This is a genomic window from Antarcticimicrobium sp., assembly GCF_029212575.1.
Lineage (GTDB): Bacteria > Pseudomonadota > Alphaproteobacteria > Rhodobacterales > Rhodobacteraceae > Antarcticimicrobium.
This window is the reverse complement of sequence record NZ_JARGPK010000019.1, coordinates 1-108675: the sequence shown is the minus strand read 5'-3', so window position 1 is coordinate 108675 and position 108675 is coordinate 1. Positions and strand designations below refer to the sequence as shown.

103 protein-coding genes are annotated in these 108675 nt (G+C 66.7%); 46 read left to right on the top strand and 57 right to left on the bottom strand.

Annotated features, from left to right (window positions below; genetic code table 11):
• From P1U75_RS03620 to hemB, 4 genes are all read right to left on the bottom strand, one after another.
• On the bottom strand, nucleotides 1-2203 hold a 2203-nt coding region (locus tag P1U75_RS03620), incomplete at its 3' end, for a penicillin acylase family protein (RefSeq protein WP_300239919.1).
• Nucleotides 2204-2329: 126 nt separating this feature from the next.
• Nucleotides 2330-2908 carry a YSC84-related protein gene (locus P1U75_RS03615; protein ID WP_300239917.1) on the bottom strand — a complete coding sequence of 193 codons (579 nt, stop codon included), beginning with the start codon at nucleotides 2906-2908 and terminating at the stop codon, nucleotides 2330-2332.
• A 148-nt stretch (nucleotides 2909-3056) separates the two neighbouring features.
• A complete protein-coding gene (locus P1U75_RS03610; protein ID WP_300239914.1) occupies nucleotides 3057-4706 on the bottom strand; it encodes a M10 family metallopeptidase C-terminal domain-containing protein in 1650 nt (549 codons plus the stop codon).
• Between the two features lie 49 nt (nucleotides 4707-4755).
• On the bottom strand, nucleotides 4756-5754 hold the full coding sequence (gene hemB / locus P1U75_RS03605; protein ID WP_300239911.1) for a porphobilinogen synthase: 999 nt from the start codon (nucleotides 5752-5754) through the stop codon (nucleotides 4756-4758).
• Nucleotides 5755-5875: 121 nt separating this feature from the next.
• Here hemB and P1U75_RS03600 point away from each other — a divergent pair, with 121 nt between their 5' ends.
• On the top strand, nucleotides 5876-6400 hold the full coding sequence (locus P1U75_RS03600) for a component of SufBCD complex (RefSeq protein WP_300239908.1): 525 nt from the start codon (nucleotides 5876-5878) through the stop codon (nucleotides 6398-6400).
• Between the two features lie 27 nt (nucleotides 6401-6427).
• Nucleotides 6428-9892 carry a transcription-repair coupling factor gene (gene mfd, locus P1U75_RS03595; RefSeq protein ID WP_300239905.1) on the top strand — a complete coding sequence of 1155 codons (3465 nt, stop codon included), beginning with the start codon at nucleotides 6428-6430 and terminating at the stop codon, nucleotides 9890-9892.
• A 12-nt stretch (nucleotides 9893-9904) separates the two neighbouring features.
• On the opposite strand, the gene P1U75_RS03590 is transcribed toward mfd, so the two are convergent.
• From P1U75_RS03590 to P1U75_RS03570, 5 genes are all read right to left on the bottom strand, one after another.
• Entirely contained in the window at nucleotides 9905-11566 is a 1662-nt protein-coding gene (locus P1U75_RS03590; RefSeq protein ID WP_300239902.1) for a tetratricopeptide repeat protein, read from the bottom strand.
• A 55-nt stretch (nucleotides 11567-11621) separates the two neighbouring features.
• Nucleotides 11622-12818, bottom strand: coding sequence for a multidrug effflux MFS transporter (locus P1U75_RS03585; RefSeq protein ID WP_300239899.1), 1197 nt, complete (start codon nucleotides 12816-12818; stop codon nucleotides 11622-11624).
• 79 nt (nucleotides 12819-12897) lie between these two features.
• Nucleotides 12898-13320 carry a potassium channel family protein gene (locus P1U75_RS03580; RefSeq protein WP_300239896.1) on the bottom strand — a complete coding sequence of 141 codons (423 nt, stop codon included), beginning with the start codon at nucleotides 13318-13320 and terminating at the stop codon, nucleotides 12898-12900.
• Nucleotides 13317-13967 carry a DsbA family oxidoreductase gene (locus tag P1U75_RS03575; RefSeq protein ID WP_300239894.1) on the bottom strand — a complete coding sequence of 217 codons (651 nt, stop codon included), beginning with the start codon at nucleotides 13965-13967 and terminating at the stop codon, nucleotides 13317-13319. Before P1U75_RS03575 ends, P1U75_RS03580 begins: the two co-directional genes overlap by 4 nt.
• Nucleotides 13964-15493 carry a class I adenylate-forming enzyme family protein gene (locus P1U75_RS03570; protein WP_300239892.1) on the bottom strand — a complete coding sequence of 510 codons (1530 nt, stop codon included), beginning with the start codon at nucleotides 15491-15493 and terminating at the stop codon, nucleotides 13964-13966. Before P1U75_RS03570 ends, P1U75_RS03575 begins: the two co-directional genes overlap by 4 nt.
• Before the next feature lie 64 nt (nucleotides 15494-15557).
• On the opposite strand from P1U75_RS03570, the gene P1U75_RS03565 reads away from it, so the two are divergent.
• Nucleotides 15558-16181: an XRE family transcriptional regulator gene (locus P1U75_RS03565; RefSeq protein ID WP_300239891.1), complete on the top strand. Its 624-nt coding sequence runs from the start codon at nucleotides 15558-15560 to the stop codon at nucleotides 16179-16181.
• Between the two features lie 74 nt (nucleotides 16182-16255).
• Here the strand turns inward: P1U75_RS03565 and P1U75_RS03560 are convergent, their stop codons facing one another.
• A complete protein-coding gene (locus P1U75_RS03560) occupies nucleotides 16256-17968 on the bottom strand; it encodes an extracellular solute-binding protein (RefSeq protein ID WP_300239929.1) in 1713 nt (570 codons plus the stop codon).
• Between the two features lie 452 nt (nucleotides 17969-18420).
• Here P1U75_RS03560 and P1U75_RS03555 point away from each other — a divergent pair, with 452 nt between their 5' ends.
• Both P1U75_RS03555 and P1U75_RS03550 read left to right on the top strand, forming a co-directional pair.
• Nucleotides 18421-19194, top strand: coding sequence for a 3-hydroxybutyrate dehydrogenase (locus P1U75_RS03555; protein WP_300239889.1), 774 nt, complete (start codon nucleotides 18421-18423; stop codon nucleotides 19192-19194).
• Nucleotides 19191-20225: a patatin-like phospholipase family protein gene (locus tag P1U75_RS03550; protein ID WP_300239887.1), complete on the top strand. Its 1035-nt coding sequence runs from the start codon at nucleotides 19191-19193 to the stop codon at nucleotides 20223-20225. Before P1U75_RS03555 ends, P1U75_RS03550 begins: the two co-directional genes overlap by 4 nt.
• A gap of 6 nt (nucleotides 20226-20231) precedes the next feature.
• On the opposite strand, the gene P1U75_RS03545 is transcribed toward P1U75_RS03550, so the two are convergent.
• The 6 genes from P1U75_RS03545 to P1U75_RS03520 all read right to left on the bottom strand — a co-directional run bounded on the left by P1U75_RS03545 (nucleotide 20232) and on the right by P1U75_RS03520 (nucleotide 26039).
• Entirely contained in the window at nucleotides 20232-20888 is a 657-nt protein-coding gene (locus tag P1U75_RS03545; protein ID WP_300239885.1) for a cytochrome b/b6 domain-containing protein, read from the bottom strand.
• Nucleotides 20885-22519 (bottom strand): tetrathionate reductase family octaheme c-type cytochrome, encoded by a 1635-nt coding sequence (locus tag P1U75_RS03540; RefSeq protein ID WP_300239883.1) that lies wholly within the window; start codon nucleotides 22517-22519, stop codon nucleotides 20885-20887. The genes P1U75_RS03545 and P1U75_RS03540 overlap by 4 nt, the downstream gene beginning before the upstream one ends.
• A 97-nt stretch (nucleotides 22520-22616) precedes the next feature.
• Nucleotides 22617-23294, bottom strand: a complete 678-nt coding sequence (locus tag P1U75_RS03535; protein ID WP_300239880.1) for a DUF502 domain-containing protein — start codon at nucleotides 23292-23294, stop codon at nucleotides 22617-22619.
• Between the two features lie 88 nt (nucleotides 23295-23382).
• Complete coding sequence (locus tag P1U75_RS03530) at nucleotides 23383-24297, bottom strand: pseudouridine-5'-phosphate glycosidase (protein ID WP_300239877.1); 915 nt, start codon at nucleotides 24295-24297, stop codon at nucleotides 23383-23385.
• Nucleotides 24294-25193 (bottom strand): PfkB family carbohydrate kinase, encoded by a 900-nt coding sequence (locus P1U75_RS03525; protein ID WP_300239875.1) that lies wholly within the window; start codon nucleotides 25191-25193, stop codon nucleotides 24294-24296. Before P1U75_RS03525 ends, P1U75_RS03530 begins: the two co-directional genes overlap by 4 nt.
• Before the next feature lie 48 nt (nucleotides 25194-25241).
• Nucleotides 25242-26039: a DUF4198 domain-containing protein gene (locus P1U75_RS03520; RefSeq protein ID WP_300239873.1), complete on the bottom strand. Its 798-nt coding sequence runs from the start codon at nucleotides 26037-26039 to the stop codon at nucleotides 25242-25244.
• A 1-nt stretch (nucleotide 26040) separates the two neighbouring features.
• Here P1U75_RS03520 and P1U75_RS03515 point away from each other — a divergent pair, with 1 nt between their 5' ends.
• The gene (locus P1U75_RS03515) at nucleotides 26041-27186 is read left to right on the top strand and encodes a HupE/UreJ family protein (protein WP_300239871.1); all 1146 of its coding nucleotides are present in this window, start codon (nucleotides 26041-26043) and stop codon (nucleotides 27184-27186) included.
• A 4-nt stretch (nucleotides 27187-27190) separates the two neighbouring features.
• Here the strand turns inward: P1U75_RS03515 and P1U75_RS03510 are convergent, their stop codons facing one another.
• On the bottom strand, nucleotides 27191-27811 hold the full coding sequence (locus P1U75_RS03510; protein ID WP_300239869.1) for a thiamine phosphate synthase: 621 nt from the start codon (nucleotides 27809-27811) through the stop codon (nucleotides 27191-27193).
• Nucleotides 27812-27967: 156 nt separating this feature from the next.
• Between P1U75_RS03510 and P1U75_RS03505 the strand changes: the two genes are divergently transcribed.
• The gene (locus P1U75_RS03505; protein WP_300239867.1) at nucleotides 27968-28714 is read left to right on the top strand and encodes an RNA methyltransferase; all 747 of its coding nucleotides are present in this window, start codon (nucleotides 27968-27970) and stop codon (nucleotides 28712-28714) included.
• A gap of 12 nt (nucleotides 28715-28726) precedes the next feature.
• Here the strand turns inward: P1U75_RS03505 and P1U75_RS03500 are convergent, their stop codons facing one another.
• The 3 genes from P1U75_RS03500 to P1U75_RS03490 all read right to left on the bottom strand — a co-directional run bounded on the left by P1U75_RS03500 (nucleotide 28727) and on the right by P1U75_RS03490 (nucleotide 30824).
• Complete coding sequence (locus P1U75_RS03500; protein ID WP_300239865.1) at nucleotides 28727-29416, bottom strand: SH3 domain-containing protein; 690 nt, start codon at nucleotides 29414-29416, stop codon at nucleotides 28727-28729.
• Between the two features lie 110 nt (nucleotides 29417-29526).
• Complete coding sequence (locus P1U75_RS03495) at nucleotides 29527-30165, bottom strand: SH3 domain-containing protein (protein ID WP_300239863.1); 639 nt, start codon at nucleotides 30163-30165, stop codon at nucleotides 29527-29529.
• Between the two features lie 116 nt (nucleotides 30166-30281).
• Entirely contained in the window at nucleotides 30282-30824 is a 543-nt protein-coding gene (locus P1U75_RS03490; RefSeq protein ID WP_300239861.1) for an SH3 domain-containing protein, read from the bottom strand.
• A 181-nt stretch (nucleotides 30825-31005) separates the two neighbouring features.
• Here P1U75_RS03490 and ctaA point away from each other — a divergent pair, with 181 nt between their 5' ends.
• From ctaA to glpD, 3 genes are all read left to right on the top strand, one after another.
• Nucleotides 31006-32157, top strand: coding sequence for a heme A synthase (gene ctaA / locus P1U75_RS03485; protein WP_300239859.1), 1152 nt, complete (start codon nucleotides 31006-31008; stop codon nucleotides 32155-32157).
• 3 nt (nucleotides 32158-32160) lie between these two features.
• Complete coding sequence (locus P1U75_RS03480) at nucleotides 32161-33636, top strand: carboxypeptidase M32 (RefSeq protein WP_300239856.1); 1476 nt, start codon at nucleotides 32161-32163, stop codon at nucleotides 33634-33636.
• 240 nt (nucleotides 33637-33876) lie between these two features.
• Entirely contained in the window at nucleotides 33877-35466 is a 1590-nt protein-coding gene (gene glpD, locus P1U75_RS03475) for a glycerol-3-phosphate dehydrogenase (RefSeq protein ID WP_300239854.1), read from the top strand.
• A gap of 4 nt (nucleotides 35467-35470) precedes the next feature.
• Here glpD and P1U75_RS03470 read toward each other — a convergent pair whose 3' ends face one another.
• The 9 genes from P1U75_RS03470 to P1U75_RS03430 all read right to left on the bottom strand — a co-directional run bounded on the left by P1U75_RS03470 (nucleotide 35471) and on the right by P1U75_RS03430 (nucleotide 43241).
• Nucleotides 35471-36766 (bottom strand): ArgE/DapE family deacylase, encoded by a 1296-nt coding sequence (locus tag P1U75_RS03470; protein ID WP_300239851.1) that lies wholly within the window; start codon nucleotides 36764-36766, stop codon nucleotides 35471-35473.
• Nucleotides 36767-36776: 10 nt separating this feature from the next.
• Nucleotides 36777-37430, bottom strand: coding sequence for a 3-oxoacid CoA-transferase subunit B (locus tag P1U75_RS03465; protein ID WP_300239848.1), 654 nt, complete (start codon nucleotides 37428-37430; stop codon nucleotides 36777-36779).
• Nucleotides 37417-38112, bottom strand: a complete 696-nt coding sequence (locus P1U75_RS03460) for a CoA transferase subunit A (RefSeq protein WP_300239846.1) — start codon at nucleotides 38110-38112, stop codon at nucleotides 37417-37419. Before P1U75_RS03460 ends, P1U75_RS03465 begins: the two co-directional genes overlap by 14 nt.
• Nucleotides 38109-39443: an aspartate aminotransferase family protein gene (locus P1U75_RS03455; RefSeq protein WP_300239844.1), complete on the bottom strand. Its 1335-nt coding sequence runs from the start codon at nucleotides 39441-39443 to the stop codon at nucleotides 38109-38111. The genes P1U75_RS03460 and P1U75_RS03455 overlap by 4 nt, the downstream gene beginning before the upstream one ends.
• A 5-nt stretch (nucleotides 39444-39448) precedes the next feature.
• Nucleotides 39449-40222: an amino acid ABC transporter ATP-binding protein gene (locus tag P1U75_RS03450; RefSeq protein WP_300239842.1), complete on the bottom strand. Its 774-nt coding sequence runs from the start codon at nucleotides 40220-40222 to the stop codon at nucleotides 39449-39451.
• A gap of 21 nt (nucleotides 40223-40243) precedes the next feature.
• Nucleotides 40244-40900: an amino acid ABC transporter permease gene (locus P1U75_RS03445; protein WP_300239840.1), complete on the bottom strand. Its 657-nt coding sequence runs from the start codon at nucleotides 40898-40900 to the stop codon at nucleotides 40244-40246.
• Nucleotides 40901-40925: 25 nt separating this feature from the next.
• Complete coding sequence (locus P1U75_RS03440; RefSeq protein ID WP_300239838.1) at nucleotides 40926-41573, bottom strand: amino acid ABC transporter permease; 648 nt, start codon at nucleotides 41571-41573, stop codon at nucleotides 40926-40928.
• Between the two features lie 19 nt (nucleotides 41574-41592).
• Nucleotides 41593-42384, bottom strand: a complete 792-nt coding sequence (locus P1U75_RS03435) for a creatininase family protein (RefSeq protein ID WP_300239835.1) — start codon at nucleotides 42382-42384, stop codon at nucleotides 41593-41595.
• A 71-nt stretch (nucleotides 42385-42455) separates the two neighbouring features.
• The gene (locus P1U75_RS03430; RefSeq protein WP_300239833.1) at nucleotides 42456-43241 is read right to left on the bottom strand and encodes a transporter substrate-binding domain-containing protein; all 786 of its coding nucleotides are present in this window, start codon (nucleotides 43239-43241) and stop codon (nucleotides 42456-42458) included.
• Nucleotides 43242-43388: 147 nt separating this feature from the next.
• On the opposite strand from P1U75_RS03430, the gene P1U75_RS03425 reads away from it, so the two are divergent.
• Both P1U75_RS03425 and P1U75_RS03420 read left to right on the top strand, forming a co-directional pair.
• Nucleotides 43389-44345 (top strand): LysR family transcriptional regulator, encoded by a 957-nt coding sequence (locus tag P1U75_RS03425; protein WP_300239831.1) that lies wholly within the window; start codon nucleotides 43389-43391, stop codon nucleotides 44343-44345.
• A 64-nt stretch (nucleotides 44346-44409) separates the two neighbouring features.
• Nucleotides 44410-44817, top strand: coding sequence for a GtrA family protein (locus P1U75_RS03420; protein ID WP_300239828.1), 408 nt, complete (start codon nucleotides 44410-44412; stop codon nucleotides 44815-44817).
• Between the two features lie 8 nt (nucleotides 44818-44825).
• On the opposite strand, the gene P1U75_RS03415 is transcribed toward P1U75_RS03420, so the two are convergent.
• Nucleotides 44826-46259 carry a UbiA family prenyltransferase gene (locus tag P1U75_RS03415; RefSeq protein ID WP_300239826.1) on the bottom strand — a complete coding sequence of 478 codons (1434 nt, stop codon included), beginning with the start codon at nucleotides 46257-46259 and terminating at the stop codon, nucleotides 44826-44828.
• Nucleotides 46260-46436: 177 nt separating this feature from the next.
• On the opposite strand from P1U75_RS03415, the gene P1U75_RS03410 reads away from it, so the two are divergent.
• The 3 genes from P1U75_RS03410 to P1U75_RS03400 are packed head-to-tail and all read left to right on the top strand — an operon-like array spanning nucleotide 46437 to nucleotide 50195.
• A complete protein-coding gene (locus P1U75_RS03410; protein WP_300239823.1) occupies nucleotides 46437-47480 on the top strand; it encodes an NAD(P)-dependent oxidoreductase in 1044 nt (347 codons plus the stop codon).
• Nucleotides 47480-49216 (top strand): hypothetical protein, encoded by a 1737-nt coding sequence (locus tag P1U75_RS03405; RefSeq protein WP_300239821.1) that lies wholly within the window; start codon nucleotides 47480-47482, stop codon nucleotides 49214-49216. The genes P1U75_RS03410 and P1U75_RS03405 overlap by 1 nt, the downstream gene beginning before the upstream one ends.
• Before the next feature lies 1 nt (nucleotide 49217).
• Nucleotides 49218-50195, top strand: coding sequence for an SUMF1/EgtB/PvdO family nonheme iron enzyme (locus tag P1U75_RS03400; RefSeq protein WP_300239819.1), 978 nt, complete (start codon nucleotides 49218-49220; stop codon nucleotides 50193-50195).
• A gap of 196 nt (nucleotides 50196-50391) precedes the next feature.
• Here P1U75_RS03400 and P1U75_RS03395 read toward each other — a convergent pair whose 3' ends face one another.
• Entirely contained in the window at nucleotides 50392-51279 is an 888-nt protein-coding gene (locus P1U75_RS03395; RefSeq protein ID WP_300239816.1) for a hypothetical protein, read from the bottom strand.
• 184 nt (nucleotides 51280-51463) lie between these two features.
• Here P1U75_RS03395 and P1U75_RS03390 point away from each other — a divergent pair, with 184 nt between their 5' ends.
• Nucleotides 51464-52750 (top strand): amidohydrolase, encoded by a 1287-nt coding sequence (locus tag P1U75_RS03390; RefSeq protein WP_300239814.1) that lies wholly within the window; start codon nucleotides 51464-51466, stop codon nucleotides 52748-52750.
• On the opposite strand, the gene P1U75_RS03385 is transcribed toward P1U75_RS03390, so the two are convergent.
• From P1U75_RS03385 to acsA, 4 genes are read right to left on the bottom strand one after another with little or no spacing between them, the layout of a single operon-like run.
• Complete coding sequence (locus tag P1U75_RS03385) at nucleotides 52747-53004, bottom strand: acyl carrier protein (protein WP_300239812.1); 258 nt, start codon at nucleotides 53002-53004, stop codon at nucleotides 52747-52749. The genes P1U75_RS03390 and P1U75_RS03385 overlap by 4 nt on opposite strands.
• Nucleotides 53001-54179 (bottom strand): dihydrolipoamide acetyltransferase family protein, encoded by a 1179-nt coding sequence (locus P1U75_RS03380; protein WP_300239808.1) that lies wholly within the window; start codon nucleotides 54177-54179, stop codon nucleotides 53001-53003. The genes P1U75_RS03385 and P1U75_RS03380 overlap by 4 nt, the downstream gene beginning before the upstream one ends.
• A 1-nt stretch (nucleotide 54180) precedes the next feature.
• A complete protein-coding gene (gene pdhA, locus P1U75_RS03375) occupies nucleotides 54181-56175 on the bottom strand; it encodes a pyruvate dehydrogenase (acetyl-transferring) E1 component subunit alpha (RefSeq protein ID WP_300239806.1) in 1995 nt (664 codons plus the stop codon).
• Nucleotides 56172-57860 (bottom strand): acetate--CoA ligase, encoded by a 1689-nt coding sequence (gene acsA / locus P1U75_RS03370; protein ID WP_300239803.1) that lies wholly within the window; start codon nucleotides 57858-57860, stop codon nucleotides 56172-56174. Before acsA ends, pdhA begins: the two co-directional genes overlap by 4 nt.
• Before the next feature lie 140 nt (nucleotides 57861-58000).
• Here acsA and speB point away from each other — a divergent pair, with 140 nt between their 5' ends.
• Nucleotides 58001-58966 carry an agmatinase gene (speB, locus tag P1U75_RS03365; protein ID WP_300239801.1) on the top strand — a complete coding sequence of 322 codons (966 nt, stop codon included), beginning with the start codon at nucleotides 58001-58003 and terminating at the stop codon, nucleotides 58964-58966.
• Here the strand turns inward: speB and P1U75_RS03360 are convergent.
• Entirely contained in the window at nucleotides 58963-59718 is a 756-nt protein-coding gene (locus P1U75_RS03360; protein WP_300239799.1) for an NAD(P)-binding domain-containing protein, read from the bottom strand. The two genes, speB and P1U75_RS03360, sit on opposite strands and share 4 nt — an antisense overlap.
• A gap of 309 nt (nucleotides 59719-60027) precedes the next feature.
• Between P1U75_RS03360 and P1U75_RS03355 the strand changes: the two genes are divergently transcribed.
• From P1U75_RS03355 to P1U75_RS03345, 3 genes are all read left to right on the top strand, one after another.
• Nucleotides 60028-60765 (top strand): PIG-L deacetylase family protein, encoded by a 738-nt coding sequence (locus P1U75_RS03355; protein WP_300239797.1) that lies wholly within the window; start codon nucleotides 60028-60030, stop codon nucleotides 60763-60765.
• Nucleotides 60762-61454 carry a 4-carboxy-4-hydroxy-2-oxoadipate aldolase/oxaloacetate decarboxylase gene (locus P1U75_RS03350; RefSeq protein ID WP_300239795.1) on the top strand — a complete coding sequence of 231 codons (693 nt, stop codon included), beginning with the start codon at nucleotides 60762-60764 and terminating at the stop codon, nucleotides 61452-61454. The genes P1U75_RS03355 and P1U75_RS03350 overlap by 4 nt, the downstream gene beginning before the upstream one ends.
• A 93-nt stretch (nucleotides 61455-61547) precedes the next feature.
• Nucleotides 61548-62606: a 4-oxalomesaconate tautomerase gene (locus P1U75_RS03345; protein WP_300239793.1), complete on the top strand. Its 1059-nt coding sequence runs from the start codon at nucleotides 61548-61550 to the stop codon at nucleotides 62604-62606.
• 7 nt (nucleotides 62607-62613) lie between these two features.
• Here the strand turns inward: P1U75_RS03345 and P1U75_RS03340 are convergent, their stop codons facing one another.
• From P1U75_RS03340 to P1U75_RS03330, 3 genes are read right to left on the bottom strand one after another with little or no spacing between them, the layout of a single operon-like run.
• Nucleotides 62614-63657: a lipocalin-like domain-containing protein gene (locus P1U75_RS03340; protein WP_300239791.1), complete on the bottom strand. Its 1044-nt coding sequence runs from the start codon at nucleotides 63655-63657 to the stop codon at nucleotides 62614-62616.
• Nucleotides 63647-66061 carry an FtsX-like permease family protein gene (locus P1U75_RS03335; RefSeq protein ID WP_300239927.1) on the bottom strand — a complete coding sequence of 805 codons (2415 nt, stop codon included), beginning with the start codon at nucleotides 66059-66061 and terminating at the stop codon, nucleotides 63647-63649. Before P1U75_RS03335 ends, P1U75_RS03340 begins: the two co-directional genes overlap by 11 nt.
• The gene (locus P1U75_RS03330; RefSeq protein WP_300239788.1) at nucleotides 66058-66705 is read right to left on the bottom strand and encodes an ATP-binding cassette domain-containing protein; all 648 of its coding nucleotides are present in this window, start codon (nucleotides 66703-66705) and stop codon (nucleotides 66058-66060) included. The genes P1U75_RS03335 and P1U75_RS03330 overlap by 4 nt, the downstream gene beginning before the upstream one ends.
• 110 nt (nucleotides 66706-66815) lie before the next feature.
• On the opposite strand from P1U75_RS03330, the gene P1U75_RS03325 reads away from it, so the two are divergent.
• Nucleotides 66816-67175: a hypothetical protein gene (locus P1U75_RS03325; RefSeq protein WP_300239785.1), complete on the top strand. Its 360-nt coding sequence runs from the start codon at nucleotides 66816-66818 to the stop codon at nucleotides 67173-67175.
• Between the two features lie 57 nt (nucleotides 67176-67232).
• Here the strand turns inward: P1U75_RS03325 and cls are convergent, their stop codons facing one another.
• Nucleotides 67233-68645, bottom strand: coding sequence for a cardiolipin synthase (gene cls / locus P1U75_RS03320; RefSeq protein ID WP_300239782.1), 1413 nt, complete (start codon nucleotides 68643-68645; stop codon nucleotides 67233-67235).
• A 71-nt stretch (nucleotides 68646-68716) separates the two neighbouring features.
• Nucleotides 68717-68950 (bottom strand): hypothetical protein, encoded by a 234-nt coding sequence (locus tag P1U75_RS03315; RefSeq protein WP_300239779.1) that lies wholly within the window; start codon nucleotides 68948-68950, stop codon nucleotides 68717-68719.
• A 134-nt stretch (nucleotides 68951-69084) separates the two neighbouring features.
• Between P1U75_RS03315 and P1U75_RS03310 the strand changes: the two genes are divergently transcribed.
• Nucleotides 69085-69951 (top strand): YihY/virulence factor BrkB family protein, encoded by an 867-nt coding sequence (locus P1U75_RS03310; RefSeq protein WP_300239777.1) that lies wholly within the window; start codon nucleotides 69085-69087, stop codon nucleotides 69949-69951.
• Between the two features lie 83 nt (nucleotides 69952-70034).
• A complete protein-coding gene (locus P1U75_RS03305) occupies nucleotides 70035-70223 on the top strand; it encodes a hypothetical protein (protein WP_300239776.1) in 189 nt (62 codons plus the stop codon).
• Here P1U75_RS03305 and P1U75_RS03300 read toward each other — a convergent pair whose 3' ends face one another.
• The 3 genes from P1U75_RS03300 to P1U75_RS03290 form a co-directional block, all read right to left on the bottom strand.
• Nucleotides 70224-70940 (bottom strand): RlmE family RNA methyltransferase, encoded by a 717-nt coding sequence (locus tag P1U75_RS03300; protein ID WP_300239773.1) that lies wholly within the window; start codon nucleotides 70938-70940, stop codon nucleotides 70224-70226. It lies immediately after the preceding gene.
• A 59-nt stretch (nucleotides 70941-70999) separates the two neighbouring features.
• Nucleotides 71000-71347 carry a hypothetical protein gene (locus P1U75_RS03295; protein ID WP_300239771.1) on the bottom strand — a complete coding sequence of 116 codons (348 nt, stop codon included), beginning with the start codon at nucleotides 71345-71347 and terminating at the stop codon, nucleotides 71000-71002.
• Nucleotides 71348-71408: 61 nt separating this feature from the next.
• A complete protein-coding gene (locus P1U75_RS03290) occupies nucleotides 71409-72521 on the bottom strand; it encodes a Ppx/GppA phosphatase family protein (RefSeq protein WP_300239769.1) in 1113 nt (370 codons plus the stop codon).
• A 235-nt stretch (nucleotides 72522-72756) separates the two neighbouring features.
• Here P1U75_RS03290 and P1U75_RS03285 point away from each other — a divergent pair, with 235 nt between their 5' ends.
• The 7 genes from P1U75_RS03285 (at nucleotide 72757) to P1U75_RS03255 (ending at nucleotide 79104) form a co-directional block, all read left to right on the top strand.
• Complete coding sequence (locus P1U75_RS03285) at nucleotides 72757-73053, top strand: virulence factor (protein WP_300239767.1); 297 nt, start codon at nucleotides 72757-72759, stop codon at nucleotides 73051-73053.
• Between the two features lie 26 nt (nucleotides 73054-73079).
• Entirely contained in the window at nucleotides 73080-74009 is a 930-nt protein-coding gene (locus P1U75_RS03280) for a methylenetetrahydrofolate reductase (RefSeq protein ID WP_300239764.1), read from the top strand.
• A gap of 11 nt (nucleotides 74010-74020) precedes the next feature.
• The gene (locus P1U75_RS03275) at nucleotides 74021-75085 is read left to right on the top strand and encodes a methyltetrahydrofolate cobalamin methyltransferase (protein WP_300239761.1); all 1065 of its coding nucleotides are present in this window, start codon (nucleotides 74021-74023) and stop codon (nucleotides 75083-75085) included.
• Nucleotides 75086-75344: 259 nt separating this feature from the next.
• On the top strand, nucleotides 75345-76346 hold the full coding sequence (locus P1U75_RS03270; protein WP_300239925.1) for a pyridoxal-phosphate dependent enzyme: 1002 nt from the start codon (nucleotides 75345-75347) through the stop codon (nucleotides 76344-76346).
• The gene (locus P1U75_RS03265) at nucleotides 76343-77503 is read left to right on the top strand and encodes a Xaa-Pro peptidase family protein (RefSeq protein WP_300239758.1); all 1161 of its coding nucleotides are present in this window, start codon (nucleotides 76343-76345) and stop codon (nucleotides 77501-77503) included. Before P1U75_RS03270 ends, P1U75_RS03265 begins: the two co-directional genes overlap by 4 nt.
• A gap of 3 nt (nucleotides 77504-77506) precedes the next feature.
• Nucleotides 77507-78268 carry an Asp/Glu racemase gene (locus tag P1U75_RS03260; protein ID WP_300239755.1) on the top strand — a complete coding sequence of 254 codons (762 nt, stop codon included), beginning with the start codon at nucleotides 77507-77509 and terminating at the stop codon, nucleotides 78266-78268.
• Entirely contained in the window at nucleotides 78265-79104 is an 840-nt protein-coding gene (locus P1U75_RS03255; protein WP_300239752.1) for a polyphosphate kinase 2, read from the top strand. The genes P1U75_RS03260 and P1U75_RS03255 overlap by 4 nt, the downstream gene beginning before the upstream one ends.
• On the opposite strand, the gene P1U75_RS03250 is transcribed toward P1U75_RS03255, so the two are convergent.
• From P1U75_RS03250 to P1U75_RS03230, 5 genes are all read right to left on the bottom strand, one after another.
• On the bottom strand, nucleotides 79094-80062 hold the full coding sequence (locus P1U75_RS03250) for a TonB family protein (protein ID WP_300239749.1): 969 nt from the start codon (nucleotides 80060-80062) through the stop codon (nucleotides 79094-79096). The two genes, P1U75_RS03255 and P1U75_RS03250, sit on opposite strands and share 11 nt — an antisense overlap.
• Nucleotides 80059-80442 (bottom strand): biopolymer transporter ExbD, encoded by a 384-nt coding sequence (locus P1U75_RS03245; protein WP_300239746.1) that lies wholly within the window; start codon nucleotides 80440-80442, stop codon nucleotides 80059-80061. Before P1U75_RS03245 ends, P1U75_RS03250 begins: the two co-directional genes overlap by 4 nt.
• A 4-nt stretch (nucleotides 80443-80446) precedes the next feature.
• Nucleotides 80447-80824: a biopolymer transporter ExbD gene (locus P1U75_RS03240; protein ID WP_300239743.1), complete on the bottom strand. Its 378-nt coding sequence runs from the start codon at nucleotides 80822-80824 to the stop codon at nucleotides 80447-80449.
• 2 nt (nucleotides 80825-80826) lie between these two features.
• A complete protein-coding gene (locus tag P1U75_RS03235; RefSeq protein WP_300239741.1) occupies nucleotides 80827-81615 on the bottom strand; it encodes a MotA/TolQ/ExbB proton channel family protein in 789 nt (262 codons plus the stop codon).
• 184 nt (nucleotides 81616-81799) lie between these two features.
• A complete protein-coding gene (locus tag P1U75_RS03230) occupies nucleotides 81800-82369 on the bottom strand; it encodes a DUF882 domain-containing protein (RefSeq protein ID WP_300239738.1) in 570 nt (189 codons plus the stop codon).
• A gap of 356 nt (nucleotides 82370-82725) precedes the next feature.
• Here P1U75_RS03230 and P1U75_RS03225 point away from each other — a divergent pair, with 356 nt between their 5' ends.
• The 4 genes from P1U75_RS03225 to P1U75_RS03210 are packed head-to-tail and all read left to right on the top strand — an operon-like array spanning nucleotide 82726 to nucleotide 86982.
• Nucleotides 82726-84333 carry a L,D-transpeptidase family protein gene (locus P1U75_RS03225; protein WP_300239735.1) on the top strand — a complete coding sequence of 536 codons (1608 nt, stop codon included), beginning with the start codon at nucleotides 82726-82728 and terminating at the stop codon, nucleotides 84331-84333.
• Between the two features lie 33 nt (nucleotides 84334-84366).
• The gene (gene lpxD, locus P1U75_RS03220; RefSeq protein ID WP_300239733.1) at nucleotides 84367-85458 is read left to right on the top strand and encodes a UDP-3-O-(3-hydroxymyristoyl)glucosamine N-acyltransferase; all 1092 of its coding nucleotides are present in this window, start codon (nucleotides 84367-84369) and stop codon (nucleotides 85456-85458) included.
• Between the two features lie 33 nt (nucleotides 85459-85491).
• Nucleotides 85492-85749, top strand: a complete 258-nt coding sequence (locus tag P1U75_RS03215) for an acyl carrier protein (protein ID WP_300239731.1) — start codon at nucleotides 85492-85494, stop codon at nucleotides 85747-85749.
• A 24-nt stretch (nucleotides 85750-85773) separates the two neighbouring features.
• Nucleotides 85774-86982, top strand: a complete 1209-nt coding sequence (locus tag P1U75_RS03210; protein ID WP_300239728.1) for a beta-ketoacyl-[acyl-carrier-protein] synthase family protein — start codon at nucleotides 85774-85776, stop codon at nucleotides 86980-86982.
• A 53-nt stretch (nucleotides 86983-87035) separates the two neighbouring features.
• Here P1U75_RS03210 and P1U75_RS03205 read toward each other — a convergent pair whose 3' ends face one another.
• Nucleotides 87036-87632, bottom strand: a complete 597-nt coding sequence (locus P1U75_RS03205; protein WP_300239725.1) for an invasion associated locus B family protein — start codon at nucleotides 87630-87632, stop codon at nucleotides 87036-87038.
• A 451-nt stretch (nucleotides 87633-88083) separates the two neighbouring features.
• Here P1U75_RS03205 and P1U75_RS03200 point away from each other — a divergent pair, with 451 nt between their 5' ends.
• Entirely contained in the window at nucleotides 88084-89631 is a 1548-nt protein-coding gene (locus P1U75_RS03200; protein ID WP_300239923.1) for a helicase HerA-like domain-containing protein, read from the top strand.
• An 84-nt stretch (nucleotides 89632-89715) separates the two neighbouring features.
• Here P1U75_RS03200 and P1U75_RS03195 read toward each other — a convergent pair whose 3' ends face one another.
• The 5 genes from P1U75_RS03195 to P1U75_RS03175 form a co-directional block, all read right to left on the bottom strand.
• A complete protein-coding gene (locus tag P1U75_RS03195) occupies nucleotides 89716-91020 on the bottom strand; it encodes a branched-chain amino acid ABC transporter permease (protein ID WP_300239723.1) in 1305 nt (434 codons plus the stop codon).
• Nucleotides 91017-92027, bottom strand: a complete 1011-nt coding sequence (locus P1U75_RS03190; RefSeq protein ID WP_300239721.1) for a branched-chain amino acid ABC transporter permease — start codon at nucleotides 92025-92027, stop codon at nucleotides 91017-91019. The genes P1U75_RS03195 and P1U75_RS03190 overlap by 4 nt, the downstream gene beginning before the upstream one ends.
• A 3-nt stretch (nucleotides 92028-92030) precedes the next feature.
• Nucleotides 92031-92852 carry an ABC transporter ATP-binding protein gene (locus P1U75_RS03185; protein WP_300239718.1) on the bottom strand — a complete coding sequence of 274 codons (822 nt, stop codon included), beginning with the start codon at nucleotides 92850-92852 and terminating at the stop codon, nucleotides 92031-92033.
• A 100-nt stretch (nucleotides 92853-92952) separates the two neighbouring features.
• Entirely contained in the window at nucleotides 92953-93735 is a 783-nt protein-coding gene (locus P1U75_RS03180) for an ABC transporter ATP-binding protein (protein ID WP_300239715.1), read from the bottom strand.
• Nucleotides 93736-93839: 104 nt separating this feature from the next.
• Nucleotides 93840-95039 (bottom strand): ABC transporter substrate-binding protein, encoded by a 1200-nt coding sequence (locus P1U75_RS03175; RefSeq protein ID WP_300239712.1) that lies wholly within the window; start codon nucleotides 95037-95039, stop codon nucleotides 93840-93842.
• Nucleotides 95040-95224: 185 nt separating this feature from the next.
• Here P1U75_RS03175 and P1U75_RS03170 point away from each other — a divergent pair, with 185 nt between their 5' ends.
• Nucleotides 95225-96325 (top strand): PQQ-dependent sugar dehydrogenase, encoded by a 1101-nt coding sequence (locus P1U75_RS03170; protein ID WP_300239709.1) that lies wholly within the window; start codon nucleotides 95225-95227, stop codon nucleotides 96323-96325.
• A gap of 72 nt (nucleotides 96326-96397) precedes the next feature.
• Here P1U75_RS03170 and P1U75_RS03165 read toward each other — a convergent pair whose 3' ends face one another.
• Nucleotides 96398-97402: a GlxA family transcriptional regulator gene (locus tag P1U75_RS03165; protein WP_300239706.1), complete on the bottom strand. Its 1005-nt coding sequence runs from the start codon at nucleotides 97400-97402 to the stop codon at nucleotides 96398-96400.
• A gap of 166 nt (nucleotides 97403-97568) precedes the next feature.
• Between P1U75_RS03165 and P1U75_RS03160 the strand changes: the two genes are divergently transcribed.
• A complete protein-coding gene (locus P1U75_RS03160; protein WP_300239704.1) occupies nucleotides 97569-98939 on the top strand; it encodes a class II 3-deoxy-7-phosphoheptulonate synthase in 1371 nt (456 codons plus the stop codon).
• A 58-nt stretch (nucleotides 98940-98997) separates the two neighbouring features.
• On the opposite strand, the gene P1U75_RS03155 is transcribed toward P1U75_RS03160, so the two are convergent.
• Nucleotides 98998-99708, bottom strand: coding sequence for a PAS domain-containing protein (locus P1U75_RS03155; RefSeq protein ID WP_300239702.1), 711 nt, complete (start codon nucleotides 99706-99708; stop codon nucleotides 98998-99000).
• A 245-nt stretch (nucleotides 99709-99953) separates the two neighbouring features.
• Between P1U75_RS03155 and P1U75_RS03150 the strand changes: the two genes are divergently transcribed.
• From P1U75_RS03150 to P1U75_RS03110, 9 genes are all read left to right on the top strand, one after another.
• The gene (locus P1U75_RS03150) at nucleotides 99954-100844 is read left to right on the top strand and encodes a YicC/YloC family endoribonuclease (protein ID WP_300239700.1); all 891 of its coding nucleotides are present in this window, start codon (nucleotides 99954-99956) and stop codon (nucleotides 100842-100844) included.
• A gap of 18 nt (nucleotides 100845-100862) precedes the next feature.
• The gene (gmk, locus tag P1U75_RS03145; RefSeq protein ID WP_300239698.1) at nucleotides 100863-101516 is read left to right on the top strand and encodes a guanylate kinase; all 654 of its coding nucleotides are present in this window, start codon (nucleotides 100863-100865) and stop codon (nucleotides 101514-101516) included.
• On the top strand, nucleotides 101513-102040 hold the full coding sequence (locus tag P1U75_RS03140; protein WP_300239695.1) for a gamma carbonic anhydrase family protein: 528 nt from the start codon (nucleotides 101513-101515) through the stop codon (nucleotides 102038-102040). Before gmk ends, P1U75_RS03140 begins: the two co-directional genes overlap by 4 nt.
• Nucleotides 102037-103224, top strand: a complete 1188-nt coding sequence (locus tag P1U75_RS03135) for an aminotransferase class I/II-fold pyridoxal phosphate-dependent enzyme (RefSeq protein ID WP_300239693.1) — start codon at nucleotides 102037-102039, stop codon at nucleotides 103222-103224. The genes P1U75_RS03140 and P1U75_RS03135 overlap by 4 nt, the downstream gene beginning before the upstream one ends.
• 53 nt (nucleotides 103225-103277) lie before the next feature.
• Nucleotides 103278-104333, top strand: coding sequence for an ATP-binding protein (locus P1U75_RS03130; RefSeq protein ID WP_300239921.1), 1056 nt, complete (start codon nucleotides 103278-103280; stop codon nucleotides 104331-104333).
• Nucleotides 104334-104536: 203 nt separating this feature from the next.
• Complete coding sequence (locus P1U75_RS03125) at nucleotides 104537-105580, top strand: PstS family phosphate ABC transporter substrate-binding protein (protein WP_300239691.1); 1044 nt, start codon at nucleotides 104537-104539, stop codon at nucleotides 105578-105580.
• A gap of 70 nt (nucleotides 105581-105650) precedes the next feature.
• The gene (gene pstC / locus P1U75_RS03120) at nucleotides 105651-107027 is read left to right on the top strand and encodes a phosphate ABC transporter permease subunit PstC (RefSeq protein WP_300239688.1); all 1377 of its coding nucleotides are present in this window, start codon (nucleotides 105651-105653) and stop codon (nucleotides 107025-107027) included.
• 10 nt (nucleotides 107028-107037) lie between these two features.
• Complete coding sequence (gene pstA / locus P1U75_RS03115) at nucleotides 107038-108339, top strand: phosphate ABC transporter permease PstA (protein WP_300239686.1); 1302 nt, start codon at nucleotides 107038-107040, stop codon at nucleotides 108337-108339.
• A gap of 19 nt (nucleotides 108340-108358) precedes the next feature.
• The coding region (locus tag P1U75_RS03110; RefSeq protein WP_300239684.1) for an ATP-binding cassette domain-containing protein at nucleotides 108359-108675 on the top strand (317 nt) is incomplete at its 3' end.

The following is a 108675-nucleotide window of genomic DNA, read 5'->3' as shown; positions in this document are numbered from 1 at the left end:
GCGTGTTGTCGCCGCCGCTGGTCGACTGGCGGATGTTGACGAAATAGCGCAGCACCGGCACCTCACCCAGCACGGGATGGTCATGCGTGGCCTGGTGCGCGTCGCCCCAGCGCAGGCTCTCCAGCGCGCCGCCGAAATTCTCGCCGATCCAGACCAGCGCGTCGTCCAGCGCCAGCCGGGCCATGTCGGTGCAGGTCTCGCGCGGGGCGCTCTGGCGCACGTCGCACCAGATCCCGGCACCGTCGATGTTCCGGTAGACGCGTTCGACAAAGACCGGATCGACATGTTTGAACTCTGTCGCCAGCGGGCCCATCTCATCCTCGATCAGCCGGGTTTGCAGGGCGCGCAGCCATGCGGCGTAGATCAGCGGCTCGGGCAGATGCTCGTTCATCTCGCCGTTCCACTCGGCCAGCAGCGACAGCGCGATCTGGCGTTGTCGTTCGGGGGTGCCGTCGGGCGCCGCCTCGCCGGTGAACCACAGGTCGGCCCCGATCAGCGGCAGCAGCGAGCGGGCGGTAAAGCTCACGGTGTCGAGCTGCGCCTCGATGAAACTGTCGCGGGTATGGACCTGGCGGGCCTGCATCAGCCGCTGCCAGCGGTTGATCCGCTGAGTGTCACCCCAGAGGTAGGAGATATGGTTGGGAAACGGGCGTTCGAGCACCTTGTTGTTGGTATTGCCCAGGATCCCGCCGCGCGGGCTGACGAATTCCGGATTCGAGGCATAGGGTTGGCGACCTTGCCAGCGGTTCTCGGCGCGCCAGCCCTGCACCGGAAGCCGCCCCTTGCTCTGTTGCCGGGGGTCGCGCCGGGGCGCTGCGCCGATGGTCTTGAAGGCGATGGTCTCGCGGTCGATCAGCATCAGGTTCTGCGACGGCGCGATATAGCGTTCGCCGGCGGTGATCGCCTGCTGCACGGTTTCCGCGCGCATCAGCGCCATCGCCGCGCTCACCGTCGTGTCCTGGGGATCGAGCACGGTCCAGCCAAGGGCGGCGACATGTCCGGGCGGCGTCACCGTCTCCAGCTTGTAGTGGCTGCCGGGCAGCACCGGGCCGTTCTCGGTCCAGCGCAGGGTCAGGGTGATCGGGGCGGCGTCCTTGATCTGGATGATCGAGGGGCGGCTCTCGAATGTCTTGAACCCGTCAGGGGTCAGGTACTCGTCCGGGTTCTGCGGGTTCACCTTCTCGATGAACACGTCCTGATCGTCGAGATAGGACGAGGTCACGCCCCAGCCCAGCTTGCGGCTGCGCCCGGTCAGGATTGCCGGAATGCCCGGGATGCTGGCACCGATCACGCCGCCGGATTGCAGTTCGAGCCGCGCGAGATACCAGGTCGAGGGCGCGGAAAAACCCAGGTGCGGGTCATTGGCCAGTAATGTCCCCCCCGAGGCCGAACGCGACGGCGCGGCGGCCCAGGCATTGGACGCGCCCGCCAGCCCGCGCCGCGGGAACGGCCAGAGCGGATCGTCGGGGGCTTGCTCCCCCTCGGCGTAGCGGGGCAGGCCGGGAAACAGCGCCGCGTATTCCGGCAGGGCCGCGATGCCGGTGCCCGGCGCATCGGGCAGGATGTCGCGCAGCCGCGCATCGTCGTCCAGCATCAGCGAGGTGCGCGCGCGCAGGACCTCTTCTTCCATATGCCCGCTCAGTTGCAGCCCCATCAGCTTGATCATGGCGAGCGAATCCGCCGGCTGCCATGGCGCGACCGGGGCGTTGAACAGGAACATCTCGGGCGCGCCGCGCCCCAAGGCCTCATCGTTGATCTCGTTCAGACGGGCATTGACGCCGGCGGAATAAGCCTCGAGCGCGGCCGTGGTATAGGCATCCTGAACCGCGACCGATTGCTGCGCGAGCCGATAGAGGTCAAGCCGCCGCAACAGCCGGTCGATCCGTACCGTGCGCGCGCCAAACACTTCGGAAAGCCGCCCCTGCACGGTCCGGCGCATCATCGTCATCTGCCACAGACGATCCTGCGCATGGGCATAGCCCAGGCCGAAGTAGACGTCCGGATCGCTTTCGCCGAAGATATGCGGCACATTGGCGTTGTCGCGGATGATCTCAACCGGGGCCGTCAGGCCAGCGACCTTCTCGGTCTGGTCATAGTCGGGCAAGGACTGGCTGGCCAGGAAATAGACCAGCCCGACGGCCAGGACCACCAGCGCCACCAGGCCGGCGGCGATCCGCAGCAACCAACGAAAAATCTGCCTCATCTTTCCCCCGCCTGCGGCGTCGGCCCGCTCATCCGGGCGGCAAGAGCGCCGCCCCTCGGTCGATTTCAACCTAGGCGATATCCCTGGGTGGCGAAAGCCATCTCAACTGCCCAGCGGCGCAATGTATCAGGGAATGATCCGGGTGTATTTCGTGCCTTCCAACGTCGCGCCCAAGCGCAGCCCGGCCCGTCCGAAGACTGCGGCGATGATCGGCGAGCGCAGCGTGTTGGTATCGGCCGCGATGGAATCGCCCTCGTCGCGGATCACGTATTCCAGATCGCCCCCCGCAGCCCAGCCGGAAGATCGGCGGAATTCAAGTAGCGCGTCCTCGGTCATGAAGAACAGCACATGGGCGTATTGCTGGGCACCGATCTGGAACCCGGCGCTGCCCTTGACGGTGGAATAGTAATCGACCGTGGCGCCGTTGACCCGCAGCGCACCGCGGCCATAGGCCCCGCCGAGCCCGAGGCCCGCCTCGGTCACCAGCGGCATCACCAGCATGCCGGTGGATTTCTCGGCCAGCGTCACCGTATTGGGATAGCGGGCGTACATCTGGTTCAGCGTTGCATCGACGCGCGCGTCGATCTTGGCGGCCTTGTTGGTGCCCACGCCGTTGCCGCAGGCTGCGGTCACGCCCAGGGCGGAAAGGGCGCTCAGGGCAAACCCGCGCCGGGTCAGCCGATGGGATTGGATCGCGTTTTTCATTGGATTAGCCTGTTTTTGACCTGCTCTGACCGGTTTTCCGGCCTTGGCGCGGTTATACGCTCATGCCCGGCGTCTGTCACGCCGCAAGCGGCGCAAATGCGCGGGATGTTGCCCGCATCCGCAACCCGGCTCCGCTGTCGCCACCGTATCAGAGCAGGAAATCCCCGGCCTCCAGCAGCGTCACCCCGCGCAGTTCCAGGATGAAATCCGCCAATCCGTCGCCGTCGCAATCGGCGCTGACCAGGATGTCGGCGCCGGCGGCCTCGTAGCGCAACTCGCCCGCCGAGGCGGAAAAACCGTCGTTGCCAATGAATCTCAACCTTCCCTCCACCAAGCCGGTCAGGTCGATAATGTCCTCGCCGGGGGTGAAATCGCGGATCCGGTCCGGGCGGGCGGCATCGGCGGCGCTGTCGTCACAGGCCTCGAACACGAAACTGTCGGCGCCGTCGCCGCCGGTCATCGCGTCGCGTCCGGCGCCGCCGGTCAGCGTGTCGTCGCCATTCCCGCCGAACAGCTTGTCCAGACCCTTCAGCCCGAGAATCCGGTCGTCGCCCTTGTTGCCATAGACCTTGTCGCGGCCCGCACCGCCGCGCAGCGTGTCGTCGCCGCGATTGCCGTTGATCTGGTCGGCGCCACTGCCGCCCTTGAGCGTGTCGGCGCCGCCGCCCCCGGTCAGCGTGTCGTTGCCGCCATTTCCGAGCAGGGTGTCGGCCCCGGACAAGCCGGCCAGGCTGTCGTCGCCCTTGTTGCCGGTCAGGCGGTTGTCCGCCGTATTGCCGGTGATACGGTCGTCGCCGGCGCCCCCCTCGGCGTTCTCGATCAGCGACCGCGGGTCGTCCTCGTGCAGCAGCGCGTTGTAGATATTGCCCGAGGGCGTGTTTCCGTGTCCGAGCCCGGCCAGTTGCGCCGCGCTGAACAGCGAGGCCGCGCCAGGCGCCAGGTCGATAGACAGATCGCCTGCATAGGCGCTCAGTTCATAGGTGTCGGTGCCGCCGCCGTCCCAGATCGTCGCGAAGATCCGGTTGCCGCCGGGGCTGATCGCAACCGCGTCATCCACCCAGGTTTCGCCCGATGATGGGGACCAGCGATAGACCGTGTCGCCAGAGTTGGTGCTGTAGTCGGCGCCGTAGAGGTGCTGCAGCGCGGCGATATCGAGCATCATGTAGCTTTGCGCATAGCCCCAGATCTCGTTGCTATAGCCGGTGGTCGCGCCGCCCACATAGGGGCGATAGGTCATGATGGTGTATTCCATCGCGTCATAGGCATAGGGAACGCTACCGAAAGAGCCGTATTCATGTCCGTGCTCCAGGCCAAGCGCATGGCCGATCTCGTGCAGCACGGTGATATGGGCATAGTTCCCGGCCCGCGCGGCGGTAAAATCGACCGATACGTTGGTCAGCCAGACATCCCCGGCGGTGCTTGCCCAATGGGGGAAATAACTCCAGGCGGTGCCGTAGGAAAACGGATCCGATGTGGTTTCGGCAACGCGGATATGGGCATTGGAAAGAACGGTCGGTTGCACCGTGATGGCGGTGAACCCTTCGAGCGAGAATCCGTCGTCGGCGCGCCCCCCCGCATCGGCGTCCAGCGCAAACCCTGCGGCGCTCTGGATGCCGGTCGATGCGATGAAGGCGCCGACGTTCTCTCCGCCGCCATAGCTGCTGCCGTATTCATCGGGCCCGCTCGGAAAGCTGTAGGTCAGAGGCAGGTCAGACCAGCGCACCGAATGCAGGATGCCATCGACCCGCGCATCCCCGGTCGCCGAGACCCCGGCGGTTGCATGTCCTGTTCCACTCATTCACGTAAACTCCGGTTGCCGCCGTCTTGCGCATTGATCGAGAACGGAGTCAGCCGTTCAACGCCCGCGCCACCTGCGGCGCGAAATAGGTCAATACGCCGTCGCATCCAGCCCGTTTGAATGCCATCAGGCTTTCCACCATCACCTTGTCGCCGTCGATCCAGCCGTTCTGCGCCGCCGCCTGGATCATCGCGTATTCGCCCGAGACCTGGTAGGCATAGGTCGGCACGCCGAAGGTGTCCTTGGTGCGCCGACAGATATCCAGATAGGGCATCCCGGGTTTGATCATCACCATGTCGGCGCCCTCGGTCAGGTCGCGCTCGATCAGGCGCAGCGCCTCGTCGGAATTGGCCGGGTCCATCTGATAGGTCTTCTTGTCGCCGGTCAGCGCGCCCGAGGCGCCGACCGCATCGCGGAACGGCCCGTAAAAGGCGCTGGCGTATTTCGCTGCGTAGGACAGGATCATCACCCGCTGGTGGCCCTCGGATTCCAGCGCCTTGCGCATCGCGCCGATCCGCCCGTCCATCATGTCCGAGGGGCCGATGATGTCGGCCCCGGCCTCGGCCTGGGCCAGGGTCATCCTGACCAGCGCCTCGACGGTGCGGTCGTTCACGATCTCGCCATCGACGACAAAGCCGTCATGGCCGTTGATGTTGTAGGGATCGAGCGCCACGTCGGTCATCACCGCCATCTCCGGCACCGCGTCCTTGATCGCACGGATCGCCCGGTTGCTCAGGTTGTCGGGGTTCCAGGCCTCGGCGCAATCCTCGGTCTTCAGGCCGGGATCGGTATAGGGAAACAGGCAGATCGCCGGTATGCCCAGCCCGTGCGCCTCTTTCGCCGCCTTGGCGATCAGATCGACGCTGCGCCGCACCACGCCGGGCATCGAGGCAACCGGCTCTTCCACGCCGGTGCCGTCGCGCACGAACACCGGCCAGATCAGATCCCCCACGCTCAGCGTGTTCTCCCGCACCAGCGCGCGGATCGCGGGGTTTTGACGCGCGCGGCGCGGACGGGCGGCGGGAAACGGGGCGATCGTGGGTTTCATGGCGCGGACTCCTTGAACAATTCCGTATTGGGTGGCATGGAAAACCTTCCCCCACAAGGGTAACAATGGACGCGCCCGATGCGGCGCCGGGGCGGCATCAGGGCGGAAAAGGGCAGGGCGGTTGGACTGGTACACCACGGTTTTCGAATTGATCGACATGCGCTCCTTCTCGAACCTCTGGTTCTGGATCGCGCTGGCTGTGGTCTGGTCCTCGGCCAGCCACTGGGTGCTGGGCGTGCCCTATGACATGGTGCTGCGCGCGCGCCGCAACGGCGGCCAGGCCGAGCGGGACCTTGAGGATATCGCCCGGGTCAACGTGAACCGGCTGCTCTATATCGGGCGGGTGTCCGGCCCCTGGCTGGTTGGGATCATGTTCTTCGGACTCTCGACGCTGGCAACGATGGGATTCTTCTACCGGGTCGAGTTCGCTCAGGCGCTGTTCCTTCTGGCCGCGCCCATGTCGGGCGTCGCGGCGATGAGCGCGGCCACCGCCCGGCGGATCGAACGGGAACAGGCGCACGGGCCCCTGCTGTACAAACGGCTGACGCGCTGCCGGCTCTACACCCAGATGATCGGGACGCTGTCGATCTTCGTCACGGCGCTCTGGGGCATGTACCAGAACCTGTCGCTGGGCGTTCTTGGATAGCGCGCGGCGAACGAAAGGCGAGAGCGGATGACCGAAGCCAGCCACATCACCGTGGGCGGCGCGCCCGAGGGGTTCGACGCGCAACTGATCCTGAAAGAGATCGTGAAAACCGGCGCGCCGGTTTGCCATGTCGCGCGCGACGACAAACGGATGGAGGCAATGCGCGCCGCGCTGGCCTTCTTTGCCCCGGATATGCCGGTGATCACCTTTCCGGGGTGGGATTGCCTGCCCTACGACCGGGTTTCGCCCAATGCCAATATCTCGGCGGCCCGGATGGCGACGCTGGCGGCGCTGGTGCACCAGATGCCGCAGCAATTCGTCCTGCTGACCACGCTGAACGCCGCCGGCCAGAGGGTGCCGGCGCGCGAGGTGTTGCGCGAGGCCGCCTTTACCGCCCGCGTCGGCCACCGGGTGGACGAGGCCGCACTGCGGGCCTTTCTGGTGCGCATGGGGTTCAGCCAGAGCCCCACGGTAACCGAGCCGGGCGATTACGCGGTGCGGGGCGGCATCATCGACATATATCCGCCGGGGAACGCGGGGCCGGTGCGGCTCGACCTGTTCGGCGACGTGCTCGACGGCGCGCGCCGGTTCGATCCCGCGACCCAGCGCACCACCGAAAAACTCGATATTGTCGAACTTGCCCCGGTGAGCGAGGTCATCCTCGACGAGGCCGCCATCCTGCGGTTCCGCCAGAGCTACCGGATCGAGTTCGGTGCCGCCGGCACCGATGATCCGCTCTACGAGGCGGTCAGCGCCGGGCGCAAGCACCAGGGGATCGAACATTGGCTGCCGTTCTTTCACGAGCGGCTGGAAACCCTGTTCGACTACCTGCCCGATGCCACGGTGACACTCGACGACCAGGTCACACCGTCGCGGCTGGCGCGCTGGGACAGTATCGCCGACCAGTACGAGACGCGGCGGCTGGCGATGCAGGCGAAAACCCGGATCGACACCGTGTACAAGCCGATTCCGCCGGATCTGCTGTTTCTCGACGATGCCGCGTGGGAGGTCTCGGTCGCGGGCCGGCGCCTGTTGCAGTTCAACCCGCTGCCGCAGGCCAGCGGACCCGGTGTGATCGACGCGGGCGGGCGCATCGGGCGCAATTTCGCCCCCGAACGGCAGCAGGAGAACATCAGCCTTTTCGGAGCCCTGGCGGATCATATTCGCGCAAAGCTGGAAAAGGGGCCGGTGCTGGTCGCCTCCTACTCCGAGGGCGCGCGCGAACGCCTGTCCGGGCTGATCGAGGACGAGGGGCTGGCTGAAACCATCGACGTGCCCAGCGGATCGCGGATCAGCAAGCGCGGGTTGCACCTGGCGGTCTGGGCGCTGGAGCACGGGTTCGAATCCCCCGAGATGACGGTGATCGCCGAGCAGGACGTGCTGGGCGACCGGCTGATCCGGGCGCCCAAGAAACGCCGCAAGGCCGAGAATTTCCTGACCGAGGCGCAATCGCTGTCGCCGGGCGACCTGGTGGTGCACGTGGATCACGGCATCGGCCGGTATCACGGGCTGGAGGTGATCACCGCCGCCGGTGCGGCGCATGAATGCCTGTTGCTGGAATATGCCGAGGACGCGCGGCTTTACCTGCCGGTCGAGAATATCGAGCTGCTGTCCCGCTACGGCCATGAAGAGGGGCTGCTCGACCGGCTGGGCGGCGGCGCCTGGCAGGCCAAGAAGGCCAAGCTCAAGGAACGCATCCGCGAGATGGCCGACCGGCTGATCCGGGTGGCCGCCGAACGTGCGCTGCGCCGCGCCCCGGTGCTGGAGCCCGAACACCACGCCTGGGAGGCCTTCTGCGCCCGCTTCCCCTATCAGGAAACCGACGACCAGCTTGGTGCCATTTCCGACGTGCTCGGCGACCTCGACAGCGGCCAGCCGATGGATCGGCTGATCTGCGGCGATGTCGGCTTCGGCAAGACCGAGGTGGCGATGCGCGCCGCCTTCGTCGCCGCCATGTCCGGCACCCAGGTCGCGGTGATCGCCCCCACCACGCTGCTGGCACGGCAGCATTTTTCCAGCTTTTCCGACCGGTTCCGCGGCTTTCCTCTCACAGTGCGTCAACTCAGCCGCTTCGTGTCGGCGGCGGAGGCGCAAGAAACCCGCGACGGGCTGGCGCGCGGCACGGTGGACATCGTCATCGGCACCCATGCGCTCCTGGCCAAGGGCATTCGCTTCAAGAACCTCGGCCTGCTGGTGATCGACGAGGAACAGCATTTTGGCGTCTCCCACAAGGAGCGGTTGAAACAGCTGCGCTCGGACATCCATGTGCTGACGCTGACCGCCACGCCGATCCCGCGCACCCTGCAACTGTCGCTTTCGGGGGTACGGGACCTGTCGATCATCGGCACGCCGCCGGTCGACCGGCTGGCGATCCGCACCTATGTCAGTGAATTCGATGCAGTCACCGTCCGCGAGGCGCTGCTGCGCGAACATTATCGCGGCGGGCAAAGCTTTTACGTGGTGCCGCGCGTCTCCGACCTGCCGGAGATCGAGGCCTTTTTGCGCGATCAGGTGCCCGAGGTCAGCGTCGTCACCGCCCATGGCCAGATGGCGGCGGGCGAGCTTGATGACCGCATGAACGCCTTTTACGACGGCAAGTATGACGTGCTGCTGGCCACCACCATCGTGGAGAGCGGCCTCGACATCCCGACCGCCAACACCATGATCGTGCACCGCGCCGACATGTTCGGGCTGTCGCAGCTTTACCAGATCCGGGGCCGAGTGGGCCGATCCAAGACCCGCGCCTATGCGTACCTCACCACCAAACCGCGGGCGAAGTTGACCGCCACGGCGGAGAAACGCCTGCGCGTGCTGGGCAGCCTCGATACCCTCGGCGCCGGATTTACCCTGGCCAGCCAGGATCTGGACATTCGCGGCGCCGGCAACCTGCTGGGCGAGGAGCAGTCGGGCCAGATGCGCGACGTGGGGTATGAGCTGTACCAGCAGATGCTGGAGGAGGCGATCGCCAAGATCAGGGCGGGCGAGATGGAGGGGCTGAGCGAGGCCGACGATCAATGGGCGCCGCAGATCAACCTCGGGGTGCCGGTACTGATCCCGGAGAAATTCGTGCCCGATCTCGACGTGCGCCTCGGCCTCTATCGCCGGCTCTCGTCGCTCACCACCAAGGTGGAGCTGGAGGGCTTTGCCGCCGAGTTGATCGACCGGTTCGGAAAATTGCCCAAGGAGGTCAATACCTTGCTTCTGGTGGTTCGGATCAAGGCGATGTGCAAGCGCGCCGGAATCGCCAAGCTCGACGGCGGGCCAAAGGGGGCGACGATCCAGTTTCACAACGACAAGTTCGCCTCGCCCGTCGGGCTGGTGGAATTCGTCCAGGCGCAGAACGGGCTGGCCAAGATCAAGGACAACAAGATCGTCGTGCGCCGCGACTGGCGAAAGGACAGCGACAAGATCAAGGGCGCCTTCGCCATAGCCCGCGACCTGGCCGAGAAACTGGCCGCCGAGAAGAAGAAAGCCAAGGCAGAAAAAGCGTGATCGGATAATCGGTTACGCGCCGGATCTCATCGCTGCCTGGGCACATCCGCAAGAGGCCGCAACCCCATCCGCACGGGCCTGGGCCAGCGCCAGCCGTTGTTTGATCTGCAGGATCTCGACAGCCTCACCTCTAGCTTCAAGGCAATCGTGCAGGCCCTTGAGACTCCAGACATTATCCGGGTGAATGCAGGCGCGGGGCAGGGTGCCGCCGAGGCCCAGATCCGCACGATAGACCGCCTCGGCCTCCTCCGCGCGGCCCTGTTCCAGCAGCAGGGCGCCAAGCGCGTGGCGCGCCGGCTGCATCCAGCCCCAGGGCTCGTCATAGGGCAGGGTGTCGTCCAGCTCGACCGCGCGGCGCAGGTGGGCGAAGGCGGTCTCGAAGTTCGATTTCCGGTACTCGATCTCGCCGCGCAGCATTTCACCCGCGATTTCAAGAAGATCCGTGACCCTGTTGTTGTGCATCAACCGGCTGTCCGGCACCCGCGCGCGGGCGGCGTGGAACAACACCTCCTCGGTCTCGGCCTGCGGCACCTCTCCGGTCGCGGCATGACCCAGCGCGCGGGCATAATGTACAGTTGCGCACAGGGTTTTGTACAATTCGGGGTCTTCAGGCAAGTCCAGCGCTTTGCACGCCTCCCAGCGGCCGAAGCGGATCAGGATGTGCGGCTCCATCGCCATGAAGCTTTCGAAATAATCGGCCATCGGCGGGCTTTCGATCCGCAGCATCTCCTCCGGCGTGGTCGCCCACAATCCCCGGTTGGCCTCCAGCGCCGGTTCGATCTGGCCAAGGAACAGTGCGCCGTAGATGACGAAATGGTAATCGTGCTGACGGTAGCCGGTGTAGATGTTGAAGGCGCCCTCGCGCTGGTAATACTTAAGGTCGGCCTCGACCGCCTTTTGGTTCCAGTGCACCACGTCGCGATAGGCGCCGCAGAGCACGTCGATATGGGTCGGCATATGCACCAGATGGCCGGCGTCGGGGACCAGGGTGCGCAGCACGTCGGCGGCCTTCAGCGCCTTTTCCGGGGTCGGCGACATTTCCATCAGGTGCACGTAGAGGTGCAGCAGGCCGGGATGGCGCATCGCGCCAGGCAGGGTGTCGAGCGCCTGTTCCAGCGCCAGCCGCGCCTCTTCGGTGGCGGCGCCCTGGGCCGGCTGGCCGGTTTTCAGATCCCACATCTGCCAGGGGGTGAGGTTCAGCAGCGCCTCGGCGTAGATCGCGCGCAGGTCGAGGTGATCGGGCACCGCCGCGAAAGCGGCGCGCATGGCACCGGCGAAATCATGGTCCCAGCGGTGCATGTCGCGGGCCAACTCGCGCTGCGGATAGCGGGCGGGCAGGGCGCGGATCAGCGCCGCTTCGCCCGGGGTCACGCCCGCCAGCCGCGCCAGCGCCGCCTGGGTGGCGTCATGGGCGATGGCCAGCGCCTCGGCCCGTCCGGGATCGTCGAACAGCGCCCAGGGCATGTTGTAATTGGGGCCCGAGGCATAGGCCACGCCCCAATGCGCCATGGCGCAGTCCGGGTCATGCTCCAGCGCGCGGCGAAAACAGGCGACGGCCTCCTGGTGATTGAACCCGTAGGTCCAGATCAATCCCCGGTCGAACCAGAGCTGCGCCAGCGGATCACGCGTGGTGATCGGGCTGCTGTAGCTGCCGAGATCGTAATAATCGCTCATGCCTTGCCCTCCGGCCCTCAGGTTAGGCGGCTTTCGCGTGCCGCGACAGGGGCAATCAGACCGGCTGGCGCGCCTCGATCCGCCCCATCTGCAGCATCAGCGTGAACCCGACGACCGAGAACACCAGAACCCCCGCCGCGAGCGGCTGGATCGTGCCGTTGAACATCAGCCCCACCGGCGCCGAGAGCAGCGCCGCCCCGACCGTCGACAGGGCACCCATGATCGAGGCCGCCATGCCTGCGATATGGCCCATCGGCTCCATCCCGATGGCGTTCAGGTTGCCCAGGGTGGTTCCGGCCATGAAGAACAGGCAGGTCTGCCAGACGATGAAGACCCAGAACAACACGTCGAGCGTCAGGCCCATCCCGGCCGCCGCCAGCATCAGGCCAGCCAGCCCGATCTGGATCCCCAGCGACCAGGTGACGATCCGGCGCATGCCCACCCGCTCCACGATCGCCGCGTTGAGCAGGCTGGCCGAGCCCGAGATCAACGCCACCACCCCGAAATAGATCGGAAAGTTCTCGGCCCGGCCGAAGATCAGGTCATAGACCTGCTGAACGCTCAGGATCATGGAGAACAGCGTGGCCAGGCACAGCGTCTGGACCACGATCGACAGGCGCACGGTGGGGTGCGTCGCCATTTCCCGCAACGCGGCGGCCAGCAGCGGCACGCGGAACGCGCGGCGGTTCTCCCGCGGCAGCGTTTCCGGCAGGCGCAACTCCATCCACAGCATCGAGATCAGCGAGAACAGGATGAAGGCGAGGAAAATGCCGCGCCACCCGGCCAGCGCGATGATGCCCGCGCCCATCAGCGGGGCGAAGGCCGGGAAGATGGTGAAAATCATCATGGCGATGGAAACCATGCGCGCCATCTCGCGCCCGGAATACAGGTCGCGCACCACCGCCATCGCCACAATGCGCGGCCCGGCCGCACCCAGCCCCTGTACCAGCCGCGCGGCCAGCACCACCTCGAGCGTGGTGCTCCACCACGCCACGAAGGCCGCCGCGATGTAGACGATCCCGCCGGCCAGCATCACCGGCTTGCGCCCGAAGGCGTCCGACAGCGGCCCGGTCACGAAGGTTCCCGCGCCCATGCCCAGCACGAAGGCGGTCAGGATAATCTGCGCGCGGTTGACGTTATCGGGGCTGAGCTGCGCGCCGATCTCGGGCAGGGCGGGCAGCATCGCGTCGATGGAAAAGGCGATAGTGGCGAACATCATCGCGATCAACGCGATGAATTCGGTCCGCGACATTCGGTTTTGCATGGGAACTCCACGGGGCTACCCGGTGGCGGTAACATGGCGTGTCAGCGGATGCCATAGGGGCCCGCCCTCACTCGGCCGGGGCGTGTTTTCCGTGCGGTCGATCGTCCTCGTTGGCGGCCGGCGCCTCGGCCTCGGTTTCGACGGCCTCATTCTGCTGCGGGTGGTGCGGGTGGTGCGGGTGGTCGTGATGCCCCAGCCGGGCGATCAGCCACTCGGCCTCTTCCTCGCGCTTGCGCATGTTGTAGACGGCGAACTCATGGATCGCGACGGCGAAGATCCCCAGCCCGACAAAAATCAGCGCGGTCGCCGCGATCTTGCCCACCACCGTCGCCGGTACGAGGCTGCCGTAGCCGACGGTCGAGATCGTGACCACCGTGAAGAAATAGGAATCAACCCAGGTCCATCCCTCGATATAGCGGAAAAAGACCGTCCCCAGCGCCAGGACGGACACCAGGCTAAAAAACAGCGTCAGGGACTTGAAGTGGTTCACTGTGCGATCTGCTCCTGTATCTCCTTTATGACTTTCTGCCACAACTCGGCCGATTGTGCACCCGGAACGGCATGTTTGCCCGCCACGATGAAGGTGGGGACCGAGTTGACCCCCATCTCGCGGCTGTGGGCGTCACGGCGGCGGATCTCGTCGCGGTCGGCGTCCGAGGACAGAAGCTTCATCACCAACGAGGCATCCATGCCCAGACTGTCGGCCAGATCGCTTAACACTTCGTGATCGCCGATATCGCGCCCGTCGACGAAATAGGCGGTGAACAGCGCCGCTGTGGCGGCGTACTGGCGCCCCTCGATCCCGGCCCAGTGGATCAGGCGGTGCGCATCCAGCGTGTTGGGCGTGCGCTGGATCTTGTCGAGGTTCAGCGTCAGCCCGGCGGCCTCGGCATGCTCCACGATCGGGGCATAGGCGCGCGCCGCACCCGCCTTGCCGCCGAACTTGCCCTCAAGATAGGCGCGCCGGTCCATCCCGCCCGCCGGCATGTCGGGGTTGAGCTGGAACGGGTGAAACTCGATCACGAAGGGATGATCGGGGATCTCGGCCAGTGCCCGGTCAAGGTTCGCCTTGCCGATATAGCACCAGGGGCAGATCGGATCGGAAAGGATGTCGAGCTTGACGGTCTGGTCGGTCATGCGGGATCTGGGCTCCGGTCGGGGAAATAGGCAGGCAGCGCGCGGCGCAACAGCTTGCCGTTGGCGCCACTGGGCAGCGCGTCGAGATGAACAAAGGCGCGCGGCTGCTTGTACCGCGCGAGCGTCCCGCCCACATAGGCATGCAACCCGGCTTCGTCCAGTTCCTTCGGCCCGGTGTAGAAGGCGACGATGATCGTGGTGTCGCGCTTGATCTCGACCTCGGCGGCGCCGACCTGGTCGATCCCGGGATGGGTGGAGAGCGCGGATTCGACCTCCAGTGGCGACACCCGGTAGCCACCGGCGTTCATCATGTCGTCGGCGCGACCGAGATAGGTGATTTGCCCGTCCACCGCCATCGCGCCCTGGTCGCCGGTCAGGAACCAGTCGCCGCGCATCCGGGCCGCCATTTCCTCCGGCGCGTTGAGATAGCCCAGCATCAGCCCCGGATCGCCCCTGTGCACCGCGATCACGCCCGGCTCGCCCTGGGGCACCGGCTGACCGTCCTCGCCCAGGATCGCCACGCGGCGGCCCTGTTGCGGCTGGCCCAATGCGGTGCCGCGCGCCGGATGCGCCGGGCTGGAGGAGATAAAGGTGGAGCATTCGGACATGCCAAAGGCCTCGTGCAGCCCGGTCCCGGTCATCTCCTCCCAGCGGCGGTGCAGATCCTGCGACAGCTTTTCCCCGGCGCTGAACCCGTGGCGCAGATCCGGCAGGGCGAGCGCATCTCGGTCGCGCAGCATTCGTCGATAGACACCCGGTGCGGCGGCAAAGAGCGTAGCGCGATGTTTGCGCAGAAGCTCGGGCAGGGTGGCGATGTCACTGCCCGGCGCGGGGATCAGCGCGGTGGCGCCGATGGCCCAGGGGTCCATCAGCCCGGTGCCCAGCGTATAGGTCCAGTTGAAGGCGCCGGCGTGACACAGCCGGTCCTTCGGGGTCAGCGCGTACCAGCCTTCGACCATCATCTGCCGCGCCCAGATGGCGCGATGGGCATGGGCCACCGCCCGCTGGCTGCCGGAAGTGCCGGAGGTAAAGACGACATAGGCCAGCCGCTCGGGGTCGCCCATCGCCCAGTCACAGGGCGGCAGGGCGCGCATCGCCTCCAGCGCCGCGATGTCGATCTGCAGCGGGTGATCGGCACAGGCGATCCCCGGGTCGCGCAGGACGGCAGCCGGGTTGAGCTCGGCGATCATCTTGGCGGTTTCCGGCGCGGTTAGTTGCGACGAGGTCGGCACTGGCACCAGACCGGCGGCGATGGCGCCGAGATAGGCGATGGGAAACTCCACCGTGTTGCCCAGCCGCATCAGAACGATCTGTCCCGGTGCCAACCCGGCGCGCAACAACCCGGTGCCGGTGCCGCGCACCGCGCGCTCCAGATCCGCATAGGTCCAGTCGTCGGAGCGCCCCGGGTGCAGCACCGAGAGGGCGCATTTGTCGGGCGTTTCCCGCGTCCGGCGCAACACGAAGGCGGCCAGGTTGAACGGGGCGGGGCAGGGTGGCGGCGGGCCTTGGTAGAATATGGACAACATGGCAACTGGCTAGCCCGGCCCCGTGCCCGTTGCAAGCCGCCCGAGGCACGCCTATAGAGGCGGAATGACCGCGCGCGACCCCAAAGCCATCATCCGCATCGCCCGCAGCGGCGGCCCGGAAATCGAGGCCGAACCGCTGGATCTGGGCGCCCGCGTGCGCGAGCTGCGCAAGGCCCGCAACTGGACGCTTGAACAGGCGGCCGGCCAGGCTGGGCTGGCGCGCTCGACGCTGTCGAAGATCGAGAACGGGCAGATGTCGCCAACCTACGAGGCGCTGAAAAAGCTTGCCGTCGGGCTGGAGATCTCGGTGCCGCAACTGTTCACCCCGCCGCAGCGCGAGCAGGTGAACGGGCGCATGGCGATGACCCGCTCGGGCGAAGGCGCCGATTATGCCACCGCCACCTATGAGCACGAGTTGCTGGCCGAAAGCCTGACCAAGAAATCCATGCTGCCCTATCGCGCCCGGGTGCGCGCCCGCAGCATGGAGGAGTTCGACGGTTGGGTGCGCCACGATGGCGAAGAGTTTCTCTACGTGCTGACCGGGGTGATCAAGCTCTACACGGAATTCTATGAGCCGATCGAGATGCGCCGGGGCGACAGCGCCTATTACGACGCCGCCATGGGCCACAACGTGATCTCGGTCAGCGAAGAGGATGCGACGATCCTCTGGGTGACCTCGCTGACCTGAAGCGGCGGTGTGACCCGGCGGCCCCCGACCGGTGCCCCGCGGCTGTCATCCCGGGCCTGGCGCGATCTCCCCACTCACTCCTCGTACCACCAGACATCCGGCATGAAGTCCATCCGGTCGCCATAGGCCGGCAGGCGGCCGGGGTACTTCATTTCCCGGATATGGGCGATCCGTCCGACGTCGTACTGCCAGATCGGGATCACGTAGCGCCCGGCGGTCAGCACCCGATCGAGGGCGTGGACAGCGGCGACGAAATCCTCGCGCCCCTCGGCCTTTAGCAGGGTGTCGATCAGCGCGTCGGCGGCGGGTGAGGCCATGCCCATCAGGTTGCGTGTGCCGGGCTGGTCCACCCCCGCGCTGCCCCAGTAAAGGCGTTGTTCGTTGCCCGGCGACAGCGACAGGTCGCGGCGAAAGGTGGTCATGTCGAAATCGTACTCCGCGATGCGCCCGGCGTATTGCGCATCGTCTACCGTATCGACCCGCAGCGTGATGCCCAGCCGCGACAGCGCCGAGGCATAGATATCGACGACGCGCTGCATCTCGCCGTCGCCCTGTCGCAGCAGGACGGAAAAGGCGAAGGGCGCGCCACCGACATTGCGCAGGACACCCTCCTGCACGTTCCAGCCGGCCGCCTTCAGCATCGCCATCGCGCGGCGCAGGTTGGCGCGGTTGCGCGCGGTGCCGTCCCCCTCGGGCAGGGTGTAGCCTTCGATCGCGCCGGGCGGCAGGCTGTCGGCAAAGGGCGCCAGCAGGTCGCGCACCTTGCCGGAGGCGGGGCCGGGACGCATGGCAAGCTCGGAGTTGGAGAAATACGAGGTGATGCGCGGCTGCGCCCCGCCGGTCATGGTGTCGTTGATGTATTCGAAGTTGAAGGCCAGCAGCATCGCCTCGCGCACGCGCCAGTCGGCAAAGGCGCCGCGCCGGGTATTCATCACCAGCCCGGTCATGCCCGAGGGCCGCTGGTGCGGGATCTCGGATTTCACGATATCGCCGCGCTGCACCGCCGGGAAATCGTACTGGCGGTCCCATTTCTCGGCGTTGAACTCGCGCACCGCCGAAAGCGCACCGGCCTTGAAGGCCTCAAACAGAACGGTGCCGTCGCCGTAGAATTCGATCCGCATCTCGTCGAAGTTGTTGGTGCCGCGCCGGAACGGCAGATCCGCGCCCCAGTAATCGGGGTCACGTTCGAGGGTGACAAAACGGCCCGGCTCGTAATCGGTCACCACGTAGGGGCCGGTGCCGACGGGGATCTCGTCCAGGCCCGAGGCGGCGAAATCCTTGCCCTCCCATTGCGCCTTTTTCAGGATCGGCCGCATGCCGGCGATCAGCGCCAGTTCGCGGTCACGGGTGGTGAAACTCAATCGTACGGAACGCGGCCCGGTTTGTACGATGTCAGCGACCTGACCCCAGAACCCGCGATAGCGCAGATGCCCCATGGTCCCCAACGTCTCGTAGGACCAGATCACATCCTCGACCGTCACCGGGCTGCCGTCGGAGAACCGGGCCTCCTCGCGCAGGGTGAACTCCACCCAGGAGCGGTCCGGCGCGGTCTCGGCCGATTCGGCCAGCAGCCCGTAGAGCGTGAAGGGTTCGTCCCAGGACCGGCCCATCAGCGATTCGTAGCCCCAGAATCGCAGCTGCCAGGGTGCGGTTCCCTTCTGCACGAAGGGGTTGAGCGAGTCGAAGCCGCCGGTATTGCCGAACACCACGCGCCCGCCTTTGGGCGCCTGCGGGTTGACGTAAGGAAGGGACACAAAATCAGGTGGGAGCGCCGGATCGCCATACATAGCTATGCCATGCACCGGCGCGGTGGCGGCGGCCTGAACACTGAAAATCAGGGCGATTCCGCTCAGGAATGCCCGCGCCAAAGGAAAGAAGCCCGGTCGCACTTTGGAAACAATCCCGATCTGCCCGTGTTGTTTGTGGTGACGCTAACGGGGGATTCGCGTGTTTTCAAACTTTTAGCTTGGAGAAACGCGGAGAATTGCTTATAAAGACCTCACTGCTCGATAGGTTTCTTGCCTGTATGAAACCTGCCTCAATAACTTAACGCCCGCCTTGTGCGGGCGTTTTTTTTAGGCACATCCCGCCGCGCCCCGTCCCGGCAACATCGTGCTGCACGCGCTCACCACAGGGTCATTTCCACAGCATCGAATCGCCGTTTCCCCGCACCGCTTTCCCGTTTAATCCGCAGGTGCAGCATGGCAGGATGCGCGCAACGCAAGCAAAGGGGAACAGGATGTCACTGACCGGAAAAACCGCCATCGTCACCGGATCGAACTCGGGGATAGGGCTGGGCGTCGCCCGGGAACTGGCCCGCGCCGGGGCCGATGTGGTGCTCAACTCCTTCACCGACCGCGACGAGGATCACGCGCTGGCCGCACGGATCGCCGAGGAGACCGGGGTGACCGCGCGCTATATCAAGGCCGACATGTCGAAGGGCGCCGATTGCCGCGCGCTGATCGAACAGGCCGGCACCTGCGACATCCTGATCAACAACGCGGGCATCCAGCATGTGGCGCCGATCGACCAGTTCCCGGTCGAGAAATGGGATGCGATCATCGCCATCAACCTCAACTCGGCGTTTCACACCACCGCCGCCGCGCTGCCAATGATGCGCAAGGCCGGATGGGGCCGGATCGTCAACATCGCCTCGGCGCACGGGCTGACCGCCTCGCCCTACAAGGCGGCCTACGTGGCGGCCAAGCACGGCATCGTCGGCATGACCAAGACCGTGGCGCTGGAAACCGCGCGCGAACCGATCACCGCCAACGCGATCTGCCCGGGCTACGTGCTGACCCCGCTGGTCGAGGCGCAGATCCCCGACACCATGAAAGAATACGGGATGAGCCGCGAGGACGTGATCAAGAACGTCATGCTGGAACGCCAGCCGAGCAAGGAATTTGCCACCGTCGAACAATTGGGCGGCACCGCCGTGTTCCTGTGCTCGGACGCCGCCGCCCAGATCACCGGCACCACGATCAGCGTCGATGGTGGCTGGACCGCGCTTTGACCGAAAAACGGGTCATCAACCTTGCGCTTCAGGGTGGGGGCGCGCATGGCGCCTTTACCTGGGGCGTGCTCGACCGGCTGCTGGAAGACGAGACGCTGGAGATCGCGGCGATCACCGGAACCTCGGCCGGGGCGCTGAACGCGGCCGCGCTCAAGGCCGGGATGGTCGCAGGCGGGCGCGAGGGCGCGCGCGAGAACCTCGACTGGCTCTGGAGCCGGATGGGCGCGGTGGGCGACATGCGGCTGAGCAACTGGGCCGGGGTTCTGGAACCGGCGCAGATGGCCTGGGGGCTCGAGTATGCGCTGCCGATCTCGCTGGCCGATACCTGGACGCGGCTGGTCTCGCCCTATGCCTATGGCCCGTTCTACGTCAATCCGCTGGAACCGGTGGTGCGCGCGATGGATTTCGACCGGGTCTGCGCCGAGGCGGCGCCGGAGCTGTTCATCTGCGCCACGCGGGTCCGCACCGGCAAGATCCGGGTGTTCTCGGGGCAAGAGATCGGCACCGATGCGGTGCTCGCCTCGGCCTGCCTGCCGAACCTGTTCCAGGCGGTGGAGATCGAGGATCCCGAAACCGGCGAGGTCGAGGCCTATTGGGATGGCGGCTATACCGGCAACCCGGCGCTGTTCCCGCTGTTCCAGCCGCATCTGCCGCCCGACGTGGTGGTGGTGAACATCAACCCGTTGGAGCGCCCCGAGGTGCCCAGGTCACCGCAGGAAATCGCGAACCGGATCAACGAGATCAGCTTTAACTCATCGCTGCTGCGCGAGTTGCGGGCGATCCATTACGCGCAACAGGTCATGGACGAGAACGCGCTGAGCCGTGACAGGGTGGCGCGGATCTTTGTCCACATGATCGCCGATGATGCGCTGATGCAGGAGCTTTCGGTGGCGACCATGGTGCTGCCGACCCCGTCGGTTCTGGCCCGTCTGAAAGAGGCCGGGCGCGTGGCGGCGCAGACATTCCTCGACCGAGACGCCCCGAATATCGGGCAACGCCACAGCACCGATCTGGAACAGATGTTCGGCTGAGCCGGCTCAGCGGATGCGCACCGGCTCGTCCTGCTCAAGATAGGATTCCTCCTCGGGCGTCAGGTCCACCTTGTCAAAGCCGGTAACCATCGGCCGGACGTGGGCGCGAAACGATCCGCCCACCGTCAGCAGGTAGACATGCGCCAGCACGAAGGCGGCGATGGCAAACCCCGCCAGCAGGTGCAGGTTGGCCACAATGGTCAGCCACAGTGTTGCGTTGGGCACGCTGCTGTCCCAGAAATTGTAGGTCAGGTAGATCACCCCGGTGACCCAGATCGCCGGGAACAGCACCAGCTTCAGCGCCAGGTAGGTCAGCGCCTGCAGCGGATTGTGCTTGCGCCAGTAGGCCTTGCGATAGGGGTGCTTCTCGCCCTTGAAAATGCCCCAGGCATAGAACCGGGCGACCTTGAACAGCCCCTTGGTGGTGGGCACGTAATGCACCCAGGTGCCGGTGGTGATGTGCCAGAAGATGGCAAACACCCACAGCACGATCAACGCCAGCGCGGCGATGATGTGCAGCATGACAGCGGGGCCAAAGGGTATCAACCCGTTCAGCCCGGTCACCGCCAGCCCGGTGAACATCAGTACGAAGATCAGTGCCATCTGCGTCCAGTGCCAGAACCGTTCGAACCGCGGATAGATCTTGACGAACCGTTCGGTCATGACGCGTCTCCGTTCTTGCCGGTGAAAATCCGGCCCAGGGCGTGGATACCCAGCGCCAGCGCTGTCGCCGCGACCAGCGCGAGGCCCAGAACCCCGGCCATGCTGAACGGCGCGCGCCCGGGCATGTAGACCCCGTCGATCCCGGCCATGCGGCCATCGGCGGCGTGGCATTCGGCACAGTCGAGCGCCTCTTCCGCCGGGGCGACCATATGGGTGATCGGCCAGGACATGTGGGTATCGACGAAACCGTACTCGCCGGAATACTCGGCGCCCGCCGCCTTCATCCCCGCCTCAATCGCCTTGGACCAGTCGAAGTTGGTCCAGAAGGCGCTGTCGGTGGTCGGCCCCCAGACATGGCTGTAGGCAAGGCGGTTCAGCCCGGCATCATAGGCCTGCCGCCCGTCCAGCCGCTTGAACGGCCAGATCCGGCTGCCGCCATCGCCGGGATCGCCGGAGATCCTGTTGACCTCGACCACCTTGCTTGGGTCGATGGTCTCGTCGCCCAGGGTATATTCCACCTGTCCGTTGAACCATTCATAGATCGGCGCGACGTTCTCTTCCCAGACGAAATCGCCCTTGGTGGCCAGATAGGTGTGGCGGTGCTTGCCGTCGCCTTGGGTGTAATCCTCGACCGAAAGCGGCTTGCCGTCCTCGCCCATCTTTCCGGCGGTGGACCAGTCCCATTCCATCTTGGTCGCCACCCCGCCACGGGCGAACTCGGGGATGTGGCAGGTCTGGCAGGCCAGCTTGTCGGTATGGTCGTTCAGCTTCACGCCCTTAAGGGTCGCCGGGTGCGGCGCGGTGCCGTGGCAGCTCTGGCAGGTGGCGACATCGCGCCGCTCGTGCGGCATGCCAGGCCCCTTGGTGTCGGCTGCCATGACGTCATAGCGCGAGCCGGCCCAGCTGTGCTGATCGCTCACGTGGCAGTCGGAGCAGACCATGTTGCCGCCCTCGGGCGACATGTGCACATCGACGTCGCGCGACGGGTTGAACAGCACCGAGGACAGATCGCCATGCTTCACATTGTCGCCGCCGCCGCCGTAGAAGTGGCACTGGCCGCAGTTCTCGCGGCCCGGCATGCCGACGCTTTGCGCCGCCTTCGAGAGATCGACCGGCCAGGCCTCGGCGCCGGTGATGGTCTTGGTCCCCGGTTTCACCGGATCGAGCGGCGGCATCCCGGCACCGGTGGCGGTCTTGGTGTATTCGCCGGAACGGTCGTGGCAGACGAGGCAATCGGGCGTCACCGCCTCCTGCTGCGGCGTCTGGCTCATGTCGTCCCAGCCATAACCGGCGTGACAGGAGGTGCAGCGCGGCTCGTTGCCCGCGACATTGCCGCAAAATGCGTTGATCACGTTGCGCTTGCCCAGAAGCTGGCCGGTCCCGGGGTGCTCGAATTCCCATGTGAAATGGATCGAATGCATCACCTGGTCGTCCGCCTCGGTGTGGCAGGAGACGCAGGCCTCGGTCACTTCCGGCCCGGAGGTGAATTCCTTTTGCAGGATCTTGAACTTGGAGTGATCGGCGGTACTTCCCTCACCGGAGATGACCGGGGCGGACCCCTCCTGCGAAAGGGCGCCGGATGCGCCCAGCAGCAGCGAAACGGCAACGGCGGTCAGAACACGGGTTGGCAAGGGAGGACTCCCGGCTAGGAAAACTGGTTTCTGCCGTGCATGTTCTGACACTTCGCCTGGCGGCACTTTGATCGAGGTCAATTCAGTGTGATCCGGATCACGTCGCGGGGCGGTTGGGATCCTTGCTGTTGGGATACACCAGCCCGGCGGAGATCACCAGCTTGGCGGCGTCCTCGACCGTCATGTCCAGCTCGATCACGTCCTCGGCGGGAAAGAACAGTAAAAACCCCGAGGTCGGGTTCGGTGTCGTCGGCACGAAGACGCTGATCAGGTCGCCGCCGGTCTCGGCGCGCTCCGAGACCTCGCCCTTGGCCACGGTCGAAATGAACCCGACCGCCCAGATCCCGCGCCGCGGGTATTGCACCAGGCAGGCCTTTTCGAACGAGCGTTCGGTCTGGGCAAAGACGGTTTCCGAGATCTGCTTGATCCCGGAATAGACCGAGCGCACCACCGGCATCCGGTCGACCAGCCCCTCGGCAAAGCCGATCAGCGACCGGCCGATGATGCCCTTGGCGACCCAGCCGACGATGATGGTGAACATCAGAAAGATGATCACCCCGACGCCGCGCAGGTTGATTCCGATATATTGCTCGGGGCGCATCGTTTGCGGCACCAGTGGCAGGACGACACCGTCGATCCAGCCCACCACGGACCAGATCAGCCAGATCGTCAGCCCGACCGGGGCGATCACCACCAGCCCGGTCAGGAATGACCCCCGCAACCGGGCCAGAAGGCCCCTTCGGCGGTGCGGTTCCTCGTCAAATGGGGTGTTCATCGGCGTTCCATCCAGTCCGAGGCTAGAGATATGGATTCGCCGGCCACTCTACAATGACAAGACGGTGCGAACAGCGCTGGATTCGCGGTCAGGTCGACACCTTGCGCAAGGCTTGGGCGATCTGCGCCGCCAGCACCGCGTTGTTGCGCACCAGCGCGATATTTGCGCGCAGCGACTTGCCCCGCGTCGCCTTGAACACCCGGTCCAGCAGGAACGGCGTGACCGCCTTGCCGGTGATACCCTCCTCGTCGCATTCGATCTGCGCGGCGGCGATGATCGGCGCCAGAACTTCGGTCGGGATTTCGTCCGCTTGCGGGATAGGATTCGCAACCAGCTGGCCGCCGGGCAGGCCAAGCGCCCGCCGCGCCGCATGGGCGCGGGCGATGGTCTCGGCGTCGTCCATGCGCAACGGCGCGGGAAACAGCGAACGGCGCGACCAGAACGACGGGAACACATCCTGCCCCGGCACGATCACCGGCACGCCGAGGGTTTCCAGCATCTCCAGCGTCTTGCCGATGTCGAGGATCGACTTCGCCCCGGCCGAGACCACGGTGACCGGGGTCTGCGCCAGTTCCTGCAGGTCGGCTGAAATGTCAAAACTGGTCTCGGCGCCGCGGTGCACGCCGCCGATGCCCCCCGTGGCAAAGACCGCGATGCCGGCATGATGCGCCGCGATCATGGTGGCCGCGACCGTGGTGGCGCCGGTGCCGCCACTGGCCAGGCAGGGGGCCAGATCGGCGCGCGACAGCTTGGCCACCCCTGTCATCTTGCCCAATGTCTGCAACAACTCGCTTTCCAGCCCGATGTGGAGCCGTCCCTCGATCACCGCCACGGTGGCCGGGGTCGCGCCGGCCTCGCGGATGTCGGCCTCGACCCGATGCGCCATCGCGACGTTCTGCGGATAGGGCATCCCGTGGGTGATGATGGTGCTTTCCAGCGCCACCAGCGGCTGCCCGGAGGATCGGGCGCGGGCGGCCTCGGCGGAAAAGGTCATGTAAATCATTGCAATGTCTCCCCTGAAACGTGGCGGGCGGCGGCGGCCAGCGCGCGGCGCAGCGCCGCCTCGCGCGGATGCCCCCGGGTCTCGGCGGCGATATGCGCCGCCATGAAGGTATCCCCGGCGCCGGTCACGCGGGCCATGCAGACCTGCGGCGGCGCCAGGGTGATCACGCCATCGTGGCGGGCATCGGCGGCCGGGCGGGCGCCGTCGGTGACCAGCACCCGCGCGGCCCCCCGTTGCAGCAGCGCCGCAGCGGCGCTTTCGGCACTCTTGAACTGGCAGCCGCTCAGCAGTCCGGCCTCTTCGAGGTTGACATAAAGTGTGCTGCGTCCATGGCCCAGGAACCGCGCGATGCGCAGCACCTTGCCGGGCGAGGCCGGGGCGATGCACAGATCGGCTGCGGAAAAGGCGGGGCTTTCGGCGATCTCGGCCAGCAGGGTTTCGGTCAGGTTGCCGTCCAGCGCGATGATCCCGGCATAGGGCGCGCCCACGTCGCCCAGCGTGCCGTCCATGAGCGGAGCGAGGATCGCCGCCCCGGCGGCCTCCAGCGTGCGGGCGTCGGCGATGGCCGCGATCAGCCCGTTGGCCGCCTCGACCGCCATGTAACGGTCGGTGGGCAACCCCTCGGGGCGATGGATGTGATCGGTGATCAGGCCCAGCCGGGCGCAGGCGGCGATCAGCGCGTCGCCCTCCGGGTCCCGGCCAACCGCGCTGAGCAGTGTCGGCACCAGCCCCTCGCGCGCCAGCGCCATGGCGATGTTCAGCGCCACCCCTCCGGGCAGGCGGCTGATTCGTCCCGGCACGTCCGAGCCCTGCCGCATGGCACCGGAGGCCCGGCCGATCACGTCCCAAAGGACGCTGCCGATGCACAGGATCGGGAAAGGGGCGCGCACGTTCATGCACAGGTTGTGCCGCCATTTGACGCAGGGCGCAAGCGCCGGGGCCGGTCACGGCACGGAAAATGTCATGGCTGCCCAAAGGGTTTCCCAGACCGCGGCCTCCTCCTCCGGTGCCGGGCGCAACACCACCGCGTCGAGCAGGTAGACATGGCCCGCAGTGACCGGAATCAGCGCCCCGCCCGCCGCATCAGTGCGCCGCAGGGTGACGGTGACGGTGCCGTCCGGCGCCCGGTCGAACACCTCCACCTGCGCCAGCGCCCTTGGTGTGCCCCGGTACAACACGCGCACCGGAAAACCGCCAGACATATCGTCGGTATAGGGATTGGCCAGCGCCACGAACTCGGTCTCCATGCCGGTCGGCGCATCCATCCCCCGCGCCGCGCCGACGCCGACCAGCGCCTTGGCGTAGCGGGTATAGATTTCGCTGAACCCGTCCTCCGGCAGGCCGCGATTCAGGTGTCGGGCGCGGACGTCGGGGAAATCCTTGTGCGCGGCGAAGGAGGCGAATTTCTCCCACTCCGCATAGCGTACGGTCGAGGCGGTGGACTGGTGCAGGATCACCACCAGCCCCTCCGCCCCCGCAACAGTGGAAAGCGCCGGCAGATCGCCCATGCGACCGGCATAGGGCACGGCCCGGCCATCGAGGATCAGCTCGAACCGGGCGGTCTGGGCGGAGAAATAGGGATAGGCCGATCCGACGAAATTCTGTCCGATCCGCAGGTCGGCCCGCAGCGGCGCGCCGGGCTGCACTTGATAGTTTTCCGGGGCGATCCAAAACTCATGGGAAGACGCGGGACCCGCGATCAGACAGATTGTGGCCAGCACAATGGGGAAAACACGGGTCAAAATGTACAATCCTTTCCGAGCCTGCGCGATAAACCTGATCGCTGCGCTGCTGCTGTCAAGTCTTTGCGCCCTGTTTGCCGCCGGTGCGGCGCGCGGGCATGAGGTCACCCCGACCATCGCCGACCTGGAGGTGACGGGCGGTGTTCTGACCCTCGACATAAGACTGAATGCCGAGGCCTTCGTCGCCGGCATCAACCTCGACGGGCTGATCAATACCAACGCCTCTTCTGGATCCGCCCGCTATGACAGCCTGCGTGCGCTGCCGCCGGAGGAGTTCGCGCCGCGCCTGCGCGCCTTTGCCGAAACCTGGGCCGGACAGATCAGGGTCACGGCAAACGGGCCGGTGCCGCTGGCGGTGGAGGCGGTGCGCGTGCCCGAGGTCGGCGATGCGGAACTGCCGCGCGCCTCGCACCTGGTGCTGACCGGTCGGGTGCCGGCGGGTAGCGACACGCTGACCCTGGCCTGGCCCTTCGGCTCCGGCGGCCTGGTGCTGCGCCAGCAGGGGGTCGAGGATCCCTTTACCGGCTATATTGCCGGCGGCATCCAGAGCCCGCCGATCCCACTGCAGGGCGGCGCGATCCAGACCGGCTGGCAGGCCTTTGCCGACTATGTCCCGGTGGGCTTCGACCACATCCTGCCAAAGGGGCTGGATCACATCCTGTTCGTGCTGGGGCTGTTCTTTCTCTCGACCCAATGGCGGCCGCTGCTGTGGCAGGTCAGCGCCTTTACGCTGGCGCATACGGTGACCCTGGCGCTGGGGGCGCTGGGATGGGTCAGCCTTCCCGGCAGCATCGTCGAGCCGTTGATCGCCGCATCAATCGTTTATGTCGCGGTCGAGGATATCGTCAGCGGCAGGCTCAGCCGCTGGCGCCCGCTGGTGATCTTCGGCTTCGGGCTGCTGCACGGGCTGGGCTTTGCCAGCGTGCTGGGTGAGTTCGGCCTGCCCGAGGCGCAGTTCGTGCCGGCCCTGCTGGGATTCAACATCGGGGTCGAGATCGGCCAGTTGACGGTGATCGCGCTGGCCTTTCTCACCGTCGGACTGTGGTTCGCGCGCAAGAGCTGGTACCGGGCGCGGATCGCGGTGCCGGCCTCGGCCGTGATCGCGGTGATCGGCAGCTACTGGTTCGTGGAGCGCGTGTTCCTCTGACCGCTCAGCCCATCGCGGCGGTCAGCCCCTGCAGCGCGGCGAGCGGATCGTCGGCGCCCCAGATCTCGTCACCGACGCCGAAGAAATCCGTCATCGGGGCCAGCGCCGCCACGGTCTCGGGCGTCAACCCGCCCTCGGCCACCACCGGAATCTCGATCATGTTCGACCACCATTCGAACAGTTCGGGTTCGGCCATCGTCCCGTCGCCGAGCGCGGTGGCGCCCACCGGGCCGAAGCTGATGTAATCGGCGCCGGCCTCGCCCGCGGTCATGCCGTCATGGCGCGAGGTGCCGCAGAAGCTGCCGACGATGGCGTCCGCCCCCAGCGTCTTGCGCGTCGCGCGGACCGAGCGGGCGGCATCGCTCAGGTGCACGCCGTCCAGACCCAGCCGTTGCGCCAGCAGCACGTGATCGGTGATCACCAGCGCGATGTCACGGACATGCGACACCTCGCGCAGGGCATCGGCGGCGCGGGCGATCTCATCCTCGTCACGGCTGGCCAGGGTCAGGCGGATACAGGCGATCTCGACCCCGTCGAGCACACGGGCCATCCGGTCGGGAAACGCCGCAAGGTCAAAAGTGGGGGGCGTGATCAGGTAAAGCTGCGGCTGCTCGGGGGCGTCCATGGCGGCGGTCCTTGGTTGGTTTCGCGCGGGTTTTCGCGGCGGTGTAGCCGATTGGCGCGGGCTTGGAAACGGTTTTGCGAAGGTCGCGCCGGGCCGGGCGCTTGCCCCGCGCGGCGGGCCGCATTAGAGCGGGGCCGAGTTTGACAAGGAGTTCTCATGCCCAGCGACACGCCGCAGCCCGCCTTCGTGCTTGTCCGCCCGCAGATGGGCGAGAATATCGGCGCTGCGGCGCGGGCGATGTGGAATTTCGGGCTGGACCGGATGCGCCTTGTCGCGCCGCGCGACGGCTGGCCCAACCCCAAGGCGGTGGCGATGTCGAGCGGCGCGGGGCGGCTGCTGGACGAGGCCGGGCTGTTCGCGGATGTCGCCGGGGCGGTGGGCGATTGCTCTTTCGTCTTTGCCACCACGGCGCGACAGCGCGGTCTGACCAAGCCTGTTTACAGCCCCGAACGCGCGATGGCTCTGGCCGCCGAGAAGATCGCCGCCGGCGAAAAGGTGGCAGTGATGTTCGGGCCGGAGCGGGCGGGGCTGGAAAACGACGACGTGGCGCGGGCCAACGCGATCATCTCGGTGCCGGTAAACCCGGAGTTTGCCTCGCTCAACCTGGCGCAATGCGTGCTGCTGACCGGATACGAGTGGCGCCGACAGGTCAGCGAGATCACCCATGAGACCGTCGAGATGGCGCGCGCCGACTGGGCCAGCGGCATCGAGATGGAAAAGCTGGCCGCGCATTACGAGGACCGGCTGGGCGAGGCCGGGTTCTTTTTCCCGCCGGAGAAGGCGGAGAGCATGAAGCTGAACCTTCGCAACCTGTGGAGCCGGATGCGGCTGACCCGTGCCGACGTGCAGATGCTGCACGGGGTGATGCGCCAGATGGTGCGCTGGAAGGAACGCGGCGACTGAGCCGCCCGTGGCTTAACGCCCCCGGTGGATGTCGCGCCGTACCGCGTTGGGGTCGTTTCTTTGGGTCTGCCGCGGCGTCGGCGGCTGCTTTGGTTGCGTCCGATGCTGAACCTTCGGTTTCGTGACCTTCGGTTTGGTGGGGCGCTGCACCCTCGGCTGCACTTTTGGTTTCACCGGACGTTGCACCTTTGGTTTCGCCGGCTGCTGCACCTTCGGTTTCGCCGGGCGTTGCACATTTGGCTGCCGACGTGGCTGCGGCTGGACCCGTGGTTGCGGCTGGACCCGTGGTTGCGGTTGAACCCGCGGTTGGGGCGTATACCGGCGCGGCGGGGGCGGCGGCGGGACCACCCGAGGCCGAGGCGGCGTTGGCAGGATGAAGATTGGCGGCGCCGGCCGCATGATCCGATGCGGTGGCCGTGTGCTCAGATAGGAAAAATACACCCACAGCATCAGCCCATCGGGTGTGCGCACATTTGCCCAATTGCCGATCCGCGTCACGATCACCACCCGGGTGCCCGGCGCCAGCACGTCATGGATGCGATAGCGGGTGCCCGGCCCGATCCGGGCGTTCAGGTGGATGCCCTCACCGACATAGAGATAGGCATCGGCGCGTGCGGCACCGGTCGTGACCATCAGCCCGGCCACCAGAATGACAACGGCGAAGAGGGTTTTTATCTTGAAGGACAGTTTTTGCGTATGCATTACCCGTTCATTTTTAAATCCGACTCTGGCATTGCGCAAAGGCTATCGGTGTCGCATGGCCGATTTTCGCCGTTTGGGCGTCACCGGCCCCGGTGGTCAAGGTTCGCAGGTCAAGGTTCGATGCTCTGGCTTTGCGACGCGGTCCACTGCGGCTGGGTGCTCTGCTGCGCCCATTGTTGCGACACCACTTGCCGAGGCCGGTCCTGCACCGGGGACTGGTGCTGTTGCGACCGGTTCCGCTGCGGGCGTTGGCCTGACTGGCCCTGCGGACCCTGGCGCGATTTTCCCGGCCCGCGTGCGTCCGCGCGTTGATCGGATCGCTGACCGGGCGGTTGATCGCGCGCCTGATCGGAACCCTGATCGTTGAAATGACCCTGCTCCGGTCGCGGGTCCTGCCATTGGCCTTGATCTTGCGCCTTGGTGTTTGCCGAAGCCTCGGCTTGCGGCCCCGACTGCGACCCGGACTGCGACCCGGACTGCGGCGCCCGATCCCCGAGGTAGGTGCCAAAAACCCAGGCCTGCGCCCCGTCTGGTGTGCGGACCTGCGTCCAGTCGCCCTGCCGCTGGAGCACCGAAACCTGTGTTCCCGGTTGAAGAACCTGATCCGCCGCGTACTGCGTGCCCGGACCGTTGCGCGCGTTCAGAAAAGTGCCCTGTTGGACATAGAGAACATCATCGGCCTGCGCGGTGACGGCGACAAGCGACAGTGCCGAGGCGATCAGCATGGGGCGAAACAAGCTGCGATACATCTGGGTCTTCCTTGAGGTGGTAAAGACAGAACGGAGCCCGGCCGGGGGGGCAGAATTGGCCGGACTCCGCCGCGATCTCTCGACCGGAACCGGGAGAGATCGTCAGTTCCCCCGGATCAGTTGCCGGGGATCTCCTTGTGGTTCGGGTCTTTCCGCTGCTGCGGCTGATCCTGTTTCTGCGCCTTGCCGGGGGCCTGCTTGGCCGCCTGTTTGGGGGGCTGCTGAGCTCTGCCGGCCTTTTTCGGCTGCGGTTGGGTGGTGTGGTGTTGCGGCGGCTTTTGGGGCTGTGGCTGGGCCTTTGGTTGCGGTGCGTGCTGCGGCGCGGCTTGCGGCGCCTTTTTCGGGCCGCCCTGGGGGGCGGGGGCGGTCGGTTGCGTGGCCTGGTCGATCAGGTAACTGCCGAACACCCACAGCAGCAGCCCCTCGGGCGTGCGCACCTGCGACCAATCGCCCTGATGTTTCAGCACCGTAACCTTGCTGCCCGGCGCCAGCTTTGTCTTGGCGCCATATTGGGTGCCGGGGCCGGAGCGCGCGTTCAGGGTCACGCCCGGTTTGACAAAGCGCAGGGTGTCCGCCTGTGCGGCGCCCGAAGGCCCGAAGGACAGGCCAAAGGCCAATCCCAGCGCAAGGGTCATCGGGGCGAGAAGGGGGCGCAGCATATCAGGTCCTTTCAAATTTCGAACATATCTTCTTGAACGCGGGGCCCGGCGGTCTCCGTCGCAAAGTTTTGCGGTTTTAGGTTTTTTCGTCAGGGCCGGTCGGCGGCCATGGATTGTCCTGTCCCGCCGTGCGGTCTACATGGGGGCGAGTGCAAACAGACGGAACGCGTGGGGCGAGGCAATGGCGACGAAACGGTCCATCTTCGAAGAGGTCGGCGACGAGACGGCGCAGGCGGGCCGCAGCGCCCAGCCGGGGGCGATCGACCGCGGTCGGCGCGGCGCGCGCAGGGGCATCCGCGCCTGGCTGATGGTGCTGTTCGTGCTGGTGGTGGCGATGATCGCGGTGGGCGGGCTGACCCGGTTGACCGACAGCGGCCTCAGCATCACCGAATGGCGCCCGGTTACCGGGGCGATGCCGCCGATGAGCGAGGCCGACTGGCAGGCCGAGTTCGAAAAGTACCAGCAGATCGACCAATGGCGGATCCAGAACCGGTGGATGGAGCTGTCGGACTTCAAGGCGATCTACTGGTGGGAATGGGGTCACAGGCAGTTGGGCCGGCTGATCGGGCTGGTCTGGGCGATCGGCTTTTTCGGGTTCCTGGTGGCGCGGCGGATTCCGCCGGGCTGGACCGGCAAGCTGGTGATCCCCGGTGCGCTTGGCGGGCTGCAGGGCGCCATCGGCTGGTGGATGGTCGCCTCGGGCGTCACGCAGGGCGAGGGGATGACCTCGGTCGCCTCCTACCGGCTGGCCACCCACCTCGGGCTGGCCTTCGTCATCCTCGGTGTGATCGCCTGGTTCGTGTTCCAGCTGGGCCGCGAGGAGCGCGACCTGATGCAGGCGCGGCGCGGGCGCGAGGACAAGCAGTTCAGCCTTGCCACCGGATGGATGCATTTCGCCTTTCTGCAGATCCTGCTGGGCGCGCTGGTGGCCGGGATCGACGCCGGGCGGTCCTATACCGACTGGCCGCTGATGGGTGGGCAGGTGATCCCGCCCGATCCGCTGATGATCGAACCCCTGTGGCGTAATTTCTTCGAGAACCCGGGGCTGGTGCAGTTCATCCACCGGGTCAGCGGCTATCTGCTGCTGATCTTCGGCGTGGTGGTCTGGCTGCGTGGCCGCCGCTCGGCCCATGCCCGAACGCGGTTCGCCTTCAACGCGGCCTTTGCGGCGCTGCTGGTGCAGGTGGGGCTGGGCATCGTCACGGTGATCTATGCCGCGCCGGTGCATGCCGCGCTCACCCACCAGCTGGTCGCGGTGCTGGTCTGGGTGCTGATCCTGCGGGCGCGGTTCCTGTCGCGCTATCCGGTCGCCACATCCATCCGGGAAGGATAAGCCATGCGTGCCTATGAGAATCTGATGCGGTTCCAACGCGACACCGAGGCGCTGGCGCAGGTCGCCGGGCGGCTGGGCTGGGATCAGGAAACCACGATGCCACGCGGCGCCGCCGATCAGCGCAGCGACGAGATGGCGGCGATGGAGGGCGTGCTGCACGCCCGCCGCATCGACCCGCGCGTGGGTGACTGGCTGGACCGGATCGATGACGGTGCGCTCGACCCGGTGGGGCAGGCGCAGATGCGCCATATTCGCAAGAGCTATGCCCGCACCATGAAGGTGCCCGCCGATCTGGCCGCCCGGATCGCCAAGGTCACCAGCAAGGCACAGGGCCAATGGGCGCAGGCGCGGGCGGATGAGGATGTCGCCGCCTTCCTGCCGGTGCTGGAGGAGGTCGTCACGCTCAAGCGCGAGGAGGGGCAGGCGCTGGCGGGTCAGGGCGATGTCTATGACGCCATGGTCGACGATTACGAGCCCGAGATGACAGCCGCCGATCTGGCCGCGATGTTCGACAGCATGCGGCCGCGTCTGGTGGCACTGCGCGCGGCGGTGCTGGCGGCCGAGGCGCCGACACCGCTGAGCGGGCATTTCCCGGCCGGGGCGCAGATGGATCTGGCGCGCAAGCTGGCGGTCACCTTCGGTTATGACATGGCGCGGGGCCGGATCGACAAGGCGGTGCACCCGTTCAGCTCCGGCTCGGGGCATGACGTGCGGATCACCACGCGCACCAACGAGCTGGACCCGTTCAACTGTTTCTACTCCACCATTCACGAGGTCGGGCACGGCTGTTACGAGCAGAACATCGACGACGCCTATCTGCTGACGCCGCTGGGCGGCGGTGTATCGATGGGCGTGCACGAAAGCCAGAGCCGGATCTATGAAAACCAGTTGGGCCGCTCGCGCGCCTTTACCGGCTGGCTTTACGGCCAGATGCGCGAGGCCTTCGGCGATTTCGGCATCACCGATGCCGAGGCGTTCTATCGCTGCGTGAACCGGGTGCACGACGGCTATATCCGCACCGAGGCCGATGAGGTGCAGTACAACCTGCATATCATGCTGCGCTTTGACCTTGAGCGGGCACTGATGAGCGGCGATCTGCAAGTGGCGGATCTGGAGGCGGCCTGGAACGATCGGTTCGCGGCCGATTTCGGCTATGCGGTCGACAAGCCCTCGGACGGGTGCCTGCAGGACGTGCACTGGTCGGTCGGGCTGTTCGGCTATTTCCCGACCTATTCGCTGGGCAATGTCTATGCCGGCTGCCTGCACCGGGCGTTGCGGGCGGCGGTGCCGGACCTCGATGACCAATTGGCGCGGGGCGAGACCGGCGGCGCGACCGCGTGGTTGCGCGACACCGTGCAGCGCCATGGCGGGCTGTACCGCCCCGCCGAGGTGATCGAACGCGCCAGCGGCATGGCGCCGGGAGCAGAGCCGCTGATCGCCTATCTGGAGGCCAAGTTCACGGAGCTTTACCGGTTGTGACCGGGACGGCGGGGGCGTACTCCCGCCGCCTCGCATTCCGGTCGAATTGGCGGATGAGGCGGAAGACGGCTGGGCTTCGCCCATGCATTCGATATAACGTCCTTTTTTCCGTTTTAACGTTTTTCTCATAACCTGATGTTCGCCTTGGCCCGGGATGTTGGGCAAACCCGTTGACTCGCCGCTCAAGTCCCATACACCCGGCGGCAGATGCGGAGGCGACGCAACCGGATGAGCACGGGTATGACAGCACCCCAGGACACTGGATTCCAGGACAATGAGATCGCCGATCTTTTCGTGATCGGCGGCGGGATCAACGGCTGCGGCATCGCACGGGACGCCGCCGGTCGCGGGCTCGGGGTGGTGCTGGCCGAAAAGGGGGACCTTGCGCAGGCGACCTCCTCGGCCTCGACCAAGCTGTTCCACGGCGGGCTGCGCTATCTCGAATTCTTCGAGGTGCGGCTGGTGCGCGAGGCCCTGCGCGAGCGCGAGGTTCTGCTGCGCTCCATGCCGCATATCAGCTGGCCGATGCGCTTCGTGCTGCCCTATCACCGCGATATGCGGTTCGAGGGCGGCACGCCGACCTCCAAACTGCTGACGCTTTTCATGCCCTGGATGCGGGGGCGGCGGCCGGCCTGGCTGATCCGTTTTGGGTTGTTCCTTTACGATCACCTTGGCGGGCGGGGCATCCTGCCCGGCACCCGCACGGTGGATCTGCGCCGCGATCCGGCCGGCGCGCCGCTCAGGGACAAGTTCTTGAAAGCCTTCGAATATTCCGATTGCTGGGTCGAGGATTCCCGGCTTGTGGTGCTGAACGCCCGCGACGCGCAGGCGCGCGGCGCGACGATCCTGACCCGCAGCAAGGTGACGGCGGCACAGGCGGAGGACGGGCTGTGGTCGGTGACGGTCACGGAGGCGGAAAACGGCGAGACCCGCACCATCCGCGCCCGGATGCTGGTCAACGCGGCTGGACCCTGGGTGGGGGATGTGATCTGCGACACCGTGCACCTGACCCAGCAGGCCGGGGTGCGCCTGGTGCGCGGCAGCCATATCGTGACCCGGCGGCTTTACGACCACGACAAATGCTATTTCTTCCAGGGCACGGACGGGCGGATCATCTTCGCCATTCCATACGAGACCAATTTCACCCTGATCGGCACCACCGACGCCGATCATCCGGGTCCCGACACGGCCCCTGTCTGCACCGAGGCCGAGCGCGACTATCTGCTGGCCTTCGCGTCGGAGTATTTCAAGACGCCGGTCACACGCGAGGATATCGTCTGGACCTATTCCGGGGTGCGGCCGCTTTATGACGACGGCTCAAGCTCGGCCACGGCGGCGACGCGGGATTACGTGCTGAAACTGGACGAGCGCGCGGGGGCGCCGATGCTGAACGTGTTCGGCGGCAAGATCACCACCTATCGCAGGCTGGCCGAGGCGGCGCTGGCAAAGATCGCGCCGGTGCTGGGCAATGACCGGGGCGACTGGACCGCCGGCGTGCCGCTGCCGGGCGGCGATTTTCCGGTTGGCGACGTGGACCGGCTGATCGGGGAACTTCGCGGGGCTTACCCGTTCCTCGATGCCCGCTGGGCGCGGCGGCTGGTCCGGGCCTATGGCACCGAGGCGGCGCAGATGCTGGGCGATGCGCGCGCGGCCTCCGACCTCGGGCAGGATTTCGGTGCGAGCCTGACCGAACGCGAGGTGACCTGGCTGATGCGGTGCGAATATGCCCGCCGGGCCGAGGACGTGGTCTGGCGCCGCTCCAAGCTGGGGCTGCGGATGACGGCGGAGCAGATCGCGGCGCTGGACGCCTGGATGCGGGAGAGGGCGTAACCCCTCAGCCCGCCGGTTCCAGCCCGCACCAGTCGGCGATGAACAGGGCCGTGGCCTGGGTCACGCGGCGCATGCTGTCCAGGTCCACGCGCTCGTTGAAGCCGTGGATCGCCTCGGCCCTCGGCCCGTAGACCAGCGCCGGGGTGTCGGCATAGAGGCCGAAGAACCGCGCGTCGGTGGTGGCGGTGATCGCCGCCTTGTCCAGATCGGTGCCGCTGACCCGGCGATGCGCCCCCTCCAGCGCGCCGATGGCGCCCTTGGCTGCCGCGCTCTTGTCCTGCGACAGAGCGTATCCCTCGGCGTGAAAGCCGTGATAGACGATCTCGGGCGTGTTGTTGCGCAGAAAGGCGTTGTCGCGGGCGGCCTGGCGCAGGACATCCTCGATCTCCGCCTTGGCGGCCGCGATGTCCTGGCCGGGAAAGACCCCCATGCGCACGTCGAATACGCACCAGGCGGGCACCGAACTGGCCCAGTCGCCGCCCTCGATCTTGCCGATGTTCAGGTTCAGCGCGTGGTCGTGATGGGTGTAATCTGCATGGCGGCAGGCGGGCGCGTTCCAGCGCGCTTCCATCTCGTGCAGCGCCGCGATCAGCGGGATCGCTGCCTCGATGGCGTTCGATCCGCTGCCCGCATAGGCCACATGGGTCGGCAACCCCTTCAGATGCACCTGGAACCAGATCACGCCAAGCTGCGCGGTGACCAGTTGCTCGGCAAAGGGTTCGGGGATCAGCGCCGCCTCGGCGCGATAGCCGCGTTGCATGCAGGCCAGCGCGCCATTGCCGGTGCATTCCTCCTCGACCACCGACTGGAAAAAGACATCGGCGGCGGGCGCAAATCCGCAGGTCCGCAACGCGTCCAGCGCGAACAGGTTCGAGGCCAGCCCCGCCTTCATGTCACCGGCGCCGCGCCCGTACATCCAGCCCTGCTCGACGCGCGGGGCAAAGGGGGGGCTGTCCCACATCTCCAGCGGGCCCTCGGGCACCACGTCGATATGCCCGTTCAGGATCAGCGAGCGACCGTTGCGGCTGGCAGACCAGTGCGTGCCCACCACGTTCACCGCGTCCTCGTAATCGCCGATCACCGGGGAGAATCCGGGCATGTCGCGGATCACGGCGACGTCGATCTGCCAGCGGTCCACGTCCATCCCGCGCTCCGCCAGTTCGACGGCCATGAAATCCTGCGCGCTTTGCTCGTTGCCCCGGGTCGAGGGGTGCGCGGTCAACTCCGACAGGAAGGCGATCTGGTCGTCGAAGCGATCGTCGACGGCGGCAAGGAGGCGGGTTTGCATGTCGGTGTCCATGGAGGTTCCTTCAGAAACGGGGCAGATCACCCTCGGGCAGGCACAGGGGCGCGCCGGTGGCGGCGATCACCTGTTCCGGCTCCAGCCCCTCGGCGATCTCGCGCAGGGCAAAACCTTGGGGCGTCACGTCGATTACCGCCATGTCGGTAAAGATGCGGGCGACGCAGCCCCGCGCGGTCAGCGGCAGGGTGCAACGCTGCAAGAGCTTGGGCTGACCGGCGCGGTCGGTATGGGTGGTCAGGACGACCACGCGCCGCGCCTTTTGCGCCAGTTCGATGGCACCACCCGCGCCGGGCGAGAATTTGCCGGGGATCTTCCAGTTGGCCAGATCGCCGTTCTGCGAGACCTCGAAGGCGCCCAGCATGGTCAGGTCCAGCCGCCCGGAGCGCACCAGCGCGAAAGACGCCGCGCTGTCGAAATAGGCGCTGCCCGGCACCGGCGAGACATAGGCGCCGCCGGCGTCGATCAGGTTGCGGTCGGCCCGGTCGGGCGGCAGGCTGGGGCCGATCCCGGTCATGCCGTTCTCGGTATGCAGGCAGACGGGAAAACCCGCGGCGAGGTGATCGACCACCTTGGTCGGCAGGCCGATCCCGAGGTTCACCACCATCCCAGGCGCGATTTCCCGCGCAGCGCGGGCGATCATGCGGGCCTTAGCGTCGGACAACGCCATACTCCTCGGAAACGGATTGCAGTTCGACCACCCGGTCGACGAAGGCGCCGGAGGTATGCACCTGATCAGGCGCGATGCCGCCCAGCGGCACCAGCTTCTCGGCCTCGGCGATCACCAGGTTGGCGGCCATCGCCATCATCGGATTGAAGTTCCGCGCGGTGGCGACATAGGCCAGGTTGCCAAAGGGGTCGGCGCAGTCGGCGTGGATCAGGGCCACGTCGGCGCGCAGGGCACGCTCCAGCAGGGCGGGGCGGCCATCGACCTCGACCACCTGCTTTCCCTTGGCCAACTCGGTCTCGATGCCGATGTCGGTCAGAACCCCGCTGAGGCCCGCGCCACCCGCGCGCACCCGCTCGGCCAGGATGCCCTGGGCGCAGAACTCGACCTCGATCTCGCCGGCGTTCAGCATCGCCACCGCGCGCGGGTTCAGCCCGATATGGGTGGTGATCAGCTTGCGCACCTGGCCGCTGGCCAGCAGGTGATCGACGCCCATGCCCTGTTCGTTGGCGTCGTTCTTGATGACGGTCAGATCCTTCTGCCCCTGCCGCACCAGCTCGCGGATCAGGGCAAAGGGCGTGCCGGGCACGCCAAAGCCGCCCAGCATCACCGTGGCCCCGTCGGGGATCGCGGCGACGGCATCCTCCATCGCGGCGGACTTGTCGGGCAGGGTGGTCATCCGGTCACCGGCAGGGACATTTCGCGGGCCATGACAAGGATACTGTCGGTCAGCTTTTCCATGATCTCGCCGATCTGCGCCTCGCTCACGATCAGCGGCGGCGCCACCATGAAATGATCGCCCTCGATCCCGCCCCTTGTGCGGCGCGAATAGATGATCAATCCCCGCTCATAGGCCAGATCGACCAGCCGGGTGTAGGCGTTCAGCTCCTTCGGCAGCGGTGCCATCGTGTCGCGGTCGGAGACCAGCTCAAAGGCCAGCAACAGCCCCAGCCCACGCACGTCGCCGATGAAGGGGAAGCGGTCCATCAGCCCGGTCAGGCGGGCTTTCAGCAGATCGCCCATGGCGGCGGCGTTGCCGACCAGATCGTTTTGGCTGATCTCGTCCAGCACGGCGCAACCGGCGGCGCAGGCCAGCGGGTTGCCGGCATAGGTATAGCCATGCAGGAATCCGCCGGCATCGAGCACCGCCTCGACCATATCGCCGCGCGCCACCATCGCCCCCAAGGGCGCGTAGCCGGCGGCGAACCCCTTGGAGAGCGCGATGATGTCGGGGCTGATGCCCCAATGCTCGGCGGCGATGAACTTGCCGGTGCGCCCGGCGCCGGTCATCACCTCGTCATAAATCAGCAGGATGCCGAACTCGTCGCAGATCTCGCGGATGCGCGCGTAATAGCTGTCGGGCGCGACCAGCGCCCCGGTCGAGGCGCCGCCCACAGGCTCCATGATGAAGGCGAGCACGCTGTCGGGCCCCTCGGACAGGATCTTGTCGCGCAGCAGCTCGGCATACTTCAGCCCGCGCTGGTCATCGTCGAGGTTGTCGTGATCCAGATAGCAGGTCGGCGCGGCGATCTTGGGCATCTCGCGCATCATCGGCGCAAAGGGTTTCGACAGCGGATCATAGCCGGTCAGCGCCAGCGCCCCCAGCGTCGAGCCGTGGTAGGAGGGATAGCGCGAGATCACCTTCCAGCGGCTGTCCTGGCCTTGCGTGATCGCATATTGCCGCGCCATCTTGATCGCGCTTTCCACCGCCTCGGAGCCGCCGGAGACAAAGAACACCCGGTCCAGCCCCTCGGGCATCAGCGCGGCAGTCTTGGCCGCCAGCCGCTCGGACGGCTCGGTCTGGAAGTGCAGCCGGTAGCCGAACGTTGCGCGGTCCATCTGCGCCTTCATCGCCGCCAGAACGCGCGGGTTGGAGTGGCCGATATTGGACACCATCGCGCCGGAGGAGCCGTCGATGTAGGTCTTGCCGGTGGTATCGTACAAATAGATCCCCTCGCCCCGGTCGAGCGTGGGGCGCGGCTGGCGCGACTGGTAGAAGAGGTGGGACATTTGCGTCATTCTTTGTTTGAAGCCAGGTGTTTGCGGAGGAAATTCTTGGTGCGCTCGTTTTCCGGGTTGCGGAAGATCACGCTGGGCGGCCCCTCTTCGACGACCACGCCCTGATCCATGAACAGGACCCGGTCGCAGACGCTTTCGGCAAAGCCCATCTCGTGGGTGACGATGATCATGGTCATGTGTTCCTCGGCGAGCTTTTTCATCACCAGGTTGACCTCCTCGACCAGTTCGGGGTCGAGCGCCGAGGTCGCCTCGTCGAACAGCATGACCTTGGGTTTCATCGCCAGCGCGCGGGCGATGGCAACCCGCTGTTTCTGCCCGCCGGAGAGCTGCGAGGGATAGTAGTCGATCCGCTCCAGCATGCCGACCTTGTCGAGTTGCTCCTCGGCCAGCGCGTTGGCCTCGGCCTCGGAGAGCCCTTTCAGCATTTTCGGGGCCAGCGTGATGTTGCCGCGCACGGTCAGGTGCGGGAACAGGTTGAAGTGCTGGAACACCATGCCGATGTCCTGGCGCACCTGGTTGATATGTTTTTCGTACTGGCGGTGCGGCAGTTGCTTGTTGATCTGGGTGTCCTCGAGCCAGACCTCGCCGCCGGTCAGCGGATCGAGATCGTTGATCGCGCGCAAGAGCGTCGACTTGCCCGATCCCGAGGGGCCGATGATGGCAACGATCTCGCCCCGGTTCACCGTCAGGCTGATGTCCTTGAGAACCTCCAGCGTGCCATAGCTTTTCTGCGCATGGCGGATGTCCACAAAGGGTTTCTCGTCAGTCATGTCCTTGTTCTCCCTTTGCGGTCATCGGGCGGCCTGCACCCGGCGCTCAATGCGCCGAAGCACGGCCTCCATGCCGAGGTTGATGACGTAATAGAACAGCGCCGCGAGCACGTAGAACTCGAACGGGCGATAGGTGCGGCCGATGGCCAGTTGTGCGGACAGGGTCAGTTCGGTCACGCCGATCACCGAGACCAGCGCCGAATCCTTGAGCAGCGCGATCATGTTGTTGCCGATCGGCGGGATCACGTCGCGCACCGCCTGCGGGACCACCACCTTGCGCAGCGCCTGTCCCCGGCTCAGCCCCACGGTGCGGGCGGCCTCCATCTGGCCCTTGTCGACGGCGACGATGGCGGTCTGGATCAGCTCGGAATTGTAGACCGCGAAATGCAGCCCCAGCCCGATCACCCCGGCGACAAAGGCGGGCAGGTCGATGCCGATCTGCACCAGACCGAAGTAGATCAGGAACAGTTGCAGCAAGAGCGGCGTACCCATGAACAGCCACTCAAAGGCCCGGAACGGCAACCGCACCAGCACCGGGGCGTAAAGCGCGATCACCGCGAAGACGATGCCGCCGAAGAAACTGAGCAGGGCAGCGCCCACCGTAATCGCGATGGTCCAGAGCGCACCCAGTGCGATCACGTCGAGGTAGCCGGGGATGACTGAGAAATCGAGGCCCATGCGGGCTCCTCCTATCCGGTTGGGATCAGACGATCTTTGCCTTGTTGTCGAGCCATGTGACGGCGCGGCCGGTGACGTAGATGATGACCATGTAGAGAAGCCCCGACATCAGGAACATCTCGAACGGCTTGTAGGTCGAGCCGATATAGCGCTGTGCGGTATAGGTCAGTTCCACCACCGAGATCGCGGCAACCAGCGCGGTGCCCTTGATCAGCGCGTTGATGTTGACCCCCAGAGGTCGGATCATCAGCCGCATCGCCTGCGGCAGAACCACCTTGCGGAAGGTCTGGAACCGGCTCATCCCCAGGGTGCGCGAGGCCTCGACCTGGCCCTTGTCAATCGAGATGATGGCGCCGCGGATGGTCTCGGTCATATAGGCGCCGATGTTCACGCCCAGCCCGATCACCCCGGCCTCGAAAGCATCGAGCTGGATGCCCACCTGCGGCCCGCCGAAATAGAGGATGAACAGCTGGATCAGCGCCGGTGTGCCACGGATGAAGCTGACATAGGCGCCCCCGATCCAGCGCAGCACCGCATGCCGCGACAGCCGCGCGGCAGCCCCGAGCGAGCCGCAGATCAGGCCAAGGATCGCCGTCAGGACGGAGAGTTGAACGGTCACCCACGCCGCCTTGAGAAAGAACGGGTAGACCTTCATCATCAGGTCGATGTCCATGCGCCGTTTTCCCCCGTGTTCAGTGGTGATCGGTGCGGTCGAGGATCGGCAGCGCGCGAATCTCGCGCACCAGGGCCGTGGTCTCCTCGATCGCCGCGCGCAGAAAGGCCGCGCCGGTTTCAGGTGTCGCCACAGTCGGATCGCCCATCGTCCCGTCGGGCGAGGCCTCCGACCACCAGCGCATCAGCATCGCCTTGCCGCCGCCCCGGGCCAGATCCAGGTTGAAGAACCGGGTATCCGGATCGTGCAGGTTCTGGGTGGCGGCCTTGAACAGGTCCACATGCTCGGGCTGAAGGTGCATGTACATCGCCGCCTCGAACTCGCCCGCGTGGGCGATGCCGCCGGTCTCGGATTTGCGGATCTCGTTGATCCGGTCGGCGCAGAGGTTCCAGTAGGAGGCCGAGACGCAGATGATCCCGGTCTCGATCACCGTCTTGCGCGCGGCGAGATCCAGCACCGGATGGTTGGAGCCGTGCGAGTTCAGCAGCAGGATGCGGCGGAACCCGTGATGCGCCAGCGACTTGGTGATGTCGGTGACAAAGGCGATCAGGGTTTCCGGCTGGATCCAGATCACGCCCGGGAAATCCTTGTGATGCTCGTTGAAACCGTAGGGAACGGGCGGCATCACGAAAACCTCGTCCGGGGCGGCCTCGGCCACACCATTGGCCACCGCCATGCCCAGCACGGTGTCGGTGTCCAGCGGCATGTGGGGGCCGTGATCCTCGGTGGCCGAGACGTTCAGGATCACAACGCGGTCCTTGTCCGCGTCGCGAACCTCCTCCCAGGTGAGCTTCCCGTAATCGGTCGTCATCCGACCCCCCGTGATTTATCGTTATTGGTGGGGTCCGCCTCGCGGGGCGGACCCGGTCTTTCTGTCCCGCCTCAGCGGATGTCGGCGCCGATCCATTTCATGGCGATCTCGACATAGGTGCCGTCTTCCATCATCGCGTCCAGCGCGGCCTGCATCTCGGCAGCGAGCATGGGGTTGCCTTCGCGGATGGCGATGCCGGCGCCGAATGCCTCGGTCTCCAGGTCATCGATAATTTCAAACTCCTGGCCCTTCTCGGTCATCGCCAGGATCGCGGCGATCGAGTCGTTCACGATCACGTCGACGCGGCCGTTGTCCAGTTCCAGCAGCAGTTCGGGCAGACCCTTGTAGGTGCTGACCTTATAGCCCTGGTCCTTGGCCCATTCTTCGTGCGTCTCGCCCAGGGTCACGCCGACCTTGACGTCGCCCAGTTGCGACACGCTGGTGATGCCGCTGCCGGGCTTGGTGAACACGGCGCGTTTGGTGGTGTAATAGGGGCCGACGAAATCGACCACCTTGTCGCGCTCCTCGGTGATCGTCATCGAGCCGACGATGGCGTCGTACTTGTTGGCCAGCAACCCGCCGATGATGCCGTCCCAGGCGGTGGTGATGATCTCGACCTCGAGCCCCATGCGCTTGGCGATCTCGGTGCCGATGGCCGGGTCGAAGCCGACGACCTCGTTCTGCTCGTTGACGAAGTTGAACGGCGGGTAGGCGCCGCTCATGGCGATGCGGATCACGCCCTTTTCCTTGATCGCGTCCAGTTCCTCGGCCAGCGCCGGGGCGGCGGCGCCCAGCCCGGCGATCAGCAGGGCGCCTGCGGCGAAGGCAGCTTTCATCGTGGTTCTGCGAGTGGTCATCTTCATCTCCCGATTTTGTTTTTGATGGTTCAGCGGCCGCGGGTCCGAACCCAGAGCCGGCGAGGGACCGCTGCCTGCGAAAAAGCTTGCACAGGCGACTTGCATAAAGCAAATAGATATTAGAAATCATTACCATTCCGGAAAACTATGATAAACACCCGCGGACAGCGCTTTCCCTGGAACCTCGACTGGAACCTGCTGCGCACCTTCATGGTGATCGTGGAGCAGCAGGGGGTGACCAAGGCCGCCGATTTCCTCGGTTTGAAACAACCCACGATCAGCAGCGCGCTGCGCCGTCTGGAGGAGGCGACCGGCCATCACCTGGTCGAGCGCGGGCCGCACCGCTTCACGGTGACGGCGGCGGGGCGTACGCTCTATTCCGAATGCGCCTCGATCTTCGGGGCGGTGTCACAACTGCCCGAACTCATGGAGGCCGAGGAAGAGGAGCTTTCGGGCCATGTCACCATCGTTCTGGCCAGCCATGTGGTCTCGCCCCATTTCGACCGGGTGCTGGAGGAGTTCCACGCGCAGCATTCCAAGGTGACCTATTCGATGGTCGTGGCCGACAGTTCCGACGTGGTCAGCCAGGTGCGGCAGAACCGCGCCAGCATGGGGATTTGCCTGCTCAACAAGATCCCTGCCGAGCTCGAGGCGCGAATCCTGTTCCGGGAATACTTCGGCCTCTACTGCGGGCCGCGCCACCGGTTGTTCGGCAAGCCGAAAATCGAGATTTTCGACCTGGAGGGCGAATCCTCGGTCTCCTTCTATACCGAGATCGAGGGCGGCCCGCTCGACGCGGTCTCGGGGCTGCGGCACCGGGCGCGGCTGGCGCCGGGGCTCAAGGGGCTGTCGGCCAACCTGCCCGAGGTGCGGCGCATGATCATCGTCAATATCGGCATCGGCGCGCTGCCGGTGCATGTGGCCGAGCGCGACGTCACCCTTGGCCAGTTGCGCCAGTTGCCGCCCTATTCCAAGCTGCCGGCGGTGAACATCTATCTTCTGACCAACCCGCGGCGCAGCCTGTCGCCACCCGAGGCGGCGCTGCTGCAGCTGTGCAACCGGATGATCGACGAGACCGACCTGAGGGCGCGCACCTACCAGTGACGCGACGGCTTCGCTCCGGCGGTAGGGCGTGGCATAAGGGGCCGAAACAGGCGGGGCAGGGCAGGTGACAACAGCGGGTCTGATCATACGCTACGCGGCTTTCGCGGCCATCGCGACCCTGTGCAACCTCGGGGCGCAGCGGGCGGTGTTCGCCACCCTGCCGGAGGGCGCGGCGGGCCTGATCATGGCGCTGATCTGCGGCACCGGCGTGGGGCTGGTGGTGAAATACCTGCTCGACAAGCGCTGGATCTTCTTCGACCGGAGCCGGGCCCTCGGCACCCAGGCGCGTCGGTTCTCGCTCTACACGTTGACCGGGGTTGCGACCACTGCGCTGTTCTGGGGCGCCGAAAGCTTGTTCTGGGCCATCTGGGAAACCCGCCAGATGCGCGAAGCGGGCGCGATTCTGGGGCTGACGGCGGGATATGTGATCAAATACCAGCTCGACAAACGCTTCGTGTTCCGTTGCGACTGAACGCCCCCTCAGACCGCCAGGATCGCCAACCCGACCCCCAGCGCGGCGATCAGCAACCCGGTCCGGTCATGGGTGACGAACTGCACCGGGTCGTAGTGTTCACGCCCCTGTTCGCTCAGCCGGACGATGCGAAACAGCCAGGCCGCCAGCGGCAACACCGCCCCGGCCAGCAACAGCGGCGAGTCGTAAAGCGCGGCGGAATGCCCGCTGAAGGCATAGACCAGGAACAGCGCGGCGCTCAGCGCGATACCCGCCGCCGCGACCCATTCGAGACGCTTGAAATCGGCCCGCGAATAGCCCCGCCCGGGCAATTGGCCACCATCGGTCGCGCGCGCCAGCGCCGTCATCCGCTTGACGCAGGCCAGCGTCAGGAACACGGCAAAGACGAACCCCAGCAAGACCCCCGGCACCGCGACCTGCGCCGCCGCCGCCCCCGTCAGCACCCGCAGCAGGAACATGGCCGCGAGGCTGACCAGATCGACCCAGCGGCGTTTCTTGAGCCAGAGCGAATAGCCCAGGCTCACGACCATATAGAGCAGCGTCAGCCCCGCAACCGGCGGTCCGGCGCCCCAGGCCAGCATCAGAGCCAGCAGCGCCAGCGCGCCGCTGGCCGCCATGGCCTCACCGATCGGCAGCGCGCCCGATGCGATCGGGCGGTCGCGCTTTTCCGGGTGCAGCCGATCCGCCTCGAGATCGAGCAGATCGTTGAGAATATAGATCGCCGAGGCCCCGGCGCAGAACGCCGCCACGGCCAGCAGCGTGGCCAGCAGCGCCGCCGCGCCGAACTCATGCGCCACCAGCAGGGGCAGGAACAGCAGCAGGTTCTTGACCCATTGCTGCGGGCGCAGCTCGCGCCACAGCGCCCCCGCTCCGGCGCGGTCCCCGAGAATCTGGAGCGGCTTTCCCATCGCATCCAGCCGCCGCCGCAGCCCCGGCCCGGGTTCCACCGCGATAGCCCGCCGCGCCGCGCCCCAGGCGGGCAGATCGGCCGCCGAGTTGCCGGCATAGTCGAACCCGCCGGAGCCGAACCGGTCAATAAGCACCTGCGCCTTGGTGGTCTCGGTCAGGTTGCGGCTGCGATCCGAGCCGAAATGCTCCCCCGGCAGATCCAGCCGCCGCGCCACCGCCTCGACCAGCCTGTGATCGGAACCCGAGGCGAGGTGCACGGGCCGCCCGTCCCGCCGGGCCGCCTCTGCCAGCGCGACGACCTCGGGCCGCAATGGCAGAAGCGCGACATTCGGGACGGCGATTCCGCAGAGATCCGCCTTGAGCAGGTTCGGCGCGCGCCAACCGCGCGCCAGCGCCCGCAACGCCGCCGGGCTGTCGCGCCCCATCGCCGCCCAGAATGTCTCGTGCAGCATGTCGGTACGCAAGAGCGTGCCGTCCACGTCCAGCACCAGCGGCGTGCGGTCGGTCATCGGATCTTGTTGCAGGATCGTCATTCGTGGTCCGGGGTCTTCCCTTGGCAAGGCGCGGGGTCGCGGCCAGCATATCTATCTAATGTGGTTTCCGGCCGGACCATTTGACACAGGTCATGTCGTATGCGCCACGATGCCGGGCAGGATGGATGCGTCGGGCGGAGGATTCAACGCGCTGCCAGAGAGGAAAGACGAAAAGCGATGGCAAAGCAACGGTTTCTGATTACCGGAGGGGCCGGGTTCATGGGGATCAACCTGATCCGCTACCTGCTGGAGCGCGGCCAGGATGTGCGCAGCTACGACATCGCGCCGTTTTCCTACCCCGAGGCCGGCCGCATCGACGTGTTGCAGGGCGACATCCGCGACCTGGGGCTCTACGACCGCGCCTTTGACGGGGTCGATGTGGTGGTGCATTGCGCCGCAGCACTGCCGCTGGCCGATCCGACCGAGATCCATTCGACCAACGTCGGCGGCACGCTGTCGCTTTTGGAGGCCGCAGAGGAACGCGGCATCGCGCGTTTCATCCATATCTCCAGCACCGCCGTCTATGGCATCCCCGATCACCACCCGCTGACCGAGGACGACCCGATGCAGGGCGTCGGCCCCTACGGGGAATCCAAGGTCAAGGCGGAGCACCTCTGCGCCGATTTCCGGGCCCGCGGCATGTGCCTGCCGATCCTGCGGCCGAAATCCTTCGTCGGGCCGGAGCGTCTGGGCGCCTTTGAGCTGCTTTACGATTTCGCCTTCGACGGCCACGGATTCCCGGTGCTGGGGTCAGGCGACAACATCTATCAGCTGATGGACGTGGAGGATCTGAGCCAGGCGGTTTCCCTCTGCGCCACCGGAGATGCCACGGCGGTGAACGACACCTTCAACGTCGGCGCGGCCGAATACGGCAGCCTGCGCGAGAGTTTCCAGGCGGTGCTGGACCGGGCCGGTCACGGCAAGCGCATCATCGGGTTCCCGGCGGGGCCGGCCATTGCCACCCTGCGCGCGCTTGAGGCGCTGCACCTCTCGCCGCTCTACAAGTGGATCTACGAGACCGCCGCCAAGGACAGTTTCGTCAGCATCGACAAGATCCGCGACCGGCTGGGCTACGCGCCGGTGCATTCCAACGCCGAGGCGCTGGTTCGCAACTATGACTGGTACGTCGCCAACCGCGACCGGATTTCCACTCAGGCCGGGGTCAGCCACCGGGTGCCCTGGAAAAAGGGCGCGCTGAAACTGCTGCGGATGGTGCTGTGATGAGCAAGGGGGAGGGCGCGATGCGCAGGCTCGCAAGGGGACTCGGGGTGCTCGCACCGCTGCTGGTGGCGGCAAGCGCACAGGCGCAGACAGCCGAAACACTGCTGGCCCAGCGCGAGGCTTATGACGCGGTGCGCGCCAAGAGCATCCTTGAGCTGCAACCGTTCCGAAACACGGTCACCGCGACGGACGCGGCGACGGGGCTGGAGATCACGCTGATCGACCTCAACCCCAACGTGGGCGAATGGTATCTGCTGCAGACCCGCACCGCGCCGGACAAGGCCCCGGCGAACTATCACCTTGAAAACCCCGATCCGGGTGCGCGCCGCGTGGTGCTGGAGCCCGAGGGGCCGGTGCTGGTGGTGAACGGGACGCGCTGCCACCCCTGGGCCGACGCGGCGCTCTCCGATGCGCGCGCGACCGGGCTGGCCTATGCCCCGATCTGCGACGGCAAGCTTTACCTGCGCAACAAGGTCAGTGGCGCGCGCACCACGCTGGAGGCGACGGCAGAGTTTCTGCGCGACAACGTCTGGGGCGGGGAAACCATCGTGCGCTTCGTGCGCGACAACTTCTTTCGCGACTCGCAGCTGGAAACCGGCGAAGCGGTGGGCCGCGCCACCGACGGGCCGGGGGCCGGGCCGGCGCCGATGTTGACCAATTTCGAACTGGGCGAGCGCCCGGTGATCTCGACCCTTCTGGACATGGCGCTGGAGGGGGGCGACGCCAAGCGGATGGCGGTGGGGCTGTGGTATCCGGCGGCGGGCGTTCCCGGCGTCTTCGCCAGCACCTTCCAGCCGCGCTACATCGCTGACGCGGTGATGCAGGGGCCGGGGCAGGCGAACCGGCTCGACGGGATCGAGGCGCGCGCCACCGGCTACATGATCGCATTTGACATGGCGCAATTCGACATCGGCTATGCGGTCGGCACCGATCACCCGGACCTTGGCTGGTCGCCGCGCCCGCCGGGCAACATCCGCCCGCGCGGGATGCCCGGGCCGGACGGGCTACGCAACGCCGATCCACTGGTGATGCTGGGCATGGTCAACCCCGAGATCGCCCACCGCGCTGTCGCGACCTTTACCGCCGGGTTCAAACGTCAGCACGGCGCCTTCAAATACGGCGACATGGCTGGCTTCAACTATGGCCACCACTACGGGTTCATCGAAAAGGGCGTGATCCTGAGCAAGCTCTGGCCGGGGCTTTCGACGCTCTACGCCCTGACCGACGGCAGCCTGCACATGAAGACCTGGGAAGAGGGCGACAACGCGCTGCTGCCGCAGATCCGCTTTGCCCGGCAAAACGGCGTCCCAATCCTCGAATTCGATCCCGAGACCGGGATGGGCGCACCCGGCGACCGGGTCACCAAATGGGGGCCGGGCAACTGGTCGGGCTCGGCCAAGGCCGAGCTACGCACCCTGCGCGCAGGTGCCTGCATGGCGCGCGCCGGCGGCACCCGCTACCTGATCTACGGCTATTTCTCGACCGCCACCCCCTCGGCCATGGCGCGGACCTTTCAGGCCTATGGCTGCGACTATGCCATGCTGCTCGACATGAACGCGCTGGAGCACACTTATCTTGCCGTCTACGCCCGCAAGGGCGGGCAGGTGCATGTGGAGCACCTGGTGCCCGGCATGGCATTGATCGAGAAAAAGGTCAGCGGCGGCGCCATCCTGCCGCGCTTCATCGGCTTCGCCGACAACCGCGACCTGTTTTACCTGACCCGGAAGGACCCTTGAAATGATCCGCGCAATGATCTTCGCCGGGCTGCTCGCGCTGGCCGGTCTCACCGCGCCCGCCGGGGCCCAGACCACCCTGCAAGAGGCCAACGCGGTGCTGTTCCAGCAGCTGAAACAGGTGCACAGGCTCTCTGCCGCGCAGATGGCCCGGGTGCAGGAGATCTTCGCCCGCTCGGGCTTCATGGGGCAGGGCAACCCCAGGATCACCCGCCACCCGATGACACCGGAGCAATGCCGCGCCCGGATCCCTTCCGGCGGCTACGCCAATGCCCGCAACGCCCGGATCTGCGGCGACGCCTATATGGCGCCGCTCTACGATCCGCGAACCCAGAGCGCCAGCGATGCCCGCGCTTGCATCGACCAGTTCGAGTTTCCCAACATCCCCTGCACCTATCCGGTGGTCTGGGTAAAGGCGAAGGAGGCCGCCGAGGTCTGCGCCGCCGTGGGCAAGCGGCTCTGTGACGCGCATGAATGGGAGGGCGCCTGCGCCGGGGCGCTGGAGCCGCCCGATTACCCCTTTGGCGCCGGCTCGGTCGCCGCGATGCGCTCGATCCACAACCGCAAATACGCCGGCAGCGCCGCCTGGGCCTATGGTCCGGCGTTTCAGCGCGGGGTCTGCGCCCAGAACAGCGAGAAAAGCGCCTCCTGCGGCGGCGGGGGGTACAATTCCTGCGGTTCCAACACCTATCCTACCGGCGCCTTTCCCGGCTGCGTCAGCAAGCTGGGGGTCTATGACCAGCACGGCAACGCCGCCGAGCACATGAACCTGCCGATGGCGCCTGACCAGATGACAAGCCGCGGCAGCACAAAGCTCGGCGTGACCGAGATGAAGGGCAGCTGGTTCATCTGGGACAAGTACCGCGCCCATCCCGACTGGTGCCGCTGGCGCGCGCCCTATTGGCACGGCAGCCGGGTGATGAGTTCGGGAAGCCACGAGAATTATCACCTGGGATTCCGCTGCTGCAAGACGATCAAATAGGCGCCAAAGCAGGTGAGAGCGTTCAGGTCACCTCGAGGCCGGAACCCATCCGCCGCGCCGCCATGCCACGTGTAGCCCTGCTGGAGTTGTCACCCCCGCGAAAGCGGGGGCCTCGTGACGGTGCGGGATGTGTCGTGAGATCCCCGCTTGCGCCGGGATGACGGCGGGCGCGGGGATGACAGGGCGCGCGCCGGCCTCAGTACAGCCCGGCCAGAAGCCGCTCCGCATTGCCGATCGGCCCCTCGCCGGTGACGATGCTGGCCAGGGCGCGGTCCTGCATGATCTGGTTCAGATCCACCTGCTTGCCGTTGAGATAGGCGGTGCGGCTGATCAGCCGCACGCCGTGGCTGTAATCGGCATAGCCCGCGCCATGCACCGTGCTCAACGGCTGGATCGGCTTTCCGTTGGGCCGGTGCCAGCCATAGATCGCCACCCGCCCGGGCTTTGACAGCAGCCGGTTGGTCAGCACGATGTCCTTTTTCTGCCCGGCAGTCAGCGCACCGGCCTCGCGGCTCACCTGCGACCGCTGGCGGTCCACCGTGCGGTCATGTTCCAGCAGATAGGCGGTCGAGGCCATTTTGCTGCCCGGCGTCATCGGGCTGGGGGCGACATGCACCGCAGCCTGGCTGTAGATCGCATCGACCATGCGCGGCGTCGGCAGCAGGAACCCAAGCTCGCTCGCAACGCGGGCAGCGGCGGCAAGGCCCATCGGCACCCGCACGTAATCGCGGTCATCTCCGACGGAAAGGTAATCGGGCGTCACGCAGATCGTCACCCGCACCTGTTGCCCGTCGGCCAGCTTGCCCGACAGGGTCACCGGCTTCAGCGTGCGCAGGAAGGCAGGCAGGTTGCCCGACAGCACCTGGGTCACGATCGCCGCGTCGCGGGCGCCGCCGCCGGTGTTCATCAACTCCTGCATCACCGCGCTTCCCGAGGGCGCGCGCGCCGCCCGGTGCGGGATATCCCGGGTGAGGGGGGCATCGCAACTGGTCGAGGCGGAAACCGGCCCGGCGGGGGCAAGGGCGATCAGCGCGGCACCCAGAACCGGGGCGACTGTGCGAAACAAGGTCGTTCGAAACAACATGGTGGCAGGTCCTGCTCGGTTTGGAGGTTTTTTAAGTCTGTCCGTTCTGGCCCGCCGGGCCCGCCCGCTCAAGCCCCGGGGGTAAGCCCTGCGCGGCTTTTCGCCAAACCGCGGCGGCTTGCGCGTGTTTCCGCCAAGCGGGTTACGCTTGCCGTGCGGCGTCGGGCGTGTCTAGGTTTGCGGCATGACAGATCTGCCGCTCTCCCCCGACCTCGATCCGTCCCTCCTGACCCGGCTGCAGGAGGGGGCGCAGGCGCTGCAGCCCTGGCTGGTGGAGCGGCGCCGGCACTTCCACCGCACCCCCGAACTGGGCTGGCAGGAGATCGAGACCACCGCGCGGATCGTCGACGATCTGACCGCCGAAGGCTACGAGGTGATTTCCGGCCCGGATTTCCTGGGCGAAGCGGAGCGCGCTGGCCTCAGCGCCAATCCGATCCCGGGCGAGGGCGATACCGGCTGCATCGCGCTGTTCGACACCGGGCGGCCGGGGCCGACGGTCTGCCTGCGGGTCGATATCGACGCGCTGCCGATCCATGAGGCCGGCGGCAACCATGCCCCCTCCGCAGGCGGCTATGCCTCGGCCACGCCGGGCGTGATGCATGCCTGCGGCCATGACGGCCACAGCGCCATCGGCCTCGGCACCGCCCGCCTGCTGCGCCCCTTTCTGGCCTCCGGGCGCGGTCGGCTGAAACTGCTGTTCCAACCGGCCGAGGAGGGCGGGCGCGGCGGCCGCGCGGTGGCCGAGGCGGGCTGGATGGACGATGTCGATCTGTTCGTCGCCATTCACCTCGGCCTTGGCGTGCCGTCCGGCTCCGCCGCCTTTGCGGTGCACGGGTTTCTCGCCAACGCGCGCCATCTCGTCACGCTGACCGGGCGGGCGGCCCATGCGGGCAAGACCCCCGAGGGCGGGCGCAACGCGCTGTTGGGCGCGGCGCAGGCAGTGCAGGGGCTGCACGCGCTGGCCCAGTCCAGCCAGCCGGGCATCCGCGTCAACGTCGGCCTTCTGAGCGCGGGAACGGCGGTGAACATCGTGCCGGAGCGGGCCGAGTTCGAGTTCGAGATGCGCGCAGGAGACAGCGACGACCTTGCCGCCCTCGACCGGCGCTGCCGGGCGATGATCGAGGGCGCCGCCATCGGTCACGGGCTGGAGGTCGAGATCACCCCGATGGGCGGGGCCGAGGCCTGGAGCAACCCTGCGGAAGTCGCCCGCTGGGGCGCGGCAGTGAACGCCCGTTCCGGCGCCTTCGAGACCGCGCTGCCAGACCTCTTCTTCGGCGCCAGCGAGGATGCCACCACGTTGGCACGACGGGCGGCCGCTCGGGGCGGCACCGGGGGTATCTTCGTTCTTGGCGCCGATCTGGCCGATGCCCATCACACGCCGCACTTCGACTTCGACGAGGCGGCGCTGTCGCGCAGCGTTTTGCTCACCTCGGGCCTGATCGCCGCCGCGATGGGGCTGGCGGCGGCCTAGCCTTTTTTCAGCGCGATCATCCGCGCCAGGTAGTCGACCGCGAGGGCCGGGGTGGCGATATGGGGATAGTCCGCCTCGGGGATGTTCACGCCCAGCCGGTCATGCAGCGCGGTCACGAAATTCAGCACGTCCATCGAATCAAGCTCCAGATCGTCCTGCAGGTGATCGGAATCCCGAACCGTCAGCGGGTCAATGTCCGGGGCGACGGTCACAAGCTCTTCGAGGTAGGCGTTGCGGATCTCTTCAGGGGTCATAATCGCTCCGGGCAATAAACAAGCGTTTCAAACTCAGATAAAAATTTCGCGGCGAGGCGGCCATCGGCAACCCGGTGATCCGCCGCCAGCGTGACCGTTACCACCTGCCTCGGGATTACCGTTCCGTCAACCACCCATGGCCGGGTCTGCGGTGCGCCAATGCCCAGAAGCGCCACCTGTGGCGGAAAAATGACCCCCGCCATCGCCTCCGCCCCGATTTCGCCCAGCGCGGAAACCGTAAGTGTGCCTTGCGTCATCTCGGAATTGCGCAGCCGCCCGGCGCGGGCGCGGGTCACCAGGTCGCGCATCCCGGCCATGGTCTGCGCCAGGTCCATCGCCTCGGCCCCGATCAGGGCGGGCGCCACCAGCCCGCCGCCGCGCAGGGCCACCGCAACGCCGATGTTCACCGTCTCGGCGGCGCGAAAGCCCTCCTCATACCAGCCGTTGAGCTGCGGCACCGCCCGTGCCGCACCCACCGCCGCACGCAAGAACAACGCGCCGATCAGCAGCCGCTCGGCGGGCGGTTTGTCGGCGTTGTGGGCGGTGAGGAATTCGGAGGCGGGCGTGAGGTCGATGGTCTGCGACAGGTAGAAATGCGGGATCTCGCGGTTGGCGCGGCTCATCGCGCCGGCGATGGCCCTGCGCATCTCGTCGAAGTCGAGCCCGGAGCGGCTCGGCTGCTCCGGCGCGGGCGACGGGGCGGAGGTGGCTCCCTCCACATCGGCCAGCACGATGGCGCCCCCCGGTCCGCTACCCCGGAGCCTGGCCAGGTCGACGCCGAGGTCATGCGCCCGGACCCGCGCGGCGGGAGAGGCCGCGATGCCCCCGGTCTGCGGTTGTGGCAGCGTCTGAACATCCACGACAGGCCGATCCGCGACCGGGGGCGCGTCGGGCGCTTCGGCCCCCGTTTCCCCGCCCGTCTTTTCGCCCGTCTCCTCACCCTCTGCCGCGATCACCGCCAGCGGCGCCCCCACCGGCAACTCGGCGCCGGGTGTCGCGGTCAGCTCGGTAACAGTCCCGGTCTCGAACACCTCGATCTCGATCGCACCCTTCTGGGTCTCGACCACCGCCACCACGTCGCCGCGGGTGACCCGGTCGCCCGGTTGCACCAGCCATTCGGACAACTTGGCCGAGGTCATGTCCGAGCCCAGCGACGGCATCCGGAACACTGCCATGTCAGCGCCCCATCGCGGCTTTGGCGGTCGCCACGATGGCGTCAACCTGCGGGATCGCGGCCTGTTCCAGGTGATGCGGATAGGGGATCGGCACCTCTGCCGAACAAACCCGCCCCACCGGCGCATCCAGCGACCAGAACGCCTGTTCCATGATCCGCGCCGAAATCTCCGCCGACAGCGACCCGCTGCGCCAGCCCTCGTCCACCACCACCGCGCGGCGGGTTTTCGCCAGCGAGGCCATGATGGTTTCATCGTCGAGCGGCCGCAGGCTGCGCAGGTCGATCACCTCGGCGCTGATCCCATCTCCCGCGAGCGCCTCGGCCGCCTCCAGCGTCTTGAGGAGCGAACCGCCATAGGTGATCAGGCTGATGTCGGAGCCGGGGCGGCGGATCGCCGCCTTGGCGATGTCGACGGCCCCCGCCGTTTTGTCCAGTTCGCCGGACATATTGTACAACATCACGTTCTCGAAGATCAGCACCGGGTCGGGATCGTCCAGCGCGGTGGCGAGCATCCCGCGCGCATCCTCCAGCGTCGCCGGGGCCAGCACCTTGAGACCGGGGATATGCGCGTACCACCCCTCGAGCGAATGCGAATGCTGCGCCGCAAGCTGCTTGCCCGCGCCGGTGGCCATGCGGATCACCAGCGGCACCCCGAACTGGCCGCCGGACATGTGCCGCAAGGTGGCGGCGGTGTTGAGGATTTGGTCCAGCGCCAGCAGCGAGAAGTTGACCGTCATCAACTCGACGATGGGCCGCATCCCCACCGCCGCTGCACCGATGCCGAGGCCCGTGTAGCCGGACTCCGACAGCGGCGTATCGCGGATGCGGTCGGGGCCGAACTCCTCCATCAGCCCCATCGACACCGCGTAGCAGCCGCCATAGGCGCCGACGTCCTCGCCCATAAGGAACACCCGGTCGTCGGCTTGCATCGCCTCGCGCAGCGCCGCGCGCACGGCCTCTCGATAGGTGGTTTCGATCATCTCGCCAGAGGGCTCGACCCGGGCCGGGGCGGGCGGGGCGGCGCCCAGAACATGGTTCGTCAGATCCTCGACCGGCTCCCATGTGCCGGCCTCGGCGAACGCCACCGCCGCGGCGATCTCGGCCTCGATCCGCGCCTCGATCCCGGCGATCTCGTCCGCGTGCAACAACCCGTTGTCGAGAAGCCAGTCGCGGAACCGCAGGATCGGGCCGCGCGCGCGCCATTCCTCGACCTCCTGCTTGTTGCGGTAAAGCTGGGCGTCGAACATCGAATGCGCCCGGAACCGGTAGGTGCGGCATTCCAGAAACGCGGGCTCGCCAGTCTCGCGAATCCGCGCCAGCGCCTGTTTCGCCGCGACCTCGACCGCGATCACGTCCATCCCGTCCACGGTCTGCGCCTCGATCCCGTAGGCGGCGGCCTTGGCGCGGATGTCGGTCTGCGATTCCGAGCGGTCCAGCGCGGTGCCCATGGCGTAGCCGTTGTTCTCGCAAACAAAAAGCACCGGCAGGCGCCACAGCCGGGCAAGGTTCATGGTCTCGTGAAACTCGCCCTCGGCCACCGCGCCCTCGCCGAAGAAACAGGCGGTGACATGATCCTCGCCGCGCATCCGGTCGGCCAGCGCCAGCCCCCCGGCCAGCGGTAGACCACCGCCAACGATGGCATTGCCGCCGAAAAAGTTGCGCGCCGCGTCGAACAGGTGCATCGAGCCGCCGCGCCCGCCAGAGCAGCCCTCGGCCTTGCCGTACATCTCGGCCATGATCCCCGGCATCGGCACCCCGCGCACCAATGCGTGCCCGTGTTCGCGGTAGGTGGCGACGATGCGGTCGGCGTCCCCCAGCAGCGGGATGATCCCCGCCGCGATGGCCTCTTCGCCGTCGTAAAGATGCAGGAACCCGCGGATCTTCTCGCGGGTGTAAAGCTCGGCGCATTTGTCCTCGAACATGCGGATGCGGAGCATCTGGGCCAGCAGCCCGGTCACATGGGCGCGGTCGAGGCGGGGTTTGTCCGATGCGGTCATGTCTCGTCGCTCTCCAAAGTGGAAATATCGCCCTCGGGGAGGCCCAGTTCGCGCGCTTTCAGCAGGCGGCGCATGATCTTGCCCGAGCGGGTCTTGGGCAGGGTGTGGCGGAACAGGATGGCGCGCGGAGCCACCGCCGCGCCGAGCCGCTTGCGCGCATGGCCGCGCAATTCGCGCTCCAGCGCCTCGGAGGGTTCATGACCGGGATTGAGCGTCACATAGGCCTGAACGACCTCGCCCGCGGTCTCGTCCGGCAGTCCGATCACCCCGGCCTCGGCGACCGCGGGATGTTCGATCAACGCACTTTCCACCTCGAACGGGCCGATCAGGTGGCCGGAGGACTTGATCAGGTCATCGGCACGCCCGACGAACCAGTAAAAACCGTCAGCGTCGCGTGTCGCCAGATCGCCCGACAGATACCAGCCGTCGCGGAAACATTTGTCATAGCGGGCCTGCTCATGCAGGTAGGCGCGCATCATCGACGGCCAGCCGGGACGCAGCGCCAACTCACCGATCTCTCCCGGCCCCAGTTCGCGCAGCGGGCCATCCCCCTGGCTGACGATCCCGGCCTCGATCCCCGGCAGCGGCTTGCCCATCGAGCCGGGTTTCACTGGCATCCCCGGCGTGTTGGCGATCATGATGCCCCCGGTTTCGGTCTGCCACCAGTTGTCATGGAACGGCTGGCCAAAGATCCGTTCCGACCAGATCACCGCCTCGGGGTTCAGCGGCTCTCCGACGCTGGCGAGAAAGCGCAGCGCGGAAAAATCGTAGGGTTTCGCGGCCTCGGCACCCGCCCGCATCATCATCCGGATCGCGGTGGGGGCGGAATACCAGACCGCGACCCTTTCCCGCTCGACCGTTCCGTACCAGCGCTCCAGCTCGAACTCCGCCTCGTCAACGATCATCGTCACCCGGTTCACCAGGGGCGCGATGATGCCGTAGGAGGTGCCGGTGACCCAGCCGGGATCGGCGGTGCACCAGTAGATCGTGCCGGGGCTCAGCCCCAGCGCCGCCTGCCCGGAATAGGCGTGGTAAATCGCGGCGCCATGCACATGCACCGCGCCCTTGGGCCGCCCGGTGGTGCCGGAGGTGAAATGGATCAGCGCCGGGGTGTCCTCGTCGGTCTGCGCGACCTCGCACTCGTTTGAGGCGCCTTCCAGCGCGGGGCCGAGGGCGACACAGCCCTCGGGCGCCTCGTCGCCGACGATCAGCACCAGTTTCAGCGACGCGATCTGGTCGCGCCACGGGGCGATCTTGCGCCGGTAGATCGCTTCGGTGGTCAGCAGCACGGTGCAATCGCCGATCTCCATCCGGGTGCGGATCGGTTCCGGCCCGAAAGCGGAGAACAGCGGGGTGAAGATCAGCCCGGCTTTCAGCGTGCCGAGCGCCGCGGCATAGAGCGCCGGGTCGCGGCCCATCAGGGCAAACAGCCGGTCGCCTTGCTGCAGCCCATGCGCACGCAAAACATTGGCGAAACGCGACGAAAGCCGCGACAGATCCGCATAGCTGATATCCCGGCGGCTGCCGTCCTTGCCCAGCCAGCGCAGCGCGGTCTGCGCGCCATGGCCGTGGATCACATGGCGGTCCGAGGCCTCGTAACCGATGTTGAGCCGCCCGCCGGGGCGGTCCAGCATGTCGCGCGCGCCCGCCCATGGGGCCGCGGCCCGGTTTGGTTCGATCTGCATCAGCGGTCTCCTCCCGCCCCCGAGGCTCGCCCGACGCGGCGGCCTTCGCCATGACGCAGGTCAAACCGGCACCGCGCCATTGCATGCGGCAACCGCCCCACCGATAGTGATCCCGCGCAGCCTTTGCCGAAGGAGTACCCATGAACGACCCGTTTTTCCACCCTGTTTCCGGCTTCGACCTGCCGCGCTTTGCCGGCATCCCCACCTTCATGCGGCTGCCGCATGTGGCGCCCGGGGATCCGCGCCGGGCCGAGGTGCAGATCGGCCTGGTCGGTATCCCCTGGGACAGCGGCACCACCAACCGCCCCGGCCCGCGCCACGGTCCGCGCCAGATGCGCGACGCCTCGACGATGATCCGGGCGCAGAACGGCGCCACCGGGGTGCGCCCGTTCGAGCTGGTCAATTGCGCCGATCTGGGCGACGTCGGCCCGAACCCGGCGGATATCGCCGACAGCATGGAGCGCATCACCGCTTTTTATGACGATCTGCGCAGGGCCGGGATCGTGCCGCTCTCCGCCGGGGGCGATCACCTCTCGACCCTGCCGGTGCTGCGGGCCCTGGCCAGGGACGCGCCGCTGGGCATGATCCATTTCGACAGCCACACCGACCTTTACAAGGACTATTTCGACGGCACCCAATACACCCACGGCACCCCGTTCCGCCGCGCGGTCGAGGAGGGGCTGCTGGACCCGAAACGGGTGGTGCAGATCGGCATTCGCGGCACCGCTTACGACAACGAGGACCGCGATTTCGCCGAGGCCGTAGGCATCCGGGTGATCCCGATCGAGGAATTTCACGCCCGCACCCCCGAAGACGTGATGGCAGAGGCGCGCGAGATTGCCGGCGATGGGGCGACCTATGTCTCCTACGACATCGATTTCGTCGATCCGGCCTTTGCCCCCGGCACCGGCACGCCGGAGGTGGGCGGGCCGAATTCATACCAGGCGCTGCTGGTGGCGCGGTTGCTGACCGGGGTCGATATCGTCGGCGCCGACCTTGTCGAGGTCTCGCCGCCCTTCGACGCCTCCGGCGCCACCGCCTATCTCGGCGTGTCGATCATGTTCGAGATGCTGTGCAACATGGCCCGTGGCCTGGCGGGACGCTAGCCCCCGGTCAGATCCGCGCCGATCCCGTCCAGCGCCGCGCGCAGCGCGTCATGCGCGCCGCCCGATTGCAGCGCCCGGGTCATCCGCAGGCTGATCGACCCCTCGGTCGCCAGCGCGTCCCGCTCCTGCGCCAGGGTTCCGGGCGCGCGCCCGATCGTGGCGAGAAAGCCCGAGACCAGTTGCGAGGTATAAAATTCCGCCATCTCCGGGTCGCCGGTCTCTGCCGCCAGCCAGTCGGCCCCGGTCGCGATCAGGTCGAGCAGCCCCGGCACCATCGCGCAGATCGCGAAATGCAGGGTAAAGGCATGTTCGTCCGGCACCGCAATCACCGGGTTTTCCGGCGCGAACAGCCGCTCCAGCAGATCGCCATCGGGACAGGCGGGCAGGGGGCAGCCCCCCTGTTCGAGAAAGCCCAGCGGAATGGTCAGGGTGATGTCGCGGGCCGGGGCGCAGAGACGGCCCAGATCGGCCAGAGAAATGCCCGCCATGACCGAGACGATACGCTGGCCGGACTGAAAGGTCAGCCCGGAGAGAACCGCCTTGGCGATCTGCGGGCGCAGGCAGAGGAACACCACCTCGGCCCGGTCCAGCACCGCCTGGTTGGGCGCCACGGTCGCGCCGCAGGTCTCGGCCAGGGCGGCGGCGACCTCGGCGTTGCGCTCGGAGACGATGATGTCGTGCCCGGTGCGGGCGAGAAACCGCGCCATGGGGGCGGCGATATGGCCGGTGCCGATGAATCCGATGCGGGACATGTGCGCTCTCCTGTGTTGCCGCCCGCAAAGGGGCCCGGAAAGAAGGGTCGCGGTCCGCAGGCGGTCCGCGATCACCAGTTTGACTTAACATTCTGCCATTGCACGAAAAACCATGACTTCTCCGCCGAAAGGCAGGGCTGCGTCTGACGCATGGCTCGCACCCCCCGTGCCCCTTCGGGCTTTGCCGGGACGCCGGTGTTTTCGCCTCCTATAGCCAAATCTTATCACGGGACATGTGAAACGAAATAGCCAAGGCACGCGAGCCGCCGTAACCAGAACCGAAAATGAATGCCGCCGGGAGGGAACCCCATGTCCGACAAGAAAACCGCGCTGGTGATCAGCGCCCATGCCGCCGATTTCGTCTGGCGCTGCGGCGGCGCGATCGCCCTGCACCAGCAATTGGGATACGAGGTCACCGTGGCCTGCCTGTCCTTCGGCGAACGCGGCGAAAGCGCCAAGCTGTGGAAGCAGGAGGGCATGACGCTGGAGCGGGTCAAGGAGGCGCGCCGAGAAGAGGCCGCCAACGCCGCCGCCGCGCTTGGCGTCAATGACATTCGCTTTCTCGACCTGGGCGACTACCCGCTGCGGCTGGACCGCGACGCGCAGGAGCAGATGGTCGACATCATCCGCGAGGTGCAGCCCAAGTGGATGATGAGCCATTCGCGCTGGGACCCCTATAACACTGACCACATGAACACGACGCAATTCGCGCTGGAGTGCCGGATGATCGCGCAGGCCTGGGGCCACAATCCGGGGCAGAAGGTTCTGGGCGCGCCGCAGCTCTATCTGTTCGAGCCGCACCAGACCGAGCAGATGGGCTGGAAGCCGAACGTCTTCCTCGACATCACCCCGGTCTGGGACAAGAAGCGCGCCGCCATCGAATGCATGCAGGGGCAGGAGCACCTGTGGAACTTCTACACCAATGTGGCCGAGAACCGTGGCAACCATTTCCGCCGCAACTCCGGCGGCATGGCCGGCGGGCGCAAGGCGGAATATGCCGAAGGCTTCGAGATGATCTTTCCCCAGACCGTGGACGAATTGGCATGAGCTATCCGGTGGGAACACAGGGCGTGGTGGTGCAGGACATCGCGCGCGCCGACCCGGCGGTGATCGCGGGGCTGGGCGAATGCGGCGTGGCGACCGTGCACGAGGCGCAAGGGCGCAAGGGGCTGCTGGCCAGCTACATGCGGCCGATCTATTCCGGCGCGCGGCTGGCGGCCAGCGCGGTGACGATCTCGGCGCCGCCCTGCGACAACTGGATGATCCATGTCGCCATCGAACAGATCCGCGACGGCGACATGCTGGTGCTGGCGCCGACCTCGCCCTCGGAGGCGGGCTATTTCGGTGATCTACTGGCAACCTCGGCGCAGCATCGCGGCTGTCGTGGGCTGGTGATCGACGCCGGTGTGCGTGACGTGCGCGACCTGACCGAGATGGGCTTTCCGGTCTGGTCCAAGGCGGTGTTCGCGCAGGGCACCATCAAGGAGACACTGGGCTCGGTCAACGTGTCGGTGGTCTGCGCCGGTGAGTTGGTCAACCCGGGCGACATCATCGTCGCCGATGACGACGGGGTCTGCGTGGTGCGCCGCGACGAGTCCGAAACGGTGCTGGAAAAGGCCCGTGCGCGCGAGGCGAACGAGGCCGAGAAGCGCGCCCGGTTCGAGGCAGGGGAGCTTGGCCTCGACATCTACAAGATGCGCGAGCGGCTGGCCGAGAAGGGGCTAAAATACGTCTGAGGAGGAGGCGGGGCGCGCGGGGGCGCTGCCCCCATCGCGGCAAGCCGCGATTCCCCCGGAGTATTTTCGACGAGAAGAAGCAGGGGCGTAGAGATGACTGACGGGATAGGCTGCATGTGGATGCGGGGGGGCACCTCCAAAGGCGGCTATTTCCTGGCCGACGACCTGCCGCAGGAGGTGGCGGCGCGCGATGCCGCGCTCTTGTCGATCATGGGCAGCCCCGATCCGCGCCAGATCGACGGCATGGGCGGCGGCGATCCGCTGACCTCCAAGGTGGCGGTGGTGAAGCGCTCCGACCGGCCCGGCGTCAATGTCGATTACCTCTTTTTGCAGGTCTTCGTCGACCGCGCCGTTGTGAGCGATGCGCAGAACTGTGGCAACATCCTCGCCGGTGTCGGCCCCTTCGCCATCGAGCGCGGTCTGGTCGCGGCGCAGGACGGCGAGACGCCGGTGACCATCTATATGGAGAACACCGGGCAGGTGGCCGAGGCGCGGGTGCAGACGCCCGGCGGCGCGGTCACCTATGCGGGCGTGGCGCGGATCGACGGGGTGCCGGGTGCCTCGGCCCCGGTGCCGATCGTGTTCCGCGATACCGCCGGATCAAGCTGCGGCGCACTGCTGCCCACCGGCAACGCGGTGGATATGGTCGCGGGGGTCGAGGTGACGATGATCGACAACGGCATGCCCTGCGTGGTGCTGCGGGCCGCCGATATGGGGATTACCGGCGAGGAAAACCCCGAGGCGCTGGAGGCGAATGCGGATCTGCGGGCGCGACTGGAGGCGATCCGGCTGGCCTGCGGGCCGCTGATGAACCTGGGCGATGTTTCCGACAAATCGGTGCCCAAGATGACGATGGTAAGTGCTGCGCGCGATGGCGGCGCGATTTCCACCCGCACCTTCATTCCGCACCGCTGCCACAAGGCGATCGGGGTTCTGGGCGCGGTCAGCGTCGCCACCGCCTGCCTGATCGAGGGCACCCCGGCCCATGCCCTGGCCGTGACGGGAGAGGGCGACCAGCGCAACATGGCGGTGGAGCATCCGACCGGAGAGATGACCGTTGTTGCCACGCTGGACCCGGCGGGACAGGTCGAAAGCGCCGGCATCCTGCGGACCGCGCGCAAGCTGATGGACGGGGTCGCCTTCCCGCGCTGAGGCGGGCTTACTCGTAGCCGGTCATTTCGAGATAGCCGCGCCCCGCGTGACTGCCCGAGACCCGCACCGGCCCCTCCCAATAGGCGAAACGCGTACCCATCCAGCTTTGCGGGTTGAGGGCCGCGACCTCCACATCGACGCCGCGGTCGGGCAGGGTGACGCGCCAGCGCACCGGCAGGCTGCGGCCAGCCACCTCGGTCTTGTCCAGCGGTTCGGCCCGGAACGCACCGGGGGCAAGCGCCGTTGCGTGCCCCTCGGCGTCGATCCAGGTGCCGGAGGTGAAATCGCCCCGCGCCCCGCGCAACCGGAATCCCATCAGCCGCGCGCCGCTGTCGAAGCTGAGCGAGAACCAGTCCCAGCCGTTCTGATCGGCGGCCAGCGGTTGCGACGACCATTCGCGGTCGAGCCAGCCCTGGCCGGTCACCTCGACCGGGCCGGAGGGCAGGGTGAGCGTGCCTTTGATGCGGTAATGCGGTTGCGAGTAATAATGGCTGGCCTGCCCGTCGGCGGATTTCACCGAAAAGCCGCCCGCGCCGTGCAGCACCAACGGCCCCTCGGCGATGAGATCCAGGTCATAGGCGAACTCCGCCCCCCGCGCGGTGAGACTCAGGCTGTCGAAATCCGTGCCCGCCATCTGCCAGTCGTCGATCCAGGCCGCGAACGGGGTGGCACTCACCCCGGCCTGACCGATACCGCCGCGCGCCAGCCGCTCGGCGAAATAGTGATGCCTTGGCGTGGTGGCGGCGGCATGGCCCATCCAGATCTGCGGGCTGGCCCATCCCGCCGCCTCTCCGGGCGCGAGGGCCGAGCGGAACAGGGTCCATTGCACGCCGTAGTCGGTGCCGTCCGGCCCGGTGAGATTGGCGGTGACATACCACCACTCGATCCGGAATTCGGGATGGGCGCCGTGATCGCGGGGAAAGTTCAGGCGGGTTTCCGGATCCGGCACCGCAAACCCCTCGGCCGCGGTGCTGCCCAGCCCGGCGTAGCCCTGGCCGTAGGCGGGCAGGGCGGCCAGCAGGAGCAACAGGAGGGCCAGTCTAGCGCGCATTGGCAAACACCTTGAGCAGCTCCGAGGGCGGCAGGCGATAAAGGCGGCGCGCCGGAAGCGCGGCGGCCAGCCCGGCGGCCAGCAATGCCAGGCCAAAGAGACGCAGCCAGTCGGCGGGGAACAGGTACATCGGCAACCGCCAGCCAAAGGCCTGAACGTTGATCACCGCCAGCAGCACCCAGGCCAGCGCCAGCCCCAGCGGCAGCGCCAGCAGCGCGGTGAGTGCCGCCAGAAGCAGGCTGCGCCCCAGCTCCAGCCGCGCCAGCGTGCCGCGTGTCAGCCCCAGCGCCCAGACCGGCGCCAGTTGCGGCAGCCGCAGCGACCACAGGGTCAGCAGGCTGGTGAGGATCGCGAACCCCGCCACGCCCAGCGTCAGCAGGTTCAGCGCCCCGGTCACAACGAAGGTCTTGTCGAACACGGCCAGCGATTGCGCCTTGAGCCCGGCCTGGTCGATCAGGGCCGAGGCGGGCAGGTCGAAGGCCGCGCGCAGGTCTCGCATCAGCCCTGGCATCGCCTCGGGGGAAAGGCGCACGCCAAAGCGGCGGTTGGGCACCGCGCTGGCATGGGACAAGAGCGCGGGCAGCGCCACGATGGCCTGCCCGGTGGGGTTGCCGTAATCGGAATAGACCCCGGCGATCGGCAGGGTCCAGCCTGGGGCCAGTTGCACCCGGTCGCCAGACCACAGGGCGGCGCGGCGGGCAAGCTGCTCGTTGATGAAGGCCGCAGCACCCGCGTTGACCCGGTCCCAGGCGTTCGGGGTCTGCTCCAGCAGCGGCCAGTTCTTGCTGTAGGTGGGGTGATCGACCACGCCGTAGACGGTGACCGGGACGCTTTGCACCGTGAACTCGCCCGAGCGGATCGGCAACACCGCGTCGCTGCGCGGGGCCAGCCAGCGGGCGATCTCCTCCCCCTGCGCATCGTCGCGGGCGGTCAGGTACAACTCGGACACCAGCCGCTGATCGAGCCAGCCGGTGAAGGTGAGGCGAAAGCTGGAGACCATGGTGCCGACGCCCACGTTGGCCGCCAGCGCCAGCAGCAGCGCCATCAGCGCCAGCCCGATGCCGGGAAGCTGCGCCCGCGTATCGGCCCAGAGCCAGTCGCCCACCGGCCCCCGTGCCAGCCGCCGTCCGAGGTGCAGCACCAGCGCCAGCGCCGGCGGCAGCAGCAGCGCCGCCCCCAGCATCAGCCCGGCGATCAGGGCAAAGCCACCGACCAGCCCCGGCACCAGAACCAGCGCCACGCCCCCGGCGCCGATCAGGCCCAGACCCGCCAGCGCCATGCGCCGCTCGCCCCGCGCGGCACGCTGGGCCCAGGCCTGCAATCCCGGCGCAGACAGCAGCGGCATATGCACCATCCGCCACAGCGCCTGGGCACTGGCCACCCCGGTTCCGGCAAGGGCCATCACCAGCCCGCCCAGCACCCAGGACGGGCGCAGCGACAGCCCGCCAGCCACCGGCGCGCCGTAAAGCCCGCGCAGGGTGGCGGCCACGTCAGGCAGCAGCGCGGCGGCCACGAGGTAGCCCAGCACCAGCCCCAGCCCGCCGCCGATCAGCGCCAGCACCAGCAGTTCTCCCAGCATCAGCGCGGTCAGCAGCCGCAGGGGCAGCCCGAGCGCGCGCAGGGTGCGCACCATGCCGCGCCGTTGTTCAAAGGCGAGGCCGACCGTGCCATGCACGATGAACAGCCCGACGGCAAAGGACAGCAGCCCGAAGGCGGTAAGGTTCAGGTGAAAACTGTCGGTCAGCCGCGCGGTATCGGTGCCGGCGCGCGAGACCCGGCGTTGCAGATCGGGGGCAAGGTCGGCCAGCGGCGTCAGCCCGGGCGGCTGGTCCGGCAGGATCAGCAGCCGGTCGATCTGGCCGGGCCGGGCCAGCAGCCGTTCGGCAACCCCGATGTCGGTCATCACCATGCCGGGCGGGACGCTGTCACTGACCTGCACCTTGGGCAGGCCCGGCACATCGGTCAGGATCGCGGCAAGGTCCGGCGGGGCGATGAGCATGCCGCCCTGCGCCAGCATCCGCCCCAACATCGCGGCATCGCGCTTCATCGCGGCGGTAAAGGCGGGCAGGGGCGGATGGGTCACGGGATCGAGGCCCAGCACCGTGACCCGCAGATCCCCCAGTCGCGCGCGCCCCTCCAGCACCGGCGACAGCTGCCATCCGGCGCGGCGCAGCGCCACGTAACGCGGCAGCGGGATCGGCCCGCCGGGGGCCTCCAGCACATCCAGCGCGCCGCTGCCGATCTGGGCGGTCGCGCGGGCATAGCTGGCGCGCGCCTCGGCATTGATCGCCTGCACCGCCGACCACAGGGCCGTGGCCAGTGCCAACCCGGCCAGCAGCGTCGCCAATTGCAGCGGATGCCGCCGCCAATGCGAGGCCAACGCCTGCAGCGCCGCCCCGATCATGCGATGCACCCGCCGCTCAGATGCGCGCGGGCATCCAGCCGCGCGGCGATGCGGTCGGAATGGGTGACGAGAAACAGCGCCGTGCCGCTGGCGCGCACCAGATCCAGCATCAGCTCCATCACCGCGGTGCTGGCGGTCTCGTCGAGGTTGCCGGTGGGCTCATCCGCCAGCAGCAGGGCCGGGCGCGCCGCCAGCGCCCGGCCGATGGCCACCCGCTGTTGCTGGCCGCCGGAAAGCTGCTCGGGATAGCGCGCGACCAGTTCCGCCAGCCCGAGCCGTTCGGTCAACTCCTCGATCCAGACGGGATCCTGGCGCCCCGCCAGCCGGGCATGAAACCCCAGGTTCTGCCCGACGGTCAGTGAGGGGATCAGGTTGAACTGCTGGAACACCAGCGCCACCCGGTCGCGCCGCAACGCCGCGCGCCCTGTGTCGTCGAGGCCCGACAGCGCGGTGCCCGCGAGCCGGATCTCGCCCGCGTCGAAACTGTCCAGCGCCCCGGCCAGGTGCAACAGCGTGCTCTTGCCGCTGCCGCTTTCCCCGGTCAGCGCCAGCGTCTGGCCCGCGTCCAGCGTCAGCGATACCCCCTGCAACACCGGGCGCGCGCCGGGATAGGTCTTTTTCACGTCCTCGATGGTCAGCAGCATCGGCGGCCTCGTCTTGCGCGGGTGCGCCATCAATTGGGCTTCGCGGGCGCGCTGTCCACCCCCTTGGGCGGAATGCCGCGTGCTGCCCGACGCGCGGATTGACGTGTGGCATGCAACCGGGTGATCTGGTCGGCATGATGCGTCATCGCTTGCCCCTTGCCGCCGTGCTCGGACTGCTCCTGATCGCACCGGCCCGCGCCGATGCGCCGGAGGATACCTGCCGCGCCCGGGCCGAGCGTCTCAGCGGGTTCAGTCCGGGCGGCCTGACGGCCGAGGTGGGCAATGTCACGGTTCGGTTGGGCGGATCGGTCGCGCTGGGGGTGTCGCGCAGCAGCGGCCCGGCCGCGCCCGCCGCACCGCCCTTTGCCGGGGCCGCCGCCCGGGAACGCCTCAAAGCCGAGCGCAATGAAAAACGGGCGGCGCTTTACCAGCAATACTTCGACCAATGCATGAGCGCAGCGCAGGATTAAGCACAACTTGAACTCTGCCATTTTAATGCATTGAAACAATTACCTGAACGGCACACCTCAAAGCAAGGGCGAGAAGAGACGCGCCACCGGCGCGCCATAGCGGATCAGCGGCGATTGCTGCGCGATCCCCTCCTTCAGCTCATAGGCACTGCCGAAATCCGCGCGCAGCATGGCATCGACGCGCCCGGCGAAACCGGCATCGAAGAACAGCGCCATCGCCTCGAAATTCAGCCGGAACGACCGGTTGTCGAGGTTCGTGGTGCCCACCGCCGCCAGGGTGTCGTCCACCACGAACGCCTTCTGGTGCATGAACCCGCCGGTATAGCGGAACACCCGCACCCCGGCCTCGGTCATCGCGTCGAAATAGGCCCAGGCCGCCAGCCAGGGCATCCAGTGATCGGTCCTGTCCGGCACCAGCAGGCGCACATCGACCCCGCGCAGCGCGGCGTGGCGCAGCGCGGTGATGATATCCATGTCCGGCACGAAATAGGGCGAGGCGATCCAGACCCGCTGCCGCGCCGCGGCGATGGCGGAAAAGAACATCAGGCTTCCGGTCTCGGTCTCGTCGCCCGGGCCGGTGGCGACGATCAGCGCCGTGGCATCCGCCGGATCGCGCGGCGCGGTCCAGTTGAGATCCGCCAGCGGCGCAGCGCCGGTGATCCAGTGCCAGTCCTCGAGAAAGATCAGCTGCAACTGCGACACCACCGGCCCGCGCAGCCGCAGATGGGTGTCGCGCCAGCGCCCATAGGCCTTGCTGCGCCCGAGGTATTCGTCGCCCACGTTCAGCCCGCCGGTAAAGCCGGTTTCGCCATCCACGATCAGGCTCTTGCGGTGGTTGCGGTAATTGACCTGGAACCGGAAGGCGGGCGCGCGCGGCCGCTTGGGTCGCGCGACCTCGACTCCGGCGGCGCGCAGCCGGGCGAAATAGCGCCCGGGCAGGCCGAAACTTCCCAGCGCGTCGGTCATCACCCGCACCCGCACTCCGCGCGCCGCCGCCGCGATCAGCCGGTCCTGAAAGGCGCGCCCGAGGCGATCGTTGCGGATGATGTAGAACTGCACCAGCACATAGTCTTGCGCCGCGTCGATGGCGGCGAACATGGTGTCAAAGGCCGCCGCACCATCGATCAGCAACTCGGCCCCGTTGCCCCGGACTGCCGGCATGTTGGCGCAATGCTCGAACGGGGCAAGGTTGACCCGCGTCCGGGCGGGGTCCGGCGCGTTGCTGGCCGCAAAATCCCGGATTGCCTCGACCGCCTGCCGCGCCTCGCGCCGCGAGACCAGATAGCCGTGCAGCCGGTGATGCCCGAGAAACAAGTAGGCTGGCACCGCGACAAAGGGCAGGGCGAGCAGGAACACCACCCAGCCGACCGCCCCCTGCGGCGTCCGCGCGGTGGCGGCGGCGCGAAAGGCAAAAAGGACCGAGGCGGCATAAAGCGCCGCGATCCCGAGACTGCCGAGAACAACCCACATCAGGCCGGCGCCCGCCTGTCGGGCCGTGCCGCCGGGCGGCTGTGCCGATCATCCCGCATGCGGGGCCGGGATCAGGATTTTCGCAGCCGGTCGAAGGCCGTCTTGATCCGCATCCCCAGGTCCTTGGCGGCCTCGCCCACCTCTTCCGCGGATTTGTCGAGCTGGGTCTTGTGGACGAATTTGTCCCAATCCTTGACCAGATCCTCCCATTCCTCCTCGGCCTCCTTGCTGGCCAGGTGCATCTGCAGCTTCAACTCGTCCCGGGTCTGTTTCAGCTTGGCGGTGAAATCGTCGAAATCGCTCATTCCTGGTCTCCTTGGTCCGTGCCGGGGCCCCCGGCGCATCGGTCTGCGAAAGGGTGCCGCCGATACCGGTCAAAAGCAATCGCGCAGATTGGCACGCACTGGAACGGGGCACCGGCCAAGGTTAGGATGGCGCCATGACACGCGAGAGACAAAACCCCCTGGCGCTCGGCCTGCGCGCGTTCCTCCGCGCGCTGGGACGATTCGGCGACAAGGGCGGCTGGGTGATGAGCAGCCATGTGGCGATGTCGCTGATGATGGCGCTGTTTCCCTTCGTCCTCTTTGTGGTAGCGCTGGCCGGGTTCCTGTCGCGCGACGTGCCGGTGGACGACCTGTACACGCTGCTGCTGGGGTCCTGGCCGCACCAGGTCGCCGCCCCGATCGAGCGCGAGCTGCGCGCGGTGTTGGCCGCCTCCGATTCGCGGCTGATGACGCTGGGCGGGGTGTTGGCGCTCTATTTCGCGTCCAACGGGGTGGATGCGGTCCGGGTGGCGATGGCGCGGGCCTATCACGACACCGATCCGCGCCCCTATTGGCAACGTCGGCTGCTGTGCCTGGGGCTGGTCATCGCGGGCGCAGTACTGGCGCTGGCCGGGATCGCGGTCGACGTGGTCTGGCCGATTTATTCGAACATGCTGCGCGACGCGGTGCCGGGCGAGGTGACATCCTGGTTCACCGGTGTCGGGGTGAGCTGGATCTTCGTCGCCGCGGCGCCGGTCCTGGGGGTAGTTGCGGTTCATGTGCTGTTGCCCGGGCGGCGCCACGGGCTGGGCCAGATCCTGCCGGGGATCGTGCTGACGCTGGCGCTCGGGGCGCTGGCGGGCTGGGGATTCTCGGTCTATATTGCGCGTTTTGCCGCCTATTCGGCCACCTACGCGGGCCTTGCCGGGGCGATGTCGGCGCTGATCTTTCTTTACCTCAATGCCGCGATCCTGATCCTGGGGGCCGAATTCAACGGCGCGCTGATCGACGCCAGGCAAAAGGGCGCGCCGGTCGCCCGGTGAATTCCCGGACAATGTCTTGTTCCGGCCCCATTGGCGGCCCGATTGCGGGGCAGGTTGGCCCGGTGATTGCACCGGAGCACGCCATGACCGCCGAAGACACCACCAGCCGCCACACCCGCCTGTTCGCGCTGATCCACCAGCAGGCGCGCGCCGAATATACCGCGCTGCGCCTGGAGCGGCGGACGAAACGGCCGCTGGCAGACCCCCATCAATTCATGGCGATTGCCGCGCGCTCCTGGACCGCGCCACCGCAGGTGACACGGCACAACTGATCAGCTGCGAAAGCCGGTGGCGACCACGAATTTTTCGGAACTGTCCGAACGGGACGCCGGCGGTTTCACATTCGCCACCTTGGCGAATTTCTGCTTCAGCAGCTTCTGCAGGTCGCCCTCGGCGCCGCCGGCAAGCACCTTGGCGACAAAGGTGCCACCCTCTTCCAGCACGTCAAAGGCGAAATAGGCCGCCGCCTCGCACAGCGCGATGATGCGCAGGTGGTCGGTCTGCTTGTGACCGGAACTGGAGGCCGCCATGTCCGACATCACCACGTCGGCCTTGCCGCCGAGCCATTCCTTGACCTGCTCGTCGGCGTCATCGGCCATGAAATCGAGCTGGTGGATCTCGGCCCCGGCGATCGGTTCGACCTCCTGCAGGTCGATGCCGACGATCCGGCCCACCGCCTTGCCCGATTTCTCGCCCAGGGCATTGATGCGCGGCACCGCGACCTGGATCCAGCCGCCGGGGGCGCAGCCCAGATCGACCACCCGCGCGCCGGGCACGAGAAAGCGGTACTTTTCATCAAGCTCCAGGATCTTGAAGGCGGCACGCCCACGAAAGCCCTCGGCCTGGGCGCGCTTGACGTAGGGATCGTTGAGCTGCCGCTGCAGCCAACGGGTCGAGGACAGCGTGCGCCCGCGCGCGGTTTTCACCTTGACCGTCAGGTCCCGCTGTCCGCGTCCCGATGTGTTTCGCCCGGTGGGTTTCTTGGCCATGATCCTGTTCCTCGCAATCGGGGTCCGATACCGGGTCTCGCCGGGTCGGGCAAGGGCGGCTAGGAGGCCCCCTCGCCCCATGGCGGCGGGACCGGGGCGCCGTTGACGCGTGCCTCTCCCGCCACATTGTCCAGAACGACCGGATTTTCGTACAGTTCCAGCGTCGGGCGCACGCCAAAACGGCCCTCCATCCAGTCGGCCCAACCGGCGTTGAACCAGGCCTCGGCGTCGGCGCGGCTGGCGAATTCGTAGATGCCGCCGCCGCCCGCCTCGCCGTTCAGGTAATACTTGCGCCGCAACCCCTTGACCTCGTGGAAGATCCTGGTCGATTCCAGCGATTGGCGGATGACCTCGGCGCCGGGCCGTTTCGGGCCGGGCAGCGGGATCTTGACGATGGCGATGATCATGACGGCTCCCCCTGATCGAACGGTTTCGGCCCGGTTTCGTACACTGCGCCGCCCGCCCGGGTCAGAACGGGCCATCCTCCAGCACGCCATCGGCGCTCATCTGGGCGTAGAGCAACCCCTCGCGCAATCCCCGGTCCGCCACCGACAGCCGGTCGGTCGGCCAGCAGCGCAACAACGCCTGGAGAATCGCGGCACCCGACATGATCAGCGCCTGCCGGTCCTCACCGATGCGCGGATCGCGACGGCGGCCGACGGGCCCGAGATCGAGATAGCCACGGATCACCTTGTCGATCTGATCGCTGGTCATGCGCAACCCGTCCACCTTGGTCCGGTCATAGCGTTTCAGCCCCAGATGGCTGGCCGCGACCGTGGTCACGGTGCCCGAGGTGCCAACGATCTGGAACCCCTGGCGCGCCTGTTCGTCCTGATAGGGGGCGAATTCAGCGAGGTTTTCCTCAAAAAACCAGCTCATCAGGGCAAAGCGCGCGGAATCGTCCTCGACGTCATAGAACTGGTCGCGCAGCGTCGCCACGCCCAGCGGCACCGAGATCCAGTCCACCACCTTGGCGGCGGGAAACGGGCTCTCGGGCGGATGGAACCCGGCGTGCAGCCGCATGATCGCGCGCGGCCGGTCGCGGCGCGGCACCGAGGAAATGTCGATCCAAACCAGCTCGGTCGAGCCGCCGCCGATATCGACCACCAGCAACTGGTCGGTCTTGGTCGAGACCAGCGGCGCGCAGGAAATCACCGCCAGCCGCGCCTCCTCCTCGGGCTGGATGATTTCCAGCGTCAGCCCGGTCTCGCGCTTGACCTGGCGGATGAATTCGCGCGCATTGGCGGCGCGGCGGCAGGCCTCGGTCGCGACCAGCCGCATGTGACGAACCTTGTTGCGCTTGAGCTTCTGCTGGCAGATCCGCAGCGCCTGGATTGTGCGCCCCATCGAGGCGCGCGACAACCGCCCGGTCCGCTCCAGCCCGGAGCCGAGTTGCACGGATTTCGAGAAGCTGTCCACCACATGGAACCCGCTGCCCTTTGGCTGGGCAATGAGCATGCGGCAACTGTTGGTACCCAGATCCAGCGCCGCATAAAGCGCATCTGGATCGGGCCGGGACGGCGCAGGGCTTTCGACCGGTATCGGGAACGCGCCCGCACCTTTGGGACGCTTGGGCGCCATGACAACACGCCCTCCGAGTTCGAGTTATGTTCAAGCTATGTCTTTGCCTTGCGCCGCGCAAGGGATCATCCCGCTCATATTGAAGATGAGAAGAATGGGGGGCCTGCGGACTGGCCAGCGCCGGCCCGATTGCCTAGGCATTGGTCGCGTAAGGCGTCGTTTTCGTCGAAAACCGGCGACGGCGCGCGGCACTCCTGCCGTAGAGAGAGCGAAGAGAAGACGGGGAATCAGAACCATGCCGGACGTCACTGTTGTTTACTGGCGCGACATCCCGGCCCAGGTCATCGTGGGCAAGGGGCGCCGCGGCGCCAAGCGCCCGCTGGCCGAGCGGTTCGAACAGGCCATCGACCGTGCCGCCATGAAGACCGGCGCGGCGGGAACCGACGCCTACCTTGCCGAATGGCGCAAGGCGGCCCCCTATCCCGTCGAGGGCGACCCGGCCGAGGTGGCCGAGGCCGAGGCGGCGCGTCTCGAAACGGAATACGATCAGGACCGCATCAAGGCCCTGATCGCCAACGACGGCTGGGCATGAGCCCTGCTTCACTCTGGGAGGCCGCAATGGCATTGTTGAACTTCAAAAGACGCGACGCGACCGCCCCGGCGCCGGTGAACCGCCAGGTCGAGGCGCTGCTGGAGAATTACTCGATCGAGGTGATGCCGCGCACCGCCGAGAAGGTCGATGATTTCCGCGACCTGCTGCCCGAGGGCACCCGCGTCTATATCGCCCATATCGACGGCACGGCCGTAGAGGACATGGTGCGCACTGCCGCCCGGCTGGCGCGCGACGGGTTCGCGGTGATGCCGCATTTCCCGGCCCGGATCATCAAGGACAAGGTGACGCTGGAGAACTGGATCGCCATGTATCAGGGCGAGGCCGGAGTCGATCAGGCGCTGTTGCTGGCCGGCGGAGTCTCGTCGCCACAGGGCGATTTCGAAAACTCCATGCAACTGATGGAAACCGGCCTCTTTGACAAGGCGGGCTTCAAACGGCTGCATGTCGCCGGCCATCCGGAGGGCAACCGCGATATCGACCCCGATGGCGGTGACAGGAATGTCCTGGAAGCGCTTCAATGGAAACAGAAATTCAGCGAGCGCAGCGATGCGCAGATGGCGCTGGCCACCCAGTTCGCGTTCGACGCCAAGCCGATAATCGCCTGGGCCGACGGGCTGAAGGCGGCGGGCATCGACCTGCCGATCCATATCGGGATCGCCGGACCAGCCAAGCTGCAGACGCTGATCAAGTTCGCGATCGCCTGCGGTGTCGGCCCGTCGCTCAAGGTGCTGCAGAAACGGGCGATGGATGTGACCAAGCTGCTGCTGCCCTATGAACCCACCGAGGTGCTGGCAGAACTGGCCGCCCACAAGGCCGCCAATCCGGATTTCAACATCACCAACGTGCATTTCTTCCCGCTTGGCGGTATCAAGGGCAACGCCACCTGGGCAAAAGACCATGGCGGCGCCTCCGCCGTTCCCGCAAACCAGATCTGAAAGGCCGTTTCATGACGCGCACCGTAGTCGAAAGCAAAACCAAGACCGCCGTCATCGGCTTTGACGAGCCCTTTTGCGTCATCGGTGAACGCATCAACCCCACCGGCCGCAAGAAGCTGGCGGCGGAGCTGGAGGCGGGCGATTTCTCGACCGTGGAGCGGGACGCGGTGGCGCAGGTCGCCGCCGGGGCCAACATCCTCGATATCAACGCCGGGGTGGTCTACAACTCCAACCCCAACCCGAACGAGACCGAGCCGCCGCTGATGACCAAGATCGTCCAGATGGTGCAGGCGCTGGTCGACATTCCGCTGTGCATCGACAGCTCGGTGCCCGGCGCGCTGGAGGCCGGGCTGGCGACCGCCGAGGGCCGGCCGCTGCTCAACTCCGTCACCGGCGAAGAGGAGCGGATGGAGCTGGTCCTGCCGCTGGTCAAGAAATACAACGTGCCGGTGGTGGCGATCTCCAACGACGACACCGGGATCTCCGAAGATCCCGACGTGCGTTTCGCGGTGGCCAAGAAGATCGTCGAGCGTGCTGCCGATTTCGGCATTCCGGCGCATGACATCGTGGTCGATCCGCTGGTGATGCCGATCGGCGCCATGGCGACCGCCGGTCAGCAAGTCTTTGCGCTGGTTCGGCGGCTGCGCGAGGAACTGGGCGTGAACACCACCTGCGGCGCCTCCAACGTCTCCTTCGGGCTGCCCAACCGGCACGGGATCAACAACGCGTTCCTGCCGATGGCGATGGGCGCGGGGATGACCAGCGCGATCATGAACCCCTGCGCGCTGCCAGTGGCGGCGAGCAAGATCGCCGAAAAGCGCGCCGAGGTGGAGGCCGCAGGGATCGTTCTGCCAGAGGGGATGGACGACGAGGCATTTTGCCAGCTCTTCGGTCTGGGCAGCACCCTGTTCCGCCCCGGCTCGGAAATGACGGCCATTCGCGCCGCCAACCTGCTGACCAACAACGACCCGCACGGCGGCGCGTGGATCCGGTTCAACAAGCCGCCCGCCGCACCGGGCGAAGAGGCCGCGGGTGGCCGCCGCGGACGCGCTGGGGGACGCCGCCGCCGCGCCTGAAGCGGCGCCGGATCGGGAAAGCCGGGCCTCGCGCCCGGCTTTTTATGCAAGACTTTAAAAGTACGTTTTTGTAATTTTAGATCAACATCTTGCATATATATTTTCATGTTTTGAACGAGATGCCGGGCCTTGACCAAGTCCGATAGATCTCACCGTTGATCCGCTCCCTGACGATAATGCTTGACCGCAAGGGGGGCTTTCGGGTGGGCTGTCGGTCATGGACATCCAGCCCAACCCCCTTCGCGGCGATGCCGATGCCATGGCCGAGCTTGGCGACTTTCCGCTGCCCAGCACCGATGCCGACCGGCCGCGCGCCCTGGTGCAGAGGTGCCCGCGCCATGCGGTGACGCCCCTGGTCCGATCCGACGCGCTGGCGCAACGCCTGGGCCTTGGGTCGCTCTGGCTCAAGGATGAACGAAACCGCATGGGGCTGGGCAGTTTCAAGGCGCTAGGGGCGGCCTATGTGATCGCCTGCGATGCCGCCGAGGGGGATGTCTCCGGCGTCACCTATGTCACCGCCAGCGCCGGCAATCACGGGCTGTCGGTCGCCGCCGGGGCCCGGGCCTTTGGCGCACGCGCGGTGGTCTACATCGCCGAGACCGTGCCCGAGAGCTTTGCCGAAAGACTGCGCGCCGAGGGGGCCGAAGTGGTCCGCGAGGGCACCAGTTACGAGGCCAGCATGGAGGCCGCCGCTGCGGCGGCCCGGACCAAGAGCTGGCAATTGCTGTCGGACAGCTCATGGCCCGGCTACATGGCGCGGCCGCACCGGTTGATGGAGGGATACCTCGTGCTGATTGACGAGGTCATCCGCGAGATGCCGCAGGTGCCCAGCCATGTGTTCCTGCAGGCCGGGGTCGGCGGGCTGGCCGGGGCGGCGGCGGCACTGATGCGGGCACGTTGGGGCGATGCGCCACTGATCGCTGTGGTGGAGCCAGAGGCCGCCCCGGCGCTCGCGGCCTCGATCGCCGCAGCTCGCCCGGTGGTGACCGAGGGGCCGGTTTCGGACATGGGGCGGCTCGATTGCAAGGAACCTTCTTGGATCGCGCTGCGCGGGCTGGCGCGGGATGCCGATGTCTTCCTGACCATCAGCGAGGAGGAGGGGCATCGCGGGGCCGAGATCGCCGCGGATGCAGGGTTTGCGACCACGCCCTCGGGGGCGGCCGGTCTTTCGGGGCTGATCGCGGCGGCGGATGCGAAGGCCCTGGGGCTGGACGCGACCGTCTGCGCGCTGATCATCCTCAGCGAGGGGCCGGAGGGATGAGCGCGCCGCCGCGCGGATTTCCGGCCTCGGAATACCGCGCAAGGGTCGCGCGCGCGCAGAGCCGGATGGCAGACCGGGGGCTGGCCGCGCTGCTGCTGACGACCGAGGCCGATCTGCGCTATTTCAGCGGGTTCCTGACCCGGTTCTGGGAAAGCCCGACGCGGCCCTGGTTCCTGATCGTGCCCCGGGAGGGCGATCCGGTGGCGGTGATCCCGGCGATCGGCGCCGCCCTGATGGCGCGGACCTGGATCACCGATATCCGGACCTGGCCGGCGCCGTGCCCCGCCGACGATGGGGTGAGCCTGCTGGCCGAAACCCTGACCGAGGTTGCCGGGCATGGCGGGCATGTCGGGCTGCCGATGGGGCTGGAAAGCCAGTTGCGTATGCCGCTGGCCGATTGGCGGCGGCTGCGCGCGCGCGCCGGGGTGGGGTTTACCGACGACGGCGGCATCCCGCGCGGGCTGCGCATGGTCAAGTCCGAGGCCGAGATCGACAGGATCCGCGCCGCCTGTGCCGTAGCCGACCGCGCTTTTGCCCGGGTGCCGGAAATCGCCCGGGCCGGTGTGCCGCTGGACGAGGTGTTCCGTTGGTTTCAATGTCTGTGCCTCGAAGAGGGCGCCGATTGGGTGCCCTACCTTGCCGGCGCGTCCGGGCCGGGCGGCTATGCCGACGTGATCTCGCCCGCCGGTCCCTATCCGCTGCGCAGGGGCGATGTGCTGATGCTCGATACCGGGGTGATGCGCGATGGGTATTTCTGCGATTTCGACCGGAACTTCTCGGTCGGTACGCCATCGCCGCAGGTGCAGGCGGCACATGGGGCGCTGATCGATGCCACGCAGGAGGCCGCCACGGCGGCCCGCCCGGGCCAGACCGCTGCCGGGCTGTTCCAGGTCCTGCACGACGCGCTGGCCCGGCGTGGAACACCGGGATCGGGGCGGCTGGGCCACGGGCTGGGGATGCAGCTGACCGAGGGGCTGTCGCTGATCCCCGACGATCCCACGGTGCTGGAGGCGGGAATGGTCCTCACGCTGGAACCGGGGATCGAACTGGGCCCGGAGAGGGTCATGGTGCACGAGGAGAACATCGTGATCCGCGAGGAGGGCTGCACATTCCTGTCCACCCCCGCCGCGCGGGATATCCTTTTGCTGGAGGGTTAGGCGATGCAGGTGTTTTCCTTTGAAACCGAACCGCGCACGCATCCGGTGCTGGGGCTTGTCGTGCTTCAGGCCGATGAGCGGATCGAGGCGGATCTGCGCCGTCTGATGCCCGCGTCGGTCGACCTGATGGTGAGCCGGGTGCCCAGCGGGCTGGACGTGACGCCGCAGACGCTGGCGCAGATGGAGGCGGAGCTGCCGCGCGCGGCGGGGCTGTTCCCCGAGGCGGTCGGCTTTGACGTGATCGGCTATGGCTGCACCTCGGGCGCGGCGCAGATCGGCCCTGCCCGCGTGGCCGAACGGCTGCGCGAAGGCGCGCAGGCGGCCCGTGTGACCGATCCGGTGAGCGCGCTGGTCGCGGCCTGCGCGGCCCTCGGGCTGCGGCGTCTGGCGCTGCTGTCGCCCTATGTGGCAGCGGTGTCGGACCGGCTGCGATCGGTCCTTGCGGACAAGGGAATAGAGACGCCGCTCTTCGGCAGTTTCGCCGAGGCCGAGGAATCCCGCGTGGCGCGGATCACGCCGGACTCGATCGCGCGGGCGGCGCGGGCGCTGGTCGCCAAAGGCGAAATCGACGGGCTGTTCCTGTCCTGCACCAACCTCGATACCCTGCCGGTGATCGGCGCTTTGGAGCGCGAGATCGGGATGCCGGTGCTGTCCAGCAACCTGGTGCTGGCCTGGCATGTTCTACGGCTGGCCGGTGCCGGGGCGCTGGCCTATGACAGCGCACTGGCCCGGGCCGGATTGCCGCAGGAGGCGGCCCAAACATGACCAAACAGCGACCGCCGCATCTTGACGACGTCGATCTGTCCTGTCGGATCGAACCGGAGGCCTATGCCTCCGAACTGGCCGATCTGCAGCTCAAACTGACCCAGATGCAACAGGCCTATCTTTTGTCCGGGCGCAAGGCGGTGATCGTGTTCGAAGGCTGGGACGCGGCCGGTAAGGGCGGCACGATCCGGCGCCTGTCGCAGGCGTTCGACCCGCGCGGTTTCAAGGTCTGGCCGATCGGTGCGCCGCGCAACTATTACCGCGAGCGCCATTACCTGCTGCGGTTCATGGAACGTCTGCCGCCCGATGGCGGGCTCTCGGTTTTTGATCGCTCGTGGTATGGCAGGGTTCTGGTCGAGCGGGTCGAGCAGCTGACCCCGGAGCATCGCTGGCGCGCGGCCTACGACGAGATCAACACCTTCGAGCGGATGATGACCGACGACGGGGTACGCCTGGTCAAGCTGTTCTTTCATATCTCTCCGAAAGAGCAGGCCAAGCGGTTCGAGGAACGGCTGCGCAATCCGATGAAACGCTGGAAGCTGTCCTATGAAGATTTCCGCAACCGTGCCCATTGGGAGGATCACGCGGCGGCGACCAACGAGATGTTCGAAAAGACCTCGACCAGCCATGCGCCCTGGACGGTGATCCCGGCGAACCAGAAGAAATTCGCCCGCATCGACGCGCTTCGGACCATCCTCGATGTGCTGTCGCGGGATCTGGACCTGGGGCCGCCGCAACTGGAGGACTCGCTGCTGGAGATTGCCCAGAGGCACCTGGATCTTGAACCGGATCTGCTGAGCAGCCTGCGCTCCGATGCCCCCCCGGTCAGCGATTGAAACGGATCGGAAGCGAGAACCGATAGACCGGATCGGTCAGCCCCTCGGGTGCGGCCGGAAAGCGGCCGGCGCGGCGCACCGCCCGCAGCGCCGCCGCGTCGAGATCCGCATTGCCCGAGCTTTGGCGCACGGCCACGGCGCGCAACTCGCCGGTTCGGCCGACCTGAAGATCCAGCACCACGCGGCCGCCACCGTGCAACCCGCGCGGCTGTTGTTTCCGGCGCTCGATCCGGGTGCGAATCCCGGCGCCCCAGGATGCCATCAGGCTGCGGCGCTGGCCCGCTCTCAGGGTCGCGGTCTCTGCACGCCCGCCGATTCCCGCCTGCGCCGCGCCGCCACTGCCCGATGCCCGTTGCGCCGGGGCCGCCGCCGAGCTTTCCCGGGCCTGCCGCTGCGGCCGGGCCTTGGGTTTAGCCGGGGCGGGCGCAGCGGCGGGTTCGGTCACCCGGGCCAGGTCCGGGGGGGAAGGGGCGGCCGGTGCATCGGGTTTGCCGGTCGCGGTCGGTCGCGGGACGGCAGGCGGGGCAGGGGCCACTTGCGCCGATGCCGACGCGCCGCCAGGTGACGGAGCGGGCAGCAGCGCCGGCGCCTCAGGCAGGGCCGGGCGCGGCAAGGTCTGCGGTACGGAACTCGGGGCGACCGCCACGCGGGGCATGTTCGGGCGCGCAACAGGCACGGCAGGCCGGTTAACGCGGTCGACCTGCGGCGGGTCCATTGCCGGCGCGCGGTCCGGGGGCGGCACCAGCGCCGCGACTTGCGGGTCGCGGGCGACCTCCGGCGGCGCGCTCCAGTCCGAGACCATTGCCGAAAGCCGCGGTGTCGCCCCCTGCAGGGTGACGAGTTGTTCGCCCTCCGCGCCGCGGGACTCCGCGCCGCCGCCGGGCACCGATGCGAAGGCGAGAACATGCAACCCGGCCGCCAGCGCGCCGAACAGCGCCTTTTCCGCCAATCCGCTCATTCCGGCAGCACCGAAAGCTCGATCCGGGCGATGCCCAGGGTCGCCATCCGCCGCATCAGCCGGGCCACCGTCGCCGCCGGCACCCGCGCGTCGGCGGCGAGGATGACCGGACCGGCCCCGGCATCGCGCGCCGCCAGCGCCCTCAGCGCGGCATCGCCACTCAACCCGTTCATCCGTGCGACCTCGTCCAGGCCGAGGAACAGCCGCGTGCCGTGATCCACCGGCGCGCCCTGCGCCGCCTGCGGCGGCGTGATCTCGACCGGGTCGGGCGGCGCGATCTGCGAGGTCATCAGGAAGAAGACCAGCAGCAGGAAAACGACGTTGATCATCGGCACCACGGATTCGCCGCGCGGTCTTTGGCGGGGGGTGGGGATCTGCATGCGGCTACTCCACCAGGACGAGGGTGGTATAGCCCGCCGCGCGCAGCCGGTCGGCGACGGAAACGACCTCTTGCAGGGCGGCGCCGTCCCGGGCGCGCAGGACGATGGTGTCCGAGGGCGCCTCCACCATCGGCGCCAGGGCCATGACCAGAGCCTCTGGCGCGGTGACACGCCCGTTCAGCCAGAGACCATCGGGGCCGATATCGACAAGGCGGGGGGGGCCGGAATAGGCGGCGGCACCGCCACCCAGGGGCAGCGGCATCACCTGTTCGACGCCGAAGCGCGAGGCCAGCATGAAGAAGACCAGCAGCAGGAACACCACGTCGATCATCGGTGTCAGGCTGGGGCGCCGGCGGCGGCGGATCGGCGCGAGGCCCTGCATGGCTATTCGGCGGCCCGGGCCGCGCCGATGGCCTCGGGCGCGGGCGCCACGAAGATCCGCGTCACCGCGTCCTCGATATCGCGGCGCATGCGGTCGATCACCGCCTCGAACCAGGTCAACGCCGCCGAGGCCGGGATCGCGACAGCCATGCCGGCGGCGGTGGTCAGAAGCGCCTCCCAGATGCCGCCGGCAAGCTGCGAGGGATCGGCGCGCGCGCCGCTTTCCTGCAACGCCTGGAACGCCGCGATCATGCCCAGAACGGTGCCGAGCAGACCCAGCAGCGGCGCGATCGTGGCGATCAGTTCGAGCGCGCGCAGGCCGGTCGCGGCCTCGGCCAGTTCGTTGCGCGCCACCCGCAGCGTGTCCTCGCGCGCCAGCGCGTCGGGCTTGCCCGCGCGGGCGTCGATGGCGGCGCGCACCACGGTGCAGCGCGGCCCGCCGCGCCGGGTCAGGATCGTCGCGGCGGCGGCGCTGTCGCCGCGTTCAAAGGCCGCCACCGCGTCGCGCGCGCGTCCCTTGCGCCAGGCGCCGGCGCGGGCGAGCTGCCAGGTCTTCCACAGGATGATCGCCAGGGTGATCACCGAGAGCGCGGCAATCGCCCAGATCACCGGCCCGCCATCGGCCAGGAAACGCGGCAGCGGCGACGCCGAGACCGCCGGAGCGGGATAGGAGGAGGTGTCCGATGCGCCGAACAGCGGGGCGGTGGCTCCGATCGCCCCCTCCTGCGCGGCGGCCGGCGCGGCGCAGGCCAGCAAACACAGGCGGGTCGTCAGGGTGCGGATCGCGGTCATGGGCGGCGTCCTGTCTGCTGGTGGTGTCTTCCGGCGGGTGGCTGGCTGCCTCTCTACGACGTCGCGGGCAGCCTCGTAAAGGGCCGCTTCCTCACCCCCTTCACGGACAAGAAAAAGCCCCCGCGAAGAGGCGGGGGCCGGACCGGGACCGGATCTGAATGGCCGCTGGGCGCGCGCGGCGCGATCAGCCGCCCCAGCTGCGGACCACGCCGCAATCCATATGTACGAAGTTCGAGCGCGAGTAGCGGCCCACGCCGCCGGCGTGGCAGGCCAGCGCCGCCTGGGCCATCTGGTTCACGCTGCGCGAGGCCAGTCGCAGATCGGCCGCCTGTCCCTTCATATGCAGCGAGTTCTTGGCCACCCCGCGCGACCGGCTGCGCAGCATGGCGTTGGTCTGCGGGCTGCGATAGCCCGACAGCAGCATGTAGGGCTCATGCACGTCGAGAAGGTTGTGCGAGGCCGCCATGATGTCCAGCGTGCGCAGATCGATCGACTTGATCTGATCGGTGCGCCAGTCGCGCATGAAGTAATGGATCTCCTTGACCGCGTCCTTGATGTAGTCGCCGTCGATCCAGTAGATCATGTCGATCCGTTCGCCAGTGCGGCCGGAATACATCCGCAGCCGGCGAATGTCGCCGCCTCCGCGAAGAAAGCCCGCTGCGTTCGAATATGTGGGAGCCGCTGCCAGAGCGGTTGCCGCGAAAGCGCCCAAGAGAGAGCGCCGGGTTAGACCCGATCCGTTCGTATCTGCCATTGGTTTGCGTTGTCCCGTACGCTTGTCGTCCTGCCTATGCGTGATGTTACACGCGCGATTTTCGTCCATCCCCAGATGCCAACTGCATGCCACAGGACGAATCGCCTGCCAAGCACGGATTGTTTCAAGGCTGTCATAGGGGGAATTTTCGGCAAAATTCTGCGCAAATCCTTTGTTTGTCCCGTGGTATCGTCGCTTCGCCGCCGCGAAATCCGGCAAACGATGCATCGAAACCTCACCGCCGGACGGGAACGGCACCTGAAGGAATTGTGAATGGACATTGCACATCGGCGCGAAAACACTCAAAATACACTGATTAATCAGAGATTTTTCCGAGCTGCTCAGGAATGCCCAAAATGATATCGACCATCCGGTTTTCACTCCATGTCCCGCTGCTGGCGGCAGCCTGCGTACTTGGGCTTTCGCTGGCCTCTCCAGCGCGGGCCCAGGTCACCGCGTTCAAGCAATCCGTGGCCGAGGCTGCCTCGGCCGACGATGCCGTTGCCGCCTTTTATCGGGAGCGTGACTATCAACCGCTCTGGACCGCCGAGGGCGAACCGGCCCGCGCCCAGCGGGCGGCGTTGCTGGACGTGCTGTCCGGAGCCTCCGTGCACGGGCTGCCAGAGGCGCGCTACGGGGTCGCGCAACTGAAGGCGCAGATGGCCGCGGTGCGTACAACCCGCGATCTGGCCCGGGTCGAGGTCGCGCTGAGCCGGGCCTTCGTGACCTATGCCAAGGATGTGCAGACCGGGCTGCTGACGCCCTCGAAGATTGACGACGACATCAAACGCGAGGTGCCGCTGCACGACCGCAAGGGGTACCTGACCGAGTTTTCCGAAACCGCGCCACTGGCCTATCTGCGCGCGCTGCCGCCGGTGACGGCCGAGTACCGCGCGCTGATGAAGGAGAAGCTGCGCTACGAGCGGCTGATCGCACGGGGTGGTTGGGGACCCACCGTGCCGGGTGGCAAGATCGAGCCGGGCGACCAGGGCGCCGCGGTGATCGCGCTGCGCAACCGGCTGGTGGCGATGGGATACCTGGACCGCAGCGCCACGCGCACCTTTGATCGGGCGATGGAAGAGGCGGTGCGCCGGTTCCAGCTTGCTCATGGTCTGGAGGCCGACGGCGTGGCCGGCGACGGCACCCTGAGCGAGATCAACAAGCCCGCGGCGGAGCGGCTGAAGTCGATCGTGGTGGCGATGGAACGCGAACGCTGGCTGAACCACGAGCGCGGCGACCGCCACATCCTGGTGAACCAGACCGATTTTACCGCCAAGATCATCGACCACGGGCGGGTGACGTTCAAGACCCGCTCGGTGGTGGGCATGAACGTGCATGACCGGCGCAGCCCCGAGTTCTCGGACGAGATGGAGCACATGATCATCAACCCGAGCTGGCATGTGCCACGCTCGATCATCGTCAAGGAATACCTGCCGGCACTACGCAACAACCCCGGGGCCGCCGGCCATCTGATCATCACCGACAGCCGCGGGCGCCGGGTGAACCGGGCCAATGCCGATTTCTCTCAATACAGCTCGCAGTCGTTCCCCTTCGACATGCGTCAGCCGCCGGGGACCCGCAACGCGCTGGGCCTGGTGAAGTTCATGTTCCCCAACCGCTACAACATCTACCTGCACGACACGCCGCAAAAGCACCTGTTCAAGCGCGAGGTGCGGGCCTTTTCGCATGGCTGCATCCGCCTGGCCGATCCGTTCGATTTCGCCTATGCGCTGCTGGCAGCGCAATCGGACGATCCGCGCGGTCTGTTCCATTCGATCCTGAAGACCGGGCGTGAAACCAAGGTCGAACTGGAGCAGCACGTGCCGGTGCATATCATCTACCGCACCGCGTTCACCAGCGACCGCGGCCGGGCCGAGTTTCGCCGCGATGTCTATGGCCGGGACGCCAAGATCTGGAGCGCGCTGCAGCAGGCGGGGGTGGCCCTGGGATCGGTTCAGGGGTAAGCACTGGGTCCAAACCGTTTGGCAGGACCCACAATGAGCTACACCATCGAAGAAATCGCGCACGCCCTGGGTCTTGAGGCCCGGGGCGAGCTGTCATTGACGATCCGCCGCGCCGCTGAACCGGGCACCGCGGGCCCCGATGACCTCGCCCTCGCGATGGCGCCGAAATACGCCGAGGACATGGGCAAGGGGCGGGCCCGCGCGGCGATGCTGTGGGACGGGGCCGACTGGCAGGCGATGGGGTTGGCGGCCGCGATCCTTGCGCCGCGCCCGCGCATGGCGATGTCGGGGCTGACCGGGATGATGGATCCGGGGCAGGGCTTTGGCACCGGCATCCATCCCACGGCGGTGATCGACCCAGGCGCAGAGATCGGCATCGGCGTCAGTGTCGGGCCGCTGGCCATCATCGGCGCCGGGGCAAAGATCGGTGCAGGTTCGGTGATCGGGCCGCATTGCTACGTCGGCACCGATGTCGAACTGGGGGAAAACGCCGTCCTGCGCGAGATGGTCAGCATCGGCGCAAGGGTGAAGATCGGCGCAAGGTTCATTGCCCAGCCGGGCGCGCGGATCGGCTCGGACGGGTTCTCCTTCGTCACGCCGGAGGTGTCGGGCGCCGAGAACGTGCGCAAGACCATGGGCGATCAGGGCGACGCCAAGGCGCAGAGCTGGCTGCGCATCCATTCTCTGGGGTCTGTGCGCATCGGCGACGATGTCGAGGTGGGGGCGAATGCCACGATCGATTCCGGCACCATACGTCCCACCGAGATCGGCGACGGCTGCAAGCTGGATAACCTCGTGCACGTCGGTCACAATGTGCGCACCGGGCGCGATTGCCTTTTCGCCGGACAGACCGGTATTTCCGGCTCGGTCGAGATCGGCAACAACGTTGTCCTCGGTGGCCAGACCGGCGTGGTCGACAACATCTTCATCGGCGACGGGGTGATCGCCGCCGGCGGCACCAAGATCCTGTCCAACGTGCCGGCCGGGCGCGTTATTATGGGGTATCCGGGCGTCAAGATGGATGCCCAGACCGAGATCTACAAGGCGCAGCGCCGCCTGCCGCGCCTCATGCGGGATGTCGCGGCCTTGAAAAAGGCTGTTTCCAAATTTGGTTCGAGCGAGTAAATCACCTCAGGAACATCAGATCAGAGAGCGCCAATGAGCATTCGCGACAAGGTCATCGCCATCATCGCCGAGCAGGCCGTGCTGGAGCCCTCCGACGTGACGGCGGACAGCACGCTCGAGAGCCTGGGCATCGATAGTCTGGGCCTGGTCGAAAGCATCTTTGCCATCGAAGAGGAGTTCGACATCACGATCCCCTTCAATGCCAACGAACCCACGCAAAGCGACTTCGACATCACCAATGTCGGCGCGATCATCACCGGGATCGAAAAGCTGGTTGCCGAAAAATCCTGATGCAACCAGAGCAGGCCTGACCACATGAAACGCGTTGTCATCACCGGGGCCGGCACCATCAACGCCCTGGGCCAGTCGGTCCCCGAAACTCTGGAGGCCATGCGCGAGGGGCGCTGCGGCATCGGCCCGCTGGAATTCCGCGATGTGGAGCGGCTGGCGATCCAGATCGGCGGCCAGGTGCGCGGGTTCGAGACCGAAGGCCGTTTCAACCGCCAGCAGATGACGCTTTACGATCGGTTCACCCAGTTCACCCTGGCCGCGGCCGAAGAGGCGATCACCCAGGCGGGGATGGAGTTTCACGGCGATCTTTCCGCGCGCGCGGGCGTGGTTCTGGGCACCGCCGGGGGCGGCGTTTCGACCTGGGACGATAACTATCGCTCGGTCTACGAGGATGGCAAGAACCGGGTGCATCCCTTTGTCGTGCCAAAGCTGATGAACAATGCGGCAGCCAGCCACGTGTCGATGAAATACAATCTCAAGGGGCCGAGCTTTACCGTCTCGACCGCCTGTGCCTCGTCGAACCATGCCATGTCGCTGGCGTTCCAACTGGTGCGGTCCGGCGCCGCGCCTGCAATGATCACCGGCGGATCGGAATCGATGCTGTGTTTCGGCGGGGTCAAGGCCTGGGAGGGGTTGCGGGTGATGTCCAAGGACGCCTGCCGCCCGTTCAGCGCCAACCGAAACGGCATGGTCCAGGGCGAGGGCGCCGGGGTTTTCGTTTTCGAGGAATACGAGCACGCCCGCAAACGCGGCGCCGAGATCCTGTGCGAGGTGGTGGGTTTTGCCATGACCTCGGATGCCTCCGACATCGTGATGCCATCGAAACAGGGCGCGGCGCGGGCGATGGCCGGCGCGCTGGCCGATGCCCGCATCAGCCCTGACGAGGTCGGCTATATCAACGCCCATGGCACCGGCACCTTGGCCAACGACAAGACCGAATGCGCGGCGGTGGCCGACGTGTTCGGGCCGCATGCGGACGACCTGATGATTTCCTCGACCAAGTCGATGCACGGCCACCTGATCGGCGGCACCGGCGCGGTCGAACTGCTGGCCTGCATCATGGCGCTGCGCGACGGGGTGATCGCCCCCACCATCGGTTACGAGGAACCGGACCCGGAATGCGCGCTCGACGTGGTGCCGAACGACGCGCGCGAGGCCCGGGTCGAGGTCGCCTTGTCGAACGCCTTTGCCTTCGGCGGGCTCAACGCCGTGCTGGCGCTGCGGCGGGTCTGAAACGCAAACCGCCGGGCACGGGCCCGGCGGCATCCTTGGCGGTTCGGTCCGGATTACTTGTCGCTGACCACATCCACCTTGTCGAAACCGGCGGTGAACCCGCTCAGTGACAGGTTCAGCGTCACCAGTTGATCCGGGGCCGGCGCCGGCACCAGCGACAACGTCGCTGTCTTGCCGCGCTTGAAGGCGGCGATATCTTCCTCGGTCAGACCGATCTGCGCGACACAGCCGTAGGGGTTGCAGAAGGAATAGCTATAGCGCTTGCCCGGGGCGTTATCGACCGAAAGGGTCAACTGTGCCGGCAACAGGGTCTCAAGCGGAACGATGATGGTTGCACCGGCGACCGCCTGGCCCTGGCCCTCGATCCGGAACAGCGAGAATTCGGCCATCGGGTTGCCCTTGTCGTCGTTCAGAATCTGCAGCAGCGAGCAGGGGTCGGATTCGCCCTCGGTCTTGATGCAGGCCAGATCCCAATCGCCGACCTTTTCCTTGGAATACCGCGATCCGAGTTGCGGGTTCGCATCGGCCGGCTGCCCCAGGTCCAGCAACTGGTCGGAGGCGGGCTTTTCACTGTCGGTGTCCTGCGCCGTCGCGGGGACGACCAGGGCCGTCAGTGCGATCACGGAGAGAGAGGTCAGGGTCTTGAACATTTGTAATCCCATTATCCATGGTGGCTGGTTGCGGCCGCTTTAACACGGAGCCGGACAAGTGTCAGCGGCCTTTGACCGCAACGCGCGGAAATGTTCCGATTGTCGCCCGCAAAAAAGGGGGCTGAAACAGCCCCCTTTTCCGCAATGCGTTTTCTCCCCGTCGGACCGGCCGACTTAGTTTTATAACGTGACGTTACGAAAGGGGCGCAGCCCGGTCAACAGCAAAGGCAACTTCCCTGCCCAAAGGCCCGGATCAGGTTGGCGTCTGCCCCTATTTTGGTCACCCGCGGAAAAAGGACCGCGCCCCTTCGGGCGCGGCCAGTCCAACAGGGAGGAAAGATCGCCCTGCGCCGCGTTGCCGCGCAGGCCGGAACACAGTATTCGGGTAAGGCGTTAATATTCTATGGTCGGCGATTGCCGACGCGGGGCGAGGCATCGGATGATGAGCGATCTGGACGGCAAGATCTTTCTGGGCGGCGGCGGGGTCGAATATGCCTCCCGGCAGGGGCTGGCGCTGAAATATGCCAATCGGCACGGTCTGATCGCCGGGGCCACGGGCACCGGCAAGACCGTTACGCTGCAAATCCTGGCCGAGGGATTCTCGGCCGCCGGGGTGCCGGTGGTCCTATCGGACGTGAAGGGCGATCTGTCGGGGCTGGCGAAATCCGGGTCACCCGGATTCAAGCTGCACCAGGCGTTCCAGTCGCGCGCGGAGAAGATCGGCTTCGGCGATTACACCTATGGCGCCTTCCCGGTCACCTTCTGGGACATCTTCGGCGACCAGGGCCACCCGCTGCGCACCACCGTGGCCGAGATGGGGCCGCTGCTGCTGGCGCGGCTGCTGGAACTGACCGACGCGCAGGAGGGCATTCTCAACATCGCCTTCCGGCTGTCCGACGAAGAGGGGCTGCCGCTGCTGGATCTCAAGGATCTGCAGGCGCTGCTGACCTGGATCGGTGAGAATCGCGCCACGCTGTCGCTGCGCTATGGCAACGTCTCCATCGCCTCGGTCGGGGCGATCCAGCGCCGCCTGCTGGTGATCGAGAACCAGGGCGCGGACAAGCTGTTCGGTGAACCGGCGCTGGAGCTGTCGGACCTGATGCGCACCGATGACCTGGGGCAGGGAAGGATCAATATCCTCGCCGCCGACAAGCTGATGGCGGCGCCCGGCCTTTATGCCACCTGCCTGCTCTGGCTGCTCAGCGAATTGTTCGAGGAACTGCCCGAGGTGGGCGACCCGGACAAACCCAAGCTGGTGTTCTTTTTCGACGAGGCGCATCTGCTGTTCGACGACTCACCCAAGGCGCTGGTCGACAAGGTCGAGCAGGTGGCCCGCCTGATCCGGTCCAAGGGGGTCGGCGTCTATTTCGTCACCCAGCACCCGGCGGACATCCCCGAGGATATCCTCGGCCAGCTCGGCAACCGGGTGCAGCACGCGCTGCGCGCCTTCACCGCGCGCGACCGCAAGAACCTGCGCCTGGCCGCCGAGACTTACCGCGAGAATCCGCGCTTCGACACCGAGGCGGCGATCCGCGAGGTCGGCGTCGGCGAGGCTGTCACCTCGATGCTCGAGGCAAAGGGCGCACCGGGGATCGTCGAGCGGACGCTGATCCGCCCGCCGTCGTCGCAGCTCGGCCCGATCACGGCCGCCGAACGGGCCTCGGTCCAGGCAACCTCGGATCTGTCCGGGAAATACGACGCCGCGCTGGACCGCCGCTCGGCCTATGAGATCCTCGCCCAGCGGGCCGAGGCCGCCGCAGGAGAGGCCGCCGAGGCCGAAGCGCAGGCCGAGGCGGCGCCGGACCCGGTCGCGCGGGAGTTCAACACCGCCCGCCGCTTTTCCGGCAGTCGGGTGGGCCGGTCCACCGCACAGCCGCAACGCCGGCAGAAGGACAGTTTCGGCTCGGCCCTCTCCGAGGCGGTGATCAAGGAGCTGAAGGGCACCACCGGCCGCCGCATCGTGCGCGGCATCCTCGGCGGGCTGTTCCGGGGGCGCTGACCGGCCGGGCCGCGTCTTTCCGGTGCGGCGATGCCCGCCGGACGCATCGCGGGGCGGCCGGACCAGGCCGCACCGCCGCGCGGGTCACTTTTCCGGGATCAGCCCCCTTGGACTGAACCGCAACACCAGCAGCAGCAGCAGCCCCATGGTGAGCAGGCGCATATGCGCGGCGCTGCCCAGAAGATGGCTGCGCAGGGCGCTGTCTTCGGCCATGCCCGAGGTGATGACGTCCATCAGGAACTGCCCGATCGGTTCGACTTGTACCCAGAGCAGCCAGATCAGGAACCCGCCCAGCACCGCGCCGAAGTTGTTGCCGGACCCGCCGACGATGACCATCACCCAGATCAGAAAGGTAAAGCGCAAAGGCTGGTAGGTGCCCGGCGTCAGCTGACCGTCAAGCGTGGTCATCATCGCCCCCGCGATGCCGCAGATCGCCGAGCCCAGAACAAAGACCTGAAGATGCCTGCGGGTCACGTCCTTGCCCATCGCCTCCGCCGCGACCTCGCTATCGCGGATGGCGCGCATCATCCGGCCCCAGGGGGATTTCAGCGCCATTTGCGCCATCCACAGCAGGATGACGAGAACCACCAGGAACAGCGCCGAATAGCCAACCTTGACGTAGAGTGTCGAGGCGGTGACCGGGTCGAAACCGAGACCGATCGCGGAGTCGACGAAGCCGGGATCGTTCTGCAGGTCGATCTCGTAAGGGACCGGGCGGGACAGGCCGACCACGTTCTTGACCCCGCGCGCCAGCCAGTCCTCGTTCTTCATCACCGCGATGATGATCTCGGCAATGCCCAGGGTGGCAATGGCCAGGTAGTCCGACCGCAGCCCCAGCGCCGTCTTGCCGATCAGCCAGGCGGCACCGGCGGCCAGCAGCCCGCCCGCAGGCCAGGCCAGCAGCACCGGCAACCCCAACCCGCCGAGAAAGCCGGTGCCGGCCGGGTTGACCTTTTCCACCGCTTCCACGCCGGGATCGAACACCCCGCGATAGACAAAGAAGCCGCCGATCAGGATCGCCAGCGTCGCGATCGCCCGGGCGCGGCCCCTGGGCATCCTCGTGTTGACCAGAACTGCGGCCACCACGGTCGCCGCGCCCAGCAACAGCCCCAGCAGGACGCGCGTGCCGCCCGCGGCCCAGGCCTCGCCCACCGGATCGGCCGAGACCAGCACGACCGCCAGACCGCCAAGCGCCACGAAGCCCATGACGCCGACGTTGAACAGCCCGGCAAAGCCCCATTGCAGGTTTACCCCGATCGCCATGATCGCCGAGATCAGCCCCATGTTCAGGATCAACAACGCCGAGTTCCAGCTTTGCATGAACCCGGTCAGCAGGATCAGCCCGCCGACGAGGGCGAACAGCACGGTGTTTTTCACGGCGGCGCTCATACCGATTTCCCCCTGAAGAGGCCCGTGGGCCGGAACAGCAGTACGATCAACAGGATGACGAAGCTGACCGCGAACTTGTAGTCGGTGCTCAGAAGCTGGACCAGCCCGTCGGGTTCAAGCCCCTCGGGCATCAGGTAGCCCAGCACCTTTTTCCACGCGTAGGTGATGGTCACCTCGGAAAAGGCGATGACGAAACCTCCGGCGATGGCGCCCAGCGGGCTGCCCAACCCGCCGACGATGGCCGAGGCGAAGATCGGCAGCAGCAGTTGGAAGTAGACGAAGGGCTTGAACGACTTGTCGAGCCCGTAAAGCGTGCCCGCCACGGTGGCCAAGGCCGCCACGATCAACCAGGTGTACATCACCACGCGCTCGGGATTGATCCCCGAGAGCAGCGCCAGATCCTCGTTGTCGGAATAGGCGCGCATCGACTTGCCGGTGCGGGTGCGGTTCAGGAACCAGAACAAAAGCGCCACCGCGATCACCGCGACGATCACGGTAATGCCCTGCGTGCTCTTGATCGCGAGCCCCTCGCGCAGCCCGGTCATCTCCTTGAAATCGCGGGCCGAGATGATGAAGCGTTCGCCGTCGGCGAACCTCTGTTCATCGGGGCCGATGATGAAGCGGACCAGCCCGTTGAGGATGAACATCACCCCCATCGACACGATCACCAGGATCACCGGCTTGGCCTTTTGCGCACGATAGAAACGATAGACCACCCGGTCGGTGACCAGCAAAAGCGCCATGCAGCCCAGGATTCCCAACGGCAGGGCAAGAAGCGCGGTGGGCAGCGGTCCGAAACTGATCCCCATCGACTGGAACCACCAGGTGACCAGGACCACCACCATTGTGCCAAACGCCATGGTATCGCCATGGGCGAAGTTGGAGAACCGCAGGATGCCGTAGATCAGCGTGACCCCCAGCGCCCCGAGCGCGAGTTGCGAGCCATAGGCGATGGCCGGGACCAGGACGAAGTTGGACAGCGCCACGATGGCGTTCAGGAAATCCATGTCTCAGCCCCCCAGGAAGGATTTGCGCACTTCGGGATCGGCCAGCAGTTCCTTGCCGGTTCCGGCATAGGCATTGCTCCCCTGCACCAGAACATACCCCTTGTCGGCGATCTCTAGCGCCTGCCGCGCGTTCTGCTCGACCATCAGGATCGGGATACCGGTGCGGCTGACCTCGATGATGCGGTCGAAAAGCTCGTCCATCACGATCGGGCTGACGCCGGCGGTGGGTTCGTCGAGCATCAGCACCTTGGGCTGGGTCATCAGCGCCCGGCCCACGGCGACCTGCTGGCGCTGCCCGCCCGAAAGCTCGCCTGCGGCCTGGTTGCGCTTGTCCTTCAGGATCGGGAACAGGTCGTAGATTTGCGCCATCGTCTCGCGGAAATCGTCGCGGCGGATAAAGGCCCCCATCTCGAGGTTTTCTTCGACCGTCAGCGAGGTGAAGATATTGTTGGTCTGCGGCACGAAGCCCATGCCCCTGACCACCCGGTCCTGCGGCGAAAGGGCGGTGATATCCTCTCCGTCCAGCCGCACCGATCCCTGGCGCAGGTCGAGCATGCCGAACACCGCCTTCATCGCGGTCGACTTGCCGGCGCCGTTGGGGCCAACGATCACCGCGATCTCGCCCGGGTTCACGGCGATGGTGCAATCGTGCAGGATATCGGGGCCCTTGCCGTATCCGCCGGTCATGCTGTCGCCGATCAGAAAGGCGCTTGCGGTCTCCATTACCTGGCCGGTGCCGGGACGCGCGCTCAGCTCTCCACGCCCCTTCGGGTTGGTGATGCTGGCGTCCTTGTTGCCGCGGTCGTCGTAATTCCCGCTGCTCATCCGCGTTCCCTGCGGTTTTGGTGTGCTGTCATTTGCTTCCCCATCGGAACGATCTGTCACGTTCTCTTTTCGGCCTATTTTGCCCGGTACGACCCGCGTTTCAGGCGCTGACCTTTTCCTTGTTCTTGAGACCGGTGCCGAGATAGGCCTCGATCACATGTTCGTTGGCCTTGATCTCGGCCAGCGTCCCCTCGGCCAGCACCTTGCCCTCGGCCATGCAGATCACCGGGTCGCAGAGGCGTTCGATGAAATCCATGTCGTGTTCGATTACCACGAAGGTATAGCCGCGTTCCTTGTTCAGCCGGATGATGGCGTCGCCGATGGTGTTCAGCAGGGTGCGGTTCACCCCGGCGCCGACCTCGTCGAGAAAGACGATGCGCGCGTCCACCATCATGGTGCGGCCCAGTTCCAGCAACTTTTTCTGCCCGCCCGAGACCTGGCCCGCCTTGTGGTCGGCCAGATGTTCGATGGTCAGGAACTCCAGCACCTCGTCCGCCCGGGCGGCCAGCGCGCGCTCTTCTTCGGCGATGCGCTTGCGGCCGAACCACGTGTTCCACAGGGTCTCGCCCGATTGCGCACCCGGAACCACCATCAGGTTCTCGCGGCAGCTCATCGAGGAGAACTCATGCGCGATCTGGAAGGTCCGCAACAGCCCCTTGTGAAACAGGTCATGCGGCGGCAGGCCGGTGATGTCCTCGCCCGCCATGGTGACCCGACCCGAGGTCGGCGGCAGCACACCGGCAATGACGTTGAACAGCGTGGTCTTTCCGGCCCCGTTCGGGCCAATCAGCCCGGTGATGGACCCCTCCGCGATTTCCAGCGATGCCCCGTCGACCGCATGGAACCCGCCGAAATGTTTATGGACGTCTTCGACGACGATCATGTAACCCCCTGGCCGCATTTTTTTCTGGCTGCGGCATTTGTCATTGGAACAGCCCGGATGCAAGAGCACCCGGGCTGATCTTGGTCAGATGTCCAATCGGTCGATCAACGGAACTTGACGGTGACTTCCTCACCGTCCTTGTAGGTGATCTGACGGTAGTTGCCGGCGCTTTCGCCCGGGCCGATCAGTTCCACCGCGGTCGCGCCGACATAGTCGATGTCGCCGCCACCGGCCAGGATTTCGATCGCCTTGGCCAGCTCACCCGGGAAGATCTGCTCACCCGGCGCGTTGGCCACATCCATCACCTTGTCCTTGTAGACCTGCGGATCGGTCGATCCGGCGGCCTGCATCGCCAGCATGATCAGCGCGGCGGCGTCATAGCTTTCCTTGGCAAAGGGGCCGGTGGGGTTGAAGGCATCGCCGGCCATCTTTTCAAAGTTCGCGGCACCCGGGCTGTCGGTGCCCGGCACCTGGCCCATGGAACCGTCGATCTCGCCCTTGAACTTGGCGGTCAGGGTGTCCGAGACCATGCCGTCGACGAACTGGAAGGTATCGAAGGCGCCGGTGTCGAGGGCTGCGCGCACGATGCCCGAGCCGCCGCCATCTACATAGCCGGCCACAACCAGACGTTCGCCGCCTGCCGATGCCAGCGCGCCAACCTCGGCCGAATAGTCGGCTTTCTGGTCTTCATGCGCGGCGCTGAGGGTCACGGTGCCGCCAGCGGCCTCAAAAGCCGCCTGAAAGCTATCGGCCAACCCCTTGCCATAGTCGTTGTTGACGTAGGAGACGGCCACTTCCTTGACGCCCTCTTCCATCAGGATCTCGGTCATCACCACGCCCTGACGCGCATCGGACGGCGCGGTGCGGAAGAACAGACCGTTGTCCTCGTTGTTCTGGTGGCTCAGCGCCGGCGAGGTTGCCGAGGGCGAGATCATCACCATGCCGTTAGGCACCGCGACGTTCGACAGGATTGCGCCGGTCACGCCCGAGCAGTCTGCGCCCATGATGCCCTTGACACCGTCTGAGGTGATCAGGCGCTCGGCAGCGGCCGAGGCGGCGGCGGCGTCGATACAGGTCGAGTCGGCACGTACCGGCGTCACCATCATGCCGTCCAGCAGCGTGCCGGCTTCGTTTACCTCGGTCATCGCCAGCTCGGCGCCCGCCGCCATGTCCGGCGTGATCGATTCCAGCGGGCCGGTGAAGCCCAGGATCACGCCGATCTTGACTTCCTTGCTGTGGCTTGCCGCGAAGGCTGACCCCGCCATCAGGGCGGTGGCCGCAGTGGCCATGAGCAGTTTTTTCATGTCTATACTCCCAAGTTGGAACAATGTGTTCTGAAGCGAGCCTAGCAATCTGCGGCAAAAAGAAAAGCGCTAACGTTAAAGGATTGTCACCCGGCCTGTTTTCCCGCGAACGCGGGTTTCCCCGGCCGGCGGCCGCCTTAAGTTTCCCTATGACCCTTGATGTCGGGGGCCAAAGGGGAATGACCATGCGCCTGCTGTTCTACGTCCTGATCTGCCTGCTCACCGGCGCCGGCGCGCAGGCCGAAACGCTTGAAACCTCCACCGGGCCGGTCCGGGCGGAGCTTGTGCTTTCCGGCCTCGATGCGCCCTGGGCGATCGCCTTTCTGCCCGGAGGCGGCTACCTGGTAACCGAGCGCGGCGGCGCGTTGCTGCATGTGCGGAACGGGACCGCGCGCCGGGTCAGCGGCGTGCCGAGGGTCGCGGCGGTCGGGCAGGGCGGGCTGCTCGACGTTATGGTGCCGCGCGATTTTGCCACCAGCCGCGCGGTCTTCCTGAGTTTTTCACGCTCCGAGCCGGGCGGCGGGGCGGGCACGGCGGTTGCGGTCGGGCGGCTGGATGTCGGGGGCGGGGCGCTGCGCGACGTCCGCACGATCTTCACCGCCGCACCGGGCAGCCGTGGCGGACGGCATTTCGGCTCCCGCATCGTCGAGGCGGCGGACGACACGCTCTTCGTCACCCTGGGCGAGCGCGGCGACCGGCCCTCGGCGCAGGACCGGGGCAATCACAACGGCAGCGTCCTGCGGATCAACCGCGACGGCACGGTGCCGGGTGACAACCCCTTTGTCGGCGCGGCCGGCGTGCAATCGGAGATCTGGTCCTATGGCCACCGCAATCCGCAGGGCGCGGTGGTGGATGGCCAGGGCCGGCTCTGGGTGGTCGAGCACGGCGCGCGCGGCGGGGACGAGGTGAACCGGATCCGGCGCGGCGCCAACTACGGCTGGCCGGTGATCGCCTATGGGCGGCACTACTCGGGCGAGAAAATCGGCGAGGGCAGCGCGAAACCCGGGATGGAACAGCCGATGTTTTTCTGGGATCCCTCGATCGCGCCCTCCGATGTGATGATCTATTCCGGGCGGCTCTGGCCCGAGTGGCGCGGCGATTTCTTCGTCGGATCACTCAAGTTCGACATGATCAGCCGGCTGGAGGGCAATCCGCTGCGCGAGGTCGAGCGGATTTCGGGGAAGGCGACGGACCGGGTGCGCGATGTGGCCGAGGCTCCGGACGGGTCGATCTGGGTGGTTTCCGAGGGGCAGGGGGCGATCTATCGGCTGACGCCCGCACGCTGACGCACCGGTGTCAGGCGATTTCAAATCGGGGAGTTTCGGGGGTGTTTCGTACGATCGGCCCGGGCGCCGATGTCAGATCGACAGACGCGCCGCCTGCGCCCCGCGTTCGCGGTAGGGCGTGGTGTTGTAATGCGCCCGGTAGCATTTCGAGAAATGCGACGGCGAGGCAAAGCCGCAGGCCAGCGCCACGTTGATCACGCTCATGTCGGTCTGCATCAGCAGGTTGCGCGCCTTTTGCAGCCTGAGTTCCATGTAATAGCGTTTCGGCGAGCGGTTGAGGTAGCGCCGGAACAGCCGCTCGAGCTGGCGGGTCGACATGCCCACGTCGCGCGCCAGGATCGAGGGGCTGATCGGTTCCTCGATATTGGATTCCATCATCTGGATCACCTGGCTCAGCTTGGGGTGGCGCACGCCGATCCGGGTCGGCACCGACAGGCGCTGGGTGTCCTGATCGGTGCGGATCGAGGAATAGATCAACTGGTCGGCGACGGCGTTGGCCAGGTCCTCGCCCAGGTCGTTGGCGATCAGTTTCAGCATCAGGTCGATCGACGAGGTGCCGCCGGCGGTGGTGATCCGGTTGCCGTCGATCACGAAGACCGACTTGGTCAGGTGCACCTCGTCGAATTCCTCGGTGAAACTGTCGGCGTTCTCCCAGTGGATCGTCGCCTTCTTGCCGTCGAGCAGCCCGGCCTTGGCCAGCGTGTATCCGGCGGTGCATAGTCCGCCCATCACCAGCCCCTTGCGGGCCTCGCGCCGCAGCCAGGACAGCACCTTCTTGGTGGTGGATTTCTGCACCTCGATGCCGCCGCAGACCAGCACGGTGTCGTCGCGCTGCAACTCGCCGAGATCGCCGTCGAGCTTGAAGGTGGTGCCGGCCGAACAGGTGCTCTCCTCGCCGCCCTCGCCGATCAGGCGCCAGTCATAGATCTGGGTGCCCGCCATCCGGTTGGCGATCCGCAGGCTTTCCAGCGCCGAGGCAAAGGACAACAGGGTGAAATTGTCCAGCAGCACAAAGACGAAACGGCGCGGCCGTCCCGCCTGGCGATCCTGGCCGACAACGTCGCGTTGCTCTGTCATAGTGGCGTTCCCGAACCGTTTGCGCGTCGAATCCCCAGCCGGGGCGGAGGTGATCCACAGCTTGCTCAGACGTTATTTGCGGCGTCAAGTGCCGCAAAAGGGATATGGCCTCTGGTCCCTGCCTTTTGTATAACGTCCCCCTGATACGCCAAGCGGAGAAAAAGCAATGACCGAGTGGACCAGATCGGACTGGCGCGCCAAGCCGCGCGTGCAGATGCCCGATTACACCGACGCCGCGGCCCTGGGCGCGGTCGAGGCCCAGCTTGCGAAATATCCGCCGCTGGTTTTTGCCGGCGAGTCGCGTCGCCTGAAACAGCAATTGGGGGCGGCATCGCGCGGCGAGGCGTTCCTGCTGCAGGGCGGCGATTGCGCCGAGAGCTTCGAGCAATTCAGCGCCGATGCGATCCGCGACACTTTCAAGGTGATGCTGCAGATGGCGATGGTGCTGACCTATGGCGCCAAGGTGCCGGTGATCAAGGTGGGCCGCATGGCCGGCCAGTTCGCCAAGCCGCGCAGCGCGCCGACCGAGGTGGTCGAGGGGGTCGAACTGCCCAGCTATCGCGGCGACATCGTCAATGACCTGGCGTTTACGCCGGAGGCGCGGATTCCCGATCCGGCGCGGATGTTGCAGGCCTATACCCAGGCCGCCGCCACGCTGAACCTGCTGCGCGCCTTTTCCACCGGCGGCTATGCCGACGTGAACCAGGTGCATAGCTGGACGCTGAGCTTTACCGAGGGCGAGAAATCCGAGCGCTATCGCGAGATGGCCAGCCGAATCACCGATACGCTGGACTTCATGAAGGCCGCAGGGGTCAAGAACGACACCGCGCACACGCTGCAGACCGTGGATTTCTACACCAGCCACGAGGCGCTGCTGCTGGAGTACGAGGAGGCGCTGACGCGGCTCGACTCGACCTCCGGCAAATGGCTGGCGGGCTCCGGCCACCTGATCTGGATCGGCGATCGCACGCGCCAGCCGGACGGCGCGCATGTGGAGTTCTGCCGCGGGGTGCTGAACCCGATCGGGCTGAAATGCGGTCCGACGATGACCGCCGAAGACCTCAAGCAGTTGATGGACAAGCTGAACCCCGACAATGAGGCCGGGCGGCTGACGCTGATCGCGCGGTTCGGCGCCGGCGGCGTGGGCGAGCATCTGCCGCGCCTGATCAAGACCGTGCGCGAAGAGGGCGCCAACGTGACCTGGGTCTGCGACCCGATGCACGGCAACACGATCAAATCCTCGACCGGCTACAAGACGCGGCCCTTTGATTCGGTGCTGCGCGAGGTGCGCGAATTCTTTGCCGTGCATGCGGCGGAGGGCACGGTGCCCGGCGGGGTGCATTTCGAGATGACCGGCCAGGACGTGACCGAATGCACCGGCGGCGTGCGCGCGGTGAGCGAGGCGAACCTGTCGGACCGCTATCACACTGCCTGCGATCCGCGGCTGAACGCCAGCCAGTCGCTCGAACTGGCCTTTCTGGTGGCCGAGGAGCTGAGCGCATTGCGGAGCGAACGGGTCGCCCGCGCCGTCGGCTGATCCGGAAGGTCAGGCCAGAGAAGGTCAGGCCGGAGTCGGGGCAGAAACCAGGGCCGGGCTATTTCACCAGCCGCAGATAGGGCGGTTGGGTGAGAGGGGCCGGTCCGGGTTCGGCAAATCCCGGTTCGACAATTCCCGGTTCGTCCTGGCGGTCGGGCTCTGCCGGCAGGGCCGGGGCTGACACGGCGGCGCCGCGCGCCACCGGCCGCAGCAGCTTGTTGGAAATGTCGAACCGCACCGGCGGATGCACCCTGTCGGTGTCGGCCACCATCACACCCAGCGCGCGGGCCACGTCGCCCGCCTCGGTGGCCAGCGGCAGCAGCAGCATCCGCCCCTCGATCAGCGGACCCTCAGCCGACGCAGGCCGGTCCAGCCGCAATTCGGCAATGGAGGGGCCGGAAAACACCCGTTGCAGGATCGCCCCGGCATCGGCCCGGAAATCGTAGCCGAACAGCGCGGTGAAGGGGGTGCCGCGCAGGTCCATTCCGGCCAGATGGTTGAGATGCTCACCAGCCAGGCGGAAACGGGCGGTGCGCCGTCCGATGCGTTGCAGGATGAAGCAGTGGCCGAGGATGTTGCTGATCGCGCGCGGGTCGATCTGGCTGCGAAGCGGCACCGTGCCGGTGTCGCCGTCGGGGTCACCGAGCGCCAGCCAATAGGCCTCGGCCTGGCGCAGCGGCGACAGGCTGCGGCCGCTGCGGAAGCGATCGAGAACGACGATCTTGTCGTCGCCGTGATCCCCGGTCGGGGGAAGACCTGTCCGCCGCATCTTTGCCGTCCTCTCCACTCGCCGTCACTACCCGCCACGGGGCGTTTCCAGATTCGCCGACCAAGCGGCCAGCGTGGTTACTTCGCCGTTAACTTGCCACAATTCCGCTCAATTTTGGAGCTTTTCCTTAATAGGTGGTTAATCACCCCGACCCGCCGACCTCTGCCGTAGGGCTTGCCCTGCCTGCCGCATTGCCATTACTTGCCGTGAAAACCGAACGAATGCGGACTCGGGGGACGCGGCGCATGATCAGATCGATGACGGGATTTGCCTCGGCCAAGGGCGAGCGTGGCGACTATTCCTGGGGCTGGGAGCTGCGCAGCGTTAATGCCAAGGGGCTGGATCTGCGGCTGCGGGTGCCGGACTGGCTGGAGGGGCTGGAGGCGGCGCTGCGCGGGGATCTGGCCAAGGCGGTTGCGCGCGGAAACGTCACCCTGTCGCTGCGGCTGATGCGCAGCGACGCGGCGGCGGGAGCGGCGGTGAACGAAGATGTGCTGGCCGCAGCACTCGACGCGCTGGCGCGGATCGAGGAAGAGGCGATGGCGCGGGGCGTGACGCTGGCGCCGTCCAAGGCCAGCGATCTGCTGGGCCTGCGCGGCATGATGGAGGCCGCCGCCGGCGACGAGGACACCGCCGCGCTGACCGCGCAGCTGCGGGCCGAGCTCAAACCCCTGATCGAGGATTTTCTCGCCATGCGCCGGGCCGAGGGCAGGGCGCTGGAGCAGCTGTTGCGCGGCCAGCTTGTGCAGGTGAGCGGGCTGGTCGAACGGGCCGCGGTGCTGGCCGAGGCGCGCAAACCCGCCGTGGCCGAGACCCTGCGCGGCAACCTGCGGCGCATTCTGGACAATGCCGAGGGTGCTGATCCCGACCGGGTGGCGCAGGAACTGGCGATGATGGCGGTCAAGGCCGATGTCACCGAGGAATTGGACCGGCTGCGCGCCCATGTCGGCGCGGCAGGCGAATTGCTGGACGCCGGCGGCGCGGTGGGCCGCAAGCTGGATTTCCTGATGCAGGAGTTCAACCGCGAGGCCAATACCCTATGTTCCAAGTCGCAGAACGCGGAACTGACCAAGGTGGGGCTGGAGCTCAAGGCGGTGATCGACCAGATGCGCGAGCAGGTCCAGAACGTCGAGTGATTTGAAAGGGAACATGACATGGCACAGGTCACGGCACAGCGACGCGGGCTGCTGATCATCCTGTCCTCGCCCTCGGGGGCAGGGAAATCGACGCTGGCCAAGCGGCTGCGCGACTGGGACCCGTCGATCCGGTTTTCGGTCTCGGCCACCACCCGCAAGCCGCGCCCGGGCGAGGTGGATGGCGAGGATTACTATTTCCTGACCGAGGACAGCTTCAAGCGCAAGGTGAACGAGGGCGAGATGCTGGAGCACGCGCATGTGTTCGGCAACTACTACGGCTCGCCCAAGACCCCTGTGCAGGAAGCGATCAATTCCGGGCAGGACGTGCTTTTTGACGTGGACTGGCAGGGCGAGGTGCAGATCCGCAATTCGGATCTGGCCCAGCACGCGCTGTCGATCTTCCTGCTGCCGCCCTCGATCCCGGAACTGCGCCGCCGTCTGATCGAACGGGGCACCGACAGCGAAGAGACCATCGGCGCCCGGATGGAGAAGAGCTGGGCGGAAATCAGTCACTGGGGCTATTACGATTTCGTGCTGATCAACGACGATCTGAATGCCACTGAAAAACGGTTGCGGACCATCATTTCGGCGACCCGCCTGCGTCGTACCCAGCAACCGAACCTTCTAGCGCATGTGCGCACATTGCAGGCCGAATTCGAGGAGCTTTCATGACCATTTACGCCCTGGGCGGGGACGCCCCGCAGATCCACGACGACACCTGGGTCGCCCCCGATGCCAACCTGATCGGCAAGGTGGTGATGGAGGCCGGATCCTCGGTCTGGTTCGGCTCCACCATCCGCGCCGATCACGAGGAGATCCGCATCGGTGAAGGCTCCAACGTGCAGGAGGATTGCGTCATGCATGTGGACCCGGGCTATCCGCTGACCATCGGCAAGGATTGCACCATCGGCCACAAGGTGATGCTGCACGGCTGCGAGATCGGCGACGGAACGCTGGTCGGGATGGGCGCCACCGTGCTGAACGGCGCGAAGATCGGCAGGAACTGTCTGATCGGGGCCGGTGCGCTGGTGACCGAGAACAAGGAGATTCCCGACAATTCGCTGGTGATGGGATCGCCGGGCAAGGTGGTGCGCGAGATCAGCGAAGATCACGCCCAACGCATGCGCAAGGGCGCGCTGCATTACCAGGACAACATGCGCAAGTTCCGCGACGAGATGAAGGCCGTGAAAAAATGAAGAACTCCAAAGGCTCGCTGGTCCGCCCCGATCCGCTTCCCGAGAGCGTGAGCCGGCCAGTCGTCACGCCGCTGAGCCCCTCGGTTGTCTATGCCAGCGAAAGTCCCGATGAGCTGGATGCGCAATACGAGGGCCGCGTGCACGGTTATACCTATTCGCGCGAGGGGCATCCCAACGCCGATGTGGTGGCCAGGCGGCTGGACGCGATGGAGGGGGCCGAGGGCGGTGTGGTGACCGGCTCGGGCATGGCGGCGGTTACCGCCGTTCTGATGGGGCTGCTGAACGCGGGCGATCACGCGATCGGCGGCAACCAGCTCTATGGTCGGTCGCTGAGGCTGATGAAGGAGGACCTGCCGCGCATGGGCATCACCACCACGCTCGCCGATCCCGGTGACGTGGCGGCCGTCGCGGCGGCGATCCGGCCCGAGACGCGGATGGTGCTGGTCGAGGTGGTGTCGAACCCGACGCTGCGGGTGGCCGATCTGGACGGGCTGGCGACGCTGTGCAAGGCGCGCGGCGTGCTGCTGGCGGTGGACAACACCTTTACCACGCCGAAATCGATCCGCCCGTTCGATCACGGCGCCGATATCGTGATCCATTCGGTGACCAAGCTGCTGTCGGGCCATTCCGACGTGATGCTGGGCTATGCGGTGGCGCGCGATCCCGAACTGACCGAGAAAATGCGCGTCTTTGCGGTGACCACGGGCCTCACGCCCAGCCCGTTCGATTGCTGGCTGGCCGAGCGCGGGATGCTGACCTTCGATCTGCGCTTTGACCGGGCGCAGGCGACGGCGGTGGCGCTGGCCGATCACCTGGCCGGGTTGCCGGGGGTCAAACGCGTGATCTATCCGCTGCGGCACGATCACCCGGATCATGACCGAGCCGCGGTCCTGCTGGGGGGGCAGGGCTGCAACATGGTCAGTTTCGAGCTGGAGGGCGGACGGGCGGCGGCAAATGCGTTTGCGCGCGGCGCCGAGGGGCTGAGCTTTGCCCCGACGCTGGGAGACGTGGGCACCACGCTGTCTCATCCGGCGTCCTCGTCGCACCGGGGAATGACCGCGCAGGAGCGCGCTGCGCAGGGGCTGACGGAGGGGTTCTTCCGGGTCTCGGTCGGGCTGGAAGAGCCAGATGCGCTGCTTCAGGTCTTTTCCGAGGCTGTGACGGCAGCAACTGCCGTATCCTAGTTACATGAATGGAGCAGGGTGAAGACCTGGAAAAGGGCGCGAAGGCAGCGGGGATGACGGCAGTGCAGGGCGACGTGAACGCAGAGTTCCTTGCGGCGGTACCGCTGCCGGCGCTGATGGTGGATCAGACCGAACGTATCATCGCGGCCAATCCCGAGGCGCTGACCCTGCTTGGCCAGCAGATCACCGGGCGCCATTTCGCCACCATCCTGCGCCAGCCCACCGTGATGGACGCCATCGAGGCGGGGTTGCGCGACAAGCGCCCGCACCAGGCGCGGATGCAGTCCAGCGACGGGGCGCAGGACATCTCGTACGAGGTGATCTGCCGCTATGTGAACGGCATCGGCGCGGTGCAGGGCGGGGCGGTTCTGGTCAGTTTCCAGGATGTCACCCATCTGGAGCAGGCGGTGCAGATGCGGCGCGATTTCGTCGCCAATGTCAGCCACGAGTTGCGCACACCGCTGACCGCGCTGATGGGGTTCATCGAGACCCTGCGCGGCCCGGCGCGCGAGGATGCGGCGGCGCGCGACCGGTTTCTGAAGATCATGGAGGGCGAGGCCGGGCGGATGAACCGGCTGGTGGGCGACCTGTTGTCGCTCAACCGTGTGGAAAGCGAGGAACGGGTCCGGCCCAAGGAACAGCTGGACCTGACCGGGATGCTGCGCGAGACGCTCAATTCGCTGCGTCCGCTGGCCGATGGCGCCAGCGTCCAACTCGACCTTACCGCGCCCGAGGAGCCGGTGATGGTGACCGGCGACGCCGACCAGTTGCGGCAGGTCTTTACCAACCTGATCGAGAACGCGATCAAATACGGCGGGTCGGGTGGACGCGTCGACGTCGTGGTCTCGGCCTCCGAGCGCGACCCGGCGGTGCGCGGCCCCGGCGCCCGGGTGCAGGTGATCGACAAGGGGCCGGGAATCGCCCCGGTGCATCTGCCGCGGCTGACCGAGAGATTCTATCGCGCCGACAGTCACCGGTCGCGCGAACTGGGGGGAACCGGGCTGGGGCTGGCGATCGTGAAACACATCATCAATCGCCATCGCGGCCGGTTGCGGGTGGAAAGCGAACTGGGGCAAGGCGCTGTTTTCACGGTCATTTTACCAAAATAGTCCGCGCCCTGGATTTGTCGGAGAAACCTAGACAAGGGAAACCCACTGTGCGGACAGGGCTTTTTCGGCGGTTAACCGCGTTTTTCCGTTCCGCTGTCATGTAACTGTTACACAGCTGTCACAAAAGCCTCACGCAGGCTCACTAGGAGGGGCGCAAGATCACCATGAGGGTGGTCGCTTTTACATATTCCAAGGAGACAAACATGTCCTTTGTCAAACTGACGGTTTCCGCCCTGGCCCTTGGCGCCGTTTCGGCCACGGCCGCCGCTGCCCGCGATGAAATCCGGATCGTCGGCTCGTCCACCGTTTTCCCCTACACGCAAGCGGTCGCCGAACAGTTCGCCAACAACACCGGCGCCCCGTCCCCGATCGTCGAATCGACCGGCACCGGCGGCGGCATGAAGATTTTCTGCGGTGGCATCGGCGAAGGTCATCCCGACATCACCGGCGCATCGCGCGCCATGAAGAAATCGGAATACAATCTGTGCCAAGAAAACGGCGTGACCGACATTTCCGAAGCGATGATCGGCTTTGACGGCCTGTCGATCGCCGTCTCGCGCAGCAACGACGCTGACTGGGACCTGTCGCTGGAGCAGGTGTTCCTGGCGCTTGGCGCCGAAGTGCCGGTCGATGGCAAGATGGTCGCCAACCCCTACATGAAGTGGTCGGACATCGACGCCAGCCTGCCCGCCACCGAGATCCTGGCCTACGGCCCGCCGCCGACCTCGGGCACCCGCGACGCCTTTGTCGAACTGGCGATGCACGAGGGCTGCAAGCACAACGCCTGGGTTCAGGAGCAGGGCCTGAACAAGGATAAGAAATGGGTCAAGGAAAACTGCTCGCGCATGCGTCAGGACGGCCCCTTTGTCGAAGCCGGCGAGAACGACAACCTGATCGTTCAGCGTCTCGAAGCTGACACCAATGCTGTCGGCATCTTCGGCTACTCGTTCCTGTACGAGAACTTGGACAAGCTGAAAGGCGTCAAGATCAATGGCGTCGAGCCCTCGACCGACACCATCGCCGACAAGTCCTATCCGGTGTCGCGCCCGCTGTTCTTCTACGTCAAGAACGCGCACCGCGGCGTGATCCCGAACCTCGACGCCTTCATCGAGGAATACATGTCGGATGACGCGCTGGAAGCCGGTGGCTACCTGTCCGAGCGTGGCCTGGTGGCCCTGTCGGAGGACCGCCGCGCCGATCTTCAGGACGCGGTCCTGAACGGCGCGTCGATGGCAGCGCCCAAATAAGCTGTAGCGAAGACCTCCACCCCGGGCCGCGGTTTCGGCCCGGGGATCTATTTCTGGAAAGCGCCCGAACATGACAGCCATCCCCTTTCTCCTGCTGATCCTGGCAACGCTGGCCGGGTATGTGCTCAACCGCATGGCCGCCCGGACGATCCGGGACAATGGGGCCCGCCTGCATTCGATGACGTCCTACCACGGGCTGTACTCGGCCCTGATGGTGCTGGTCCCGGTCCTGACGATCATCCTGTTGTGGCTGGTTCTGGAAGGGTCGGTCATCGACCGCATGGTGATGTCCGGTCTGCCCGATGGCATGCTTGACGGGCAGGGGACCGGCGCGGTGCAGCTTGTTCTGGCCGAGATCAAGTCAATCTCGCGCGGCCAGATCTTCGGCACGCCGGAGGACTGGAAACTCGCCGCCGCAGAGAGATACAGCGCGCTCCGGGCCCAGGCCGACTGGTGGATGATTGCGGTTGTGGCGATTGTCGCCCTGGCCATCCTCGTTTTCGCGCGGTCGCGGGTTTCGGCCGAGTTCCGCGCGCGTCAGGGGGTCGAGCACATCGTTTCGGGGCTGATGATCTTCTGTTCGACGGTCGCCATTTTCACCACCATCGGTATCATTGTGTCGCTGTCCTTTGAGACGGTGCGGTTTCTCGACCGCGTCCCGCTGACCGAGTTCCTTTTCGGGCTGAACTGGGAACCGCAGATCCCGCTGCGCGAGGATCAGATCGCCGCCGAGGGTGCCTTCGGCTGGATCCCGGTGATCCTGGGCACGATCGTCATCACGGTGGTGGCGCTGCTGGTGGCGGTGCCGGTCGGGTTGTTCTCGGCGATCTACCTCAACGAATTCGCGCCCCGCAAACTGCGGGCCACGATCAAGCCGGTTCTGGAAATCCTCGCCGGCGTGCCCACGGTCGTCTACGGCTTTTTCGCCATTCTGGTCGTCGCCCCGGCGATCCGCTCTTTCGGGCAGTCGCTCGGTGTGGACGTGGCGCCCAATACCGCGCTCGCCGCCGGCGGCGTCATGGGCATCATGCTGGTTCCGTTCATCTCTTCCTTTGCCGACGACGCGCTTTCGGCGGTGCCGGGTGCGCTGCGGGACGCCGCGCTGGGGCTGGGCGCGACCCGCGCCGAGATGATGACGACGGTGCTGTTTCCCGCCGCGATCCCCGGCATCGTCGGCGGTGTGCTGCTGGCCGTCAGCCGCGCCATCGGCGAGACGATGATCGTGGTCATGGCCGCCGGCCTGATCGCGAAGATGACCATCAATCCGCTCGACAGCGTGACCACAGTCACGGTGCAGATCGTCACGCTCCTGATCGGAGACACGTCGTTCGACAACCCGAAGACGCTGGCCGCCTTCGCGCTCGGGATGATGCTGTTTCTTGTCACCCTTATGATCAACGTCTTCGCGCTGCGCATCGTGCGCAAGTACCGCGAAGCCTATGATTGAGGCCTCAGAGATGTCCGATATCACAAGCGCCCCGGGCGCCCCGACCCCGAAGAGCAGCACCGAGCTTGTCGCGGCCTCGCTCAAGCGCCGCCATCGAAAGGAGGCCCGGCTGAAATGGATCGGCCTCGGGGCCATCGGCGTGGCCTTTCTGATGCTGGCCATTCTGGTGGGATCGCTGGTCTCCTCCGGCTGGCAGGCCTTTACCCAGACCCATGTGACGCTGGAGGTTTTCGTCGATCCCGAAGAGATCCCCGAAGAGCGGCTGCCGCGCGGCGGTTTCGACGATGCGCTCGGCGCCTCGCTGGGCCGGATGCTCCCCGAAGCCGACATGAGCCAACGCGCGGTCAGAAAGTCGGTCGAGCGGATCCTGTCCAACGGCGCCCAGTTCAAGCTGCGCGACATGGTGGTGGCCGATCCCGCGCTGATCGGCAAGACCATCTCGATGCGGGTGCCGGTCTCCGACCCCTATGACCAGTTGAACAAGAATCTGATCGACCGGAACACGCCGGAACAGAACCGCCGGGTGAAGGACAACGAGATCGCGTTCTTCGACGCGCTCAAGGCGCAGGGGGCGATTTCAAAGCCCCTGAACTGGGCGTTGTTCACCAATGCGGACTCCCGGTTTCCGGAACTTGCGGGCCTCAAGGGGGCGTTGGCCGGGTCGTTCTGGGCGCTGCTGACCTGCTTTTTGATCTCGTTCCCGCTGGGGATCGGCGCGGCGATCTATCTCGAAGAGTTCGCGCCGAAGAACAAGCTGAGCGATTTCATCGAGGTGAACATCAACAACCTCGCCGCCGTGCCCTCTGTCGTGTTCGGTCTGCTGGCGCTGGCGGTCTTCATCGGGTGGTTCGGGCTGCCGCGCTCGGCGCCCTTCGTCGGCGGGCTGACACTGGCGCTGATGACCATGCCGACGATCATCATCGCCACCCGCGCGGCGCTGAAATCGGTGCCCCCCTCGATCCGCGAGGCCGCGCTTGGCCTCGGCGCCTCGAAACAGCAGGTGGTGTTCCAGCACGTCCTGCCGCTGGCGATGCCCGGCGTGCTGACCGGGACCATCATCGGCCTGGCGCAGGCCCTGGGGGAAACCGCGCCGCTGCTGCTGATCGGGATGAACGCCTTTATCACCTCGGCCCCGTCGAGCCCGTTTGACAGCGCAACCGCCCTGCCGACCCAGATCTTCATCTGGGCGGACAGCCCGGAACGCGGTTTCGTTTCGCGGACCTCGGCGGCGATCCTGATCCTGCTCGGCTTCCTGGTGGCGATGAATGCCGTCGCGATTTACCTGCGCCAGAAGTTCGAGAAAAAATGGTAAGAACCTGAGGACACCCAATATGTACGATACAGCCAGAACGGAGAGTGCCTTGGAGCAGACCGACATCAAGATTTCGGCACGCAACGTGCAGGTTTTTTACGGCGACACCCATGCCATCAAGGATGTGGATGTCGATATCGAGGACAAGACCGTGACCGCCTTTATCGGTCCGTCCGGCTGCGGCAAGTCCACCTTCCTGCGCTGCCTGAACCGAATGAACGACACCATCGACATCTGCCGGGTTCAGGGTGACATCCTGCTGGACGGCGAGGATATCTATGACCCCAAGGTCGACCCGGTACAGCTGCGCGCCAAGGTCGGCATGGTGTTCCAGAA

Bases quoted from the DNA above. Each gene is read 5' to 3' on its own strand.
- P1U75_RS03615 (WP_300239917.1), bottom strand. From the start codon at position 2,908: ATGAAAAACGCGATCCAATCCCATCGGCTGACCCGGCGCGGGTTTGCC.
- P1U75_RS03610 (WP_300239914.1), bottom strand. From the start codon at position 4,706: ATGAGTGGAACAGGACATGCAACCGCCGGGGTCTCGGCGACCGGGGAT.
- hemB (WP_300239911.1), bottom strand. From the start codon at position 5,754: ATGAAACCCACGATCGCCCCGTTTCCCGCCGCCCGTCCGCGCCGCGCG.
- mfd (WP_300239905.1), top strand. From the start codon at position 6,428: ATGACCGAAGCCAGCCACATCACCGTGGGCGGCGCGCCCGAGGGGTTC.
- P1U75_RS03590 (WP_300239902.1), bottom strand. From the start codon at position 11,566: ATGAGCGATTATTACGATCTCGGCAGCTACAGCAGCCCGATCACCACG.
- P1U75_RS03585 (WP_300239899.1), bottom strand. From the start codon at position 12,818: ATGTCGCGGACCGAATTCATCGCGTTGATCGCGATGATGTTCGCCACT.
- P1U75_RS03575 (WP_300239894.1), bottom strand. From the start codon at position 13,967: ATGACCGACCAGACCGTCAAGCTCGACATCCTTTCCGATCCGATCTGC.
- P1U75_RS03570 (WP_300239892.1), bottom strand. From the start codon at position 15,493: ATGTTGTCCATATTCTACCAAGGCCCGCCGCCACCCTGCCCCGCCCCG.
- P1U75_RS03565 (WP_300239891.1), top strand. From the start codon at position 15,558: ATGACCGCGCGCGACCCCAAAGCCATCATCCGCATCGCCCGCAGCGGC.
- P1U75_RS03560 (WP_300239929.1), bottom strand. From the start codon at position 17,968: ATGTATGGCGATCCGGCGCTCCCACCTGATTTTGTGTCCCTTCCTTAC.
- P1U75_RS03555 (WP_300239889.1), top strand. From the start codon at position 18,421: ATGTCACTGACCGGAAAAACCGCCATCGTCACCGGATCGAACTCGGGG.
- P1U75_RS03545 (WP_300239885.1), bottom strand. From the start codon at position 20,888: ATGACCGAACGGTTCGTCAAGATCTATCCGCGGTTCGAACGGTTCTGG.
- P1U75_RS03535 (WP_300239880.1), bottom strand. From the start codon at position 23,294: ATGAACACCCCATTTGACGAGGAACCGCACCGCCGAAGGGGCCTTCTG.
- P1U75_RS03530 (WP_300239877.1), bottom strand. From the start codon at position 24,297: ATGATTTACATGACCTTTTCCGCCGAGGCCGCCCGCGCCCGATCCTCC.
- P1U75_RS03525 (WP_300239875.1), bottom strand. From the start codon at position 25,193: ATGAACGTGCGCGCCCCTTTCCCGATCCTGTGCATCGGCAGCGTCCTT.
- P1U75_RS03515 (WP_300239871.1), top strand. From the start codon at position 26,041: ATGTACAATCCTTTCCGAGCCTGCGCGATAAACCTGATCGCTGCGCTG.
- P1U75_RS03510 (WP_300239869.1), bottom strand. From the start codon at position 27,811: ATGGACGCCCCCGAGCAGCCGCAGCTTTACCTGATCACGCCCCCCACT.
- P1U75_RS03505 (WP_300239867.1), top strand. From the start codon at position 27,968: ATGCCCAGCGACACGCCGCAGCCCGCCTTCGTGCTTGTCCGCCCGCAG.
- P1U75_RS03500 (WP_300239865.1), bottom strand. From the start codon at position 29,416: ATGCATACGCAAAAACTGTCCTTCAAGATAAAAACCCTCTTCGCCGTT.
- P1U75_RS03495 (WP_300239863.1), bottom strand. From the start codon at position 30,165: ATGTATCGCAGCTTGTTTCGCCCCATGCTGATCGCCTCGGCACTGTCG.
- P1U75_RS03490 (WP_300239861.1), bottom strand. From the start codon at position 30,824: ATGCTGCGCCCCCTTCTCGCCCCGATGACCCTTGCGCTGGGATTGGCC.
- ctaA (WP_300239859.1), top strand. From the start codon at position 31,006: ATGGCGACGAAACGGTCCATCTTCGAAGAGGTCGGCGACGAGACGGCG.
- P1U75_RS03480 (WP_300239856.1), top strand. From the start codon at position 32,161: ATGCGTGCCTATGAGAATCTGATGCGGTTCCAACGCGACACCGAGGCG.
- glpD (WP_300239854.1), top strand. From the start codon at position 33,877: ATGACAGCACCCCAGGACACTGGATTCCAGGACAATGAGATCGCCGAT.
- P1U75_RS03470 (WP_300239851.1), bottom strand. From the start codon at position 36,766: ATGGACACCGACATGCAAACCCGCCTCCTTGCCGCCGTCGACGATCGC.
- P1U75_RS03460 (WP_300239846.1), bottom strand. From the start codon at position 38,112: ATGACCACCCTGCCCGACAAGTCCGCCGCGATGGAGGATGCCGTCGCC.
- P1U75_RS03455 (WP_300239844.1), bottom strand. From the start codon at position 39,443: ATGTCCCACCTCTTCTACCAGTCGCGCCAGCCGCGCCCCACGCTCGAC.
- P1U75_RS03450 (WP_300239842.1), bottom strand. From the start codon at position 40,222: ATGACTGACGAGAAACCCTTTGTGGACATCCGCCATGCGCAGAAAAGC.
- P1U75_RS03445 (WP_300239840.1), bottom strand. From the start codon at position 40,900: ATGGGCCTCGATTTCTCAGTCATCCCCGGCTACCTCGACGTGATCGCA.
- P1U75_RS03440 (WP_300239838.1), bottom strand. From the start codon at position 41,573: ATGGACATCGACCTGATGATGAAGGTCTACCCGTTCTTTCTCAAGGCG.
- P1U75_RS03435 (WP_300239835.1), bottom strand. From the start codon at position 42,384: ATGACGACCGATTACGGGAAGCTCACCTGGGAGGAGGTTCGCGACGCG.
- P1U75_RS03430 (WP_300239833.1), bottom strand. From the start codon at position 43,241: ATGACCACTCGCAGAACCACGATGAAAGCTGCCTTCGCCGCAGGCGCC.
- P1U75_RS03425 (WP_300239831.1), top strand. From the start codon at position 43,389: ATGATAAACACCCGCGGACAGCGCTTTCCCTGGAACCTCGACTGGAAC.
- P1U75_RS03415 (WP_300239826.1), bottom strand. From the start codon at position 46,259: ATGACGATCCTGCAACAAGATCCGATGACCGACCGCACGCCGCTGGTG.
- P1U75_RS03410 (WP_300239823.1), top strand. From the start codon at position 46,437: ATGGCAAAGCAACGGTTTCTGATTACCGGAGGGGCCGGGTTCATGGGG.
- P1U75_RS03405 (WP_300239821.1), top strand. From the start codon at position 47,480: ATGAGCAAGGGGGAGGGCGCGATGCGCAGGCTCGCAAGGGGACTCGGG.
- P1U75_RS03400 (WP_300239819.1), top strand. From the start codon at position 49,218: ATGATCCGCGCAATGATCTTCGCCGGGCTGCTCGCGCTGGCCGGTCTC.
- P1U75_RS03395 (WP_300239816.1), bottom strand. From the start codon at position 51,279: ATGTTGTTTCGAACGACCTTGTTTCGCACAGTCGCCCCGGTTCTGGGT.
- P1U75_RS03390 (WP_300239814.1), top strand. From the start codon at position 51,464: ATGACAGATCTGCCGCTCTCCCCCGACCTCGATCCGTCCCTCCTGACC.
- P1U75_RS03385 (WP_300239812.1), bottom strand. From the start codon at position 53,004: ATGACCCCTGAAGAGATCCGCAACGCCTACCTCGAAGAGCTTGTGACC.
- P1U75_RS03380 (WP_300239808.1), bottom strand. From the start codon at position 54,179: ATGGCAGTGTTCCGGATGCCGTCGCTGGGCTCGGACATGACCTCGGCC.
- pdhA (WP_300239806.1), bottom strand. From the start codon at position 56,175: ATGACCGCATCGGACAAACCCCGCCTCGACCGCGCCCATGTGACCGGG.
- acsA (WP_300239803.1), bottom strand. From the start codon at position 57,860: ATGCAGATCGAACCAAACCGGGCCGCGGCCCCATGGGCGGGCGCGCGC.
- speB (WP_300239801.1), top strand. From the start codon at position 58,001: ATGAACGACCCGTTTTTCCACCCTGTTTCCGGCTTCGACCTGCCGCGC.
- P1U75_RS03360 (WP_300239799.1), bottom strand. From the start codon at position 59,718: ATGTCCCGCATCGGATTCATCGGCACCGGCCATATCGCCGCCCCCATG.
- P1U75_RS03355 (WP_300239797.1), top strand. From the start codon at position 60,028: ATGTCCGACAAGAAAACCGCGCTGGTGATCAGCGCCCATGCCGCCGAT.
- P1U75_RS03350 (WP_300239795.1), top strand. From the start codon at position 60,762: ATGAGCTATCCGGTGGGAACACAGGGCGTGGTGGTGCAGGACATCGCG.
- P1U75_RS03345 (WP_300239793.1), top strand. From the start codon at position 61,548: ATGACTGACGGGATAGGCTGCATGTGGATGCGGGGGGGCACCTCCAAA.
- P1U75_RS03340 (WP_300239791.1), bottom strand. From the start codon at position 63,657: ATGCGCGCTAGACTGGCCCTCCTGTTGCTCCTGCTGGCCGCCCTGCCC.
- P1U75_RS03335 (WP_300239927.1), bottom strand. From the start codon at position 66,061: ATGATCGGGGCGGCGCTGCAGGCGTTGGCCTCGCATTGGCGGCGGCAT.
- P1U75_RS03330 (WP_300239788.1), bottom strand. From the start codon at position 66,705: ATGCTGCTGACCATCGAGGACGTGAAAAAGACCTATCCCGGCGCGCGC.
- P1U75_RS03325 (WP_300239785.1), top strand. From the start codon at position 66,816: ATGCAACCGGGTGATCTGGTCGGCATGATGCGTCATCGCTTGCCCCTT.
- cls (WP_300239782.1), bottom strand. From the start codon at position 68,645: ATGTGGGTTGTTCTCGGCAGTCTCGGGATCGCGGCGCTTTATGCCGCC.
- P1U75_RS03315 (WP_300239779.1), bottom strand. From the start codon at position 68,950: ATGAGCGATTTCGACGATTTCACCGCCAAGCTGAAACAGACCCGGGAC.
- P1U75_RS03310 (WP_300239777.1), top strand. From the start codon at position 69,085: ATGACACGCGAGAGACAAAACCCCCTGGCGCTCGGCCTGCGCGCGTTC.
- P1U75_RS03305 (WP_300239776.1), top strand. From the start codon at position 70,035: ATGACCGCCGAAGACACCACCAGCCGCCACACCCGCCTGTTCGCGCTG.
- P1U75_RS03300 (WP_300239773.1), bottom strand. From the start codon at position 70,940: ATGGCCAAGAAACCCACCGGGCGAAACACATCGGGACGCGGACAGCGG.
- P1U75_RS03295 (WP_300239771.1), bottom strand. From the start codon at position 71,347: ATGATCATCGCCATCGTCAAGATCCCGCTGCCCGGCCCGAAACGGCCC.
- P1U75_RS03290 (WP_300239769.1), bottom strand. From the start codon at position 72,521: ATGGCGCCCAAGCGTCCCAAAGGTGCGGGCGCGTTCCCGATACCGGTC.
- P1U75_RS03285 (WP_300239767.1), top strand. From the start codon at position 72,757: ATGCCGGACGTCACTGTTGTTTACTGGCGCGACATCCCGGCCCAGGTC.
- P1U75_RS03280 (WP_300239764.1), top strand. From the start codon at position 73,080: ATGGCATTGTTGAACTTCAAAAGACGCGACGCGACCGCCCCGGCGCCG.
- P1U75_RS03275 (WP_300239761.1), top strand. From the start codon at position 74,021: ATGACGCGCACCGTAGTCGAAAGCAAAACCAAGACCGCCGTCATCGGC.
- P1U75_RS03270 (WP_300239925.1), top strand. From the start codon at position 75,345: ATGGCCGAGCTTGGCGACTTTCCGCTGCCCAGCACCGATGCCGACCGG.
- P1U75_RS03265 (WP_300239758.1), top strand. From the start codon at position 76,343: ATGAGCGCGCCGCCGCGCGGATTTCCGGCCTCGGAATACCGCGCAAGG.
- P1U75_RS03260 (WP_300239755.1), top strand. From the start codon at position 77,507: ATGCAGGTGTTTTCCTTTGAAACCGAACCGCGCACGCATCCGGTGCTG.
- P1U75_RS03255 (WP_300239752.1), top strand. From the start codon at position 78,265: ATGACCAAACAGCGACCGCCGCATCTTGACGACGTCGATCTGTCCTGT.
- P1U75_RS03250 (WP_300239749.1), bottom strand. From the start codon at position 80,062: ATGAGCGGATTGGCGGAAAAGGCGCTGTTCGGCGCGCTGGCGGCCGGG.
- P1U75_RS03245 (WP_300239746.1), bottom strand. From the start codon at position 80,442: ATGCAGATCCCCACCCCCCGCCAAAGACCGCGCGGCGAATCCGTGGTG.
- P1U75_RS03240 (WP_300239743.1), bottom strand. From the start codon at position 80,824: ATGCAGGGCCTCGCGCCGATCCGCCGCCGCCGGCGCCCCAGCCTGACA.
- P1U75_RS03235 (WP_300239741.1), bottom strand. From the start codon at position 81,615: ATGACCGCGATCCGCACCCTGACGACCCGCCTGTGTTTGCTGGCCTGC.
- P1U75_RS03230 (WP_300239738.1), bottom strand. From the start codon at position 82,369: ATGGCAGATACGAACGGATCGGGTCTAACCCGGCGCTCTCTCTTGGGC.
- P1U75_RS03225 (WP_300239735.1), top strand. From the start codon at position 82,726: ATGATATCGACCATCCGGTTTTCACTCCATGTCCCGCTGCTGGCGGCA.
- lpxD (WP_300239733.1), top strand. From the start codon at position 84,367: ATGAGCTACACCATCGAAGAAATCGCGCACGCCCTGGGTCTTGAGGCC.
- P1U75_RS03215 (WP_300239731.1), top strand. From the start codon at position 85,492: ATGAGCATTCGCGACAAGGTCATCGCCATCATCGCCGAGCAGGCCGTG.
- P1U75_RS03210 (WP_300239728.1), top strand. From the start codon at position 85,774: ATGAAACGCGTTGTCATCACCGGGGCCGGCACCATCAACGCCCTGGGC.
- P1U75_RS03205 (WP_300239725.1), bottom strand. From the start codon at position 87,632: ATGTTCAAGACCCTGACCTCTCTCTCCGTGATCGCACTGACGGCCCTG.
- P1U75_RS03195 (WP_300239723.1), bottom strand. From the start codon at position 91,020: ATGAGCGCCGCCGTGAAAAACACCGTGCTGTTCGCCCTCGTCGGCGGG.
- P1U75_RS03190 (WP_300239721.1), bottom strand. From the start codon at position 92,027: ATGGATTTCCTGAACGCCATCGTGGCGCTGTCCAACTTCGTCCTGGTC.
- P1U75_RS03185 (WP_300239718.1), bottom strand. From the start codon at position 92,852: ATGAGCAGCGGGAATTACGACGACCGCGGCAACAAGGACGCCAGCATC.
- P1U75_RS03180 (WP_300239715.1), bottom strand. From the start codon at position 93,735: ATGATCGTCGTCGAAGACGTCCATAAACATTTCGGCGGGTTCCATGCG.
- P1U75_RS03175 (WP_300239712.1), bottom strand. From the start codon at position 95,039: ATGAAAAAACTGCTCATGGCCACTGCGGCCACCGCCCTGATGGCGGGG.
- P1U75_RS03170 (WP_300239709.1), top strand. From the start codon at position 95,225: ATGCGCCTGCTGTTCTACGTCCTGATCTGCCTGCTCACCGGCGCCGGC.
- P1U75_RS03165 (WP_300239706.1), bottom strand. From the start codon at position 97,402: ATGACAGAGCAACGCGACGTTGTCGGCCAGGATCGCCAGGCGGGACGG.
- P1U75_RS03160 (WP_300239704.1), top strand. From the start codon at position 97,569: ATGACCGAGTGGACCAGATCGGACTGGCGCGCCAAGCCGCGCGTGCAG.
- P1U75_RS03155 (WP_300239702.1), bottom strand. From the start codon at position 99,708: ATGCGGCGGACAGGTCTTCCCCCGACCGGGGATCACGGCGACGACAAG.
- P1U75_RS03150 (WP_300239700.1), top strand. From the start codon at position 99,954: ATGATCAGATCGATGACGGGATTTGCCTCGGCCAAGGGCGAGCGTGGC.
- gmk (WP_300239698.1), top strand. From the start codon at position 100,863: ATGGCACAGGTCACGGCACAGCGACGCGGGCTGCTGATCATCCTGTCC.
- P1U75_RS03140 (WP_300239695.1), top strand. From the start codon at position 101,513: ATGACCATTTACGCCCTGGGCGGGGACGCCCCGCAGATCCACGACGAC.
- P1U75_RS03135 (WP_300239693.1), top strand. From the start codon at position 102,037: ATGAAGAACTCCAAAGGCTCGCTGGTCCGCCCCGATCCGCTTCCCGAG.
- P1U75_RS03130 (WP_300239921.1), top strand. From the start codon at position 103,278: ATGACGGCAGTGCAGGGCGACGTGAACGCAGAGTTCCTTGCGGCGGTA.
- P1U75_RS03125 (WP_300239691.1), top strand. From the start codon at position 104,537: ATGTCCTTTGTCAAACTGACGGTTTCCGCCCTGGCCCTTGGCGCCGTT.
- pstC (WP_300239688.1), top strand. From the start codon at position 105,651: ATGACAGCCATCCCCTTTCTCCTGCTGATCCTGGCAACGCTGGCCGGG.
- pstA (WP_300239686.1), top strand. From the start codon at position 107,038: ATGTCCGATATCACAAGCGCCCCGGGCGCCCCGACCCCGAAGAGCAGC.